The organism is Microcoleus sp. B6-A1 (genome assembly GCF_036705085.1).
GTDB lineage: Bacteria > Cyanobacteriota > Cyanobacteriia > Cyanobacteriales > Microcoleaceae > Microcoleus.
In genome coordinates, this window is sequence record NZ_JAUBTU010000024.1 from 1 (window position 1) to 84547 (window position 84547).

General features: G+C 46.4%; 93 protein-coding genes and 1 pseudogene. 26 read left to right on the forward strand and 68 right to left on the reverse strand.

The window, feature by feature from the left end; all coding sequences use genetic code 11:
- The first annotated feature begins 133 nt into the window (after nt 1-133).
- Nucleotides 134-352, forward strand: coding sequence for a hypothetical protein (locus QUB11_RS10975; RefSeq protein WP_333202650.1), 219 nt, complete (start codon nt 134-136; stop codon nt 350-352).
- Nucleotides 353-394: 42 nt separating this feature from the next.
- Here the strand turns inward: QUB11_RS10975 and QUB11_RS10980 are convergent, their stop codons facing one another.
- Nucleotides 395-1651 (reverse strand): UvrD-helicase domain-containing protein, encoded by a 1257-nt coding sequence (locus tag QUB11_RS10980; RefSeq protein ID WP_333390550.1) that lies wholly within the window; start codon nt 1649-1651, stop codon nt 395-397.
- Nucleotides 1652-1850: 199 nt separating this feature from the next.
- Here QUB11_RS10980 and QUB11_RS10985 point away from each other — a divergent pair, with 199 nt between their 5' ends.
- Together QUB11_RS10985 and QUB11_RS10990 are read left to right on the forward strand one after the other, a co-directional pair.
- Nucleotides 1851-2711, forward strand: coding sequence for an Rpn family recombination-promoting nuclease/putative transposase (locus QUB11_RS10985; protein ID WP_333390553.1), 861 nt, complete (start codon nt 1851-1853; stop codon nt 2709-2711).
- A 65-nt stretch (nt 2712-2776) separates the two neighbouring features.
- Nucleotides 2777-3583 carry a pentapeptide repeat-containing protein gene (locus QUB11_RS10990; protein WP_333390555.1) on the forward strand — a complete coding sequence of 269 codons (807 nt, stop codon included), beginning with the start codon at nt 2777-2779 and terminating at the stop codon, nt 3581-3583.
- Nucleotides 3584-3823: 240 nt separating this feature from the next.
- Here QUB11_RS10990 and QUB11_RS10995 read toward each other — a convergent pair whose 3' ends face one another.
- The 3 genes from QUB11_RS10995 to QUB11_RS11005 form a co-directional block, all read right to left on the reverse strand.
- Nucleotides 3824-4189 (reverse strand): helix-turn-helix transcriptional regulator, encoded by a 366-nt coding sequence (locus QUB11_RS10995; RefSeq protein WP_333202658.1) that lies wholly within the window; start codon nt 4187-4189, stop codon nt 3824-3826.
- Nucleotides 4190-4233: 44 nt separating this feature from the next.
- Nucleotides 4234-4524, reverse strand: coding sequence for a helix-turn-helix transcriptional regulator (locus tag QUB11_RS11000; protein ID WP_333101795.1), 291 nt, complete (start codon nt 4522-4524; stop codon nt 4234-4236).
- 108 nt (nt 4525-4632) lie between these two features.
- Nucleotides 4633-4998 carry a helix-turn-helix domain-containing protein gene (locus tag QUB11_RS11005; protein WP_006634971.1) on the reverse strand — a complete coding sequence of 122 codons (366 nt, stop codon included), beginning with the start codon at nt 4996-4998 and terminating at the stop codon, nt 4633-4635.
- A 227-nt stretch (nt 4999-5225) separates the two neighbouring features.
- Between QUB11_RS11005 and QUB11_RS11010 the strand changes: the two genes are divergently transcribed.
- A complete protein-coding gene (locus QUB11_RS11010; RefSeq protein ID WP_333390558.1) occupies nt 5226-5663 on the forward strand; it encodes a hypothetical protein in 438 nt (145 codons plus the stop codon).
- A 15-nt stretch (nt 5664-5678) separates the two neighbouring features.
- Here QUB11_RS11010 and prfA read toward each other — a convergent pair whose 3' ends face one another.
- The 31 genes from prfA to rplC all read right to left on the reverse strand — a co-directional run bounded on the left by prfA (nt 5679) and on the right by rplC (nt 25152).
- Nucleotides 5679-6773: a peptide chain release factor 1 gene (gene prfA / locus QUB11_RS11015; protein WP_333202662.1), complete on the reverse strand. Its 1095-nt coding sequence runs from the start codon at nt 6771-6773 to the stop codon at nt 5679-5681.
- 218 nt (nt 6774-6991) lie between these two features.
- Nucleotides 6992-7300, reverse strand: coding sequence for a 50S ribosomal protein L31 (gene rpmE, locus QUB11_RS11020; protein ID WP_333202664.1), 309 nt, complete (start codon nt 7298-7300; stop codon nt 6992-6994).
- A gap of 305 nt (nt 7301-7605) precedes the next feature.
- Entirely contained in the window at nt 7606-8019 is a 414-nt protein-coding gene (gene rpsI / locus QUB11_RS11025; protein WP_194067224.1) for a 30S ribosomal protein S9, read from the reverse strand.
- Nucleotides 8019-8474, reverse strand: coding sequence for a 50S ribosomal protein L13 (gene rplM / locus QUB11_RS11030; RefSeq protein WP_015178725.1), 456 nt, complete (start codon nt 8472-8474; stop codon nt 8019-8021). Before rplM ends, rpsI begins: the two co-directional genes overlap by 1 nt.
- A 139-nt stretch (nt 8475-8613) precedes the next feature.
- Complete coding sequence (gene truA, locus QUB11_RS11035) at nt 8614-9456, reverse strand: tRNA pseudouridine(38-40) synthase TruA (RefSeq protein ID WP_333390561.1); 843 nt, start codon at nt 9454-9456, stop codon at nt 8614-8616.
- A 29-nt stretch (nt 9457-9485) separates the two neighbouring features.
- Complete coding sequence (gene rplQ, locus QUB11_RS11040) at nt 9486-9836, reverse strand: 50S ribosomal protein L17 (RefSeq protein WP_190657966.1); 351 nt, start codon at nt 9834-9836, stop codon at nt 9486-9488.
- Nucleotides 9837-9961: 125 nt separating this feature from the next.
- A complete protein-coding gene (locus tag QUB11_RS11045) occupies nt 9962-10906 on the reverse strand; it encodes a DNA-directed RNA polymerase subunit alpha (RefSeq protein WP_333202767.1) in 945 nt (314 codons plus the stop codon).
- Nucleotides 10907-11080: 174 nt separating this feature from the next.
- Nucleotides 11081-11479: a 30S ribosomal protein S11 gene (rpsK, locus tag QUB11_RS11050; protein ID WP_332978136.1), complete on the reverse strand. Its 399-nt coding sequence runs from the start codon at nt 11477-11479 to the stop codon at nt 11081-11083.
- An 84-nt stretch (nt 11480-11563) separates the two neighbouring features.
- Entirely contained in the window at nt 11564-11947 is a 384-nt protein-coding gene (rpsM, locus tag QUB11_RS11055; protein WP_006634981.1) for a 30S ribosomal protein S13, read from the reverse strand.
- Between the two features lie 84 nt (nt 11948-12031).
- A complete protein-coding gene (gene rpmJ, locus QUB11_RS11060) occupies nt 12032-12145 on the reverse strand; it encodes a 50S ribosomal protein L36 (protein ID WP_015178722.1) in 114 nt (37 codons plus the stop codon).
- 368 nt (nt 12146-12513) lie between these two features.
- Nucleotides 12514-12738 (reverse strand): translation initiation factor IF-1, encoded by a 225-nt coding sequence (infA, locus tag QUB11_RS11065; protein ID WP_006276978.1) that lies wholly within the window; start codon nt 12736-12738, stop codon nt 12514-12516.
- 293 nt (nt 12739-13031) lie between these two features.
- Entirely contained in the window at nt 13032-13616 is a 585-nt protein-coding gene (locus tag QUB11_RS11070) for an adenylate kinase (RefSeq protein ID WP_333059810.1), read from the reverse strand.
- Between the two features lie 5 nt (nt 13617-13621).
- Nucleotides 13622-14926 carry a preprotein translocase subunit SecY gene (gene secY, locus QUB11_RS11075; RefSeq protein WP_333074732.1) on the reverse strand — a complete coding sequence of 435 codons (1305 nt, stop codon included), beginning with the start codon at nt 14924-14926 and terminating at the stop codon, nt 13622-13624.
- Between the two features lie 103 nt (nt 14927-15029).
- Nucleotides 15030-15476 carry a 50S ribosomal protein L15 gene (gene rplO, locus QUB11_RS11080; RefSeq protein ID WP_333070037.1) on the reverse strand — a complete coding sequence of 149 codons (447 nt, stop codon included), beginning with the start codon at nt 15474-15476 and terminating at the stop codon, nt 15030-15032.
- A gap of 146 nt (nt 15477-15622) precedes the next feature.
- Nucleotides 15623-16171, reverse strand: a complete 549-nt coding sequence (gene rpsE / locus QUB11_RS11085; protein WP_190745441.1) for a 30S ribosomal protein S5 — start codon at nt 16169-16171, stop codon at nt 15623-15625.
- 162 nt (nt 16172-16333) lie between these two features.
- Entirely contained in the window at nt 16334-16696 is a 363-nt protein-coding gene (rplR, locus tag QUB11_RS11090; RefSeq protein ID WP_333202670.1) for a 50S ribosomal protein L18, read from the reverse strand.
- Nucleotides 16697-16698: 2 nt separating this feature from the next.
- Nucleotides 16699-17247, reverse strand: coding sequence for a 50S ribosomal protein L6 (gene rplF, locus QUB11_RS11095; protein ID WP_333039622.1), 549 nt, complete (start codon nt 17245-17247; stop codon nt 16699-16701).
- 122 nt (nt 17248-17369) lie between these two features.
- Nucleotides 17370-17774, reverse strand: coding sequence for a 30S ribosomal protein S8 (gene rpsH, locus QUB11_RS11100; RefSeq protein WP_190657976.1), 405 nt, complete (start codon nt 17772-17774; stop codon nt 17370-17372).
- Between the two features lie 22 nt (nt 17775-17796).
- Nucleotides 17797-18342 carry a 50S ribosomal protein L5 gene (gene rplE, locus QUB11_RS11105; protein WP_006634989.1) on the reverse strand — a complete coding sequence of 182 codons (546 nt, stop codon included), beginning with the start codon at nt 18340-18342 and terminating at the stop codon, nt 17797-17799.
- A 173-nt stretch (nt 18343-18515) separates the two neighbouring features.
- On the reverse strand, nt 18516-18878 hold the full coding sequence (gene rplX, locus QUB11_RS11110; protein WP_333202672.1) for a 50S ribosomal protein L24: 363 nt from the start codon (nt 18876-18878) through the stop codon (nt 18516-18518).
- Nucleotide 18879: 1 nt separating this feature from the next.
- Nucleotides 18880-19248 (reverse strand): 50S ribosomal protein L14, encoded by a 369-nt coding sequence (gene rplN / locus QUB11_RS11115; protein WP_006634991.1) that lies wholly within the window; start codon nt 19246-19248, stop codon nt 18880-18882.
- Nucleotides 19249-19364: 116 nt separating this feature from the next.
- Nucleotides 19365-19613, reverse strand: coding sequence for a 30S ribosomal protein S17 (rpsQ, locus tag QUB11_RS11120; RefSeq protein ID WP_006634992.1), 249 nt, complete (start codon nt 19611-19613; stop codon nt 19365-19367).
- A gap of 38 nt (nt 19614-19651) precedes the next feature.
- A complete protein-coding gene (gene rpmC / locus QUB11_RS11125) occupies nt 19652-19963 on the reverse strand; it encodes a 50S ribosomal protein L29 (protein WP_333101806.1) in 312 nt (103 codons plus the stop codon).
- A gap of 160 nt (nt 19964-20123) precedes the next feature.
- A complete protein-coding gene (rplP, locus tag QUB11_RS11130; RefSeq protein ID WP_333057788.1) occupies nt 20124-20543 on the reverse strand; it encodes a 50S ribosomal protein L16 in 420 nt (139 codons plus the stop codon).
- 115 nt (nt 20544-20658) lie between these two features.
- On the reverse strand, nt 20659-21387 hold the full coding sequence (gene rpsC / locus QUB11_RS11135) for a 30S ribosomal protein S3 (RefSeq protein ID WP_242719701.1): 729 nt from the start codon (nt 21385-21387) through the stop codon (nt 20659-20661).
- 114 nt (nt 21388-21501) lie between these two features.
- Nucleotides 21502-21861 (reverse strand): 50S ribosomal protein L22, encoded by a 360-nt coding sequence (gene rplV / locus QUB11_RS11140; RefSeq protein ID WP_190657986.1) that lies wholly within the window; start codon nt 21859-21861, stop codon nt 21502-21504.
- Nucleotides 21862-21957: 96 nt separating this feature from the next.
- A complete protein-coding gene (gene rpsS, locus QUB11_RS11145; RefSeq protein ID WP_006634997.1) occupies nt 21958-22239 on the reverse strand; it encodes a 30S ribosomal protein S19 in 282 nt (93 codons plus the stop codon).
- A 114-nt stretch (nt 22240-22353) separates the two neighbouring features.
- Nucleotides 22354-23217 (reverse strand): 50S ribosomal protein L2, encoded by an 864-nt coding sequence (gene rplB, locus QUB11_RS11150; protein ID WP_333057787.1) that lies wholly within the window; start codon nt 23215-23217, stop codon nt 22354-22356.
- A gap of 175 nt (nt 23218-23392) precedes the next feature.
- On the reverse strand, nt 23393-23701 hold the full coding sequence (locus QUB11_RS11155) for a 50S ribosomal protein L23 (RefSeq protein ID WP_006634999.1): 309 nt from the start codon (nt 23699-23701) through the stop codon (nt 23393-23395).
- The gene (gene rplD, locus QUB11_RS11160) at nt 23694-24326 is read right to left on the reverse strand and encodes a 50S ribosomal protein L4 (RefSeq protein ID WP_190657994.1); all 633 of its coding nucleotides are present in this window, start codon (nt 24324-24326) and stop codon (nt 23694-23696) included. The genes QUB11_RS11155 and rplD overlap by 8 nt, the downstream gene beginning before the upstream one ends.
- A gap of 190 nt (nt 24327-24516) precedes the next feature.
- Nucleotides 24517-25152 (reverse strand): 50S ribosomal protein L3, encoded by a 636-nt coding sequence (gene rplC / locus QUB11_RS11165; protein WP_333160376.1) that lies wholly within the window; start codon nt 25150-25152, stop codon nt 24517-24519.
- Nucleotides 25153-25583: 431 nt separating this feature from the next.
- On the opposite strand from rplC, the gene QUB11_RS11170 reads away from it, so the two are divergent.
- From QUB11_RS11170 to QUB11_RS11180, 3 genes are all read left to right on the forward strand, one after another.
- Nucleotides 25584-26060, forward strand: a complete 477-nt coding sequence (locus QUB11_RS11170; RefSeq protein WP_333059805.1) for an NAD(P)H-quinone oxidoreductase subunit N — start codon at nt 25584-25586, stop codon at nt 26058-26060.
- Between the two features lie 100 nt (nt 26061-26160).
- Nucleotides 26161-26784, forward strand: coding sequence for a VWA domain-containing protein (locus QUB11_RS11175; protein ID WP_333390589.1), 624 nt, complete (start codon nt 26161-26163; stop codon nt 26782-26784).
- Nucleotides 26785-26856: 72 nt separating this feature from the next.
- Nucleotides 26857-27342 (forward strand): salt stress protein, Slr1339 family, encoded by a 486-nt coding sequence (locus QUB11_RS11180; RefSeq protein ID WP_333390564.1) that lies wholly within the window; start codon nt 26857-26859, stop codon nt 27340-27342.
- 250 nt (nt 27343-27592) lie between these two features.
- Here QUB11_RS11180 and QUB11_RS11185 read toward each other — a convergent pair whose 3' ends face one another.
- The 5 genes from QUB11_RS11185 to QUB11_RS11205 form a co-directional block, all read right to left on the reverse strand.
- Entirely contained in the window at nt 27593-28135 is a 543-nt protein-coding gene (locus QUB11_RS11185; RefSeq protein ID WP_333202678.1) for a dCMP deaminase family protein, read from the reverse strand.
- The gene (locus tag QUB11_RS11190; RefSeq protein ID WP_333202680.1) at nt 28132-29682 is read right to left on the reverse strand and encodes a thymidylate synthase; all 1551 of its coding nucleotides are present in this window, start codon (nt 29680-29682) and stop codon (nt 28132-28134) included. Before QUB11_RS11190 ends, QUB11_RS11185 begins: the two co-directional genes overlap by 4 nt.
- Nucleotides 29683-29775: 93 nt before the next feature.
- Nucleotides 29776-31107 (reverse strand): response regulator, encoded by a 1332-nt coding sequence (locus QUB11_RS11195; protein ID WP_333202682.1) that lies wholly within the window; start codon nt 31105-31107, stop codon nt 29776-29778.
- A 132-nt stretch (nt 31108-31239) separates the two neighbouring features.
- Complete coding sequence (locus QUB11_RS11200; RefSeq protein WP_333390567.1) at nt 31240-34074, reverse strand: ATP-binding protein; 2835 nt, start codon at nt 34072-34074, stop codon at nt 31240-31242.
- A gap of 576 nt (nt 34075-34650) precedes the next feature.
- Nucleotides 34651-35274, reverse strand: a complete 624-nt coding sequence (locus tag QUB11_RS11205; protein ID WP_333202686.1) for a Uma2 family endonuclease — start codon at nt 35272-35274, stop codon at nt 34651-34653.
- 145 nt (nt 35275-35419) lie between these two features.
- Between QUB11_RS11205 and QUB11_RS11210 the strand changes: the two are divergent.
- From QUB11_RS11210 to QUB11_RS11225, 4 genes and pseudogenes are all read left to right on the forward strand, one after another.
- A pseudogene (locus tag QUB11_RS11210) lies at nt 35420-35656 on the forward strand (HD domain-containing protein); the annotation flags it as partial.
- A gap of 134 nt (nt 35657-35790) precedes the next feature.
- Nucleotides 35791-36132, forward strand: a complete 342-nt coding sequence (locus QUB11_RS11215) for a hypothetical protein (protein WP_445300763.1) — start codon at nt 35791-35793, stop codon at nt 36130-36132.
- Nucleotides 36133-36182: 50 nt separating this feature from the next.
- A complete protein-coding gene (locus QUB11_RS11220) occupies nt 36183-37316 on the forward strand; it encodes an ABC transporter ATP-binding protein (RefSeq protein WP_333202688.1) in 1134 nt (377 codons plus the stop codon).
- Nucleotides 37317-37671: 355 nt separating this feature from the next.
- Nucleotides 37672-38076 (forward strand): hypothetical protein, encoded by a 405-nt coding sequence (locus QUB11_RS11225; protein WP_333082103.1) that lies wholly within the window; start codon nt 37672-37674, stop codon nt 38074-38076.
- A gap of 63 nt (nt 38077-38139) precedes the next feature.
- Here QUB11_RS11225 and QUB11_RS11230 read toward each other — a convergent pair whose 3' ends face one another.
- The 4 genes from QUB11_RS11230 to rbfA form a co-directional block, all read right to left on the reverse strand.
- Nucleotides 38140-38373 (reverse strand): DUF4327 family protein, encoded by a 234-nt coding sequence (locus tag QUB11_RS11230; protein ID WP_333057778.1) that lies wholly within the window; start codon nt 38371-38373, stop codon nt 38140-38142.
- Between the two features lie 365 nt (nt 38374-38738).
- The gene (locus QUB11_RS11235) at nt 38739-40496 is read right to left on the reverse strand and encodes a glycoside hydrolase family 3 N-terminal domain-containing protein (protein WP_333256697.1); all 1758 of its coding nucleotides are present in this window, start codon (nt 40494-40496) and stop codon (nt 38739-38741) included.
- Between the two features lie 27 nt (nt 40497-40523).
- A complete protein-coding gene (locus QUB11_RS11240) occupies nt 40524-40673 on the reverse strand; it encodes a hypothetical protein (RefSeq protein ID WP_333202692.1) in 150 nt (49 codons plus the stop codon).
- A complete protein-coding gene (gene rbfA, locus QUB11_RS11245) occupies nt 40657-41067 on the reverse strand; it encodes a 30S ribosome-binding factor RbfA (RefSeq protein ID WP_333202694.1) in 411 nt (136 codons plus the stop codon). Before rbfA ends, QUB11_RS11240 begins: the two co-directional genes overlap by 17 nt.
- Before the next feature lie 288 nt (nt 41068-41355).
- On the opposite strand from rbfA, the gene QUB11_RS11250 reads away from it, so the two are divergent.
- Nucleotides 41356-41781 (forward strand): NUDIX domain-containing protein, encoded by a 426-nt coding sequence (locus QUB11_RS11250; RefSeq protein WP_333155747.1) that lies wholly within the window; start codon nt 41356-41358, stop codon nt 41779-41781.
- 68 nt (nt 41782-41849) lie between these two features.
- On the opposite strand, the gene QUB11_RS11255 is transcribed toward QUB11_RS11250, so the two are convergent.
- On the reverse strand, nt 41850-42056 hold the full coding sequence (locus QUB11_RS11255; RefSeq protein ID WP_333202696.1) for a hypothetical protein: 207 nt from the start codon (nt 42054-42056) through the stop codon (nt 41850-41852).
- Between the two features lie 211 nt (nt 42057-42267).
- On the opposite strand from QUB11_RS11255, the gene QUB11_RS11260 reads away from it, so the two are divergent.
- Nucleotides 42268-42399 (forward strand): hypothetical protein, encoded by a 132-nt coding sequence (locus QUB11_RS11260; RefSeq protein WP_333155743.1) that lies wholly within the window; start codon nt 42268-42270, stop codon nt 42397-42399.
- A 70-nt stretch (nt 42400-42469) separates the two neighbouring features.
- Entirely contained in the window at nt 42470-42709 is a 240-nt protein-coding gene (gene sipA / locus QUB11_RS11265) for a regulatory protein SipA (RefSeq protein ID WP_333202698.1), read from the forward strand.
- Between the two features lie 121 nt (nt 42710-42830).
- On the opposite strand, the gene QUB11_RS11270 is transcribed toward sipA, so the two are convergent.
- Nucleotides 42831-46196 (reverse strand): EAL domain-containing protein, encoded by a 3366-nt coding sequence (locus QUB11_RS11270; protein ID WP_333202700.1) that lies wholly within the window; start codon nt 46194-46196, stop codon nt 42831-42833.
- Between the two features lie 530 nt (nt 46197-46726).
- Between QUB11_RS11270 and QUB11_RS11275 the strand changes: the two genes are divergently transcribed.
- Entirely contained in the window at nt 46727-47167 is a 441-nt protein-coding gene (locus QUB11_RS11275) for a pentapeptide repeat-containing protein (RefSeq protein WP_333390570.1), read from the forward strand.
- Nucleotides 47168-47466: 299 nt separating this feature from the next.
- Here the strand turns inward: QUB11_RS11275 and crtH are convergent, their stop codons facing one another.
- Nucleotides 47467-49011 (reverse strand): carotenoid isomerase, encoded by a 1545-nt coding sequence (crtH, locus tag QUB11_RS11280; RefSeq protein ID WP_333209339.1) that lies wholly within the window; start codon nt 49009-49011, stop codon nt 47467-47469.
- A gap of 24 nt (nt 49012-49035) precedes the next feature.
- Between crtH and QUB11_RS11285 the strand changes: the two genes are divergently transcribed.
- The 4 genes from QUB11_RS11285 (at nt 49036) to QUB11_RS11300 (ending at nt 51390) form a co-directional block, all read left to right on the forward strand.
- Nucleotides 49036-49269, forward strand: a complete 234-nt coding sequence (locus QUB11_RS11285; protein WP_333209341.1) for a hypothetical protein — start codon at nt 49036-49038, stop codon at nt 49267-49269.
- Nucleotides 49270-49521: 252 nt separating this feature from the next.
- On the forward strand, nt 49522-50172 hold the full coding sequence (gene upp / locus QUB11_RS11290) for a uracil phosphoribosyltransferase (protein ID WP_333058287.1): 651 nt from the start codon (nt 49522-49524) through the stop codon (nt 50170-50172).
- A gap of 396 nt (nt 50173-50568) precedes the next feature.
- A complete protein-coding gene (locus tag QUB11_RS11295; RefSeq protein ID WP_333245931.1) occupies nt 50569-51036 on the forward strand; it encodes a TMEM165/GDT1 family protein in 468 nt (155 codons plus the stop codon).
- 60 nt (nt 51037-51096) lie between these two features.
- Nucleotides 51097-51390 carry a TMEM165/GDT1 family protein gene (locus QUB11_RS11300; protein WP_333058285.1) on the forward strand — a complete coding sequence of 98 codons (294 nt, stop codon included), beginning with the start codon at nt 51097-51099 and terminating at the stop codon, nt 51388-51390.
- A gap of 438 nt (nt 51391-51828) precedes the next feature.
- Here QUB11_RS11300 and QUB11_RS11305 read toward each other — a convergent pair whose 3' ends face one another.
- A complete protein-coding gene (locus QUB11_RS11305) occupies nt 51829-52335 on the reverse strand; it encodes a hypothetical protein (protein WP_333202712.1) in 507 nt (168 codons plus the stop codon).
- A gap of 467 nt (nt 52336-52802) precedes the next feature.
- On the opposite strand from QUB11_RS11305, the gene QUB11_RS11310 reads away from it, so the two are divergent.
- Nucleotides 52803-54065 carry an MFS transporter gene (locus QUB11_RS11310; RefSeq protein ID WP_333202714.1) on the forward strand — a complete coding sequence of 421 codons (1263 nt, stop codon included), beginning with the start codon at nt 52803-52805 and terminating at the stop codon, nt 54063-54065.
- 178 nt (nt 54066-54243) lie between these two features.
- Here QUB11_RS11310 and hisIE read toward each other — a convergent pair whose 3' ends face one another.
- The gene (hisIE, locus tag QUB11_RS11315) at nt 54244-54894 is read right to left on the reverse strand and encodes a bifunctional phosphoribosyl-AMP cyclohydrolase/phosphoribosyl-ATP diphosphatase HisIE (RefSeq protein ID WP_333202715.1); all 651 of its coding nucleotides are present in this window, start codon (nt 54892-54894) and stop codon (nt 54244-54246) included.
- 327 nt (nt 54895-55221) lie between these two features.
- On the opposite strand from hisIE, the gene hemL reads away from it, so the two are divergent.
- Nucleotides 55222-56520, forward strand: coding sequence for a glutamate-1-semialdehyde 2,1-aminomutase (gene hemL, locus QUB11_RS11320; protein ID WP_333202717.1), 1299 nt, complete (start codon nt 55222-55224; stop codon nt 56518-56520).
- 597 nt (nt 56521-57117) lie between these two features.
- Here hemL and QUB11_RS11325 read toward each other — a convergent pair.
- The 7 genes from QUB11_RS11325 to QUB11_RS11355 form a co-directional block, all read right to left on the reverse strand.
- Entirely contained in the window at nt 57118-58158 is a 1041-nt protein-coding gene (locus QUB11_RS11325) for a tetratricopeptide repeat protein (RefSeq protein WP_333202719.1), read from the reverse strand.
- 450 nt (nt 58159-58608) lie between these two features.
- Nucleotides 58609-59382, reverse strand: coding sequence for a BMC domain-containing protein (locus QUB11_RS11330; RefSeq protein ID WP_333202721.1), 774 nt, complete (start codon nt 59380-59382; stop codon nt 58609-58611).
- A 587-nt stretch (nt 59383-59969) separates the two neighbouring features.
- Nucleotides 59970-60659 carry a carbon dioxide concentrating mechanism protein gene (locus QUB11_RS11335; RefSeq protein WP_333202723.1) on the reverse strand — a complete coding sequence of 230 codons (690 nt, stop codon included), beginning with the start codon at nt 60657-60659 and terminating at the stop codon, nt 59970-59972.
- A gap of 289 nt (nt 60660-60948) precedes the next feature.
- Nucleotides 60949-62586, reverse strand: coding sequence for a ribulose bisphosphate carboxylase small subunit (locus QUB11_RS11340; RefSeq protein WP_333202725.1), 1638 nt, complete (start codon nt 62584-62586; stop codon nt 60949-60951).
- Between the two features lie 104 nt (nt 62587-62690).
- Nucleotides 62691-62996 (reverse strand): EutN/CcmL family microcompartment protein, encoded by a 306-nt coding sequence (locus QUB11_RS11345; protein WP_172186882.1) that lies wholly within the window; start codon nt 62994-62996, stop codon nt 62691-62693.
- 280 nt (nt 62997-63276) lie between these two features.
- Nucleotides 63277-63618 carry a carbon dioxide-concentrating mechanism protein CcmK gene (locus tag QUB11_RS11350; RefSeq protein WP_006635058.1) on the reverse strand — a complete coding sequence of 114 codons (342 nt, stop codon included), beginning with the start codon at nt 63616-63618 and terminating at the stop codon, nt 63277-63279.
- Nucleotides 63619-63714: 96 nt separating this feature from the next.
- Nucleotides 63715-64026, reverse strand: a complete 312-nt coding sequence (locus tag QUB11_RS11355; protein ID WP_006635059.1) for a carbon dioxide-concentrating mechanism protein CcmK — start codon at nt 64024-64026, stop codon at nt 63715-63717.
- A 624-nt stretch (nt 64027-64650) separates the two neighbouring features.
- On the opposite strand from QUB11_RS11355, the gene QUB11_RS11360 reads away from it, so the two are divergent.
- Entirely contained in the window at nt 64651-66525 is a 1875-nt protein-coding gene (locus QUB11_RS11360) for an NAD(P)H-quinone oxidoreductase subunit F (RefSeq protein ID WP_333390574.1), read from the forward strand.
- 145 nt (nt 66526-66670) lie between these two features.
- On the opposite strand, the gene QUB11_RS11365 is transcribed toward QUB11_RS11360, so the two are convergent.
- Complete coding sequence (locus tag QUB11_RS11365; RefSeq protein ID WP_333390577.1) at nt 66671-67282, reverse strand: Uma2 family endonuclease; 612 nt, start codon at nt 67280-67282, stop codon at nt 66671-66673.
- Between the two features lie 230 nt (nt 67283-67512).
- Here QUB11_RS11365 and QUB11_RS11370 point away from each other — a divergent pair, with 230 nt between their 5' ends.
- Nucleotides 67513-69027, forward strand: a complete 1515-nt coding sequence (locus tag QUB11_RS11370) for an NADH-quinone oxidoreductase subunit M (protein WP_333202769.1) — start codon at nt 67513-67515, stop codon at nt 69025-69027.
- A gap of 312 nt (nt 69028-69339) precedes the next feature.
- Nucleotides 69340-70506, forward strand: coding sequence for a CO2 hydration protein (locus QUB11_RS11375; RefSeq protein ID WP_333202731.1), 1167 nt, complete (start codon nt 69340-69342; stop codon nt 70504-70506).
- Nucleotides 70507-70854: 348 nt separating this feature from the next.
- Here QUB11_RS11375 and QUB11_RS11380 read toward each other — a convergent pair whose 3' ends face one another.
- From QUB11_RS11380 to QUB11_RS11420, 9 genes are all read right to left on the reverse strand, one after another.
- The gene (locus QUB11_RS11380) at nt 70855-71574 is read right to left on the reverse strand and encodes a PHP domain-containing protein (protein WP_333390581.1); all 720 of its coding nucleotides are present in this window, start codon (nt 71572-71574) and stop codon (nt 70855-70857) included.
- Between the two features lie 500 nt (nt 71575-72074).
- Nucleotides 72075-74489: a bifunctional serine/threonine-protein kinase/ABC transporter substrate-binding protein gene (locus tag QUB11_RS11385; protein WP_333202735.1), complete on the reverse strand. Its 2415-nt coding sequence runs from the start codon at nt 74487-74489 to the stop codon at nt 72075-72077.
- Between the two features lie 398 nt (nt 74490-74887).
- On the reverse strand, nt 74888-75847 hold the full coding sequence (locus tag QUB11_RS11390) for a DUF2254 domain-containing protein (protein WP_333202737.1): 960 nt from the start codon (nt 75845-75847) through the stop codon (nt 74888-74890).
- 31 nt (nt 75848-75878) lie between these two features.
- Nucleotides 75879-77090: a transposase gene (locus QUB11_RS11395; protein ID WP_333202739.1), complete on the reverse strand. Its 1212-nt coding sequence runs from the start codon at nt 77088-77090 to the stop codon at nt 75879-75881.
- A 149-nt stretch (nt 77091-77239) separates the two neighbouring features.
- Nucleotides 77240-77632 carry a DUF2254 family protein gene (locus tag QUB11_RS11400; protein WP_333202742.1) on the reverse strand — a complete coding sequence of 131 codons (393 nt, stop codon included), beginning with the start codon at nt 77630-77632 and terminating at the stop codon, nt 77240-77242.
- Nucleotides 77629-78633, reverse strand: a complete 1005-nt coding sequence (locus QUB11_RS11405) for a mechanosensitive ion channel family protein (protein ID WP_333202744.1) — start codon at nt 78631-78633, stop codon at nt 77629-77631. The genes QUB11_RS11400 and QUB11_RS11405 overlap by 4 nt, the downstream gene beginning before the upstream one ends.
- Nucleotides 78634-78803: 170 nt before the next feature.
- Entirely contained in the window at nt 78804-79508 is a 705-nt protein-coding gene (locus QUB11_RS11410; protein ID WP_333256704.1) for a hypothetical protein, read from the reverse strand.
- A complete protein-coding gene (gene iscB / locus QUB11_RS11415) occupies nt 79498-80769 on the reverse strand; it encodes an RNA-guided endonuclease IscB (RefSeq protein WP_333390585.1) in 1272 nt (423 codons plus the stop codon). The genes QUB11_RS11410 and iscB overlap by 11 nt, the downstream gene beginning before the upstream one ends.
- Before the next feature lie 342 nt (nt 80770-81111).
- Complete coding sequence (locus QUB11_RS11420; RefSeq protein ID WP_333202751.1) at nt 81112-81723, reverse strand: hypothetical protein; 612 nt, start codon at nt 81721-81723, stop codon at nt 81112-81114.
- 490 nt (nt 81724-82213) lie between these two features.
- On the opposite strand from QUB11_RS11420, the gene QUB11_RS11425 reads away from it, so the two are divergent.
- Together QUB11_RS11425 and QUB11_RS11430 are read left to right on the forward strand one after the other, a co-directional pair.
- Nucleotides 82214-83134 carry a DUF2382 domain-containing protein gene (locus QUB11_RS11425; protein WP_333202753.1) on the forward strand — a complete coding sequence of 307 codons (921 nt, stop codon included), beginning with the start codon at nt 82214-82216 and terminating at the stop codon, nt 83132-83134.
- A 50-nt stretch (nt 83135-83184) separates the two neighbouring features.
- Entirely contained in the window at nt 83185-84150 is a 966-nt protein-coding gene (locus QUB11_RS11430) for an S-layer homology domain-containing protein (RefSeq protein WP_333202755.1), read from the forward strand.
- A gap of 35 nt (nt 84151-84185) precedes the next feature.
- On the opposite strand, the gene QUB11_RS11435 is transcribed toward QUB11_RS11430, so the two are convergent.
- Both QUB11_RS11435 and QUB11_RS31265 read right to left on the reverse strand, forming a co-directional pair.
- Nucleotides 84186-84437: an alpha-glucosidase C-terminal domain-containing protein gene (locus tag QUB11_RS11435; protein WP_333202757.1), complete on the reverse strand. Its 252-nt coding sequence runs from the start codon at nt 84435-84437 to the stop codon at nt 84186-84188.
- A gap of 39 nt (nt 84438-84476) precedes the next feature.
- Entirely contained in the window at nt 84477-84542 is a 66-nt protein-coding gene (locus QUB11_RS31265; RefSeq protein ID WP_445300850.1) for a hypothetical protein, read from the reverse strand.
- Nucleotides 84543-84547 lie beyond the last annotated feature (5 nt).

Below are 84547 nucleotides of genomic sequence, written 5' to 3' on the forward strand. Positions count from 1 at the left end.
ACGCTTTGTCTCGGATGATTCACTTTTACCCCCTCAATCCGCGTATGTGCCAGTTGGGGGTGCGGAATGTGGGTTATCAGAGAGTCTAGAATTGCAGATTTAGAGCAAGCTTTTGGTCAATATACTCTTTACTATGCAAACCTCAACATTTGACCGTATTTTAGACGAGATCGAAACATTGTCTATAGACGAACAAACTGCTTTACTTGTCATCATGCACCGGAGGCTTAGCGATCGCCGTCGCACCGAAATTGCTGCTAATATTGCACAAGGAAAACAAGACTATCAATCTGGCAAGGTGTTTCGAGGTACAGTTAATGAAGCGATCGCGGAGCTAAAAGTTATCAGATGAACTTAAGAAATGTCCTACTATCCTAGGACTTAATGTTGCACACTAAGCAGCCTGAGCATTTGCATTTGAGTCACTCTCCAAAACATCCGGTGCTGTCAAAATGTTTTGAAGTTGCTGCACAACTTGAGTTTCATCTTGGTATAACATAACTACGTGATCTCTTGCTCTTGTTATTGCTGTATAAAGTCCTGCTTTTTTTTGAAAATTTTTATCGGGATCTGATAATTCTTCCACTTGGTCAACGCCAGCAATAATAACGGCATCAAACTCAACTCCTTTCAGCGCATTCCAAGAATCGACTATTACCAAAGGTCGGTTTACAAGGTTATTACCTCGGTCTGGAGAACCCATTGGAGCGTGATGGGGAACACCCAATTCTCCCAGGCATCTACTAATTTCTGATTTAAAGAATCTTGACTCTTGTGGATGCAATAAAACTCCGATTGAAGATACTGGATGACTGCTCAATGCCAGTTTAACCTGTTTAGCTATATTATCTGGAGACATATCACTTTTTACAAGCATTGGCTTAATAGATGAACTGCGAGAAGACTTTTTGAGTGGTTCGACAATACTACCGATATTAGAACCTGAACGTTTACTTGTCTTCATATTAGCACTAGCTAAATAAGGACATATAAACTGCCAAGCTAATTCTATAATTTCTGGCGCGTTTCTATAGTTTATATCAAATATTTGCGAACGACGTGGAGGAATATCAAATCCAAGACTCTTCCAAGTCCACTCTCGCTTTCTTCGATGTGGCTGACCGTAAACTGACTGAGTGTTATCATAGACAAAAAAGATAGAGTTTGTGTCGGGATCTACAGCAGATAACATCGCCATAAACCATTCATCATAAAAATCTTGAGCTTCATCAATTAGAATTGCTTTATAACGCTTTTTGGGGTTAGCATTATAATATGTTTTAACTAGATCAATAATTTGCTGCCGCTTTTCAGGAATTTCATCCCAATTGTAATCGTATCCAATGCGATAAGCCCAACTATGAAAAGTTCGACTCTCTACTTTTAAACTCAAGCCTTTTTCTTTTATTATTGAATCAATCCATCCATTCATGAAGCGGTTGTAGCACAATACCAAAATATCGTTATATCCTGCCTCGATTAGTTTTTCAATACGATTCCGCAACACTAATGACTTGCCAGAACCTGCAACGCCTCTAACTAAAGCATGACCTTCAAGCTTGGTGTTTCTAGCTTTAGTCTGTTGTTCGTCTAAATCTTGGCTATTTAAACGCTGGTTAAAAGATTGCTCGAAGTTAATCCACTGTTCCACAATCTTTCTCCTTATATTCTTTTTGTCGAGTGTTCTTTATTCAAATCAGCTTACCAATACGACCCGATCTGTGTCAGTGAGAAAAAGTGACAAAAAGTGATAAAAAGTAAGGACTTTCCCCAAATCGCCCTAAAATCTATTCTCAGGTAGATGCCGCTAGAGTTAAACTCTTCTAATCAACCCTCACAACCCAACTTCCTTGGCCTACGACAACACCTGCAAATATCTAGCCGAAAAATTCCCCGCCGCCTTCGTCCACTGGCTACTACCAATAGACGAGCCCACCACTGTTCAGGTACTCAAAACCGAACTAATTCAAGAACCCATCCGAGCCGATTCCCTCGTTTTCCTGCAAACGGATAACCAAATCCTACATCTGGAATTTGAAACCCGACCCTACTCCGACCCGCCGATCGCCTTCAGAATGCTAGACTACTACGTCAGGCTGAAACGGCAATACTCCTGTTCCATCAATCAAGTAGTAATCTTTTTGCAGCAAACAGCCTCAGAACAAGTTTTTGTATCCGAGTACACAGACGTGAACACCCGACACGGATATCGAGTTATTCGCCTCTGGGAGCAAGACCCCGCTTCACTGCTGTCCGTCCCCGGCTTACTCCCACTCGCGACACTATCCCAAACCAACTCGCCGCGAACTTTGTTAGAGCAAATCGCTACTCAGATTGCTACAATAGAAGAACCTACTCAACAAGCGGATTTACTCGCTTGCACCCAAGTGCTCGCAGGTTTGAGATTTGAAAAAAACTTAATCAGACAACTATTTAGGAAAGAAACTATGCGCGGTTCTGTGATTTACCAAGAAATTCGCGAAGATGGCCTCCTTGAAGGAAGACAACTAGGCCTCCTTGAAGGAAGGAAAGATGAGGCGCTGTCGTTCCTCACTCGCCAGTTGACTCGACGCATCGGTGCGATCGCCCCTGAAACCCGCGAGCAAATTCAGACTTTATCCGTAGAAGAATTAGAGGATTTAGGAGAAGCGCTTTTGGACTTTTCCGAAGCCTCAGATTTAACCAATTGGTTGAATGAACATCAGCCTTAATTGCTAAAACATCGCCTCCTATTGTCAAAACTTTACCAAATATATACTTTAAGGAAACTTAAGCCATGACCGTTGATGAAGCAATCGCGATCGCAGAAACTCTCCTCGATGGCGAAGGCTTAAACGACGTGCAAGAGCTCATCTTCAGACAATGCTGGGAAGGCAGACATTCCTATGAGGAAATTTCTCAACTATCTCAATATAATGATGAATACATAAAAGCGCTGGCGGCTAAACTCTGGAAACAACTCTCAGAGGCTTTTGATGAAAAGGTAAAAAAAAATAATTTACGCTCTGTTTTTAAGCGATACTTGCGGCGACATCAAGTGACATTACATCGAACTCAAGTTATCGGAGTTAATCTCAGCGGTGCTAATTTAACTGGAGCCAGACTATCATTTGCAAACTTAAGTGAATCTGATTCGTCAGCAGATTTACACGGTGCAATCTTAGCTGATTATAATACAGTATCAGATGAAATTATCAAGGCTGAAGACGCGCACAACCAGGGAATTTTATCTAGCATAAAATCAAGGATTTATCACTGGAATGATTTGCGCTTTCACTGCGAAGAACAAGTAAAAATAGCCGAAGCGCTCGATCGCACAAACACCCTATTCTTCCCCAACTCCAAAGCCCGCCTCACAACACCCGCAGGCCGACAAAACCAAGAACCAGATTTCCTCATATTCCACCAAGGCAAATGGGGTATTCTGGAAATATCGCATCCCGACACACAAAAAGATGAAACGCGCGATCGACTGTTTGCATCTCACGGTATCAGCATCATCCACTATTGCGACGCTAACAGATGCTGCGAAGAACCCGATCGCATTGTCCAAGAGTTTTTAGACATATTGAGTCAGGGATAGGGCGAGTGGTTTTTTCATAAGGGCGATCGCATAGGGGCCCAGAAACCGGGTTTTTTACGATAAGACGCGTTGTATCCCGCAGATTCGGTAAAAAACCAGGTTTCTTTGTCGGAGTGCGTCAGTCGATAAGGGCGATCGCACTCCGTAACAAAGTAGATTTGACCTTGACAAATTACTCGATTTGTGATATGCACGAGTGGTGGAAATTTTTAAGGGCGATCGGACTTTACGCCAACCAGCTCAACCACACTTCCCAGAGGCTAAAGCAGCCGCCGCCAGTCGCTCCATACCAGCTCGAACAATCACTGCTAAGTCACTCAGTGGCATACATTGAATTTTCTTCAGCAGCTCGTTGGTATTAACAGGTTCCGGCATTGGCTTGCCTTCGAGATGAGCCATTAACTCTTCCATCGTAAAGCCCGCTCTTGCCGCAATCTGAGTCAAATTTTTCGTATCCGGGAGCACCTGTCCTTTCTCCCAATACTGAACAGCAGACCCAGAGACTCCCAATAGCCTACCAAAAGCGCTAAAACTCATGGAGCCACGCGCTAGCTTCACAACTTCGCTCAGTTTTTTCTTAGCTTCTGCGTCCACAGTATCAGCCACCAGATAACCACAATTCCTAGTTTACAGATAAATCTGCCTAATACTCATTCCCCAGCAGCCTCAGCCGACGCAGCGAATCTCTCCGCGACAGCTTTACCAATTAGCGCCACCTGACTCAGAGGCAAAAACTGAATTTTTTTGACAATATCTTGAATATCTAACGGATCTGACACTGGCTTCCCATCCAAAAATCTCAGAAGTTCTTCCAGCGAATAACCAGCTCTCGCTGCGAGCTTACCCAAGTTTTCCGTTTCTGGAACAGTATCGCCCCTTTCCCAAAGCTGAACAGCAGTAGCAGAAACGCCCAAAAGCTTGCCAAAGGCTCGCTGACTCATTGTCCCGCGAGCTGTTTTGATAATTTCACTAAGTTTTTGTCTATTTTGGATGTTCACGACTCGAAGGTTACTCAACCGTATCTACCAGTCTACTTACGAAGTGATACATCAACTATATTTCCCAGACGACTCAGCCGCCGCCGCGAGTCTATCCATCACGGCTCTACCAACCACGGCTAACTCACTAATTGGTATACATTGAATTTTTTTCAGCAGATCGTTAGTATCTACCGGTTCACGCATGGGTTTGCCTTCCAGATGAGCGAGCAGCTCTTCAAGTGTAAACCCCGCCCTCACAGCAATCTGAGCCAAATTTTCTGTATCTGGGATGCTCTGACCTTTTTCCCACAACTGAACCGCAGTCGCAGAGACGCCCAGAAGCTTGCCGAATGCCCGCTGACTCATCGAACCGCGAGCTAGTTTGACAATCTCGATCAATTTTTTCTTAGCTTCTGCGTTCACAACTGCCGTCACTACTTAATCCCACATAACTCAGTTTACTTCCCAACTCCTAAATTTTCCACTTGCAATTCATAATTACACTTGACACAGGAAAGGATTGCAAGTAAACTAATAATTACAACTTAAGTTTTGATAGACCCAAGGAGTCGCTAAACAAATGGTTCTGAGCGAGGAACCCAACATAAGGGGACAGCCCGATCGAACTTTGAAACCGAAGACCGACATCAGGGAAAGTAAAAATGACCAAGAGACGCAATCTAAAAACTCACAAGCCCAGCCGCACCCGTCAAAGCCTCACAGCCTCGGGTTGGCTAAAACCCCAATGCTGGCAAATCTCCAAAATGGAAGCAGCCGAAGCCCTGAGAATGCCGGTCAACCGCATAGTGAAAGTCTACCCCAAACAACATCAAGTAATAGTCGTTTACCTGAACAAGAAAGGACAAAAATGCAGTTCCTTTTTCAGCTACCGACTATTTGCCAGATGGGAACAAGAGACGATCGCAGCAATTGCCAGTTGTCGAAACCAGCAAATCCTAGCACCCCTAGAAGTCATTGTACAATACGACCTCGAACATTTCAAATATCCAGTAGCCATCGCCGATGCAATTTGGGAAGCCCTACTCAACCATATCTCCCGCGTAACAAGGGAACTGAGGCTGAGCAAACAATGCGCCTAGCCCCCCATCACTCCATCAATTAGTAGAAGCAGCCAACTCAGCCAAACGTTCCTGCTGATCCTGAGAAATGCAAGTTTGAATAATCCCCTCAATATCCCCTTCCAAAACACTATTGAGCGAGAAATTTTCCCCCAAACGGTGGTCGGTAGCCCGATTGTCCTTATAGTTGTAGGTGCGAATCTTCTCCGATCGCGAACCAGTACCAACCTGAGCCAAACGCCGCGACTTCACCTCATCCTGCTGCTCCCGCAACTTCATCTCATAGAGCTTAGCCCGCAAAATCTGCATCGCCCGCTCCTTATTCTGCAACTGACTGCGCTCCTCAGTACAGAAAATCCGAATTCCCGTCGGCTTGTGAAACAAATCCGCAGCAGTTTCCACCTTGTTCACGTTTTGGCCGCCAGCGCCGCCCGATCGAGCCGTGCTCATCTCAATATCCTTCGGATCGATGTGAATCTCCACATCATCAACCTCCGGCATCACAGCCACCGTCGCCGTCGAAGTATGCACCCGGCCGCCCGCCTCAGTCACAGGCACTCGCTGCACCCGGTGTACTCCCGCCTCAAACTTCAGCTTGCTGTAAACGCTGTCGCCTGTAATTTCCAGAATTACCTCTTTAAAGCCACCCATTTCCGCCAGCGACTCGCTCACCAACTTCACCACCCAGCCTTGAGTTTGAGCGTAGCGCGAATAGAGTCGCAGCAAATCTCCAGCCCAAATACTAGCCTCATCACCGCCAGTACCCGCCCGAATTTCCAGCATAATATTCTTGTCATCGTTCGGGTCGCGGGGGAGCAGCAAAACCTTCAAACGACTTTCCAAATTCTCCAGCTTCACCTCAAGTTCCTGAACTTCCAGCGCAGCCATTTCTTGCATATCTCGATCGCCCGCGGCTTCCTTGAGAACCTGTCGCGCGCCCACCAAATCTTCCTGAGTGGTTTTCCACAAAGCAAAAGTATCGACCACTTCCTCCAAGGACGATCGAGCTTTTGCTACCCGTTGAAACTCTTGATTGTCCCTAGCGACATCCGGGTCAGCCATGCGGCGAGTCAACTCATTAAAAGTTTGCTCTACCGACTTCAATTTATCCAGCAAATAAGATTCAGCCATTGTCAGTTGTCCTTTGTCAATCGATTTTAGATTTTAGATTTTAGATTTTAGATTTTAGATTTGAAGAACAGTTGGGATAGAATCTCGATCAAACTCCACTCGATCGAACTCAACTGCCAGCCGTAGCAAGTCTTCAATCTAAAATCTAAAATCCTAGGGCGGTAAGTTGCCAGTAGAAAGAACTACTCTCAACAAACTGCGGACAAATGACAATCCGGCTACTTCTTCTTTTTGCCTTTACCAGCAGCCTTAGAAGCATCTGCTTTCGGATCTTCCATTTTCAGCGGTCCAGATGAAGCATCTGCCTTCGGCATTTCTACCTCGGTCATGCCGTATTTCCGCATAAAGCGTTCCACACGACCTTCTGTATCAATAATCTTCTGAGTGCCAGTATAAAAAGGATGATTTCCCGACCAAACATCAACTTGAAGCTTTGGTCTAGTCGAACCAACCGTCATCACGTGTTCCCCGTTGCAATAAACCTGAGCTTCGGGATACCACTCAGGGTGAATGCCTTCTTTTGCCATTGTTTTTTACTCTCTAATTTTTGACTTTACAACCATTTTAGCTGCCGCAGGACTTGTACACCAACAACAGCAGGAATTTTGCCTTATATCTATTGGAACCAGGAATCAGGAATCGGAAATAAACTTCAAAAAAAGGCAGATAAAATCTGGATAGATAATTTTTGCCTTTTCTTTCTTCCTTCTTCCTTCTTCCTTCTTCCGTCAATCCGAACTTCCGTTACATCCGTTACATCCGTTAAAAAATCCGTTGCCGAACTTCCATTACATCCGTTACATCCGTTACACAATCCGCTGCCGAACCTCGATTACCGCTTCGAGTATTGAGGAGCTTTGCGAGCTTTCCGCAAACCGTACTTTTTCCGTTCTTTTGCCCGCGGGTCGCGAGTCAAATAGCCCTCAGTCTTCAGAGGCTTGCGGTTGTCCGGGTCTAATTGACAAAGAGCTCTAGCGACACCCAAGCGAATCGAGTCAGCCTGACCTGTCAAGCCACCGCCTTCGACTTTTACCAAAATGTCGTACTCATTTTCCAGACCCAAAGTTTCCAGAGGGGCCTTAGCCAGAGCCAAATAAGTAGGGTTGAATTGCAGGTACAAATCCCCCTCTTTACCATTGACTGTCAGTATGCCAGTGCCGGGAACCAAGCGCACCCGCGCTACGGAACACTTGCGGCGGCCGGTACCCCAGTACACAGCGCGACCCGATGTATCTGTTGCTTGCATTACTCATTTCCTCCCGGAATCGTGTGAACAATTAATTCTTCTGGTTTTTGAGCTTGGTGCGGGTGGTTTGGGCCAGCGTACACCTTGAGTTTAGTAAACAGTTGTCGGCCCAGAGAAGTGTGAGGCAGCATTCCCCGTATAGCTTCTTCGACAATTCTTTCGGGCAAACGTGCTTGCAATTTGGCAAAAGTTTCTGTTTTCATGCCGCCCGGTCTTCCAGAATGGCGGCGGTAGATTTTCTGGGTGCGTTTTTTGCCAGTAACAGCGATTTTGTCCGCATTGATGACTATTACGAAGTCGCCGGTATCCATAGAAGGAGTGTAAGTCGGTTTGTGTTTCCCCCGGAGGTACATGGCAACTTCAGTTGCCAGACGGCCGAGTCGCTGGTCGGCGGCATCGACCACGTACCACTTGTGCTCTAGGGAGTCTTGAGTAGGGACGTAAGTTTTGTTCATTGTTTGTTGTTAGTTGTCTATTAACTGTTAACTGTTGTTAGTTGTCAGTTGTCAGTTGTCAGTTGTCAGTTTTTAATTGTTAGTTGTCCTTAGTTTTTTATTAGTAGTTACCTAATGACTAATGACTAATGACTAATGACTAATGACTAATGACTAATTTTGGCTGGGTGTCGTACCAGACCTCTGGGGGAAAGGGAAATTCACAATAGCCAACCCGCAGCAGGCACAAACCTTGAGCGGGAGCGGCATATTTTACCATTTCTCGGCGTTCGTTGACCCAGATATCTGTGAAATTGTCGATCGGCCTTTCCCCGCGACCCACCTGCACCAGCAACCCCACCAGCAGCCGCATCATCCCGTACAGAAACCCACTCGCCTGAACCTCAATATAGATAAGAGGCCCAGAACGCTGACACTCTGCCGCTTGTATGTCCACCCAGGAATGGGGGCGGGCAGACCCCGCGCGGTGGAAAGCAGCCAGGTGATGCCGCCCGATGAGCGGTGTCAATGCTGTCTGAATCAAAGATTCATCCACAGGGGCGTGGTAGCAGTGCCAAGCAAAAGGACGCACAAACAAATTAGGGGTCGGATCTGTATAAAGGGTGTAGCGATAGCGCCGCCAACTGGCTGAGAACCGAGCGTGCCAGGTAGGTTCCACCTTTGCCGAAGCTCGAATTAAAATATCTTTTGCCAGTCGAGAGTTGAGAACGCTTGCCCAGCGGTGAGCCGGAATTGGGCCGCAGGCATCAAAATGGGCTACTTGAGCAGCGGCGTGAACTCCCGCATCGGTTCTCCCGGCAGCGTGCAGCGTTACCGGGCGTTCCAGAACAGTCGATATTGCTGTTTCAATTTCTTCTTGTACTGTACGCTGGTTCGGCTGTCGCTGCCAACCGTGAAAGTTAGTGCCGAGGTATTGGATCACCAGAGCAACGCGCTGTATCGATTGGGGATTTTCGATTGGGGATTTTCGATTGTCAGTCATAAATCACAAATCTCCAACCCAAAATTGAATTAAACCAGTTCAACGATCGCCATTTCGGAATTGTCTCCTTGGCGGGGGACAGTTCGTACTACGCGGGTGTAGCCCCCGTTGCGCGAGCCGTACCGTTCTTGGGCTGCTTCAAACAAGGCGTGTACTAACTGTTTGTCGTAGATAAAGCCCATAGCTTGCCGGCGAGCGGCCAAGGAGCCATCTTTTGCCAGGGTAATCATTCTGTCCGCCTCTGGGCGCAGCGCTTTGGCGCGGGCGAGAGTGGTAGTAATTTTACCGTGGCGGATTAATTCGGTGGTCAGCGAGCGCAGCAGGGCGCGGCGCTGGTCAGCCGGTTTGTTGAGTTGGGGGACGCGACAGCGGTGACGCATAGCAGTTGGTAATTGGTAATTGGTAATTGGGCGCCGGGATAGTCCGCGAGTTTTGAGCGGTGATTTCTTTAACTGAAAAACTCACCTACTTAAAATTCAGAACTTTTTTACCCGTTACCCGTTGATTAACTTTTAGCTGATTTTTCCTGTGGCAAGGTAATGCCCAAGCGTTTTTGTAAAGCTTCAATCACTTCTTCTGCGGACTTCTGCCCGAAATTTTTGATCTCGAGCAAGTCTTCTTGGGTATAATCCAATAAGTCTGCGACTGAGTTGATCTGAGCCCGCTTGAGACAGTTGTAAGCCCGGACGGACAACTGCAATTCTTCGATCGGAATTTGGCTAGTAGGATCGGCTTCACCTGGATACTCTGGTTTGAGAGAATCTTGGGTGATGTCTTTGAGAGGTGCAAATAAATCTACCAGGATGTTGGCCGATTGACTCAGAGCTTCTTGAGGAGTCACGCTGCCATCAGTCCAGATTTCCATAATCAGCCGATCTTTCTCGACCGTCCCGCCTACGCGAGCATCTTCAACGCTGTAGTTGACTCTGCGAATCGGCATAAAGATGGCGTCAATTTGGAGAAAATCCAAAGCCGACCCATCATCCCGACTGCGGTCTACTGCTCGGTATCCGATGCCTTTTTCAATTCTGAATTCCATTTCCAGAACTGAGCCTGGGGAGAGAGTTGCAATGTACTGCGATTTATCGATCAATTCCACCTCAGACGGCAAATCGAATCGATCGGCCGTTACTGTTACAGGCCCCTCAATCCGCAACCTGCCGATTTGCGGCTGCTGAGAATGAGTTTTGAGGACGACCTCTTTCATGTTCAGGAGAATTTCTAGAACATCCTCACGTACCCCTTCGATCGTGGCAAACTCGTGATTGACGCCCGCGATTCGGACTGAAGTTACTGCCGTTCCTTCCAAATTTGACAGCAGAACTCGCCGAAGCGCATTCCCAACAGTTGTTCCTTGACCGCGATCGAGCGGTTCCAGGACAAATTTTCCGTACTGACTGCGGTCTTTGTCAGTGTTAGACTCTATACATTCAATTTGAAACTGCGCCACGGAGTGACCTCCCTTTTCCACTTTGGATTTTTGATTTTGGATTTTAGATTGCAGAGCATACCCCTGAACGGATTTCGGATTTTGGATGGACGGGGCAACAGTTAGAACCATTAGTTTTTGACTTTAAGCAGTTAGCCATTATCCAAAATCTAAAATCTAAAATCTCAAATCGTTTTAGACTCTACGCCGCTTGGGAGGGCGACAGCCGTTGTGAGGAATTGGGGTAACATCTCTAATCAGGGTGATTTCCAGTCCCGCCCCTTGCAGCGCCCGGATTGCAGTTTCTCTACCTGCTCCTGGCCCGCTCACCATTACTTCTATTTGGCGCATTCCTTGGTCGTTGGCTCTGCGGGCAGCACTTTCTGCTGCTGTTTGAGCGGCAAAGGGAGTTCCCTTCTTAGCTCCTTTAAAACCGCTGGAACCTGCCGATGCCCAGGATATCACTTCGCCGTTGAGGTCGGTAATAGTTACAATCGTGTTGTTAAAGGTAGACTGGATGTAGCCTACCCCATTGGGTACATTCCGTTTCTGCTTTTTTGCACCAGATTTCTTGCCTGTTTGTGGTCGCGCCATATTAGTCTCTTTAACGTTTCTCTCAACTAATGTCCCGAAGCGCTAGGAGCCAGCAGCCCCCAGCGTATTTTTCCCAAAAAGATGTTACTTCTTGGAAGGTGCCTTTTTCTTGCCCGCAACTGTTCGGCGGACGCCACGACGGGTTCTGGCGTTGGTACGGGTTCGTTGTCCCCGCACCGGCAGACCCAAACGGTGACGCCGACCGCGATAAGTTCCGATGTCCATCAGGCGCTTGATGTTCATTGACTCCCAGCGCCGGAGGTCTCCTTCGATTTGGTATGTGGTTTCTACATGAGCCCGCAGAGCTGTCACGTCGGCCTCTGTTAAATCCTTGACGCGAGTGTCAGGATTTACGCCTGTTGCAGCGATAATTTTTTGGGCCCGCGACAAGCCTATTCCGTAAATGTATGTCAGACCTATTTCGACGCGCTTATCGCGTGGAAGGTCTACCCCGGCAATCCGTGCCACACTTTTTGTCTCCCTAGTTTTCCTGTTTGGCTACAATGTTCAATTAGGATGCACCTGCGTGCAGTGCCCAATCTTCCTTTTTTTCTAACCTTGGCGTTGTTTGTGTTTCGGGTTAGTGCATATCACCATCACTCGACCGCGACGGCGGATGACGCGACATTTCTCACAAATTTTTTTGACAGATGCTCGAACTTTCATCTTTCTTCCTGCCTGGAGAACCCCGCTCTACCGGAAAGCAGGCACGCTGGGACTGCCCGTAGAGCGGTGGGAGGAGAGGCTGGGCAAGGTGTAGACCTCTCCTCGATTAAATTGTATAAAGTGCGGGTTGTTTCATGAAGGAGCCCGCTTGCACCCACTCCCATTGCTGGGTAAAGTTCGCCTGCGCCAGAGTGTTGGCGAGCGATACTTTTACGGTGTAACAATGACTTAACCCGGTACACCGGTGGGTTGTTGACGCCCTTCTCGGCAACACTACAAACGTAGCATTATAGCATAAATTTGAAGCTTTTTACCAAATTCTCTCTAAATTAAACTTAGAATTAGTTTTTAGAAAGTTTTATCTAAGCCTATTTTTTCCGAAGGCGATAAGTAATCCTGCCTTTGGTCAAGTCATAGGGAGTCAATTCGACTTTGACGCGATCGCCAGGCAGAATTTTGATGTAGTTGCGGCGGATCTTGCCGGAAATGTGAGCCAGCACGTTAAACCCATTATCTAGGTCAACGCGAAACATCGCATTGGGCAGGGATTCCGTCACTGTCCCTTCCATTTCAATTAAATCTTGCTTAGACAATTTGGTATTTACCTCAACTCTACATTTGATTAACTAGGAGTGTCCCGGCGTGAGCCTCAAAACCTATTTACTGGTAGGAGTCCAACGGGAACGGGGGGCAATAATTAGGGCGACTCGATCGACTTCTTGACTCAACCAACCGCTCGCTTTAGCTTTACTTGAGTAAAGTTGTGGCAATTAGTATCGAGTTCAATCCGGTCTCTAGCAACCCTCACAAAACCTGATAGCACAAAAAGCTCCTAGTTAACATATCTTAGCAAAAGCTTGTGAGTAACAAGCTGTATTGAGAGGGTTCAAGAGTCGATCGAGAGAGATTGTTGCAGTTCTGCGGTGACTAATTCCATTGCTCGATCGCCATCAACCGCAACTAACTGTTGACGGCCGCTGTAAAAATCAATCAAAGGCTCAGTTTGCTCGCGATAAACTTGCAACCGACGGCGGATCGTCTCCTCATTGTCATCCTGCCGGCCCCGCGACAGCAGGCGAGACACCAAAATGTCGTCAGGCACGTCGAGATTAACAGCTTTGAGACCACATTTTGGGTTCGATGTACTCCCCTCGGCACCGCTAAGCTCCTGCAGCAGTTTGTCTAAAAAAGTTGCCTGGGCAACAGTGCGGGGAAAGCCGTCGAGAATCCAGCCCGCATTAGCGTCCGGTTCATTCAAGCGTTCCTGCACGATATCCATCAGCAATTGGTCGGGAACCAACTCACCCCTGTCCATGTAGGCTTGCGCCTTTAGACCCAAGGCCGTTTTCGCCACCACGCAGGCGCGCAGGATTTCGCCCGTAGAAATGTGGGGTATTTTCCAGAGAGCGCCTAATATCTGAGCCTGAGTTCCCTTTCCCGCCCCTGGAGGCCCCATGAAAATAAATTGCATTGCGATTACTTCACCATTCCTTCATATCGCTGGGAGATGACGTAAGTTTGAATTTGCTTAGCAGTTTCGATCGCCACACCTACTAGAATCAGTAGGGAAGTTGCGCCAAAACCTCTAAAAGTTTGCACACCGATCGCGCTTTCTACAGCAGTTGGTACAATGGCCACCAGACCGAGAAAAATCGCTCCCAAGAAAGTCAAACGGTTCAAAACCTTCTCCACATAATCACTCGTTTTCTGACCCGGACGAATTCCAGGAATGCTGGCGCCCATTTTCTTCAAGTTCTGAGACATATCTACGGGGTTGACAATCAACGAAGCGTAGAAATAGCTGAAGAACAGAATCAAAGTCAGATAAAACAGCGCGTAAGCCCAAGGCGCCGGCCCGTTCGGACTCAAAACATTAGCAACTTGAACCAAAAACGGGTTATTGAGAGACTGAGCGAGGAAAGAAGGCACAATCAACACCGAAGATGCAAAAATAATCGGCATCACTCCGCCTTGATTCAAGCGCAGGGGCAGATAACTCCGGCTCTCCCGATAAACTTTGCGGCCGACTTGGCGGCGGGCCGAAATAATCGGAATGCGGCGAGTACCTTCCTGAACAAAAACAATCCCGACAATCGTCACCAAAAAGACCAGCAGCAGAACGACTACACGGCCGACAACTTGCGTGTCCCCACTTTGAGCCAATTCAAAAGTTTGTCCCAAAGAGCGCGGCAATACCGACACAATATTGATAAAAATCAGCAGCGAGGCTCCGTTCCCGATACCTCGTTCCGTCACCACTTCCGATATCCACATTACAAACATTGAGCCGGCCGTCAGAGCCAAAGCAGTTTGTGCTATGAATAAAGGCGATGGAGATTGAGCAAAAGGGCTGACCCAAATCGCAATGCCAATACTTTGCAGAATTGCCCAGCCCAAAGAAACGTAGCGAGTAATTTGAGAAATCTTGCGCCGCCCTGCTTCCCCTTCATTTTTCTGCAAGTCTTCTAAGCTTGGCAGAGCCGCCGTTAGAAGTTGCACAATAATTGAAGCATTAATGTAGGGCAAAATCCCCAGCGCGAAAATCCCCAAAGCTGACAAGCCGCCTCCTGAGAACAAATCCAAAAAGCCAATTAAAGGGCTATTTTGGACGTTTTGGGCAAAGGCGACTCGATCGATGCCGGGGACTGGCAAGTGGACACCCAGGCGTACTAAAATCAGTAAGCCAAGGGTTACGAGGATGCGGCCTCGTAAACCAGCAGCTTGAGCCATCTGCATGAACGTCTCTTGTGCAGTTGGTGCTTTTTCTCTACTAACGTCCATAGTTACGATTTTGGATTTTAGATTTGGGATTTTCGACTAAATCATTTTCTGATAGCAAGAAGAGAGGATTTGAGATTTGGACATACTCTCAAACCTCAAATCTTCACGCAACTAATTCGCAACTTCCGCCTGCCGCTTCAATTTTGGTGCGAGCACCTGCGGTAAAAGCCGAGGCGCGCACTTGCAGAGGCACATTCAGTTCGCCATCTCCTAATATTTTCAGCGGCCCGTTGTCAGTATTGACAATTTTCGCTTGCATCAAAGAGGTGAGAGTAACTTCTGTGTTTGCTGGCAGCGATGCTAATTTACTTACATTAATGGTAGTGTACTCTTTCCGGTTCACTAGAGGGAAGCTTTTCAACTTGGGGAGACGGCGGTAGAGAGGATTTTGACCTCCTTCAAAACCGGGTCTAGTGCCGCTACCGGCTCTAGATTTTTGACCGCGCATCCCTTTGCCGGAGCTCGCGCCTTGACCGGCAGAAATACCTCTGCCCAAGCGTCGGGGGCGCTTTTGGGAGCCTGCTTTGGGTCGGGCGTCTTGCAATCTCATAGTTTTAGTAATTGGTAATTGGTAATTGGTATTTAGAGAGCGGGTACGCAGTAGTTTTGAGTGCGTGAGTTTTAAGTTGCGGATTTTTTTATTTTCACCGCAAGCACTTAACACTCAAAACTTACAGTTTCCCATTCTCGCGTGTCCTAACCGTAGAGATTTTCTACTGGAATTCCGCGCTCTTGAGCAACTTCGGACAAGGTGCGGAGGGTGGAGAGGGCATTGACTGCGGCTCGGGCGTTGTTTAAGGGATTTCCAGAACCTAGCTGTTTGGCTAAGATGTTGCGGACTCCTGCTAGTTCGAGAACAGTTCGCACTGCTCCCCCTGCAATTACCCCGGTTCCGGGAGCTGCCGGCCGCATCATCACTTTAGCTCCGCCACCGTCACCGTTGATGGGGTGAGGGATGGAGTTAGATTTGGTGAGGGGGACTTCAATTAGGTGCTTTTTGCCGTCAGCGACGCCTTTTTTAACGGCACCGATTACGTCGCTAGCTTTGCCGACTCCTACTCCAACTTGACCGCGTTCGTTGCCGATAATGACTATGGCGCGGAAGCTGAGTTTTTTACCACCTTTGACTACTTTGGTAACGCGCCGAATCTGAACAACCCGTTCTTGCCATTCGGATTCTTTTTCGCGCCCTTTGTTGTTGCTGCTGCTTTTTTTCTTGTTGCGCTGTTCTTTTTGTTCTGCCATAGTTTTGTCCTGTGGGAATTAGTAATTGGTGAAAGGCGATCGGCAATTGGTAATTGTTTGAGTAAAAAGTAAAAATAGAAGAAATCTGGATTTTGCCTTTTCACTTTCAACTTTTGACTTTTTACTTTTTAATTACTCATTACCCGCTACCCATTACCCCCTCTAGAAGTCTAACCCCGCTTCGCGAGCTGCTTCTGCGAGGGCTTTGACACGACCGTGATAGAGGTTGCCCCCGCGATCGAATACGACTTTGACTATGCCAGCGCTGGAACAGCGTTTGGCAATCAACTGACCGACTTGCACGCTCGCGGAGCAGTTGCCGCCAGAACTGAGAGTAGACTTCAATTCTGGGTCGAGGGTTGACGCGGCGGCCAAAGTGTGCTGGGCGGTGTCGTCGATTACTTGAGCGTAGATGTGCTGATCCGATCGAAATACCGCTAGTCTGGGACGTTCGGCGGTGCCGAACACCTTGCGCCGAACGCGGCGGTGTCTGCGCTGGACTGATTCTTTGCGAGTAAGCTTCATGGTTACTTCTTACCTGTTTTGCCTGTTTTACCAGCTTTGCGCCGGACAACTTCGCCGCTGTAGCGAATGCCTTTGCCCTTATAGACTTCGGGCGGACGCACCGCGCGGATGCGGGCTGCTGTATTGCCTACGAGTTCTTTGTCAATGCCGGAGACAATGACGTTGGTGTTGCCTTCAACTGCCATTGTGATGCCTTCTGGAGGGGGCATTTCCACCGGCTTGCTGTAACCGACGTTTAAAATCAGGTTCCGTCCTTGAACCTGTGCCCGATAACCTGTGCCGATAATTTCGAGACGCCGCTGAAAACCTTGGGATACACCTTCGACCATGTTGGCGACTAGGGTGCGGCACAAGCCGTGCAGTTGTCTGGCGACGCGAGATTCGTCTCGGCGGGTAACGAGTAAAGTCTCGCCTTCAATTCCCATGAGGATTTCGGCTGGGATAACTCGGGAAAGTTCACCTTTAGGGCCTTTGACGGCTACTTTTTGACCGTCTAGGGTGACGGTGACTTTCGTGGGGATGCTAATCGGACGCTTGCCAATTCGCGACATAGTTTTTTGTCCTTTGTTTTTAGTTATTAGTCCTTGATTATTAGTGCTTAGTTATTAGTCCTTAGTGATTGATTTTTGAGTCTGTTGCCAACGACCAGTGACTAATGACTAATGACTAATGACTACCAAACATAACAAAGCACTTCACCGCCCAAACCTTGGCGTCGAGCTTCTCTATCCGTCATAATGCCGCTGGAGGTAGAAATAATGGCTATGCCAATTCCGCCTAACACTCTGGGCAATTCTTTACGGTTCGAGTAAACGCGCAGTCCTGGTTTGCTGACTCGCTTAAGTGCCGTGATAATGGGCTTGCGAGTTTTACCTTTGTACTTTAGAGAAAGCACTAAATGTCGCTTGACCCCTTCTGCTTCTGCTTCTTCAAATTCGCCGATGAAGCCTTCACTTTTGAGGACTTGGGCGATGCTGCGGGTCATTTTTGTAGCTGGAATTTGCGTTGTTTGGTGGCGCGCCATGCAAGAATTGCGAATGCGCGTCAACATATCTGCTATGGTATCGTTAGCTGCCATCTTTTGCTTCTTACTCTAGTGCTTAGTTGTCCCGGAACGGCATTCCCATTTCTTTAAGCAAGGCGCGTCCTTCTTCGTCGGTGTTTGCTGTGGTGATAATTGAAATGTCCATGCCTCGAATTTGATCGATGCGGTCATATTCTATTTCTGGAAAAATTAGCTGTTCTCTCAGACCCAAGCTGTAGTTACCGCGCCCGTCGAAGCTTTTGGGGCTGATGCCGCGGAAGTCGCGGATTCGGGGGAGTGCGAGGTTGATCAGCCGATCGAGAAAATCGTACATCCGATCGCCACGCAGCGTCACCATAACGCCGACGGGTACTCCTTTGCGGATTTTGAAGCCTGCGATCGCTTTTTTCGCCCGCGTCACCACTGGTTTTTGCCCGGTGATGATCCCGATCTCGTTGATCGACGAATCGAGTGCCTTAGCGTTTTGAGATGCTTCTCCCAAACCGCGGTTCACTGTGACTTTGACGAGTTTGGGAACCTGATGGATATTAGTATATTTAAACTGATCCATCAGTGTGGGAACGATTTTTCCTTGATAAAGAACCTTGAGTTTGTCCGGCATAGTTTTTGTGTTTCGTTAACTGTCCCTGGGCTTGGTCAGGGAATTGGTTTTTGTCAGTTGTCAGTTGTTAGTTGGCCGTTGTCAGTTGTCTGTTGACTGTTGACTGTTGACTGTTGACTGTTGACTGATGACTGTTGACTGTTGACTGATGACTGAGGACTAATGACTAATGACTAATTATCGAGGATTTCTCCGGTTTTTTTGAGCTGTCGCAGTTTCCGACCGTCTTCGCTAAATGTATAGCAAACGCGGCTAGCTATTTTTTCTTTTTCGGAATAGTGCATGACATTTGAGCTGTGAATGGGAGCCTCAAACGTGAGTATTTTCCCGGACTCTCCCTCTTGCTGGGGCTTGACGTGCTTTGTTCTGATGTTTACACCTTTAACAATTACTTTGCTGACTTTAGGATATGTCTTTAAGATTTCTCCGACTTTTCCTTTCTCTTTGCCAGTAATTATTTGCACGGTGTCGCCTGCTTTGACGTGCATTCTGTAGCGCCGCAGTTCGCTAGTTGGTTTACCCTTTTTTCCGTACATTTTAAAGTACCTCCGGGGCTAAGGAAACGATTTTAGTAAAGTTTTTGTCGCGCAGTTCGCGGGCTACCGGGCCGAAGACGCGAGTGCCTTTGGGGTTGCCGTCTACGTTGATAATAACGGCGGCGTTATCGTCAAAACGAATGCTCATGCCACTGTCGCGGCGCAAACCTTTGCGGGTTCTGACAATGACAGCCCGAACGACATCTGATTTTTTGACGGCCATATTGGGGATGGCGTCTTTGACGACGGCAATGATGACATCGCCGACTCCGCCGTAGCGACGGTTGCCGCCTCCCAATACGCGGATGCACATCAGTTTGCGGGCTCCGCTATTGTCGGCGACATTGAGGTATGTCTGGGGTTGAATCATGGTGATTGTTGACTGTTAACTGTTGACTGTTAACTGTTGACTGTTAACTGTTGACTGTTGACGGCTAATTGATTAATCAAGTACCGATCGGGCGGGCGCGAGATCGCAATTAACTGTTAGCCGTTTTTTGTCCCGAAAATCTCAGCAACCGTCCAACGTTTGGTTTTGCTCAGTGGTCGAGTTTCAGTGATGCGGACACGATCGCCCGATTTGCACTGATTTTCTTCGTCATGAGCTTTGTAGCGCTTTGTGCGGACTACGATTTTGCCGTATTTGGTGTGGGAGGAGCGGTTTTCGATTGCTACCACGACGGTTTTATCCATCTTGTCGCTGACTACTACGCCAACTCGTTCTTTAATTGCCATAGCTACCTATTTTTGTTGTGCAATTGACTTGTTTTTAGCTACTGTGCGATCGTCGGCTCGGCTGCTTCTGACTCTTGGCTGACTGCTGCGGTTGCAGCAGGCTGTGCTACCTGTTTAGCTGCGGCTGATTTTGCTGCTGCTTCTTTCTCAGCAACGATTTGGCGCTCGCGTTCAACTGTCATCAATTGAGCTAGGCGGTGTTTGGCGTGCTTGAACAGGTGAGGCTTTTCCATGCGGCCGGTAGCTTGCTGGAGCCGCAATTCCATTAGTTGGCGCTTGACGGCTAAAATTTGCTCTGCTACTGCGGCATCGCTTAATTCTCTAGCTTCTTTAATCTTGGTCAAAGACATAATTGTGTGCTTTCTCGTTAGCGAGCGGTATGACAGAAGACAGAATTGTCTCGCTTGGCTGAAGGTCGAAGGAAAGAAAAGTTATGAAAGCCAGATTTTAAAATGCTGTAGCCGTTTAAAATGCTGATTAATACAGACCTAATTCTACCTTCGCTCTTCGCTATGACTGGTCTTCTTCGCGAGTGATGAACTTGGTTTTAATTGGTAATTTGAAAGATGCCAAACGCATTGCTTCGCGGGCAGTTTCTTCACTTACGCCGCCAATTTCAAACATTACCCGGCCCGGTTTGACCACGGCAACCCAAAACTCAGGTGAGCCTTTACCAGAACCCATCCGGGTTTCTGCTGCGCGCTGGGTGACTGGTTTGTCGGGAAAAATGCGAATCCAGATTTTGCCACCCCGGCGGATATAACGGGTCATGGCGCGCCGTCCGGCTTCTATTTGGCGGGAAGTGATCCAGGCGGGTTCGACGGCTTGGAGCGCGAAGTCGCCAAAGCTAACTGTGTTGCCGCGGGTGGCAACACCGCTCATTCGCCCGCGCTGTTGTTTGCGGAATTTGGTTCTTTTAGGGCTTAACATGGCGAAAGGGAGTTGGGTAATTGGTAATTGGTAATTGGTAATTGGTGATTGCTAATTGCTAATTGGTTTGGAACAACTGACAATTAACAAGTGACAACTAACAGTTAACAATTAGCTAGCCTTCGTTCGATCGATCTTCAAAGTTCTGGCGGCGGCGCTTTTGTTTAGTGCGGGGCACTGCTGCATTTGGTGCAGCCTCTTGTTCCTGTCCGGGAATAATTTCGCCTTTGAAAACCCAAACTTTAATGCCCAGAATACCGTAGATGGTTTGAGCAGTGCAGTAGGAGTAGTCGATGTCTGCCCGCAGCGTGTGCAAGGGGACTCTTCCTTCGCGCGTCCATTCGGTACGGGCGATTTCTGCGCCGTTGAGGCGTCCGCTGACTTGAATTTTGATGCCTTGGATGCCGACTTTTTGGGCGCGGGTGATTGCTTGGCGGACTACTCGGCGGAACGATACGCGCCGTTCTAGTTGCTGAGCGATGTATTCCGCGATCAGTGTGGCATCGGCATCTACTCGCTGGACTTCGACGACGTTGATGCGGATTTGGCGGTTGCTACCGAGTTGCTGCTGCAAACCGACGCGCAAAGTTTCGATGCCTGCTCCGCCGCGGCCGACGACAACGCCTGGTCTGGCTGTGAACACTTCTAGGTCAATTTGATCGGCTTTCCGCTCAATTCTGACAGAGGAAATCCCAGCATTGCTGAGGGTTTTACGAACGTACTTGCGAATTTTATAGTCTTCTTGCAAGAGTTCTGGATAGTTTTTGGGATCGGCAAACCAGCGAGAGCGGTGCTCTTGGGTAATGCCGAGGCGAAAACCAATTGGATGTATTTTTTGGCCCATAATAGTTGATGAGTTAATTGGTAATTGGTAATTGGTAATTGGTAATTGGTAATTTGTGATTACCCATTTTTTTCAACTTTAAGCTGTTTATTACCTCTTACGTTTTTCCCTGGTTTAGTTTTCTACGAGCGGAGCTACTACTACGGTAATGTGACAGGTTGGCTTGCGGATTTGGTAGGCGCGACCTTGAGCGCGGGGTCTAAAGCGTTTGAGGACTGGGCCTTGGTCTGCGTAAGCTTGAGACACTACTAGCTTGGATTTATCCAATCCTGCGTTGTGTTCGGCGTTTGCTACTGCCGATCGCAAAACTTTGACGATTGGTTCGCAGGCGCGGTAGGGCATGAATTCGAGTAAAATCAGCGCTTCTTGGTAGCTTTTGCCGCGAATTTGGTCGAGGACTCGGCGCACTTTGAAGGGGGATGTCCGGATGTAACGGGCGATCGCCTTAATTTCGGATGTGGTATCTATAGCCATTTCGATTTCGGTAATTGGTAATTGGTAATTGGGCAAAAGGTAATTGGTAATTGGTAATTTTTTTTCCGACTACCTATTACCTGTCACCTAATTCGGCTATCTTTTCGCCTTTTTATCACCACTTTTCGCGTGACCTCTAAAGGTGCGAGTGGGGGAAAATTCTCCGAGTTTGTGACCTACCATTTGGTCGGTGAGGTAGACGGGTACGTGCTGTCTGCCGTTGTGAACGGCGATCGTGTGACCTACCATTTGGGGCAGGATTGTGGAAGAGCGCGACCAAGTTTTAATTACTTGTTTTTGGCCGGCGGCGTTGAGTTTTTCGATTTTTGTCATCAGAGCATCTGCGACAAAGGGGCCTTTTTTTAGCGATCGAGACATGATTTTTTTAGTAATTCAGGAGTCATTAGTCAGAATTAAGCAGTCATTGGTCATCAGTCCTCAGTCATTAGTTAGCAGTTAATAACTAAGCACTGAAGACTGCTGACTGATTGACTAGCTTTGTCTGCCGCCCTTGCCGCGCTTGGAAGCTTTGCGGCGGCGCCGGACGATTAAAGCGTCGCTGCGCTTGTTTTTGCGTCGAGTTTTTGCACCCAAAGCTGGTTTACCCCAAGGAGTGACAGGCCCCGGACGTCCGATGGGAGCTCTGCCTTCGCCACCGCCGTGCGGGTGGTCTACCGGGTTCATGACGCTACCGCGAACGGTGGGTCTGCGACCTTTCCAGCGGGTGCGGCCTGCTTTGCCGAGGCTGATGTTTCTGGCGTCTGTGTTGCCTACTTGACCGATGGTGGCGTAGCAGTCGGCGCGGACTTTGCGCTGTTCGCCGGATGGCAGTTTGAGGGTGACGTAGCTACCTTCTTTTGCCATTAGCTGAGCGCTGGAGCCGGCGGAGCGAACGATTTGTCCGCCTTTTCCGGGTACTAGCTCGACGTTGTGGATGCTGGTACCGAGGGGAATGTTCTTCAGGGGGAGGGCGTTACCGATTTCGATCGGCGCGTCTGGGCCTGAGACAATTACTGTACCGACGTTTAAGTTGAGCGGGTGCAAGATGTACCGTTTTTCGCCGTCTTTGTAGAACAGGAGGGCGATGCGGGCGTTGCGATTGGGGTCGTATTCGATCGCCTTGACGGTAGCGGGAATGCTGTGTTTGTCGCGGCGGAAGTCGATGTCTCTATACAGCCGTTTGTGACCGCCTCCCCGGTGGCGACAGGTGATGACGCCTCGGTTGTTGCGGCCTTGTTTGGTGTGCTTATTGCTGGTTAGAGACTTTTCTGGCTCTGATCTGGTAATTTCAGCAAAGTCCGAGACGGTTTGTTCTCGGGTGCTGGAGGTATAAGGTCGGTAAGAACGGATGCCCATAATCGATCTATTTTAGATTTTGGATTTTGGATTTTGGATTTGACGTTTATCGATTTTAGATTTTAGGTTGAAGATTGGCGATCTTTGGTTAACTTACGAGTTTTCTGGTTCGAGAATTTCCACCAGTTAACCGCAATTTAAAATCTAAAATCTAAAATCTAAAATCCAAAATCGTCTAGACTTCTGGGAATAGGAGTTTGCGGATCGAGTCTCCGTCGGTCAGAGTTACGGTTGCTCGCTTGTAACAAGGCTTAAAGCCGACGAATTTGCCAACTCGACGCTTTTTGCGCGGCGGGTTTTGGGTGTTGACGCCGATGACTTTGACCTTAAATAGTTCTTCGATTGCAGCTTTGATTTGAGGCTTCGTCGCTTTGGGGGCTACGTCGAATGTGAATTGATTTAATTCCATCATTCGGGTAGCTTTCTCGGTGAGAATCGGACGCTGGATCAAATCTGCGTAGTCGCGGGGGTCGATTTTACTCACCGTAAATCTCCTGAATTTTAGCTATGGCTGTAGATGTGACGATAATTTTGTCAGCCGCGAGAACGTCGTAAACATTCAGGGATGTTGCCAAGATGACGTTTACTAATTCGATGTTGCGTCCGGATAAGTAGACGTTTGGTTGCGGTTCTGGCAAGATTAACAGAACTTTTGTATCGGGTTCGATGCCCCAGCGGGCGATCGCACTCAGCAATTCTTTGCTTTTGGGTCTCGGAAATTGCTCTGCAAATTCTTCAACCACAATGATGTCTTCGGTGCGACTTTGGAATGCTGTCCGCAAAGCGAGACGGCGTTCCTTTTTGTTCATTTTGACTTCAAAGTCTCTCGGTTTTGGCCCGAAGATGACACCGCCCCCCCGCCACAGCGGAGAACGGATAGAACCTGCTCTGGCTCGACCCGTGCCTTTTTGACGCCAGGGTTTGCGGCCACCGCCTCTGACTTCCGATCGAGTTTTGGTGCAAGCATTTCCTTGACGGGCGTTATTCAGTTGCCGCGTCAATGCTCTGTGAACGATGTGAGAAGCATTTTCTTCTTTGGCTACGCGCAGTTCTAAAGTTGTTTCCCCAACTTCTTCGCCTTGCCAATTTCGGACTACACAATTAACCATATCTTTTGTCCTTTGTCTGTTGTTAGTTGTCTGTTGTTAGTTGTCTGTTGTCTGTTGTCTGTCGTCTGTTGTCTGTTCTCAGGTCTTAGTTTTCAGCTCTTAGTTTTCAGCTTTTAGTTCTTAGTTATTGCTTGCTACTAACGGCCAACCACTATCTACTGACTGCTGACTACTGACTACTTACTACTGACTAACGTCCTACTTTTTTCTCAGGCACAACATTGACTAAGGCGCCAGCTTTGCCGGGAACTGCTCCCTTAATTAGCAGCAAATTCTGCTCTGTATCCACCCGGATAATTGTTAGTTTGCGGACGGTGACTTGAACGTTGCCCATACGTCCTGCCATTCTTTTGCCGGGATAAACGCGACCGGGAGTAGTTCCAGGCCCGATCGATCCAGGCTCGCGGTGGTTCTTGGAACCGTGAGACATGGGACCTCGTTTAAAGTTGTGGCGCTTTTGAAAACCTGCAAAACCTTTACCGATGCTGGTACCGATGACATCTACTATTTGTCCCGGTGTAAAAGTATCTGCTTTTAGTTGTTGACCTAATTCAAATGAACTGGTGTCTTCCAAGCGGTATTCCTGCAAGTGGCGCAATGGATTCGCCCCCGACTTGGCAAGGTGTCCTAGTTCTGGCTTGTTGAGAGCCTTTGGTTTGACTTCGTTGTATCCAACTTGAACGGCACCGTAGCCGTCAGTTTGTTTTGTTTTGATTTGAGTTACTGTACAAGGCCCTGCTTGTATGACGGTGACGGGGATGGCTCTCCCTTCGGCGTCAAACACTTGAGTCATGCCTAGTTTAGTGCCAAGAATGCCTACAGACACGGATTTTCTTCCTTTTATTTACGCAAGAGGTTTCGGATTGCGAAATTTACGTCAATCCGCTTGCTCTTGTGCAGAAACATTTATTTCAGTGTTCCTGCAATTAACTGTTATCAACCAACAGCCTTCCTCGGTGTTTAAAATTTGAGTTTTAAATTTGGGAGCGAGCTTGTGGAAGTCTTGCAAGGGTTGAGATTCGCGGCTTTTTACCGGCTTTATCTCCGAGTTTTGTCTCGGTCTTGCTTGTTTGTGCCAGGACTTGAGCAGCAAACCACTCAGTATCCTTTACGGCGACAATTCACAATAGTACATGAAGTGTTTGCCGTTTGTCAAGGCCGCGATGAGAATTTTTCGCCTCAACTTTAGGATTTATAATATTTCCAGCTCGCAAGCAGCGATCGACCCAATTTTGATACAGCAGGAAACACAAATTTATGGGACTGATTACGACGGGATCTGATCTGATTCGGGATTTGGAAAAGTCGGGGTCGCTGGCCCTGTACGTTCCTTTAGAAGGAGGATTTGAGGGGCGCTACCTCCGCAGGCTGAGGGCTGCGGGCTACGGTGGGTACACGATTTCGGCGCGGGGTTTGGGTGATTTGGCGATGTATTTAACGGGGGTTCACGGGGTGCGGCCGCCGCATTTGGGCAAGAAAACTACTGGCAATGAAGGGGCTGTGGGTTATACGTACTACGTGCCGCCGATGTTGAAAACTCAATTAGACAATTTGCCACCTAAAGCAAAAGGACTGGTGCTGTGGATTATTGAAGGGCAGATTTTGTCGAGTCAGGAGATTGAGTATTTGACTGTTTTGCCGACGTTAGAACCGCGAGTTAAAATAGCAGTTGAGATGGGGGGCGATCGAGCTTTTAGCTGGAAGCCACTTAAAGATGCTTTAGTTGCAGCTTAAATTCCGGTATTTGCGATCGCAAATCAACTAAAAAACGCAGCGAGCAACTAAAGCTCAACAGCTTCTGCTCGCTGGTTTTGATATTTTTGGGAAAAACTTAATTAACAGGAAAAATCTTAGGCTTCAGAACCGCGATTATACCATCATTATTGACAAAAGCGGCAGTATGTACACAAAAGACCAGATGGGCGGTAAAACTCGGTGGGCGCTCATGCAAGAATCGACGATCGCATTGGCGAATAAATGCGAAGAACTAGATCCTGATGGCATAACAGTTTATGTGTTTTCCGGTCGCTTCAAGCGCTACGACAACGTAACATCAGCTAAAGTCGTGCAAATTTTCCAAGAAAACGAACCTTCGGGAACTACGAATTTAGCTGCTGTTCTGCAAGACGCCCTGAACAGTTATTTTCAGCGCAAAGCATCCGGTAAGACCAAGCAAAATGGGGAAACAATATTAGTGGTGACGGATGGGGAACCGGACGATCGCAAAGAAGTGATGAAAACTATTATAGAGGCTTCGCGGAAGCTCGATCGAGATGAAGAGTTGGCGATTTCTTTCATTCAAGTAGGGAATGCGCCGGAAGCTACTAAGTTTCTCAAGATATTGGATGACGAACTGCAAAGCGCCGGGGCTAAATTCGATATCGTTGATACTGTCACGATGGATGATATTGAAGGAATGACCCTGACAGAGGTATTGCTGAATGCAATAACTGATTGAGGAGGCGGGCGAAGTTCACGCGATTATATTTGGGCCAGTTTGCCCAGCAGCATTTTTTAGGGGGTTTAAGTTATGGAATCTATCGAACGCCTGTTAGGTGAACTTAAGGCAGAGTATCAAGCATCTCAAAAAAATGCTGAGTTGAAAAGTCAGGCGCCGGCGCAAGCACAAGCGCCGTCAAATGCAACATTTAAAACATCAGATATAAATTTGTATGCTGGTTCTTTGGATAAGGATTTAGCTCAAATTAAGGCTGAGTACGAAGCACAAAATAAAGCTCAGGAAGTCGCTTCACAGCAACCGCTTAAGGCTGAGCACGAAGCACAAAATCAAGCTCAGGAAGTAGCTTTACAGGAACAGCGGCCTGCAGAAAAAGTCGCGGGGCCGCAGTTGGAGGTACAAACGCACAGACAGAAAGTTAGGCAAGCTCAGGTTTGGCTGAAAAAGTTGGATAAAAATTCCGATGAGGGATATTGGTTCGATCAGTTTGCTTTTAAGTATTCTTCGAGGATAGATGCGGCGATCGACTATTTGCAAGCTGTGAATGAGTTTGATTGAATGTTGATTGTTGGCGGTTGGCGGTTGACGGTTGAGGATTTACTGTTAAACTATCATTCCAAAATGTAAAAAATATGAAGCAGAAGCAGAAGTAAAAGTAGTAGGTTGGGTTGAGCGATAGCGAACCCTACGCTTCGCCGAACACTTTATTTTAAATGAAGAGTTGGGCGAAGTGAAACGTAGGGTTCGCAACCTCAACCAAACCTACATATTGGGAATTTCACTTAATTAAGAACCGCTGTAGCTAGTTTCAACTAATAGCATCTTTGAGAACAGACGTAGGATTCAACAAAAACAAAGCCGCTTTTTTTGCTGTATCTTCAGATAGCTGAATTTGTTTTAACTCAACAATACCTTCACTGATAAAAGTATCTCTCAAAGCAGCTTTTTCTCCGCTGTTAAAACTCGTTTCGTAAAACACTTCTCTAATTCCAGCGGCAATGACTAATTTCAAACAATAGATGCAGGGTTCTAAGGTGACGTAAATACTAGCCCCAGCAGTAGATATACCGTGTTTGGCAGCTTTGGCGATCGCATTTGCTTCGGCGTGAACCGCCCTTGATGGTAAAGTTTTACTGGCGTCGCAACTACTCAAACCAGGATAGCAGAAGCCTTGAGTAGTACAGTGTGCCGAACCTGACGGCGAACCGTTGTAACCCGTTGCTAAAACTTGCCTGTTTTTAGTTATCACCGCGCCTACAGGAAAAGCCAGACAAGTCGATCGAGTAGCGGCCAATTTTGCTAACATTAAGAAGTATTCGTCCCAACTCGGTCTTTCTTCTTCTAAATTCATTTTCTATCCTGAATGTATTGGTTGCTGGTTTTCAGACACTCGGCCGCCTTTTGCAATTCTATTCCCAAATAACCAATATGCTCGCCTTTGATAGCCGGGGAAGCTGCACAAATTTCTCGCACTAACTTGAGAGGGTTTTTTCCAGAATAACAGGTGACAACTTCGCCGCTGCCCGGGGTGGTTTGCGTGACAACTATTTGATTGTCGGCTACTTCAACTAAAAAATTGCCTGCTGCATCGAAAAAGTCTCTATCTTCGCAGATTTTAGCATATTGGGTTTGAATAAGTCGATCGGCATTTTCAAAGGTATCGTCATACAAGTGAGCAGATTGACTCAGCGTTACCAACGGGCCCATCGTCAAATTATAATCGGAACGCCGAGCAATTTCATCTCGAATGTGCTGCTGCAAAGCCCGCAAGCCCATTGCATTTGCCGGCCAAGCCGCAAACATATCATTACTGCGGAGAGTTGCAGTTAGCGATATTTCACCGTCCACAACTCGCACCCAAATGTGATTTAAACAAGGGCTGCCGCTGTGCTGGTGGTCTGAGGAACCATCAGGTCTTCTGTTAATATTTCCGCCGGCATCCCACAAACTAATTACAGCACTTGCCGCGTCAATTTCTTTAATTAGTTTGGCAATAACTTCTTCAATTTGATCTCGTCCAAACCACGACCGCATCCGCTGTGCGTAGGTATATTTAATGCCTTCGCTATACGGGGCATCTTCCAGCATTTGCGGTTTGTACTGTTCGAGGAAATCACGGTCTATTGGTAAGTAATTCGGTTCAGGAAAATAGAACTCCGCAGGTTCATCTGTAATCACTGCCATTAAGTCAATTAATTCTTGCCACTGTCCGTCATAACCAGTCGGTCGCAGGGTGCCGGTGGTCTTAATTCGGTGGATGATTTTTACCCAAGTTTCGGCGATAGTTTTGCCTTCGATTCTGTGTCCGTATTTCTGACCGGGGAGTACAGTCGGAACGATTTCGACTAACGGAAAAGTTACGGGTTCTCCCCAAGGTTCAACAGATTCTTTTTGGGCAAAAGACTTGACAATAGTCACTGTTTCTGCTATGTTTTTGGCTTCTTTCCATTCTATTGAATGACGCAATAGTTCTAAGGCTTCTGCTGCTATTTCAATATCAATGTAGCCAAATATTGAAGATTTAATTAGCCAGCAATCTCTACCAGTATCGCTTTTGCCGGCTTCAAATCCGTTGCGAAAAAAGTCTATCAAGCAGGCTGCGGCACCGGAGTTGCGGTCTTCTTTGGTAGCATTGAGAATTACTAAAAAGCGGACGTGGGGATTGCACAGCAAGTTTCTAATTAAGAAGTTGATGCCGCGGGTGGGCGAGTACAGTTGTCCGATGACAGCAAATTCGTTGGGTTGTAAATGTTTGCCGTTAGCGGAGCCCTTGGAAAGGATCGCACTTTTTACTGTCCAGCCGCTGACAATGGCTGTTTGCCCCGTTCCACAAATTAATTGATTTGGTTTATATAGGGGTTTGTACTCAAATTTATTGACGAGATTTGTGGCTGTCATGGTTTATCGTTTTTTGCACCGCGTACTACTATATCAATAGTTTGGATGGTTTTAAGATATCAATCATCTTTATGCTGCCGCTGCAATGATTTTTTATGCTGTGTCAACGCAGATCCTTGCCTGAATGTCTTTTACAGCGAGATCCTTCACCGGAATTGAAATCACAAACTCTGTACCTTGACCTAAAGTTGAGTTGACTTGTAAAGTTCCAGAGTGTTTCTGGACTACGATTTGATGAGCGATCGCCAATCCCAGCCCTGTTCCTTGCCCCACGCCTTTGGTGGTAAACAGATGCTCAAAAATTTTTGGCTTCACCGCATCCGTAATGCCAATCCCATTATCCTGAATTCGGATCACTGCCTGAGATTCCGACAATTGGGTTTTGACAGTAATCTGGTTGGGTTTGGCTTTGATCTGAGCAAAACTGCGTCCTTGATTTGATTCCTCAAGGGCATCGATCGCATTTGCCAGCACATTCATAAATACCTGATTCAACTGTCCGGCAAAGCATTCTACCTGTGGCAGATCGCCATAGTCTGTGATCACTTCAATTTCCGGGCGACATTCGTTGGCTTTGAGGCGATGCTTGAGAATCAAGATCGTGCTGTCAAGCCCGTCGTGGATATTGTAAGGAATGGGGCGATCGCAATCAGAACGCGAGAAAGTTCTTAAACTGGTGCTGATTGTGTGAATGCGATCGACTCCTTCTTGCATCGAATCAATTAACTTGGGTAAATCCTCTTGTAAGTATTCCAAGTCTATTTCCTCCACGAATGCCTGTAGCGTGGCACTTGGATAAGGGAGTTCTTTTTGGTAGAGAGCGATAACTTGAAAGAGGTCTTTAATACAATCCTGAGCGGGTTTCAGATTGCCAGCAATAAAGCCAAGCGGATTATTAATCTCGTGCGCGACACCCGCCACTAAATTCCCCAAAGCAGACATTTTTTCGGTGTGGACTAAATGAACCTGAGACTGTTGCAGTTGTGTGAGTGCTGCTTCTAAATCAGCGGTTTTCTCAGCTACACGCTGTTCGAGATTTTTAGTTAACTGCCGTAGCTGCAAATGAGTTTTTACCCGTGCTAGCATCTCCTGTTCTTGAAAGGGTTTGGTGATGTAGTCCACAGCACCCAATTCAAATCCTTTCTCCTTACTATCGGCATCGGAGAGAGCGGTCATAAAAATGATGGGAATACTTGCGGTTTTCGGATCTGCCTTCAGACGTTTGCAGGTTTCAAAGCCGTCAATTCCTGGCATTTGAACATCGAGTAAGATCAGATCGGGAGGATAAGCTTGGACTCTCTTAAGAGCGCGATCGCCGTTGATTGCGGTTGCTACTTCGTACCCCGCATCACTTAAGGTTTCACAAACCACTTCTAAGTTGGCAGGGGTATCATCCACCACCAAAATTAATTCAGGACTAGACATCGGCTTTCTTCTCTGTGAGATCGATTCCGGTTGCACCGGAATGATTGTTGACTGTTGACTGTTGACTGTTGACTGTGAGCCGAAAAACTGAAAAGCGTGCTTATTATTGGTGGCAGATTGAAGGAGACTTTATCATGACGATGCTAGCGAATTTGATCGGAGGTGTTGTTCTAGCAACTCTTCAATCTCTTCGGCTTTAAATTGCTTGGCTAACTGAAGAATTTTTGAGGCAAAATTAGCGTAGAGAGGGTTAGATTGAGCAATATGCTCTGTGTGCGATCGTAGCCGTTTTAAGTTGCCTTGCTGTGCCAATTCTAGTAACTTTTTTAAGTCTATAGGGGAAGGAATAATCATCCCTTCTGGGTTTTCTAATGCAGTGGTTGGAGTGGATTGTGCAGAGTCGTTGGAGCCTGTTATTTCATATTTCCATTCTAATTCCAAATGAGTGGCTAAGAGGTTAAATAATTCACTGACTTCCACTGGCTTTGCCAGGAAATCATTTCCCCCTGCATCTAAACTCATCTGTTGATAGGCTTGTGCAACTGATGCAGAAGAGACAATGATCTTCGGGTGGGGCAAATCCTTTGCACTGCGAATTTGTTTGAGCAGCTCAAAGCCGTCCATGACTGGCATTGCCAAGTCTGTAATCACTAAGTCAGGTTGAGACTGTCGTATTTTTTCCAATCCTGCTTGTCCATTTTCTGCCTCACTAACTTGGAATCCTAGTGGCTCTAACAAGTTAAAGAGAACGGCTCGGTTTTCCCAACGATCGTCCACCACAAGTATGCTGCGTCGTTGTCCTTCGTAACCAATAATTTGTTTTCCTATTGTGAAGGAGTTTTGCTGTACCCAATCGGTGGCGATCGCCAGTTCCACCTCAAAAAAGAACTCACTCCCGACTCCGGGTTGGCTGTTAACTTGGATTTGTCCGTTCATAAGTTGGACAATTCTTTGGCTAATTGCCAGTCCTAAACCGGTGCCCTCGGCTTGGCGCTGGCGATCGCCCACTTGTTCAAAAGCCTGAAAAATTTTCTCCAAATGATTGGGCGCAATTCCTACACCCGTATCCTCAACTTGAAATTTGAAAGAGGGAGTGGACGGATTGGGAGGATTCTCAACTACGGCAACCTTCAGCGTGACAGAACCTTTGTCGGTGAATTTAATCGCATTTCCCACCAAGTTGAGTAACACCTGACGCAGCCGTTTTTCATCGGCAAAAATCCCTTCAGGTAACTGTGGATCGGGCTCGTAAACGAAGTCAATGTTTTTTTGGTCGGCACGAATGCGGCAGATTTCAGCGACACCTTGGAGGAATGAGGGAAAGTGAATCGCTTGAGGTGTGAGTTCTAATTTGCCGGCTTCAATTTTGGACAAGTCCAACACATCGTTAATCAGCGTCAGCAAATGATAACCACACTGGTGGATGATTTCTACCCCATGACGTTCTTTCGCTGGCAATGCGCTGCTGCGGTTGAGGATTTGAGCATAGCCCAAAATACCGTTGAGGGGAGTGCGGAGTTCGTGGCTCATGTTGGCAAGAAATTCGCTTTTTGCTTGGTTTGCGCCATCGGCTACAAGTTTTGCTTCTTTCAGTTCTGCGGTGCGTTCCTCGACACGGCTTTCCAGTTCGATAAAGGAGGCTTTGAGTTGACCTGCCATCTGATTAAATGAATCTGCCAGCGATTCTAATTCACTAATACCTTGCACCTGAAGTGTTTGATCCAACTGTCCCGAACTAATCGCCTGACTGGCTTTTTGTAGCTGCAAAATCGGTTTGGTAATCCAACGCGAAGTAAAAAGACCCAGTATAGTCGTCACTACCAAAGCCCCTAGACACAGCAAAATTGTGGTGCGAGTATTGGCATTGATTTGTGCCATGAAATCTGATTCAGGCACCACAACGACGCTGAACCAATCGATACCTCGTTCGTCTCGAATGGCGGAAACCTGCACGAACTGCCGTTGGTTTGCCAGCATAAAATCAAGCTGTTGATTTTGTGCAATAGCGTTGAAGTTGCCAAATCGATCGAGGATAGCTTGCGCTGTGGCACGAATTACAGAACTTTCAGACTTGACGGCAGGAATTTGTTGCAACTCCTCATTTTTAAGATCCATAATGTAAGGCTGACTGATCTTTGAACTCGCAATCAGATTGCCCGATCGATCTACGATAAACGTTTGTCCCGTTTGACCCACCTTCAACTCGCTCAGAAAACGATGAATCTTGTCCAGCCGAAAGGTGCTTTTTTCCACGCCTAGTAACGTTCCATCGCGATTGTAAATCGGCTGGGATAGAGCCAGCGTAGCCGATTTATATGAACTGCTGAGGTAGGGCACAGATGTCCAGGCTGATTTTCCAGCTTTCTGTACAACTTGATACCAAGGTCGAGTCCGAGGGTCAAACTCTGCCTGAGTTTTGAGCAGTGCGACTCGTTGACCTTGATTATCAAGTTTGTAGAATTGGCGTTGAGGTAGACGCGCTTTGTCACCACTGAGGCGAGAAACGATGCCGTCATTGATTGTTGTATCTAGGGCAATACTCGTGCCATCCTCTAAACCAATTTGCACGTCTTCGAGGGTATTTTGGCTGACTAACCGCCACAAAGTTCGTTCCAGTTTGGTGAAATCTGTTAAATCAAGCTGACCTTCTTGGGCCGCAGCTACGATCACTTGTCCGGCAATATAAGGTTTTTCCAAATAGTTTAGAACTTCCAGATTGAGGCGATAGCTCATCTCTTGTCGTAACTGACTGGCAACTTCATTGACTGCCTTCTGTCCATTTCTCAGAGAAATATATCCCGTTAATCCAACTGCTACGAAGATTTGTAGTACAAACGGGACAATCAAGAGTGATCGCAGGGAAAGTTTGCGCTTAGGTTTAAATAGATTCAGGGATGAGTTTGGCAGAGACATGGTAGTAGCTTCTCTAGAAAATAGACTTTGAGGAATTGCTAGCTTGATGTTCAATCCACCTTGGTAGGGTCTTTCAAGGTGCTTAAATTCCTGGCTAGACACCGACGCTAACAATTAATTTTGTACCTCCAACAAACAGTCGTATTAGCAAGTTGCTAGTGGTTTTCTATTGTTCACGGAAGTGCAACAATCGCCCTCGTTGGTTGATGTGCCGTTGGTTGGTGGAGTTGCCCGGAGGTTGTGATCAGCGGGCGATCTGTTAGCCGAGGGTTTTTTTTAGTAAATCGGGCGATCGTTCGGGCTCAAATTTAAAGGCGATCGCACGCACTCCACCAACAATCTCTCAACCCAATTCCCATCGAAGACTACCGTTTACAGAAAATCCCAAAGAAAGCCCAGGGCTTTTAGTCGTGGGATGAATCTGCTTACCCTTTAGGGTCAGCCCTTTTCAGTCTATGCCGCAGTCCCCTGATTAGATGTTAATTGTATCAATACTTCAAAGTTACCTGTAGGTCGATCTTAAACTCGATTTGATCATTCCGACATTCTCATTAAACCCAGTTTTAAGCTAAAGTTTCTCACGGTGAGTTTCTCTTTTTAGGATTTTAATAAATTATTTTAACAAATTCCTCAAGCCAACAATTCACTGACCGCTACGCTAAAACCTGCAAGCACACTTTGAGTGTTAACAACTTCATCGGCATTAAACAACCGCCAGCGTTGCCCTGCATTGACAAATATTAATCTAGCTTCAGGAAACAACAACCAAACTTCTAAACATCCCGATTCCAAATATTCTTGAGCTTTTGCGAATAACTCTTCGCCGCTATCTTCGGGGGAAGCAACTTCGGCTATCAAAGGAAAACTTTGGGAAAATGCTGTAAAATTGCCTGATTGTGGCAGCAGTTCAGGAGTAATGTAAGCAACATCGGGACGGCGACCCTGCTTGCTAGTGCGACAAAGGACTTCTGTAACAACTTCTCCTCCCTGTCCGCTGGAATTTTTGTAAGTTTTCCAGGAAGTAGCTAGATTAACTTGAGCGAGACCGTGCTTGAATGTCATTCCTGTTTTCTCCACTAAGTTGCCGTCAACCCATTCCATTCTATCAGCAGGTCTGACTAAAAAATCTTCAAGAGATATGACTTTTTTAGGCTCAGATTCTGGCGAAATTCCTGCTATATTTTCTGATTTTTGCGGTAATTCTGGCTCTGAGTTTTGCTCGGCTTTTTTTGGTATAATTATAGTAGCTGTCATGGTCGCAACCTCTGTTTAACGATTATAAGTTTACAAGCGATCGCTCTCGATCGCATCTTTACGATCTTATTGAAATTGGTAGATTTTGTCTTTTCAACTTAGCCCGACAATTTATATATCATAGCAATTCAGAAAGGTGACTTTCATGATTCTATCAAACCGTTTTTCAGAAGCCCTCACCTATGCCGCCGAATTGCACGCTACCCAAGTTCGCAAAGGTTCCGGCGTTCCCTACATTGCCCATTTGTTGGGCACTGCTAGTATAGCTTTAGAATATGGGGCAAATGAAGATGAGGCGATCGCAGCTTTGCTTCACGATGCGATCGAAGATCAAGGCGGCGCCACCACCCGCGAAGCCATCCGCCGCCGCTTTGGGGATACTGTCAATCGATTTTAGATTTTAGATTTTAGATTTTAGATTGAAGAATTGACTTGCGCGAGATAAATTCGGGGGCTTGTTTATCAGATACAGGTTTTTTATTTCTGGACGGATGAATCACGTGGCGGGTATCCTGGATGCTTTCGGTCACAGCGATTGTAGACGGCTGTACCGACAGTGACGAGACGCCGAAACCCCCTTGGCGACAGCGAAAACAAGCTTATATCGATCGCATTTCTACGGCTTCTGCCTCGGTCAGATTAGTCTCGGCTGCTGATAAACTTTATAATGTTCGATCGATCCTGAAAGATTCCCGTCAATTAGGAGATACTGTTTGGGAACGCTTCAAAGGTGGCAAAGACGGTTCTCTCTGGTATTATCGTTCTTTAGTAGAAGCATTCCGCAAAGCTGAGTTAACGCCTATAGCTGAAGAATTGGATCGCACAGTTTTAGAATTGGAACAGTTTTCTGAAGGCTGAATTATGAAGGTAAAAAACACTAATTATCAATTACAAATTACAATTAAAAAATGGCAAATGTTCGCTTAGAAAATATTACCCGACGCTACCAAAACGTCACCGCGATCGAAAACATCAGCTTCAAAATCCCGGACGGGGAATTTTGGGTATTAGTCGGGCCCTCCGGCTGCGGAAAATCCACAATTATGCGGACAATTGCCGGTTTAGAAACCGCAAGTTCCGGCAATCTTTACATCGGAGATAATTTAGTTAACAACATTCCTGCTAGACAGCGGGATGTAGCAATGGTGTTTCAAAATTACGCACTTTATCCGCACATGACTGTCGCAGAAAACTTGGCATTTGGATTGCGGATGCGGAATGTTGACCAGACTAAAATTCAAGAACGAGTCGAAACAGTAGCCCGATCGCTCTCGATCGACCACCTCCTCAAGCGCAAGCCCAAACAGCTATCAGGCGGACAGCAGCAGCGGGTAGCACTCGGAAGGGCGATCGCCCGCGAACCGAAAGTATTTCTGTTAGATGAACCGCTTTCTAACCTCGATGCTCAACTGCGAGACGACACTAGAGCAGAACTCAAACAACTGCATCAACGGCTAGGAATTACCACAATTTACGTCACCCACGACCAAGTGGAAGCGATGACTTTAGCTGATAAGATTGTAGTCTTAAATGGGGGAAAAATTCAACAAATTGGAGACCCGCAAAGCATTTATGCAAAACCAGCTAACCGCATGGTTGCCACATTTTTAGGCAATCCCGCCATGAACATTTTTCCTGCAATTTATACTAACGAATCCTTTCAAGTGGGAAATCAATATTTACCCTGTCCGCCCTCCATTCAGAAAAAATTGCAGGCGAGAGAAGGACAAGGATTTGATTTGGGCATCCGTCCAGAAAATATAGAAATCTTTACGCCACAAACAGTAGAAGATGATGATTTGAAAACCGATGTTTGGGCATTAGAAAAAGTCCCTCTTGATGTAGAGGTAAAAGTAGTGGAACCTCTGGGGCGAGAAACTTTAATTCGGGCGAGTTTGCCGTTGTTGAGTGCTGAAACTACTGTACAGTTACAAATACCTGCGAGTGTTCGCTTGCGATCGGGCGATCGGCTGACGGTACAGCTTGACTTCGATCGACTATTTATATTTGACCCCTCCACCGGTGAAGCGCTGTATCCTTAACTGGATTGAACAGGACTTACGCACGGGTAATCAGTCGCCGGGGTTTTTTTAGTCGCAGTGCCTAAGTCCTGTTCAATCTAAAATCTAAAATCTAAAATAGACTGAGCCTTCCTGTGGGAAAGTCTCGATTCGTAGTTACAAAAGTTTACACTTGACATTTATTAATTTACGCAGTAATGATACGATTAGTATTGGCACAACGGTAAAACGTCCCCCCAAAAGCTGATATTTCCTGAATCGGGGCGATCGCGACCCACAACGCCAGCATCTTCGCGCTAAGAAGCGGCTTTACGCCCCGACTTGGGAGCAACTAGCGAACCAAAAACTCAGAAAAACGTTCTAGCGGCATTTTTAGATGAATCCCGACAACCTGCCTCAAATGCTGCAAACAGGATTTCACCTAACTTTAGGTGCAACTTCCTTTTTAATTGAGACATTGCAAGATCCTCTGAAGCGAGAAGAAAATCTTGACAAACTGAAGTCTGATTTGGGGTTACTCGCCGATGAGTTGCTGGAAAAAGGAGAAATGACTGAGCGAGAAGCCCGGAATTTTGTAGATACTATTTTCTCTCAACCGGGCGATCGGGAGAATGCAGACAATGAATCTGTCTCGCCCAAGCAATCAGATGCAGCGACTGATGCTCCTCCCGATTCGGTTGTACAGCCTAACGTAAAGCTAGAGATTCAAGAATTAACTGCACACATGGCAGCGCTGAGGGCCGAGTTGGAAAATTTGCGCGCCGAAAATTCCCAGTATTAAAGAATCAAGAGTCTTTAACACAGCCGGAGTTTACTTGCCAACTTAATTTAAGAGAACCAAACTTTAGTCATTGTCCCATTTTTCAGAACCGATCAGGTCGGCAATGCGATCGCGCAGCAAGAAGTCGCATTTTTCTAACTCGCACTCTACACAGGCCCATTCCCGGGGCGGAATGAATTGGCACAGCGTGTAGATGGGCTGTTGGCGGCTCAGCACGCCCTCGTGGACGAGGTGACGTGCTTCATCTTGGATCACATCTAAAGAGTATTGGATTTGGGGAATAGTGGAGTGAATCATAATGCGCCCTCAATGTTTTACTAAAAAATTTTATGGCCCTGGTAATAATATAGTCCAAACTTACGAATATGGAAGTTAAATTTTGTCCGTATACAGCTATACAATTCACTGCCGTAAATAAAAATAAATTATACGAATTATCAATAAGTGATGAGATCTGTCTTAGGATGTGGAGACGCAGCACATTTTCCCCACAAGCAGGCAGATCTGCTGGAAAGCTCAATTTAGAACTTAGGAACCGCCGTCCAATTCCCGGTTTCTGGATACTTCGCCACCAAAGGCAGAATTTCTCGCGAGAAACCGGGTTGATGAATTTAACTCCTAACGCAGCAAGCAGCAAAGGAAAGATTCAGAAGTCGGGCAACTCAAGCCTTACCAGTTGCGTCAATGCCGAATAGCACTTCTAGAACGAGAGATTGCGCTGCCGGCATCTGCCCAAAACAAAATACATAAGGAATACTCGGAGGCAAGTGTGGCAAAAATTGCTCTAAAACGTAGGGACTGCCGTAAATTAACACAGCTTGCAGTTCTCCCGTTTTTAATAATTTCTTAAACCAATCTTGAGCTGCTTCAGTCAAACCAGCACTGCCTCGGAAGCAATTGCCGCGAATGAAAATTTGCAGCAATGTCGGATAAAAATGCTCTGCACCTGTATTATCAGCGATCGCCCCTGTGCGATCGTCAATCAGTTGCAATTCGTAACCAAACTGTTCGGGAAGGGCGATCGCCGGAGTGTGGTTGCCCAAAAACTCACACCCCAAAACATCATCTACAACAATCAAATTCAGCAAAAGCTGGTTTTCTGGGGGTTTTGCAACCTGCAAAGGTAGATTGCCGCCAAATTTCAAAGAATCTCGCAAAATATCGGCAGCAGTTGCCCTGGCATCAGGAGTTGCCAGCAAACCTAAGTCGATCAACTCGATGGATTCTAAATTCTTGCTCCCCCCCTTAGCCAGGGGGGGTTGGGGGGGGTCAGAAATCGATTCTAAATTCTTGCTCCCCCCCTTAGCAAGGGGGGGTTGGGGGGCGTCAGAAATCGATTCTAAATTCTTGCTCCCCCCCTTAGCAAGGGGGGGTTGGGGGGGGTCAGAAATCGGCAAACCCACCTTGATTTTCGATTTCCAAATTCGCTTGACAGATTCCTTGATTTGTGCTATGGGGATCCGCCCTTGAGTGACAGCTTCGCAGACAGCGAGAATCGCCCCTTCCGGGTCAAGCGGCATCAGCAAAACATCAGCACCAGCCTCAGCAGCCAAAACAGCAGCTTCATTAGCGCCGTACTTATTGGCGATCGCACCCATCACCAAAGCATCCGTCACAATCAAACCTTCAAATCCCAACTCTTCTCGCAGCTTCCCAATCAAAATTTTGCGAGAAAGAGTAGCAGGAAACTCCGCATCCCAAGCCGGAATCAGCAAGTGAGCACTCATCACAGCATCGACCCCAGCAGCCATCGCCTCAACAAAAGGAGGCAACTCAATCTGGGCTAATCTCGCTGGCGAATGTGGCAAAACCGGCAATTCCAAGTGAGAATCAACCGCCGTGTCTCCGTGGCCGGGAAAATGCTTAGCTGTAGTCAAAACCGGGTGATCACCTGCGCCGCGAATAAAAGCAGCGGCTAATTTCCCCACAATTTCCGGTGTCTCGCCAAAAGCGCGGACGTTAATCACAGGATTGTCGGGATTGTTGTTAACATCAACCACTGGTGCGAGAATCCAATTGAGACCGATCGCCCTAGCTTCGATCGCAGTGACAGCGCCCATTTGTTCAGCATATCGATCGGCTTTACCTGCATCGTGTCGCGCCACTTCAGCAATCGCCATCGGCGGCCCGAACCAAGTCGCCCCCGCGAACCGCTGGCCGACACCTTCCTCAATATCCGCCGCCAGCAGTAGCGGAAACTTAGCCCAAGACTGCAATTGGTGCGATCGAACTGCCAACTCTGCAGCACTTCCCCCGACCAAAATCACACCGCCGACGCCCAACTTTTCCAGATAATAGCGGAGTTTGCTGGCAGTTGGTTCCCATTCCCGATAGCGAATTTGGTGGTCGAACAAGCAGCCAGAAGCGCGCACCACGAACATCTGGGCTACCAGTTCTGGTAAGGAAAGATTGTCAATCATTCGATTTTAGATTTTAGATTTTAGATTTTAGATTTGGGCATCGGGCATCGGGCATCGGGCATCGGGCAAACAGGGCATCGGGCATCGGCCAAACAGGGCATTGGGAATTTTCCCTATCTCCTTCTCTTCCCCTCTTCCTTCTTCCCTCTTCCTTCTTGCTTCAATCGGGACTTTCATCCTCAGTGAATTCTTCCTCGGGATCTAGAAGATCCGGTTTGCGATCGGCAGAAAGCTGATTCAGCAGTATCAACATTTTATCGCCCCGTTCCAAAGAACGGTCTTCAAGAAATACTACTTCCGGCGTCCGGCGCAGTTGCACCCGTTGGCCCAACTGGTTGCGGACGTAGCTAGTAGCAGATTTCAAACCTTCCATAGTTTCAGCCTTCGCCTCATCAGTACCGTAGATGCTGACAAAAATTTTTGTATGCTGAAGGTCTCCCGAAACAATTACATCGGTAACGCTAACCATACCGGCACCTACCCGATCGTCCTTAATGCCGTTCAGCAACATCAGGCTGACTTCCCGTTTAATCATTGAAGCTACACGCTCAATGCGACGATTTGTAGCCATAGAAACTATCCCCTACTTTTAGATCAGCCATTTTCATCCCGATTGACAATTGTAGCGCGATCGGTATCGGGTGTTACGGGCGATCGGGGGAAAAAATGAGAATCAGCACGACACGGATGCACACGAATACACGGAGGATAGTCAAGTTAGCCAATTGTGCAAACAGTCAGATGACTCAAGTCATCCGTGTATCCGTGTTCATCCGTGTTATGCTCTACTTTTTGCCGGCGAGGGGACTGAAACAAAGTAAACCAAGTTAACTAAACTATACATTTTAAAACATCTAATATGAATATTCCTAAGTCAATTGTTCGCATTTTTCTAATTCTCCCCAACGGTCAGATTGTGGCACAACTGCGAGATAATATTGTAGGTATTGCAAGTCAAGGGATGCTTTCTACTTTTGGTGGTGGCGTGGACGTTGGAGAAAGTCCAAAGCAGGCAGCGGTGCGAGAACTGGAGGAAGAAACTTGCCTCGAAACCAATTACACAATAGAATTTATCACAACTTTTCTACACCAAAAGACCCAAAATAATCAAAAAGTTATACAGGAAAATCACTTGTTTTTGGCTAGGATTAGGAATTGTGAGCAAATAGAAATCAAAGAAGGTGTGGGTTTTGTAGTTTTGAGAAAAGATGTAGATTTTGGGAAAGTCAACGCAGGCGAGGGTACTCAAATGGCTTGGAAATTCTTGCAGGAATATTTAAAATAAAAAGTCATACACAATATTTTTCCTGTGCTGGGACTGAAACATGGAGCAACCCTGCGTTATTATTAGAGCTAGAAGCCATTATTCACAGAGCAACTGAGCCGCCCTACAACGTTCAAATCCCACCGAAAAACTAGACTCATACAATCAACAACTCTGGAACAACTATCTGCTGCTGATGCCGAAGCCATCCTAAAATACCTTCCAGAACGAATTCGTGCCGCCCTCATCGCCCGTGCTGCGGAAATTGAATATCCGATCGAAATTGTTGTGTCCATGGCAATTGCTAATTTCCTCGCAGGGCGAAGCACTTGGTTTTGCCGATTGCAAACCGGGGCGAGGCAACTAAAGAATCAAAACTTGAAATCAGAGAGTTATGAATCAAACAATCGCCACGCAACACCTGTCTCCAGAAGCTATTCATCAGTTGGTCGATTATTTGCCTGACTATATAAAAGCGGCCCTCTTGTCCAAGTCCGCTGAACTTGAATGTTCTCTCGAAGCCGCGATGGCTACGCCCCGGCTTACGCCTACTTCATGGCAATCTCCAGCTTTTTAGACGAAGAATCCTTTAGCTTTGAGGATTGTTTGTTGGCTAAACGCATGAAAGATACTGTCTGAAATTTCATCGCTCTCGATCGCACTCCCAGTTACGATTAGATTATGCCGATAGCAAAAAAAAATAAAACTCATGGAAAAAGAATTTACAATCGGTCAAAAAGTCCGAGTGGTGGCTATGCCGCCTTACGTCAAAACTGCTGAACCGATGCCGATGCTGCGGCCCGCGAATTTAATTGCGATTGGCGCTGAAGGTATTGTGATCGATCGCCGTCCCGGCAATTATTGGGGAATTCGCTTTGAAAAAGGTGCTTTTCTGTTAGACAGTCAGTACATTGAAGCAGCAGAAACAATTGTAGAAGGTAATGGGTAATGGGTAATGGGGAATGGGGAATTGAGATCACAACTTAACATCTCCCTTTTCCTTGTTCCCTCAACATCCCTCCCTTAAATCCGTTAAATCCCATTGCTTGCCCGTTGCCGAACTTCCTTCTTCAACAAGCCAGCTTAGCCTCAAAAGCCAAAGAATTAACAGGAAACTCCCCCAGAAGTTCCTCTAAAATCGGAGATTTGAAGTTACAAGGTTGAGGCTTTCCCAAATGATAACCTTGAGCGTAATCTACCCCAAGTTCATTGAGTTTATCCATAATTGTTTGATTTTCAACATACTCCGCAATAGTTTTAATTCCCATGACGTGAGCGATTTTGGTAATAGCTTCCACCATTGCGACATCAATAGGATTATCGACAATATTCTTAATAAAATTGCCGTCTATTTTGAGATAATCAACCGGCAAGCTTTTTAGGTAAGCAAAGGAAGACATCCCGCTGCCGAAGTCGTCCAAGGCAAACTGGCAGCCTAGTTCTTTGAGTTGCCAAATCAAGCTGGCTGCCTTGCTGAGATTACCGATCGCCACGGTTTCGGTAATTTCAAAACAAATTATTTGGGGCGGTATTTGATGGATAGAAAACTGTTCCTGAATAAACTCGATAAACTTTTCTTCGTTGAGGCTGTCCCCAGAAAGGTTGATTGAATAAAGGTTGGGATATTTGCCAAATAAGGATTGCGGATTAGACAAAAGAGAGCAAGCAGGGAAGGTAACTATTTTATCGCTGCCTACTGCAGGGTCTTGGACGAATAAATTGGCCGTGAAAATTTTAGATAAATTGCTAAATAACGTGCGAATTACCCAGCGGTCGATCGCGTGCATCAAGTTGTAGCGTTCTGCAGCGGGAATAAACGCCATCGGCGACACCAACTCACCAGTTTCCAACTGGAGGCGCAGGAGGATTTCGCAGTGGGTTCCGGTGGTTGGAGAGTTGAGCAAAGGTACGATCGGCTGAGAGTACAAGCAAAAGCGATTCTCTTCTAATGCTTGATTAATTTGCACCACCCACTCGGTTTCGCCGTGCTGTTTGATTAATTCTCGATCGCCGGCTTGATAAACCTGTACCCGATTGCGACCTTTATTTTTAGCAGCATAGCAGGCCATATCAGCCGCGCTCAAAATCGCAGATGTCGATGCTGTTTTGGGATTGATTGCTACCAAACCGATACTGACGCCGATCGAAAAAGTTTTGTCCTGCCACGCAAAGCGGAAGCCCTGAATGCTTCGCAGCAGCGTTTCAGCAACATTCAATCCTCGTTCGACGGGACGATTGTACAGGAGTACGGCAAATTCATCGCCGCCGAGACGCGCCAAAATATCGGTTTTGTGGATATTGCTTTTAAATAGCTGGCTGACTTGGCGAAGCAGTTCGTCCCCTGCAGCATGACCGGAGGTGTCGTTAACTATTTTGAAGCGATCGAGATCCAGGTAAAGCATTACGTGTTCTTGCCCGTAACCTTGAGCGCCGTGTAGGGCGTGCTCTAGCTGGTACTCAAATTCCCGGCGGTTGACTAATTGCGTCAGGGGGTCATGAGTTGCCTGCCAGGTGAGTTGCCGCGCTTGAGTTCGCACTTGGGTGACATCTCGGAACACAACGACGGCCCCGACAATTTCGCCGCTGCTAGCGTGGATGGGGGCGACGCAGTGGTCGATCGCAAATTCGGTGTTGTTGTGGGCAATCAGCAAATTGTTGCGCCCTTGGTCAACAATCCGACCTTCGGACAAAGCGATTTCGGCGATATTTTCGATCGGCAGCCTGGTAGTTTCGTCAACTATTCTCAGCACGCTGGCGAGGGGCAAACCTTTAGCTTCCGAGGTAGACCAACCCGTGAGTTGTTCGGCCACTGGATTCAGGGTGGAAATGCAGCCGTCGGCGTCAGTAGCGATTACGGCATCGCCGATCGATTGTAGAGTAACAAACGCGAGTTCTTTTTCTTCAAAAAATGCTTGTTCCATGCGCTTGCGATCGGTAATATCTCGCTGCACCGACACCCAGTGGGTAACGTTCCCGGAGTTGTCGGCAATGGGTACGCTGTTGAGTTCCACCCAATAAGTTGAACCGTCTTTGCGGTAGTTGATCAATTCTAGGCGTAGGGGTTCTCGGCGAGAGAAAGCACGGCGAATTTTATCGACTTGGGTGGGGTCGCTTTCTGGGCCGCGCAAGCAACTGGGGGTTTGTCCGATGATTTCTTCGGGTAGGTAGCCCGTCATTTGGGTAAAAGCTTCGTTGGTATAGATGATGGTGGGGTCGGAGATATCGCTATCTCCGGCATCCATAATCACGATTGCGTCGTTAGCGTTCACTACAGCAGATTCTAAAAGGTGGAGTCTGGCCTCGGCCCTAACGCGGGTAGCAATTTCGCTTTCTAGTCTGGCGTTAGTCAAGCTGAGGGATGTGATCGCTTTTTGCAATTCCCTAGTTCTTTCTGTCACTGAATCGTGCAGAACATCTATCGCCCCGGACATTTCCATCGGGTCAAGTACGCGCAGTATGTTGGTTTGAGTAACTATTCCCTCTAGTTCTCCGCGTTCCCCCGTTACTACCAACCTGCGGACTAAACGCTGGTGCATTTCCTGATGAGCTACCCACAGCGAGTCTTCTTGCTTGAGGCTAAATAAAGGGGTACTCATCACAGTTTGGGCGATCGTTTGCGACAAATCTATATCTAAAGCTTGAAATTCCACAATATCCCGTTCTGTGACTATACCTACTGGAATAGGGAACGGTGAATCCCTCGATAATTCTGTTGATTCAGTAATTACTACGCAGCTAACGCGGTGCTGCGCCATCAACTCAGCTAAACTCATAACTGACGCGGAGCGAGGTGCTTGAATGACTTGTGCGGTCATTACTTCTTTCACCCGGCGCATTTTTAAGATATTTGCCGGTTTGAGCATGGCTTGGCGAATGCTTTCCGGGGTAATTACTCCTAAGAGTTGACCTTCACTATCCAATATTGGGAGATGCTTAATTCTTCGTTGCCCCAGCAGAATTAGGGCGCTGAAAATGTCTTGAGTCTCCGATTGTGTCAGAGTTGCTGCAGGCTGCCTCATCACTTCTGCGATGGTGACACCTTTTAAGTTTTTGCCCGAGGCAATCAAATCTACAAGATCCCTTTCTGTGAAGATTCCTTGCAATTGAGAATGTGGAGCACAGGGCGAGGATAATTTTAAGAGTGATTTTTCCACGACAAAGACGCAGACACCTGTCGCGTCTCTGAATGCACTCTTAGTGGGGAGATTTGCGATTTCTGTTAGTTGCTGATAGATATCGGTTGGTGGAATGGCTGCGTTTAGAGAGCAACTTGGGCGCCGTTGGCCCATCAGGGTAATTACGTCTGCTAGTGGGGTATCGGGCGCCACTGTCAAGGGGTAGCGGTCAATTACTTGAGCTAAGGTTGGCAAATACTTGGATGAATCGTTTTTGAGCATATTTAATTGAGTTTTGCGATCGCGTGGACTCTGCGACATTCCAAAAAAGCGCTGATTTCCAAGCACTAGGTGGATTTTTACGGCGCTGCTGAGACCTAATTAAAATTTATTGTTAAAAATGCAGCAGAGCTTGGACTGGGGATCAGGCCAGTGACTGCGTTTCCTCTACCTATAAAGTTAGAAGCTTATCTTTATTTTAAGTTAAATTTTCTATCCCGTGACACATTTATTAAAAATAATGTATTTGTTGTGAACTTTTTGCGATAAGATTATCGGCTAAAATCATCCATAGCATTGCGAATCATCTCCCTCTTCAGAAAGACGCATCTGTTTGCTGTATTAGCTAACCTAGAAAAGGTTACTACAAAAAGGCACTGTATTAAGTTCGGCAGTGTTAAGTTTTGCGAAATAAAGTTTTGCAAGCTGGTCGAGACCATGTATGCGTTGTTGAGGGCAATCGATATCACAGCCAATGTGTGAATTAGATCGCAACTTGCGAAAACAACCATGGTACGATTGTAGATATCAAGACAAGAACTTGAATACAGAGTCTGTGAGGAAAAGAGATTATGAAACGCAATCTATTAGCCGCTACTTTTTTAATTACTCCCCTACTCTTGGCCGGCCCGGCTCGCGCTGAAAATCCCGCTCACGTCAAACAGTTATTGTCAACCGGGCAATGTTTTCAGTGCGACTTGTCAGGAGCAGATTTAACGGGATCTCATTTAATTGGTGCTGATTTGAGAGAAGCAAATTTACGAGGCGCAAACCTATCTAGTGCCAACCTCGAAGGTGCTGACTTGACGGGTGCTAACTTGACGGGTGCTAACTTAACCGCAGTTTTCCTGACTAATGCCAGTTTAAATGACGCAGACCTCGATCGGGCAAATCTGACCGCGGCTATCATTAACACCGCTGACGTATCCGGCGCATCAATGGAAGATATGACCATCATTGATGCAAAAATCTACAATACCCAAATCGGCGTCGGCGGCAGCTACGACCAGTAAACTCGTTAAAAGAATGGAAAACACCAATTTTGAGGTTAAAAACCCGGTTTCTCCCCAGAAACCGGGTTTTTAGTCTTTTTGTAGACTGCCCCGAAGCCTCACATTTTCTATCGTATTTCAAGCTAACAATCTGACCACGAATTTCTTCATGTGGTACCCGCCACGTGATTTATCCGTGGAATCAATCCAAAATCTAAAATCGAAAATCACTTATTGCCCCCCGCATTTATCTCGCGCAAGTCAATCTAAAATCTAAAATCTAAAATCGCGCAATCGATTGACGCACCCTACCACTACCACTAAAAACCCAAATCAACCGCTATTCGGTGCGCGCAAGCAAACCCAGAAAACGCCACCGCATTTAAACCCTGTCCGGGAAACGTACTGTCGCCCACACAATACAAACCAGGCATAGAAGTTCGATTAAACGGCATTCCCAGCAAACCCATTAGCTTCTGTCGCGGAATCGGGCCGTAAGTTCCGTCTTCGCGCCCCAAAAAGCGACGGTGAGAACGCGCTGTCCCCACTTCCATATAATCCAAACCGGCATCTAAACCGGGAAAAATCTTTTCTAATCTTTCAATAATTCTCCCTGCGGCCTCTTCTTTTTTATCCTCATATTCCTGCTGCGAAAGTCCTTCCCACTCTTCCATCCAGCTCGAAGTAAAAGCGTGAACGATGTGATATCCTGCGGGAGCTAAATCCGGGTCGAGCACGGTCGGAATTGACACCAAAACAGTTCCCTCCGGCGCTTCCATTTGGTTCCAATCTTCTAACAAAATGTGGTGGCAGGCACTACCCGCAGGGATTACGCTTGCTTCCACTCCCAAATGCAAACTCAAGAAACTGGGGGCTTTTTGATAGCGTTGCTGCCATTTCTTCTCGCTAGCTGGCATCTCTTCTGCGGGAAGCAATTTCTCAAAAGTATCCCAGCGCGTGGCGTTAGAAACTATGCGCTTGGCGCGGTAAACTTCGCCGGTTGCGAGCTCGACTCCGACAGCGCGACCGTTTTCTGTGATAATTTTTTTCGCTTTAGCTTTGTATTGAATTTTCCCGCCACATTTTTCTAATCCTTCGACTAATTTTTGGGCAATTTGACCGACTCCGCCTTTGGGATAATTGATGCCACCGTAATGCCTGTCGGAAAATACCATTCCGGCATTAATCATTGGCGTCAAGTCTGCGGGTACTACAGACCAGTAGTAGCATTCCATGTCGATAAATTTCAGCAAAGTAGGGTCTTTTATGTAGCGCCGCGCAATGTCGCCAGTATTTTGAGGCAGATATTTTACTAATCCCAAACAGGCTAAAGGATTCTGAAAAAAGACTCGAACGAGATATCCGGGTTCTTCTAGGGATAGCAATTCCATGCCGTTGAGGCAGTTGAAGACGCTCCAGCATTCGCCGTAAAATTTGTGGATTCCTTCGCGTTCGTGAGGGAACCTGTCTGTTAATTCTTGCAAGTATTTATCATAAGCCTGGGGAACTTCAAGTTCCAAGCCACTGGGTAAGTGATAGTGAAGCTGTACGGGGTCGGGAATGGTTTCTAAGGTGACGTTGACTGCTTTCAGGGCGCGGGTGAGGAGGTTGGTGGTGCCGCGCTGTCCGAAACCAAAAATCATGGAGGCGCCGACATCGAATCTGTAGCCTTCTCGATCGAAATATCCAGCGCTACCCCCCGGAATTGTATAGCTTTCGAGCACTAAAACTTTGGCTTTCTTAGCTGCTAGCTGGGTGGCTGTCACGAGTCCGCCAATGCCGGAACCGATGACAATTACATCAAACTCTTGCTCTGTTGGGCGGGAGTTGGGAGAAAATAACTGGGATTGGGTAGGAGCTGACATTCGGTTAAAAATCTTAATATTTCTATGATTTTACAGTCGATCGCTCCAGAAGCAAGAAGTTCGGCAACGGATTATGTAGCGGATGTAGCGGATGTCAAGAAGACCGAAGTTCGGCAATGCCCGATGCCCTGTTTGGCCGATGCCCTGTTTGGCCGATGCCCTGTTTGGCCGATGCCCCAGCTTTTAAAAAAAAATGCGGGAACAGTCTACCATTGCCGACTGCCCCCGTCTGCCGATCCTTTGAGAGGAGAACACTAAAAATCAATATAGCCTTGTTGCTAATTAATGTCAATACTATTAGAAAAATATTTCAATAAGCGGATGGAGGTCGATCGGCGAATGGGTTCTAACTCAATCTCTGGCTTGTATGCACCCTCAAGGATGTGATAAGTTGCACAGAGCGATCGATCGCCCGTTGGGGAAGCCCGCCCCTACGGGGGCTACGCCAACGAAGCAGATCGATCGCACCGCATAAAATCCCTCAAACCTAGCAATCTCCCCAATTTCCTAATGTCCCTGCAACTGCGCGTTTACGTTCCTCCACATCCGTTAATTAAACACTGGCTGGCTGTTGCCCGCGACGCCGCCACCCCATCGGTACTTTTTCGTTCTGCGATGACAGAATTGGGAAGGTGGCTGGCTTACGAGGCGATTCGAGAATGGCTGCCGACAGTGGAAACAACGGTGCAAACGCCTTTGGCAGAATGTCCGGCGACTTTTATCAACCCAGAAGCTCCGTTAGTTGTGGTACCGATTTTGCGGGCGGGTTTGTCACTGCTCGAAGGAATTCAGACGGTTGTGCCGCTGGCTTCGGTTTACCACCTCGGCATGGCAAGAAATGAGGAGACGCTGGAACCGACTTGTTATTTGAACAAATTGCCGGCGCAGTTTAACCCGGAAACGCGGGTGATAATTAGCGAGCCGATGCTGGCGACTGGCGGGACGATTATAGCGACTATGCAGGAATTGACTGCACGGGGAATTGATCCGAGCTTGATTCGGATTATCTCTGTGGTGGCTGCTCCTCCGGCTTTGAAGAGGCTGAGTGCAGAGTACCCAAGTTTGATGATTTACACGGCAACGATCGACGAAATAGTCAACGAACAGGGCTTTATTGTACCTGGTTTGGGAGATGCGGGCGATCGAACTTACGGCACATGAACCAGCCAGTCAGTCAATTTTAGATTTTAGATTTTAGATTTTAGATTGACTCGACAGATAAGTCTGGGGGCTTGTAGGCCTTTTTGGGGGGGGGTGAGTGGTTCCAGGAACCAGTTGCTGAAATATCGGGGGAAAAAGATGAAAATCAAGCATCCAGGATACCCGCCACGTGATTCATTCCAACGCGCAAACTCAGGATCCAGAAATAAAAAACCTGTATCCGATGAAACTTGCCGAACGTATTTATCCGTGGGGTCAATCCTTCAATCCTTCAATTCTAAAATCTAAAATCTAAAATCTAAAATCGATTGACCCTGGTTTGGTAAAAGCAGGCACCGAGAGAGTTAGAATCAAAAGTACAAGTCAAAAATAAATAGCGTTTAGCACTCATTGCCCGTGAAACTTGATTCTGTTCCGCCAAGCTTGTCTGCTTCTGACTCAGTAAACCTCAATTATGATTTGCCACAACAGGTACAACTACAAATAAAAGAGGTTACTGAGATTTGTGCTGCTTTAACCCCGGAGCCCGCTGAACTCTCAGTGACTGTAAATCCCGATATTTGTCAGGAACAAAAGAAACTGAAGCCCAAGCACTGGGCAATTTTTGCTTCGACTTTTGCAACTATTTTTTTAGCTGAAATTGGAGACAAAACTCAGATCGCGATTTTGCTGATGACGGCTGAATCTCGAAATCCTTGGATCGTGTTTGCGGGTGCGGGTTCGGCTTTGATAGCAACCAGTTTGCTGGGGGTGTTGCTGGGAAGGTGGCTGGCTAGTCGGATTGCTCCGAGAACTTTGGAGAGAGCAGCCGGAGTGATTTTACTGGCGATTTCGGCGGTTCTGCTGTGGGAAGTGCTGGGTTAATTGTCTGCCTTGTCGGTAAGTCGTAGATTTTTACAATAGCTAACTAAGAACTAAAAAAACATGGACTGGCAACTTTTGGGAATCAGTTTTATTACAGTGTTTTTGTCAGAATTGGGAGACAAAAGTCAATTAGCTGCGATCGCCCTGGGCAGTAGTTGTAACTCGCCGCGGGCTGTATTTTTTGGTACGGCGTCGGCGCTGCTGTTGGCCAGTTTTATCGGCGTGGCCATTGGCTTCAGCACGGCAGAGGTGTTGCCGGAACGACTGGTAAAGGGACTCGCGGCGATCGGATTTGCGGTGATGGGCTTGCGCCTGCTGTGGCCAAAAGCAGATTTACCGGAAGCCTCCGAGTAGGGCCGGCCGTCAGTCGATTTTAGATTTTAGATTTTAGATTTTAGATTTACTTCACAGATGAATCTGGGAGTTTGAACCAGACTCTAAAATGTTGAGTTCTCCACAACAGGATTTGGGGGCTTGTCTCCGTTTTTGGGCGGGTCAGGAAACTTGAAAATATAGTTATCTCAAATCTGTTAGCATCGGAGATTATTCATATCTCTCTTATCTTCATCTGCGTGAATCAGCGTGAATCCATTGTCATCTGCGGCCCAAGAAATTCTCTTTTTTTAACCGCAGATACAGGCAGATAAACACAGATTAACGCCGCTGAATATCAAATCCGGTGTTTGCGATCGCTAAAGCTAAAATTTAAAAAATTAGCGGGGGGCGTGAATTCACGCCCCCCGCTGCTGGTTGAGTTTTTTTTCTCAACTCAACCTCTGAGTATTATGTCGATTAAACTTGGTTTTGGTAGCACCAACCCAGCAGCGTACCGGCGACAGCCAACTTCAGCGCTTCCAATGCAAAATAGCCTTGGTGCAGTAGATTCATCCCGGCGGGCACTTCTGCTGCGGAATCGAACAGATTTAGCTGCATTCCCAAGGCGCTCATTTGGGGTGTCAGGGCGTAGGTGTCAATCAGGGCGATCGCCAGAAGTACCAATGATAATAAGATTGCTGTGCGGCTGCGCTTGCCGAAGTCACCGACTAAATTGCTCAAAACCATCAAACCCGTTGCCACCACGCCCGCACAGATTAACTCAACGCGGTTGAATCCCCAGAACATTAAATTGCCGGCTGTTGCAAACTCCGGTGATGTCGTCATGCCAGATACGTAGAGACTGGGCATAATTACTAGATCCAAAATCAGGCTAACGCTGAGCCAGAAAATTAGGGCAACCATGACAATTGCTTGCCAGCGCGGTTTGATTGATTCCACTCTTGATGTTGTAATAGCTGTCATATAATTGAGCCTCTAAAATTTTCTTCTGCCTTTTCTAGAGTTTAACTAACTTTTTTCTCAAATCGTGTTAAGTATTTTTAAATTAATGGTAACTTTTGTGTAACAGACGCTGAAGAATTGTTAAGCTCCCTTATGTTTGTCATCACCTCGGTTAACTAATACTAATTCGGAAAAAGTACGGAATAAATTAATAATTACTCACAGGAATTATGCACTGCAACCAAAGACATCGGTTTTTGACCAAGAATTTCAAAGGTGGTACCCGCCACGTGATTTATCCGTGGAATCAATCCAAAATCTAAAATCTAAAATCCTCAAGCCCCCGCCTTTATCCGTGGGGTCGCCTCTAAAATCTAAAATCTAAAATCTAAAATCTAAAACCGATTGATCCTGATTAAACACCGTAACGTATTTTTTATAAAAAACCAGGTTTCAGCGTCCAGAAATAACTCCTAATTTAAGTGTATATGCCTAAATTTCAATTATCCTCTTGGTTGCCCCGTCTCCCCCCTCAAGTTTGGATTCTGGCCGCCGGCAGATTCCTCTCCCAAAGCGGCACCGGTTTTACTTTATTTTACGCGCCGATATTTTTTGTCGATCGCGTGGGTTTATCTGCTACTGCTGTTGGGATTGGTTTGGGTAGCGGTTCAGTTTCGGGAATATTCGGCAGAATTTTGGGCGGTTCTTTTTGCGATTCTAAATTTTGGGGAAGGCGGCGAACTTTATTGCTGGCGACAATTATTTCGGCTGCAGCTTCTTTTGTACTGGCGGCGACTAATGATTTCGCTGGCTTAATTGCGGGCAATTTACTGATGGGTTTTGGTGTGGGTTTGTATTGGCCTCCAACCGAGACGATGGTGGCGGATTTAACTGAGGGCGAACAGCGACAGGAGGCTTTTGCTTTGACGCGGCTTGCTGATAATTTGGGTTTGCAAGTTGGGATTATTTTGGGCGGTTTGTTGATTGCTGTAACGGGGAATTATCGATCGCTCTTTATTATTGATGGTATCTCGTTTTTAGTGCTGTTTGCAGTAGTTGCGATCGCGATCGCCGAAACCTACAAACCAGCTAATCCAGGGGATAGAGGCAAAAAGAATCGGGAAAATGGCTGGATGGTGGCGCTGAGCGATCGAAGTCTTCTAGTTTATGCTTTAGTAAATACCCTGTTCACATTATATATTTCCCAAATCCAAACCACAATGCCGCTGTATTTTAGCAAGTTTGTCGCGGTGGGGACATCGGGAAAAGGCTTTTCTACAGGTACAATTACGGTTTTGTTTGCTTTTAGCACGTTTTTAACTGTGGCTTTGCAACTGCCGGTGGTTAAAGCTTTGAGGCCGTTTTCCCATCCGAAAGCTTTGATGATTTCTGCGCTGTTATGGGGAATGGGATTTATCGCGATCGGCTTGACGGGAATGGCTGCAACTGGCAATCTATTGTTAGCTGTTTTAGGCTTGAGCTTTTTGTCGGTGGCGACTGTTGCTTATACGCCTTTTGCTTCGGCTTTGGTGGTGGATTTAGCGCCGGAGTCTTTGCGGGGCGTGTATTTGGCGGTTAGTTCTCAGTGTTGGGCGATCGGCTATTTAATCGGGCCGCCGCTGGGCGGTTTGGCATTGGATCGGGGTAAATGGGCGGCGGATAATTTTTGGTTGGGTTTGGCTTTTAGTGTGATTGCGGCTGTGGTTATTTTGCAAAAGCTCGATCGAATGTTGAAAAATAGCAGTCATTAGTTATTAGTCATTAGTCATTAGTCAGCAGTCATTAGTTATTAGTCATTAGTTATTAGTCATTAGTCATTTGTTGCTGCTACCAATGCCCTGTTTGGCCAATGCCCTGTTTGGCCAATGCCCTGTTTGGCCAATGCCCTGTTTGGCCAATGCCCTGTTTGGCCAATAACCAATAACTAATTTATTTTCGTCGATCGCCCAATTTGCGGTAAACTGCTCTCAAATCAACTTGATGGTGAGCCAAAGCAACCAAAGCGTGATAAAATAAATCCGCAACTTCCCCAGCAATCCCCTCTTTATCGTCATCTTTGCAAGCCATCACAACTTCCGCCGACTCTTCGCCAATTTTTTTGAGAATCTTGTTGTCGCCGCCCTCGAACAACTTGCAAGTATAAGAACTTTCGTTAGGATTGTCGCGCCGATCGCAAATTACCGCAAATAATTGAGATAACATATCCCCTGGCGGCGGTGAAATTTCCCCATCAACTTGGTGAAAACAACTTCTTTCTCCGGTGTGACAAGCAATATCTCCGACTTGTTCGACTGTCACCAGCAAAGCATCGCTATCGCAGTCGTAACGCAGCCCTTTGACATTTTGAATGTGTCCCGAAGTCGCGCCTTTGGGCCACAATTCGGAACGAGAACGACTCCAGAACCAAGTTTGCCCGGTAGAGAGCGTTTTTTGCAGGGACTCCCGATTCATCCAGGCCATCATTAACACTGTACCGTCTAAATAATCTTGGACGATCGCAGGCACTAAACCGCGATCGTCGTAACGGATCTTTTCAATTGGGATCGATCGGCTCAAACTCGATAAATCAGTAGTAGACATACTTTTATTTCAACTTGGTAAGATAGATTAACGCTTTCCTGTCGGAGATTGTTTTTTTATTAACCGCAGAGAACGCAGAGGACGCAGAGGAAGAGAGAAGATTGAGCAAGGGATGGCTAAATTGTCAAGAACTATTTTACAAAAAATTACATTTTAGGGCGCTCGGTGCTAGTGCGACAAAGCCTAAAAAACCCAAGCTAGTATTGCTACTGATTGGTTTGTACCCTAAAATCTACTAGAATAGTTTCCTTGAATCGACCTAACCTTTATGTTGAACTGGCTATAAAATTATTCTACCAACAACAGACGTTCACTAAGGAGAAAACATTGGTTTCCACAACCTTGAAAACGACCAAATCAGAAGAAATTTTCGCTGCAGCCCAGAAGTTGATGCCCGGTGGCGTCAGTTCCCCCGTCCGCGCCTTCAAATCCGTAGGCGGACAGCCCATCGTCTTTGACAGGGTAAAAGGAGCCTACATTTGGGATGTTGACGAAAACCAATACATTGACTATGTAGGCACTTGGGGCCCTGCCATCTGTGGCCACGCCCACCCGGAAGTCATCAAAGCCTTGCACGAATCTTTAGAAAAAGGTACGAGTTTCGGCGCACCATCGCTGTTGGAAAACGTACTCGCCGAAATGGTCATTGATGCGGTTCCCAGCATTGAAATGGTGCGATTTGTCAACTCCGGCACCGAAGCCTGTATGGCCGTTTTGCGGCTGATGCGAGCTTTCACCGGACGCGATAAACTGATTAAATTTGAAGGCTGCTATCACGGGCACGCCGATATGTTCTTGGTAAAAGCAGGTTCCGGCGTGGCAACTCTGGGCCTTCCCGACTCTCCGGGCGTGCCGAAATCCACTACTGCCAATACCCTCAACGCTCCCTACAATGACTTAGAAGCAGTCAAAGCTTTATTTGCCGAAAATCCCGGCGAGATAGCAGGCGTAATTCTGGAACCAGTGGTGGGGAATGCCGGTTTTATTACCCCGGATGCAGGTTTTCTCGAAGGTTTGCGGGAAATTACTAAAGATAACGGTGCTTTGTTAGTTTTTGATGAAGTAATGACCGGTTTCCGCATCGCCTACGGCGGAGCTCAGGAAAGATTCGGCGTTATACCGGATTTGACTACTTTGGGTAAAGTTATCGGTGGCGGTTTGCCGGTGGGTGCTTACGGGGGAAGGCGGGATATTATGGGGATGGTGGCTCCTGCTGGGCCGATGTATCAAGCGGGTACGCTTTCGGGAAATCCTTTGGCGATGACTGCTGGGATTAAGACTTTGGAATTGCTACAAAAACCCGGCACTTACGAACAGTTGGATAAGATTACTAAAAAACTGTCTGACGGATTGCTAAAAATTGCTAAGGAAGCCGGACACGCGGTTTGGGGCGGGCAAATTAGCGGGATGTTTGGCTTGTTTTTTGCGGCTGGCCCGGTTCACAATTACGAGGATGCGAAGAAGTCGGATTTGACGAAGTTCAGCCGCTTTCACCGGGGAATGTTGGAGCACGGAATTTATCTGGCTCCTTCGCAGTTTGAGGCGGGATTTACTTCTTTGGCTCATACTGACGAAGATATCGATCGAACTTTGGCGGCAGCGCGTGAAGTGATGGCAACTATTTAACCTGTGTAGTAAGGACATTCGTCCTTAAAACTCAGGAATAAATAATTAAAGTCCTTGCTGTTTGTTGGCAGTAAGGACTTTAATTGTTAACTGCTACCCAAGCCGCGTTAAAAACCTCTTGATCATGGCTTACGCAGGGGGCTAGAAACCCGGTTTCTACGAGATTTTGCGACGACTCACGATAAATATACGAAGCAACCGGGTTTCTGAGGTATTGTTTGTTTTCCGATGACCTACTTAATGACGAATGAGTAATGACTGCTGACTCATGAGACTTGAATTGCATATAGCCATCCTCCCATCATTTGTGAATTTCTTGCTCCCTTCCCTTGATAAGGGGAGGGTTGGGGTGGGGTAAAAAATTTACGACTCCTGCAAGGATTGCTATAGCCATCCTAAGTCATTTATGAATTTCTTACTCCCTCCCCTTGATAAGGGGAGGGTTGGGGTGGGGTCGAAAATTTAAGACTCCTGCAAGGATTGCTATACATTCACAAAGTATCTTTAAATGCCTCTGCGTTGCATCAGCCGTTTTCCTGTCGCTCAATGATTTATGCAATAATTCTAATGACTAAGGACTAATGACTACTGACTAAATCAATCATTAATAAATTCACCTTCACAGATAATCGATTCTCTGTTCTCCAAATCTTCTTGATTCCATACCGCGTTTAATGCTGCGGAACTTAAGGAAGTTGACATCGTATTTAAAGTTGTGTTGTAGTATTCTACAGCATTATTAAGTTCCACCTGCGGCGCTTCTTTGAAGTACGAATTAATATCAGGCGTGCACCGCTGGGCTTGGTAGTATACATAAGCTTCAGCATTAATGCACATTACGTGGTAAAAATCCTTATTTGCTGCCGCAACATCTCCAAGTTTATACAGCGCTAAACCCCGGTTGAGATAAGCTTTAACATAGTTCGGATCGAGTTTTACTGCTTGGTCAAAGTCTTCAATTGCCAACTGCATTTGTTTTAATTTATAGCGAACGCAACCTCTGTTATAATAGGCATAAACATTTTGTGGATCGATGCCGAGTGCAATGTTGTAATCGGCCATCGCCTGCGTATTGTCTCCTAATTGGTGGTAACAGAGACCTCGATTTATGTATGCTTTGATATATTTAGGATTCAACCGCAGCGTTTCGTTAAAGTTTTCCGTTGCTGCCTCTTTTTCTCCCAAAAGGTAGTAAGCGCGCCCCCGGTTGTAATAGGTTTTATAATTGTTGGAATTGATAGATAGAGCTCGATTGTAGTCTTCTATTGCTTCTTCGTAATTTCCTAAATTAGCAAGTACAAGTCCCCGGTTGTTGTAGATAGCGTGGCTGTTAGGCTTATTTGCTAAAGCACAGTTTAGATCGTCAATGGCTTTTTCGTGTTCTCCGAGATGACGCCAAGCATTGCCTCGATTCAAGTAAGCCTCGAAGAAATTAGGATTGATATCTAGGGCTTGGCTGAGGTCTGCGATCGCTTTTTGGTAGTCTTTCATGTAATAGTAAACCAAGCCGCGATTGTTGTAGGCTTTGGCATCGGCGGGATTGACTTGCAGTATCTGATCGAAGTCCTCAAGTGCCGCTTCATAGTTTCCTTTCTTGGCGCTGTGCAAACCGCGCTTGTAAAATTGTTTGAGGTTCATAGGTCAACTTTCAGGATTGCTTGATTCTGGGGGTTGATTCCTGTGCAGTCAGTTTTGAGTTCGACAGCCGTTAATCTTTTGAAAGAGCATCCACCTGCGGTCAGAGTCACTCTTCAATAATTCCCGGCAATCTACCGTAAACAGGATTTTGGGTTTATTTTAACAGTAGTTAAATCCTGTTGAAAGGCTCTGCACCTCGGCTGGATTTACTTATTAGTCAGTTCGATTGTTTACCCGATCGACTTAATCTCAAAAGTCTAGTTTTACTTGGTGCTCGGTGTCTCTTGATGCGGCGGCGATCGGCTCGATCGCCCAATTAAGTTTGAGACCGCTACTCAGTATAAATTGTTGCCCGCAGTCCTACCGAGTAAACTCTATATTTTTTTGACAAACTTCGTCTCAGTATTTGCGGCAGTACGTCTCTACAAACTTTTGTTGCCTAATTACCAATTACCGATTGATTTCCTCTTCCACATAAACTCTCAATTTCTCTAAATCTGGAAGTTCGATCAATTCTTGTTCCTTTTCCTTAACCGACATGGGCATCATCACAGGTTTACGCTGCTCTATCCAGCAACTCGCCAGCGGTAAAGTTTGTTCCAAATCTTCCAAAGGCCTCGGAATTACCATCACCGCGTTCAACTCGCCAATTCTCTCAGCTTCGTACATCCCCGCTTCTACGGCTACTGCTACATCTGCAACTGCACCGCGAATAATTGCCGTGCACAAACCGGCGCCAATTTTCTCGTAAGCTGCCAAGTGTACGTCTGCGGATTTGAGCATAGCATCGCAAGCACCGACCATTGCCGGAAATCCCCGGGTTTCGAGCAAACCGATCGCCTGATTGCTAAGCCGAGAATAACTGCCTTTTTCCGAAAGTTCAGTCAGCCGAAAGCCGATCGGCAAAACCACTTCCAAATTAGCCAAAGGTCTAGCAATCACCAACTTAGAAACAAACTGCCCGAACTGTTCGGCAGTTTGAGCTCCAGCTTCCACAGCCAAACGCACATCCGAAATTCTGCCCCGGACGATCGCGGTACAGTGACCGGAACCAATTTTTTCGTATCCTACTAAAATCACTCCTGCCGACTTCAGCATCATGTCAGCAGTCCCCACAATTGCCGGAAAACTCTTGGTGGATACCAAACCCAAAGCAGTGTCTTTGAAGTATTCCTGGCGCTGCGATCGCTCTTCGTGACTGTTACGATCTGTTTGTCCGTCCATCTTCTATTACCCTTAGAAACTTCCCAAAATAAAAATTTGTTGATAGTTTTAGTTTCTCAGATGAGAAGACAGACTGCACGAGCTACAATACACTGATTGCTGCGGCAAAGCCTTACAAATTGCTGAGCTACCAATAATATGAGATTACCTATTTATATTTGATCTTTCTGCCTTTAGCATAGCTGGCTTTTGCCGAAATGACCGAAAAATGAGACGCAAGCCCCTGGCTTCAGCCACGGGGATAAGTCGGTAGCGGTTTTAACCGCATTGAAATTGAATATGTGGTATAAAAGAAGCAGCAAGTAAGAATAACCATCTGCGTGTTGAAACAACAAGCGTGCGGTGAAATCCCGGCAACGGACATATCCGACTTGATTCGGAATAGTTAAAGGGCAAACAAAAGGCAGGTTGTTGAGCGTACCTATCTGGCATTAGTGGTGGACTCCGAAAGCACAAAAGCTAAAAGTATACGCAAAGTTGGGATTTGTCTAAGCTGAGTGGGTAGAGGCGGTTTGATTTCGCCTTTGAAAGTTCAAATACGAACTCTTCAAGAATCCCCGTCCCTTTAGGGATCGGGAGTATCAAGGCTACCCGGAACCGCCCGATAGAGTTTGGCCGTTTTCCTCCGATCGATTAAAAGCTTGCCGGTGCGGAAACAGCGTCCCCAACAGCCGATTGATGTGAGCTTGACCGTACAGAATAGTTGGCGTTTCCCCTGGTTGGGGCGGCTCTGCGGCGGTGGATTCCGGCGGGTCTGGGGCAGTCTCCGGCGCAGTTTGAGGGGGTGTTTGGGCGGGTTGTGGCGGCTCGATCCGCTCGATCGGTCGATCGACTGGTGGCGTAGTGGCTTCGGGGGTTTCTGGTGATGTTGGCGCTGCTGTTGGCGCTGCTGTTGGCGCTGCTGCTGTTGGTTCTGGGGCGACTTGGCGGCTGGTATCTCCCATTAGAGAACCTGCTGGCATAATTTGCATTTTGTCGATACAAGGATTGATTAGGGTCGTCGCGGCGCCAATACAGGCATTTTCCCCGATCGTTCCCGCACCTACCACCAGCACCCCTGCACCCAGAATAACGCCCGCCGCGATTTCCAGAGTACCTTCACGGGCGTGAAGGATAACTCCCATACCGATACAGGCACCGGCGGCGATCGAGATCCGGCTTCCGGGCTCTGCTTGCAGGATTGCTCCAGGGGCGATCGCCGCACCCTCATGAACAACTACATCGCCACTCATCAAAATCTGAGAGTTGCTACTTAATTGCAGGGGCGATAAATACATTCGACTTCACCATGAAAGGAGCTATTTTTTTCGATAAAACGACTTTAAATTATGGGTTTTCTCGACTGATAAATTTAACCATGTCAATCTAAGAAACGATAATTTACTAATACTGAGAAGCTTGATGCTTTAACGTTTTATAGAAACTTTCCGAAGATTCTAGATTTTGACCAACATTTCTCATTCGAGCTTTTTAACTATCTCAAATCCAACTTCAATCCGCTGGGGTTTCTCCCGTTGGCCCCAACGCGAGGGCTTAACGGGAGAAACAAGCTAATTACCTAGCAAATTAAGGTCGTTGGATAATTTCTTCGAGCACCCGGCGCTTCGCCTTGGAGTCGATGCCCAGCAAGCGGACGTACTCGCCGCTGTGTTCTTTGAGACAGCTTTCGAGGGCAGAAATCACTTCGGCTTCGCGGTTGGATGAGATCGGGGCGCAACTGTTCCAAGAACCGGTGCGGAAACGGCGCGCGTCGGCGTGTTCCGTGCCAATTTTGTAGCCTTGGGAAAGCAGGTTGCGGATTTGGTCGATCGTCTTGCCGGTCAAACTGCCGCTACTGGCCGAACCAGTCGAAGCTGCTTTGTATCCCGATGTTGCTGCCGGCTTAGCCGATTGAGCAACTGGGCCGTCGGGACGCTGAATAATTTCTTCAACCACGCGCCGCTTAGCTTTCGGGTCAATCCCGATCAAGCGCACGTATTCGCCCGGGTACTCGTTCATCACAGCTTCCAAAGCGGCGATCGCCTCAGATTCGTTTTTCACTTGCAGCGAAGCCCCGCTTTGCCAAGAACTGGTGCGGAAGCGGCGCGCGTCGGCGTGTTCCGTGCCAATTTTGTAGCCTTGAGCTAGCAAGCCACGAACCTGAGTCACTGTTTCGGCACTCAATTTTCCGCTTGACACGGAACCGCTATTGTGGTATGAAGCTTGTTGTGCAACTTTACCGTTAGATTGGTGAGTTTTCGCACCGTTAGAACCGTTAGAGCCGTTGTCTCCCGGTCTTTGGACGATTTCTTCTAGTACGCGGCGCTTGGCTTTGGTGTCAATCCCGATCAAGCGGACGTATTCTCCTTGGTGCTCGGCCATGCAAGCTGACAAAGCCGCGATTACTTCTGAGTCACGGGTTGAGGAAATCGGGCCGCAAGTACGCCAAGAACCGGTACGGAAGCGGCGTGCGTCGGCGTGTTCGGCTCCCACGCTGTATCCTTGAGCTAATAAATTGCGGATGCTATCGGCCAGAGTTGAACTCAATTGGGTGCCGGCATGGGTAGAATATTTGGTTTGAGTCATATTGGAGTTTTTAGTTTGCTCGTTGCGAATTGGTGCTAGACAGGCGATGTTCTCAGCGCAGCGATAACCCGTTCTCAGAGCGTCATTGATGCCGATGACATGGGTCGCAAATTCAATGTCAGAATCTTGAACGTCAGGCAAGCGATCGGCTTGCTTTTGATTAGTGATGATGGCTCCCGAAGGTACGTACTTACCGGGGGGAATCTCCACATCTTTAATTAGTACGTGCATCATGACAATGCAGCCGTTGCCCACTCTGGCATTGAACACCGTAGAGCGAAAGCCGATAAAGCAGTCGTCGCCCACGTATGCCGGGCCGTGAATTAAACTCATGTGGGTGAGGGAAGTATTTTTCCCCACCCACACAGAATAGGATTTGTCGTCGTCTCCTGTGACTCGGCCTTGTTCTAGGCCGTGAATCACTACTCCGTCTTGAATATTGCTTCGTTCTCCGATATAAAACGGAGTGCCTTCATCGGCGCGGATAGATGTCCCGGGGGCAATCATCACATTAGAACCGATATGCACATCCCCAATAATGTTAGAAAAGGAATGTACGAAGGCGGTGTCGTGAATTTTGGGCTCAGCCAAGTTTTTCGACCAAGGCGTCGGGGGAGCCGCAACATTGCGGACTGCCATAAATTAAGTTCTCCTAAGCTGAAAAATTTTTTTGTTAGTTGTTAGTTGTTAGTTGTTAGTTGTTAGTTATTCTTCCACTAACTGCTAACTGCTAACGGTGGCAACTAGCGGTACGGGTCGTCTTTTTTACTGTAAATGAGGCGGTTTTCTACATTGACAGTATCTATAATGCCTACTACTAGAGCATCGATCGGACGGTTTTCGCTTCCGGGCGCGATCCGGGCTGCGCTGCCTCGGGTTACTAAAACCCATTCATCTATACCAGCGCCCACACAGTCAGCGGCTACCTCATAGCCGGGAACTGGCGAACCTTCCTCATCGATGAATTGCAGCAGTAGAAATTTCGATCCTCTCAGTGTCGGCTCTTTTTGGGTACTGACAACTGTGCCGAGAACTTTGGCCATTTGCATTTTAGGTAATAGGTAATAGGTAATTGGTAATTGTCATTTTTACACTGTCACTTGTCTTTTTTTAATTAGCTCTGTCCTCAGTCCGCTGTCCGCCTTTTAGAGCTTCGTCTAGTAACTAATCACTCATGACTGATGACTGATGACTAATAACCAATATCCCATACCCACCTCAATTAAAAATTAAAAATGCTAAATCAAAAACATCGCGATTTTTAATTTTTAATTACCAAACGCCCCTAACAGCCGTGAAGCGAAGCTATCCCGTAGGGAATCGCCTATCTTATGATCTGTTGAGAGGGCGAATGCCGCTGACGCCTTCACGGAACTGTTCTACAGCTTCGGTGTAGCGAATCGGCAGCACGTACTCTAAGTTTTCGTGAGGGCGGGCGATAATGTGGGTAGACATCACTTGTCCGCCGTTAACGCGCTTCACTGACTCTACTCCGGCTGCGACAGAAGCTTGCACTTCCGAGACATCTCCTCTTACAATGACCGTAACCCGAGCGCTACCGATTTTTTCGTAGCCTACCAAGGTGACGCGGGCTGCTTTGACCATCGCGTCAGCGGCTTCTACCACTGCGGGGAAGCCTAGGGTTTCGATCATGCCAACTGCAATTGCCATTGGTTTTACTCCTGATTGAATATTTGGGGAACTAAACAGTTAATTTTTGACGATCGCACAAATTTTTCTTTAACGAAATTTTTGTGCGCTAAGAACTTAGTAGCCTCGGAACTGTTCTACTGCTTCTGTATATCGAATCGGCAGAACGTATTCTAGGTTTTCGTGGGGGCGAGCGATGATGTGGGTAGAGACGACTTCTCCGCCGTTCACCCGCTTGACGGATTCCACTCCTGCTGCGACTGAGGCTTGGACTTCCGACACGTTGCCGCGCACAATTACGGTGACGCGGGCGCTGCCGATTTTTTCATAGCCCACGAGGGTAACGCGGGCAGCTTTGACCATAGCATCGGCAGCTTCCACCACAGCGGGAAAACCTTTTGTCTCAATCATTCCCACGGCAATTGACATTTTTGAATCTCCTTTGAGGATGAGCGAAATTACCGTTACAAATCTTTGAGAAATCTAAAAATTTGGACGGGGAGGCCCACATTTTTTAGTAAGGCAGTGTAAAGCTTCCTATCCTATAAGAATAGGGGAAGCTGTCCACCTTGACAATATAAACTAACATCATAATGTTTAATAACAAAAATTAAAATTTTTTATGTTACTTAAAATAATTTAATATTTATTTAATAATCTTAATATTAAAGAGGGGTAGATGCCGACGGCGAGGGGGGATTAAAGTAAGTAAGAATACTCATAAAGTAGAGTTCGGTATGTGAAGCCGGAGCTCATCGCGGCCGGGAAACTTGGGGATTCCAAAAGGGGGATCGCGGGGAAATCGGCAAAAAAGGCAGTCTTGACCCATCGGCAGGCATTTTTTTCTTTGAGTGCCTCGTGTGCTCAACCAGTAATTTTGTCTTGAGATAATTATCAGTTTTGATGCTTTAATGTATAGTTAATCTGGAGTGCAAATTATTTTGCCACAACTATACGATCGGGTTTAGTGAAAGTTTTAGGGTCTCGCGCGATCGCCCGCGACTGTTTTTGTATAAAGGCAGCCCGTAATTTGAAGTTTAAGGGATAAATTAAATGACTCAATTTCTCCTCCAAGCCTGTTGGTGGGTACCTTTATATGGCTTGATAGGCGCAATTTTAACTTTGCCGTGGTCTACCGGCACCATTCGCAGAACAGGGCCGAGACCTGCAGCTTACTTCAATTTGTTAATGACTGTGTTGGCTTTCATACACGGATCAGTTATTTTTACAGCGACTTGGGATCAACCGCCCCAACAGTTGCTCGTGCACTGGGTGCAAGCAGCCGATTTAGATTTGTCTTTTGCAATAGAAATCTCCACCGTCAGCGTGGGAGCAATGGAGTTAGTTAGTGTTCTGAGTTTGCTAGCACAAATTTACGCTCTAGGCTACATGGAAAAAGACTGGGCGCTAGCTCGATTTTTTGGGCTGATGGGTTTTTTTGAAGCGGCAATTAGCGGCATTGCCATTAGCGACTCGCTGCTTCTAACTTACGCTTTGTTGGAAATGCTGACGCTTTCAACTTACTTGCTAGTCGGGTTTTGGTACGCTCAACCGCTGGTAGTAACAGCCGCTAGAGATGCGTTTTTAACCAAGCGTGTAGGAGACGTGCCACTGCTGATGGGAGTAGTGACGCTTTCAACTTTAGCAGGAAGTTTGAATTTTTCCGATTTGGAAATATGGGCTGAAACTGCAACTTTGTCTCCCCTAGTGGCGACTCTTTTAGGTTTGGCTTTAATCTCCGCACCTACGGCCAAGTGCGCTCAATTTCCCTTCCATCTATGGCTCGACGAGGCGATGGAAGGGCCCAACCCGGCTTCGATTATGCGGAATACGGTAGTTGTGGGCGCTGGGGCTTATGTTTTGATTAAACTTCAGCCTGTTTTAGCGCTTTCGCCGATCGCAGATGCGGTGCTGGTGGTTTTGGGTGCGGTGACTGCTGTTGGCGCTTCCTTGGTGGCGATCGCCCAAATCGACATCAAAAGAGCACTATCGCATTCTACCAGCGCATCTTTGGGTTTGGTGTTTATCGCCGTGGGGCTAAATCAAGTTGACATTGCTTTGCTGTTGCTCTTCGCGCACTCGATCGCCAAGGGCCTATTATTCATGAGCGTAGGGTCAATTATTACCACAACTAACACTCAAGATTTAACAGAAATGGGTGGGTTGTGGTCGAAGATGCCTGCTACCACTACGGCTTATTTAGTAGGCGCTGCGGGGATGGTCGCGCTGTTACCTCTGGGCAACTTTTGGGCGATGCGGCGCTGGCTCAACGGTTTTTGGACTTTGCCTTTGTGGCTGGTAATAGTGCTGCTTTTAGTTAACGGTTTGACAGCACTAAATTTAACTCGCATATTCGGTTTAGTGTTTGCTGGAAAACCGCAGCCGAAAACTCGCAGAACTCCAGAAGTTGGTTGGCAGATGGCTTTGCCGATGGTAATTTTGACCGTAATGGGGCTGTTGGTGCCTTGGATGTTGCAGCAGTGGCAACTTTTAATTAGTTGGACTGGCCCTTGGGCGGAAACGGGGGATTTTGATACTTTAAATTTGCTGTTGAAGACTCTGCATCTTCCGCTGTTAATGTTATCTGGGTTGATAGGCGTTGCGGTTGGGGTAGCGATTTATTGGTACGGGGTTTTACCTCGACCGGTACGGCTGCCGGTGCCGGCGTTGCAGGATTTGTTTGCTTACGATTTTTATATCGATCGAGTTTACCGCTTGACTGTCGTTTGGGCTGTGGCTTTTATCTCTAAAATCAGCGCTTGGACTGATAGGTATGTGGTGGACGGGGCGGTGAATTTGTTCGGTTTTGCCACAATTTTCAGCGGTGAAGGGTTGAAGTACAGCGGCACTGGTCAGTCGCAGTTTTATGTGTTGACTATTGCGGGGGGAGTTGCTGTGTTGCTGGGGTTGATTATTTGGCAGTTTTAAACCGCAGAGGTTGGCAGATGAATCTATTCGGGGTTTGTCTGCTTTTTGTCTGATGTTATTTAATTTTAAACCGCAGATGAGGGCGGATGAACGCAGATGAACGCAGATGATTTTATTCTGGGTTTGTCTGCTTTTTTATTTAGTTTTACTCAAAATCGATCGGCCACAATTCTGTCACCGCAACTTCCCAACCGGGCAAAAGTTCGGGAATTGAAATCATGTCGCCGTCTCTCAATACCACTGGCTCTGCTTGGGGAGTGTAAATTGTTACTGTGCGCTTGTCTGGGTCGATTAATATTCCTACTTTTGCTCCGAGTTCGATAAATGATAAAATTTTTTCTCGCAGGGGTTTGAGGCGATCGGACTGAGATTTGATTTCTACAACTAAGTCGGGGACAAGTTCGGCAAAATACCTTTTACTTTGTTTGAGGCGATCGGCTGTCACAAAAGAAACATCGGGGGCTGTAACATTTGAATTGGGGAGAATAAACCCGCCGCTGGACTCAAACACTCGTCCGAGTTTGCGAGGTTTGACCCAGTTACGCAAAAGACTGACTAACTCTGCTCCTATTTCGCTCGATACAATGTCTGATGGGCCCATAATGATAATCTTCCCGTCTACCAGTTCTAATTGGTAGTCTAGATGTGCTTGGCAGAGTATACCTTGCAGTTGTTCCAAGTCGGCAACGGTGAGGCGGGTGGAAGGAGAACCGGATTTAATTTGCAAATCTTCTCGATCTGTAAGACTTGAGGTCATAGGAGGATTCCAGAGACATTTGAATCTATGTTAACAAGAAAATTAGCCGATCGCTTTTTTATGCAGTTGCTTTGCGTTAATGTTAAATATATACCAATCCTTGCAGGAGTCGTAAATTTTTTACCCCACCCCAACCCTCCCCGATGCCTTGGGGAGGGAGTAAGAAATTCACAAATGATTTAGGATTGCTATATCTCTAAAAACTGCGTAACAAAGGAAAGTTTTAATTGATGCTCAGTGCTTTAATCTGGATACCAATGTTGGCCGCTGCCCTGATTGGGCTCTGGCCCGGTTCAGTGAGTTCTAAAATAGTTCGGAATGTCGCGATCGCCATTGCGGGTATAACTTTTATTCTCTCGGTGATTTTGGCATTTCAGTTTGATGCCAGTACCAGTCAGTTGCAGTTTGCGGAATTCATTCCTTGGATAGATGTTTTGGGATTGAATTACAATCTCGGTGTTGATGGTTTGGCTCTGCCTTTGGTAATTTTAAATACTCTGCTGACAGGGGTAGCTATTTACGCTACGGATGAGTCGATCCGCAGACCTCGACTTTATTATTCTTTGATTCTGTTAATTACCGGCGGCGTAACAGGGGCTTTTTTATCTCAAAATTTGCTGCTGTTTTTCCTGTTTTTTGAGGTAGAATTGATTCCGCTTTACCTGCTAATTGCGATTTGGGGAGGCGAGCGCCGGGGTTATGCTGCTACTAAGTTTTTAATCTATACTGCATTTTCGGGAATTGTGCTGCTGGCGGCTTTCTTGGGTACTGGTTGGCTTAGTGGTGCTTCTAGTTTCGATATGGTTGGTGCAGCGGGCGCATCGCATTTGCAAGGAGGATTGCCATTGCCTTTGGTAAGGCAAATTGTTTTGCTGGCAGGGGTGTTGCTGGCTTTTGGAATTAAGATGCCTTTGGTGCCTTTTCATACTTGGCTGCCGGATGCTCACGTAGAAGCTTCGACGCCGGTATCTGTGCTGCTGGCGGGGGTGCTTTTGAAGCTGGGAACTTATGGGATGCTGCGTTTTGGTTTGGGTTTGTTTCCAGATGCGTGGGCGGTGGCGGCACCTTGGTTGGCGAGTTGGGCGGTGGTAAGCGTGCTTTACGGGGCGAGTTGCGCGATCGCCCAAAAAGATATGAAAAAAATTGTAGCTTACAGTTCGATCGCTCACATGGGCTACATTTTGTTAGCTAGCGCCGCAGCTACTCCGATTAGTATGCTGGGAACTGTTTTGCAAATGGTTAGCCACGGTTTAATTTCGGGGCTGCTATTCTTAACCGTCGGCATTGTTTACAAAAAATCCGGCACCCGCAACATCGATGTGCTCAAAGGTTTGTTTAATCCCGATCGCGGTTTGCCGATGATTGGCAGTTTAATGATCCTCGGCGTGATGGCAAGTGCCGGCATTCCGGGTTTGGCTGGATTTATTGCTGAATTTTTGATATTCCGGGGCAGTTTGCCAGTGTTTCCCCTGCAAACTTTGCTCTGCATGATCGGCACTGGTTTAACTTCAGTTTACTTTTTAATTATGGTCAACCGCGCCTTTTTCGGCCGCCTTTCGGATGTGGTGGTAAATTTGCCGCAAGTCCGCTGGCGCGATCGCATTCCTTCGCTGGTTTTAGCAATAATTATTGCAATCATGGGAGTGCAGCCTGGAGTTTTAGTTGCTTTGAGCGAAAAAACTGCGATCGGAATGGTAGCTAATGTGCCACCCCAAGTTAAAGTTATTGCTCAAAACTTGAAATAAAATATGACCTAAGTTTGTAGCATCTGACATCTTGCAGCAATATCAATAAGAGGATTTTTCGTGGGGTCGGGCGGGTTTATATAACCTATTTGCAAGCTTTAAGGCTGTTGGCGAACCCGCCCCTAGGGCTAATTGAGAATGGTGCAAGATATCAGTAGCATCGGACTTTAGTCCTATGGCAGTTTTCAATCCCATAAAATACAGCAGACGGCTGTAGGGACACGGCACTGCCGTGTCCCTACCTATTCCATTCATCAGTGTATCCGTGTTCAAATCCGTGTCGTGCCTTCCTTCAATTAAGGTTAAATAAAAATGAAAAGTACCGTATTAAAACCATCTTCCCATCCCCTATCCGCATACATTGACATCTTGGAATCAGGCCAAGCTTTACTGCCTGAATCTACGGAAAATGTAGTTGAAGTTGTCGGCGTGCTGAAAAGTTATGCTATTGTTTTAGATGCCTATTCTCGCAATCTCAATTATATTGCAGAAGAACAGTTTTTAGTGCTTTTTCCGTTTTTTAAATATTTCAATGGAGAGGTGACGCTGCCGAAATTAATTCGCTATTTGTGGCACGACCGCATTAATTTTGAGTATGCTGAGTATTGCATGAGAACAATGCTTTGGCACGGCGGCGGTGGTTTGGATAGTTATTTGGATTCCCCGGAATTTAGCAGTTTGGTCGAAAAGGCGATCGCTGCTAAATTGAAAGGCAATTTTTTCATGCAGGGACTCAACAAAACCTTTCCTGATTTTTTGCCTGAACAAGTGCGGATGCTGGCTTATTACACCGGTCTCGGTCAGTTTTGGCGGGTAATGAGCGATTTGTTTATCGACTTATCTGATTCCTACGATCGAGGGGAAACTAAGTCTATTTCTGACGTTGTTAATTTTGTTAAAGCCGGTTTAGTAGCAGCCGCCAGTCTGCCAATTACTTACAGCGTCAAAATTCACGGTCAAGTCTACGATATCATTCCTGCCTCGGCTAACTTAACATTTTTACCAGATGTAGCTGTGCCTTATGTAGAGGCTGTTTTCTTTCGGGGCACAGCTTTTTTTGGCACAGTTTCCTACAACGCTCAAGCCCATCAAATCCCGGAAAAACAAAAAGATTTTGCCTACGGGGCTTTGTTTGCTGACCCTTTACCGATTGGAGGTGCTGGGATTCCGCCAACTCAATTGATGCAAGATATGCGCCATTATTTGCCGGAGTATTTGCACGAAGTTTATCGCACTAGCTGTCGCGGTGAAGACGATGTACGGGTGCAAATTTGTCAGAGTTTTCAAAAGTCGATGTTTTGCGTAACGACGGCGACTATTTTGGGTTTAGCACCTCATCCCATGAATACCTCCGATCCAGAGGAAAGAAAGGCTAATCGAGCTTATTTGGAAGGTTGGATGGATCGATTTGGGAATTCTCGCTTGGATTGGGCAAATCAGCCAACTAACAGGGCCTGTCAGTTGTTCCCCGAACGCTAGAAGGGCGACTGGTTTTTAGGGCTCAATGTCTCTCGGAGTTACAACAATATTACCTGGTTTGGCAATTGCTTTCTTTTGGAGGGCGAAAGCTCATCCTGGCATCGTTAATGATCTCATGTCCCGTAAAATAGCCCTTATAAGGCAAGTAGTAAAAACTTCAGTCCACAGACTTTTATGAGGACTGAAGTCCTCACTACGAACCCATTTTATAATGGTTGTTTTAGCGGACATAATATGACATGGTAAACTGTTTGTTTTTGGGTCATTGTGATTGCTTTCATAAGAGATATATCCGCTAACGCTTAGACTGGTAATGACAGGATAAAGCACTTCTTATTTCCGAATTATCTAGATTCGGACGAGAAGACTCAGGCCGTGAGAGTCCGTGCCACAAGTTCCCAGCAAACCATAAGTTTCTGCTAAATCTTTGACTAAAGCAGTTTGTTTGGGGCTTGGTTTCCAAGGATTGGGATTACCGTAAGCATAGTAAATTTCTACACCGTCAATGCCGAAACGGGCTGCTTCTGGGATTAGTTTATCTGCAGTCGATCGATACCGGCAAGGATGTGCTAGAACTGCTAAACCTCCTGCTTCATGAATAGCTTCAATTACCCTGGCTGCTGAATAACAATAAGTGCCTTCAGTGCTTTTACCTCGCAAGTAAGGTTTGAGACTGGGATGTTGCGGATCAAAGGCGTAACCGAGAATGTGTACCTCATTGTTGAGTAATTCGGCATTAATTTCAGCGCCTGTCCAGAGACTAGGTGCTTCACTATTTTTGTCAGGATGGTTTAATTTCCAATTATCCAGCCAAATTTGAGCTTTAACGTAGCCTTCGGTGCTGTGGTGGTCGGTGATAGCTAAGCCCTTGAGGCCGCGGGCTATGGCTTGTTCCATCAATTTCTCTGGCTGCAATCGCCCGTCGGAGTAGACTGTGTGCATATGAAAATTATAGGAACCCGGACAGCTATCGGCATCAATTGTCTGAAAGACTTGTTTGAGTGCTGAGATATTCTGGGCTTCTGGTTTGAGACTAGAACTTGTTGGGGAAGCGAGATTGACAGCCATAAGCGTTATTATAAAAAAAACTAACCTTGTTTAATATATCTAATAAATTGATATGTTGCACCGGTGGCAATAGTCGGCTGTAGGATTGAAACATCTGGCGGATTGTTGCGTTCGGCACAAGATATCAATTCACTCGCACATCTTGCACAATTCTCTATCCAGAATTTTATTGTCGGGTGGGGGTGGGGTTATGAGATTATTGATTTCAGGCAATTATATTTGGTAAAACTCGTCCCGGAGGGTTCATTGACAATGCCACAAGATATCAATTCCTCCCACACATTGCATCATTCTTAACAACAGGCTTTCCGGCCTGTTCCACAAAGACTAAATTTTATTGTGGAGTGGGCATCCTGCCCGCCCTTAAAAGGTTTGTGGAAAATGCCACAAGATATAGCCATCCTAAATTATTTGTGAATTTCTTACTCCCTCCCCTTGATAAGGGGAGGGTTGGGGTGGGGTAAAAAGTTTACGACTCCTGCAAGGATTCCTATATCAATTCAATCGCACTTTAAACCTGCGGCTGCGGCTGTGGGAAATTCGATCGGCACAAATGTAACTCCAAACTGTTCTCTAGAACACGGCACAATATGCGCCACTCGTTTAGGAGGGTTTTTCCGATTTCCAGTCTTCGAGTCAAATTCAATTATACCGGAGGCTCCTTCGGCTTTAAAGTTTGGATCGGCTAAGGTTTTTTGCATTCCTTCGCGGCTTGGTTCCGGCTGCATTTCTAGGGCTTTAATCAGCGTCCGGGCGGCATCGTAGGTTAAAGCCGATCGAGTATTGACCGGGCCTCCCCACAATTTTTCAGCGTTGTGCGGAAATTTTTTGTCAAAACTTATTAACGGATGCCAAAACACAGATATGCCCAGTTTTTCAACAGACTTTAGCTCTTTGGCTACTTCTAACGTTCTCGGCTCGTACAGAGTCCAGGGCCCGACAATCCAATTGCGATCGCCATTAGCTTTAATCATTTCGATCGCATTTTCTAGGGCTGTAGTGACTTGACCGTCGGGAATGACAAGTAAGGCTGTTTTTCCGGCTTTCTCAACTTCTGTGATTGCTGCTTCGGCGTCTAAATTATTTTTAGATAAATCGTAATACTTCCTGATTCTAAAAGTCGAGCCTCCTTTGGCTTCAAATTGCTTTTTGAATTCTTCCCACAAAGAAGCGCTAAACGGACTGTTGGGATTGTAAAATACTGCGGCTTTTTTCTCACCGACCAAGAGCAGTTGATTTACTAAAGCTTCAGCTTCTATGCTAGTTGTCGGAGCCGTCCGAAAGAAAAATTTTCGAGGTTTTCGCGTCAGTTCTTCTGTGGTGCTTCCCGGAGAAATGGCGACGAGTTGATTTCGATTGTAAATATCTACTGTTTCCACAGTCATGTCGCTGGTGTAGTGTCCGATAACTGCTAGAATATCGGGCTGAGCGACCAGATAATTAGCCCTTTGAACGGCGTAGGATTTGATATTGCCATCATCAGCAATGATGACTTTGAGACCTTTTCCTTTAATAGCTTTTGGTTCGAGAAAGCCTTGACCGGGAAAATCTTTATTGTTCTCATTTGCAGCCAGAAGACCTAAATTAACTTCGGTTTGAGCTTGAGCAATGCCACGAAGCAGTTCTTCTGCTAAATTTGCGTTGAGGATGCTGCCGTCCTGATTGCGGCGGATAGGGACAACAATTGCGATCGTATAATATTCTGCATTGATTGCCTTCAGTAAAGCATTGTTGATGTAAATTAAAGTTTCTGGATCTCTGCGGTCTTCCCGCCAGGACTGTTTGAGCAATTTTAAAGCTTCGGGATAATTTGAGTCGGCAAACTCATTGATTCCCCTTTGTTTTGACCACAAGGCGGAGGTTTGCACGAGGAGTTTTTCGCCGGAACTTACACCATCTGCGGAGGGTGTAGCCAGCGTTGGTTGCGGGGAAATTCTGGGGATTAGCGGGGAAATTCTGGGGATTAAAAGTACGATCGCCCCAAAAGCCGCAATTCCCGCAACGCCTAACAGCAGCCAGCGAAAGCCCGATCGCAACTTCCGCGAAGTTTTGGGTACCTGGGGCCCTGGGACGATCGACAAATCCAAGTCTTGCAAAACTTCATCCACAGATTGGTAGCGGTCTTGAAAGTGGAAACGCACCATCTTGGTTAAAATATTTTTAAGCTTGTCGCTAACCGGTTCAGATGTTAAATAATCCCAGACAATTTCACCAGTTTCGGGGTCTTGCGGCAGATTGGTGGGACGCCGCCCGGTGAGGGCTTGAATCGCGATGATTCCTACTGCATAAATATCATTGTAGGGTTGCGGGAGAGACTGTGGCTTGTATTGTTCGGCAGGCATATAACCGCTGGTGCCGATCGCCTGCGATGTGAATATTTCACCTGTAGAGTTAGAGGTAAAAGTGCTGATTTCTTTGACCGCCCCAAAATCTATTAAAACAATTTGTTGATCTGTTTCGCGCCGAATTAAGTTAGAAGGTGTAATATCGCGGTGAATAATTTTTTCTTGGTGAACCGATTTTAATATTTCCAGAACTTCCCGCAACAAAGCAACAGTTTTTTTCTCATTCCACCGATCGCCAGGAGCGAGTTCTTGAATAAGCGGGTGTCCTTTAACGTATTCTTGTACTAAGTAAAAATAATCGTTTTCTTCAAAGCGATCGAATAATTCGGGAATGCGCGAGTTGTTGCCGAGACGGCACAAAGCGCTAGCCTCCCTTTCAAATCGCTGCCTTGCCCTCTCCAAGACGCGCGCATCGTTCGATGGGGGAAAAGGAATTTCCTTAACAACGCACAGAGGATTATTAGGTTTGTTTATTTGTACAGCCGTGTAGGTTCTAGCAAACCCTCCCTCTCCCAACAAAGCGATAATTTCGTAGCTTTCATGCAGGATATGCCCTAAGTTGACACACATAAATTTTCCAACACCTCTTGACAGGCTGCGGCCTTTAATGTTGATTATAAGCTTTTTTGCTGTCAGATACAGCTTAGCAACATATCAAATTCGTCTCTCTGTATATCAAAAAACTATAAGCTGTTGTGCATTTAAAATGCGTGTTTCAGAGGTTGAAACCCAATACTTGCTTAGATAGCCTCGAAAATTTAAATGATGAACAGCTTAACTGTCAGCAATTATACATTACTTTAGTGATGCCGATCGCTAATTATCAATTATCTTTCTGCTAACTTACTGAGTACAAAAGCAGCAAAAAAACCGCAGAGCTAAACCAATGGCAATCAGCCCGGTTAAAGCTAAAGTATTAGGAGCCGATCGCAAAGCTGCTGTTATTACCATAATTCTGCTCTACCCAATTAATCCTCTCCTAAAGCTTTAATGACTTGGTGATACCGTTCTTGGACATCTTTCTGGTCTTGCTCCTGAGAGATTTGTTCGCGGCTACTATTTAAAATCATCTCCGCGTGACGGCGTAAAGCTTCTCGTTGTTTGGAATTGCGGGTGTAAGTGGCGATGCAAGCTATAGCTTCCAATAAGCGAATTGTTACCGCCACATCTGATTTACTGTACTGGCGAATTTGGTTAAATGCAGTATCAACTAACCCTTCAAACGTCACTCGTTCAACAATGACGCGCAAATTATGTTCATCGTCGTAGCGATAGGGGGAGGGAAAATCCCTTTGAGCGAGGCGGGATAATCCGGCGCTGAGTCGATCGATACACCGAATCGCAGTAAACGGATCGTTGATACCAGGAGAAATCGCACGCAAGGCAATTTCAACTAACTGATCGATCGGAAATTCTACATCTTGATATTCAGTCCGTTCTTTGCCCAGAATAAAAGCATCATTAATTTTTTGGTTCAGGCTTTGATTCACCTGTTTTTCCGGGAAAACCATCGCTAAATCGCTGCCCTTGACGATAAACTTTCCCGGTCGAGTTTTAAGACGTACAAGCAGATTGTAATGACGGGCAATTTTCATTAATTCGTTGTCATCGATTGCTTGCAAATAACCCTCGCCAGTGGCTTTGATTGGACTTGCTTCCGAGTCAAAATTTGCAGGAATTTCTCCCACTTGTCGCGATTTTTTCGCCTTACCTTCTCCGATTTTTCCGGGAAACAGACGATCTAGAGCTTTGTCTAAATCGCCACTAACCTGAGTAATTACATGGGACGCTTGAATAATGGTTGATGCGTGATGGATAAAGTAAATCAGTACGCCGATACTGGCAATTGCCAATCCGGTACCAACTGTAACCGAAAGTTGGGGTACAAAGAGACTGTATCCTTCTCCTTCTGCATGAATGGTTCGCAATACGAGTAAACAGTAATTGACACTCCCCTGGCTAAAGCCGAGGGGATTCTTGATTCGCAGAATCGACTTGCCGATGCAGAATTACTTCAACATCGGTAGCGGTCAACTCTCCACAAGCGTTCGGATCTAAGATCCAAGTTCCGACGTGCCCCGCCGTACTCAATCCCCGACTTAGGATGTTTCTACCTGCGTTGTGATCGCGATCTAACACACATCCACACTGACAAGCGTGAGTTCGCGTTGATAGACTTTTCTTGACAATGGTTCCGCAGCTAGAGCATTCTTGACTCGTCCCGTGGGCTGGCACGGCAATCGTAATCCTTCCGAATACTTTACCGAAATATTCCATCCACACTCGAAACATATACCAAGATGCGTCGTTAATTGATTTAGCTAAGCAGTGATTCTTCACCATATTCTTGATCCTCAAATCTTCATAGACTACACAGTCGTTGGACTGGATAACGCATCTTGCCAACTTCACGGCAAAATCTTTGCGTTGTCTACTTATTTTGAGGTGGCGTTTTCCTAGAATTACCCTAGCTTTTTTTCTATTTTCTGAACCTTTGACTCGCTTTGAAAGCCGCCTTTGAGCTTTCTTTAGTCGGCGCTCTCCTTTGCCCAGAAAACGCGGATTTTCGACGGCAACGCCATTAGAGTCTGTGTAGAACTCTTTGAGCCCCACGTCTAATCCAATAGCATTACCTGTAACTTCAATCTTCTCGGAACGGTCAACTTGAACGCAAAACTGGATGTAGTATCCATCGGCTCGTTTGACTAAGCGTACTCGCTTAATCTGGGTAAGCTGATAAAAATGTAAGTCGCGCGTCCCTTTTAGTTTGAGTTTTCCGATGCCTTTTTTATCGGTAAAAGTGATAGATTTTCGGTCAGTTGCCATCCGCCACCCGGTCGTTTTATATTCGACCGACCGATTGTCTTTCTGAAACTGCGGAAAAGCCTTTTTTCCTGGGATTTTCTTTTTACAGTTGTCGTAGAATCGGGCGATTGCCGACCACGCTCTTTCTGCGCTTGATTGTCGAGCCATGCTGTTGAGTTCATCGCAAAACGTCCATTCTTTAGCTAAAACAGCACTGTACTTATTCAAGTCATACTTGTTGACTTTTTCGTTTTCCATCCAAAAGCGCAATGCTTTGTTACGGATGAACTGCACTGTTCTAATTGCTTCGTCTACAGCCTCAAATTGCTGCTTTTTTCCGTAGGCTTTGAACTCAAAAACTAGCATGACTTCGACCTCATCACGATGTTCCTTATGCTACCAGCATCAGCTTAAGGTCGCCAAAGTTGTTCACAAAGCTTTACATAGTTGCACCCTAGGTCGTAATCCTGAAATCTAATGAAAGATGCTGGGAGGCTACAGCCTCCTTCTCCCTTTCATCCCCGGACTAAAGTCACGGGGTTTTCATGTTCGATTGTTATAAACGTGCCAATGAAAGTGCCAAGCACGATTTGATTGCCCGTATCTTGCATAAAATTACGCAGCAATCGGGGGCCAAAATTTGAACTCGCCAACTGAAGCGCCACAATAGTAATGGAAAAAGCTGTAGCAACAACGCTGACCATTGAACTGGCAACCGATGAGAGAACCGATCGCGCACCATCGGCCCCACCCGTGTAAATCCACCTCCAGTTTGGTATATTACCCGTGCGGTCAAGTGTCAGCATGGCGATCGCCAAAATCATCGACCCCGCAGCCATCAACGTCGGAATAAACCAATAGCTAGAGTGCAGCGAATCCCAAAGTTTGCTTAACTTGACATTTTTCATGAGTTGTGGTGGGGTGGCGATTGTCCGTTGCCGTCTTGTGGCGATCGCACTTCAATGAGTTTTTGCAGAGAACCGCTGATGCTGCGGGGTTTAGGAACTTCGCCATTACCAGCGGGCCATCCTTCGCGTTGACGTTTGCGATCGCCATCCGTCTCTTCGGTTTGGTCGTGAAACAAAATTTGCTGCGTAGGAAAGGGCAAGTCGATGCCATTAGCAGTCAGCTTTTCCTTAATCGCAGAAAGTACCTTGTCGCGCGATCGCAGATCGTCAATTCGTCGCGGCGGAGCAATCCACCATCGAGCGCGGATATTGACGCTACTTCCTGCAAGTTCCATCAGCAACACGTCAGGAGCAGGGTCATTCAAAACCTCATCCACACTGTGCATAGCTTCCATCATTAACTGCTTGGCTCGGTGAATATCATCGCCGTAGCCGATACCAACGTCGTATTCCATCCGGCGTTGATCAAAGGCGGTATTCACAGTAACAGAATTGGTGAACAATTCGGCATTGGGAATTACAATCCGGCGACCATCATAGGTTCGGATTGTTGTAGCGCGAGTTTCAATATTTTCTACCGTTCCCTCAAAGTTTTTAAACACAATCTGGTCATCTATTTGGAACGGTTCCGTCAAAAGAATTAGGATACCAGCTAGGAAGTTTTGTAAGATATCGCGAAAGGCAAAACCAATCGCTACCCCGCTAATTCCTAGCAGTTGCACCAAATCGCCTGCTTTAAATGTGGGAATTACAATCGACAAGGCAATAAACAGACCAACCAAAACAGTAATACCCTGCGCTAACCTTCCCAACACCAGTCCCAAATTTCGGGATTGGCGGTGGTTGCGGGTAAGCCGCCTGACCGCTCTCTTAATTGACCTTCCAACAAAGAAAAAGATTGCAAAAACAAGGAACGCTAGTACCATATTAGGCAGCAGGACAATGAAGTCATTGATCATGCTCTCAATCTTGTCCCAGACTCCAGATATTTCTGCTGTCATAAAAGTTCCTCTTGCATCAGTCGTTATTGATAGTATTAAAATTAGCCATGTCAAACTCTATCTTAAGCCTGTAGATTTCTGTAATGTGAGGCTAATTTAGGACTTACACAGCCACAGTAAATATTGGGGATGGTGCGTTACGCAGAAAGCTAACGCACCAACAATTTTTTTCAAGTGGATATCGCAGCCACATCTTGACCGTTGAGTTTTTGTGCGATCGCATTCAGCACCTTCTGTTCTGCTTCGGAAACCTCTCCGCTACTTTCGGCAATGCGACGGCATTGAGCTAATAGCGGTACTGCAAAGTCGGGGTTAAGTTGCTCTAACAATGCACCCAATGGTTTGGGGGACTTGATGTTAGCAGCAATCCTTTGGAGAGAATCAGCATTTAATTGCAATGCCTTCAATTCTGGCAGAATATCTTCCCAGTTTTTGTTGGGATAACTTGCCAAAATCATGTGAACCATAATTTGATCCATCGCTGCTTGCTGGGCGATCGCAACATCGAGATATTTCTCGCTTTGTTGCTGGATCGCTTGCAGCGTTTCGGTTCCAGGTTCTTCAGTCTCTTCCCTCAGTTTGGCTTCGTAAAACTGGCGCGCCGCATATCCCAGCGCGTACAGCATCGTAGCATTCGTACTCGCACCAATCATCGCGCCAGCCAGCGGTACGTTGCGTAAAAAGCCCAAACCAGCTCTCATTGCGTTGCTACCGCCTAGCGCTAACCCAAAAATTGCCAAAACCTCGCCTTTTCGGGCTGGCTGTTGCAAATCCATCCCATAAGCGGCGGCAATTTCATCTTTCTTCCCCCTTGGAGACTCCCGCTGTACTTGTACCCAGGTCAGCGGCGAGAGGAAAAAATGTTTATGCTGCATACGAGTAACCATCTTTTCGTTGAATAATTGAACAATATTTGTGGCTAATTCCTGACACCAATTCTGATGCGGAAATATTGAATGAACCACTGGTTCTTACGGCCACACGTCCAACGTATGTACCAATTTTTTTACCAGAGGTTACAATCGCTTTGACAATATCTCCCGTTTGAAAACCTTTAACAAACTTAAACCGGGGAACATAGCGAGATGGAAAGCCGAATTTGCCAGTGCGGCACATTTGACCTGTCCCGTGACCAGTTGCTTTGATCGATAGTGGCTTGCTTGTTAAAATCTTCAATGACTCAACCTTTCCGACACAAGCTGCATCTAGCCAATGAGTTTTAGGTAAATTTAATTGAATGCGGTTGAACTTCGTTAAGCCACCACTACCTGTAGAAACAGGCAAGCCAGTTGTACGGAGTCGATTAAATAATGTCCAACGAGTTGAGTTAACGGCTGCTGCGTCTTTTAACGGACGTTTTGCTTGAGATAGAATCCGCTTCAAAATCTCTGGCTTTTTAGACAAGAATTGCTCAATATCTTGAGTACCTTTCTTTTTGTTGCAAGCATCGCAAGCAAGGCAAAGATTAGAAATGCGATTAGCTCCGCCTTTGGCTTTGGGATGAATGTGTTCGACTTGTAGCGGTGTATTAATTACACCACAGTAAGCGCACTTCCTGTCCCATTTGTTTAGCAAGTATTCACGGATATCGTAGCCCCATAAAACGCCTTGCTGGTATTCAATCCCAGAAATCTCTGGGTTTTCTAATTGCTGTAAGTCAAATCGCACAAGCTCTTGAGCGACAGAAGCAATGGGGGCTAGTTTCATCAATCTAGTCACCCATGTCAGTGTTGTTTCGACACGATGTTGCAAACTTGGTGCCAGCCACCCTTTCGGGCGAGTCCTGTTTAAGAATCTGGCCCGACGATAGCGAGTATGGCGATTCCTCCTGCCTCTACGCAATGAACGGCGAGATTCCAGACTGGCTTTAATAGCTTGTCCTCGGTGTGTTAGCTCTGCACCAAAGATTACGTTTTGTCCTTGTATTAAGGCAATTCCAGTAGTTCGAGAGCCAGGATCTATTTTGAGAGTGATTGGTTTTTGCGGTACTGTTACCTCTACTTTCAAAATTAGCGTGAATGGATACCTTTTAAAAACAGCGGCATTGCCATTAGTTAGCAATTTACGTGCCAATCCTGGGCGGATTGGATTGAGCGGTCGTTTTTTGGTATCAAGTACAAAAACAAAATTAGACATTTAAGTCCTCCCTTACGGGGTAATGTTTGCTGCGTCAATGTTTAAGGTCGGTAACTATCTTAAAAGCACTGGCTTAACCCTTACACCTGTTTAACTTTTAAGTTCTAGAGCAGAAAACTAGCACGCATTTTCTGGTAGGTACTTGAACGCTTACCTTAAACGTAGTGGGCGAACCACTTAGACTGGTCAACTCGGCAATTTCTGTGCCCGCGCTGTCTCGGTACTCCGAGCAGCGCCGGGTGATTGACCTTCTCCAAGAAAGGATGAATCATCATCACAATGGTATAAAATCTTTCGACTCGCTCCTGTGCTTGTTGAATTTTCAGGTTTCATCATCGCTAATCAAGCATAAACGCGAGGTTTGCGAGCGCCAAGAGCTGCACCAATCATTGCCGCTGCCAAACTCAGCAAAGAGCCAAGTAGAAATGACCAAGTAGCTTTAGCTGTATTACCAGCTACATCGCGAACTTGATTTGGGTCTACATTCGGCGCTTGATTGGGTATATTAACGCCGCCCTGTTGTTGTACTTGATTGGCAATTTCTCCAGCATTAGCAGCGGCAGCGCCAACAGCACCCGATATCCCGCTTCCTAATAACCAAGCACTAAGTGCTAATGTAGCTCCCCAAAGAATTGCTGCATTCAAAAATGCTGTTTTCTTGGTCATCGGGCCGCAGCTTTGAGCCATCACCCAACCGCCCAAAAATAGGGAAATCAGCAAACTGATAATCGACCAAATTACGACCCCAATACCAACGGAACCTGCATCCGCCCCTGTTGCACCTGCGGTTAATCCGATCGCCATTGCCAAAGCGCTTAAAATTAGTTGAGTGCCCAGAGCGATCGCAATTCCTGCCAAAATTGGCCCCCACCTCACTTGATCGTGGTAATCCACCAGCGGATTGACGATTGTAGGATCAGTGAGTGGACTGCCCGATCGATCTGGATAAGTCATAAAAGATTAACCCCTGCGTTAAGTCATTTTTTTTCTTGAAGGTAATTTAATTTTACTTAATCATCATTACCAGAATATCTACCGATGGGCATAATATTTTTAACTTAAAAATTCTAAATATCAAAAGTAGTAACTTCGCTCATAAAATGGAAATTTCCTTTAAAAAAAAACCAGCAGCTCGTTTATAGATGCCCTTAACTTTGTAGGATATCCCCTAGTTAAGGTGATCATAAAACCTAATAAATCCTTGTGAGAGTTGCTGGCAGAAACGTTGTAGGTTGGCTCCACCCAACCTACGAATCATTAGATAAATTTATCCCCTTGAGTACAGGAAATATAAATTCATCTACCTAAAGATAGAAAAATATAAAAAAATCTCGCTATCTTGATGATTTTCAATTTGCTGAATCATTCATAAGAAGGAAGTATTAGAACTGATATCTATCTAAAGTAGGTACACAAGTGGATGTAGATAGTACAGGAAACAACAATGTTACTTTACAAAATTGAGGATTTTAATCCCAACTACCGCCAAGCAGCTTTTGATGGCGACGATATCAAAGGGGCGGAGGTGTATGCCGGAAATACCGATGATAAAATGGGCACGATCGATACTGTGCTAGTAGATGAGACAGGACGTTTCCGCTATTTTGTGGTAGAGACTGGTTCTTGGATTTTTGGCAAAAAAGTTTTACTTCCCATCGCTCTTTGTCGCGTTGATGTTAATGGGCGGCGCGTTTACGCTACAGGTTTGCAGAGTAAAGACCAAGTAGAAAAACTACCCAGGTATGAGCATGGGACAGCAGTTGATTACGATTATGAAGAACAAGTGCGGGGTATTTATCGTACTTCAACAGTAGAAGCGTCTGTACCAGTAGAAGCCTCATTACCTTTAGAAGGGCCTGTTCCAGTTTCGAGAACGCATTCAGTCTCGCCTCAAACTCGTAATGCTGCTTATGACCGGGATACCTACACTTACGAGCGAGAGCCCGAATTGTATCAGATGAACGAACAGGATCATCAAAAACTCAAACTGTACGAAGAACGATTAGTTGCAGATAAAACCCGTCGCAAAACAGGCGAGGTAATAATTGGCAAACAAGTTGAAACCAAAACGGTACAACTGGAAGTTCCTGTAGAAAAAGAGCGAGTTGTGATTGAGCACACTACTCCTGAATATGCAGGGAGTCGAGTAACTCCAGATACCGCCTTCAAGCAAGAAGAAATGGCACATTTTGAAATCTACGAAGAAAGTGTGGATATCAAAAAGCAAGCGTTTGTGCGCGAGGAAGTGCAAGTCAGAAAAGAAGTTGAGCAAGATACGGTTGAGGCAACGGAAACTCTGCGTCGCGAAGAGTTAGAGGTAAAAACAGAATCGGATTCGGAGCCAAAAAAAAGTAATCCGCTTTAACTCAGCCAAAGAATATCGTTAAAAATGCAAAAATCAGGAGGAAATTTATTATGTCTACTCGCAGGTATTTACCGTCAATCAGCGTAGCCTTTTTAGCTTTAGCCGTTAGTGTCAGTGGCACTGGTTTTGTGCTAAGTTCCCAGCAAGTTGCTGCTCAACAAGCTAAATCAAAATTTCCTGATGTACCGCCGAATTACTGGGCGCGTCCGTTTATTGATTCCTTAGCTGAAAAAGAGATTGTTACCGGATATGTAAACGGAACTTTTAGACCAAAACAGGTTGTGGATCGGGATGAATTTTCGGCGATGATCCACCAAGCTTTTAATCGAGCAAGCATTAGAAAGATACCCAGTGGAAGTTACTTTAAGGATGTGCCTCAAAACTACTGGGCAGCAACTCCGATTAAAGAAGCTTATGAAACGGGATTTATGAATGATTTTCCCGGAAAGGAGTTTCGTCCGAAGCAGCCCTTGACTAAGGCACAAGCATTAGTTGTGTTAATGAGGGGTTTAAATATGGATTACAATCCCCCTGTTGTCAAAACTGATCAAGCGGCTGTAACTGCAGCCAAGCCAACTCCAGTAAATAAACGTCGAATTGCTAGGAACCGTTTGGCATTTCCCCTGGCAGCGACTGTTTTGATGCAGCCGTTATTACCTGTAGTGGCAAGGCAGCAGCCTGCGGCTGCGCCCGCACCTAAACCGGCTAAGGCTGTTCCACCAACAACGACAAAAGCTGCAACTGCGCCTGCTAAAAATTCGGCATTAGATTTTCTCAATTCGTACTATAAAGATGCCGAGAAACTTCCTAAATATGCGGTTGAGCCAGTGGCAGCAGCGACAAAGGCAAAGATAGTGGTCAACTATCCAGATCCCAGAGTTCTTAATCCGAACGAGTTGCTCAGTCGGGGTAGTGCTACTGCCCTAATTCATCAAGCTTTGGTCAATCAAGGTCAGATAGAACCGCTTCCAGACAAGAATACTGCTAAGTACATTCCTAACAGTCCACGTCGCTAGTTCTCCCCTCAAGATTAACTTTTTTACGCCTGGATTCAATTGACTCGAAACCAGCGATAGCCGTAGGCTTCTAAGGGAATAGAGGGCGAGTCAGCATCGAGAGATTCATAGAGCCGATCGCCAAATAAATCGAACAGATGGCTGTATTCGTGAGATTTGGGCGTAGCGGTACAAGGTTTGTCGGCTAGATTGTGGACAGCAATCACCGTCCTGCCTTGCCAGTCGCAGCAGTGGGCTAACACCGAGGGAGAGTCGGTTTCCAGAATTTGCCACTTGCCCCTACCCAACTCAGGACATTGCTTGCGGATGCTGATTGCACGTTCACTCTAGTAATTCTTTTCGCTGTGAATTTTGGCGTGACAGTGTTTACACAACAATATTAAGTCACTCAACTGTT

What these genes read in the sequence shown, in the direction of transcription:
- QUB11_RS10975 (WP_333202650.1), top strand. Translation starts at nt 134, where the DNA reads ATGCAAACCTCAACATTTGACCGTATTTTAGACGAGATCGAAACATTG.
- QUB11_RS10990 (WP_333390555.1), top strand. Translation starts at nt 2,777, where the DNA reads ATGACCGTTGATGAAGCAATCGCGATCGCAGAAACTCTCCTCGATGGC.
- QUB11_RS11000 (WP_333101795.1), bottom strand. Translation starts at nt 4,524, where the DNA reads ATGAGTCAGCGAGCCTTTGGCAAGCTTTTGGGCGTTTCTGCTACTGCT.
- QUB11_RS11010 (WP_333390558.1), top strand. Translation starts at nt 5,226, where the DNA reads ATGACCAAGAGACGCAATCTAAAAACTCACAAGCCCAGCCGCACCCGT.
- prfA (WP_333202662.1), bottom strand. Translation starts at nt 6,773, where the DNA reads ATGGCTGAATCTTATTTGCTGGATAAATTGAAGTCGGTAGAGCAAACT.
- rpmE (WP_333202664.1), bottom strand. Translation starts at nt 7,300, where the DNA reads ATGGCAAAAGAAGGCATTCACCCTGAGTGGTATCCCGAAGCTCAGGTT.
- rpsI (WP_194067224.1), bottom strand. Translation starts at nt 8,019, where the DNA reads ATGCAAGCAACAGATACATCGGGTCGCGCTGTGTACTGGGGTACCGGC.
- rplM (WP_015178725.1), bottom strand. Translation starts at nt 8,474, where the DNA reads ATGAACAAAACTTACGTCCCTACTCAAGACTCCCTAGAGCACAAGTGG.
- truA (WP_333390561.1), bottom strand. Translation starts at nt 9,456, where the DNA reads ATGACTGACAATCGAAAATCCCCAATCGAAAATCCCCAATCGATACAG.
- rplQ (WP_190657966.1), bottom strand. Translation starts at nt 9,836, where the DNA reads ATGCGTCACCGCTGTCGCGTCCCCCAACTCAACAAACCGGCTGACCAG.
- rpsK (WP_332978136.1), bottom strand. Translation starts at nt 11,479, where the DNA reads ATGGCGCGACCACAAACAGGCAAGAAATCTGGTGCAAAAAAGCAGAAA.
- rpmJ (WP_015178722.1), bottom strand. Translation starts at nt 12,145, where the DNA reads ATGAAAGTTCGAGCATCTGTCAAAAAAATTTGTGAGAAATGTCGCGTC.
- QUB11_RS11070 (WP_333059810.1), bottom strand. Translation starts at nt 13,616, where the DNA reads ATGCAATTTATTTTCATGGGGCCTCCAGGGGCGGGAAAGGGAACTCAG.
- secY (WP_333074732.1), bottom strand. Translation starts at nt 14,926, where the DNA reads ATGGACGTTAGTAGAGAAAAAGCACCAACTGCACAAGAGACGTTCATG.
- rplO (WP_333070037.1), bottom strand. Translation starts at nt 15,476, where the DNA reads ATGAGATTGCAAGACGCCCGACCCAAAGCAGGCTCCCAAAAGCGCCCC.
- rpsE (WP_190745441.1), bottom strand. Translation starts at nt 16,171, where the DNA reads ATGGCAGAACAAAAAGAACAGCGCAACAAGAAAAAAAGCAGCAGCAAC.
- rplR (WP_333202670.1), bottom strand. Translation starts at nt 16,696, where the DNA reads ATGAAGCTTACTCGCAAAGAATCAGTCCAGCGCAGACACCGCCGCGTT.
- rplF (WP_333039622.1), bottom strand. Translation starts at nt 17,247, where the DNA reads ATGTCGCGAATTGGCAAGCGTCCGATTAGCATCCCCACGAAAGTCACC.
- rpsH (WP_190657976.1), bottom strand. Translation starts at nt 17,774, where the DNA reads ATGGCAGCTAACGATACCATAGCAGATATGTTGACGCGCATTCGCAAT.
- rplE (WP_006634989.1), bottom strand. Translation starts at nt 18,342, where the DNA reads ATGCCGGACAAACTCAAGGTTCTTTATCAAGGAAAAATCGTTCCCACA.
- rplX (WP_333202672.1), bottom strand. Translation starts at nt 18,878, where the DNA reads ATGTACGGAAAAAAGGGTAAACCAACTAGCGAACTGCGGCGCTACAGA.
- rplN (WP_006634991.1), bottom strand. Translation starts at nt 19,248, where the DNA reads ATGATTCAACCCCAGACATACCTCAATGTCGCCGACAATAGCGGAGCC.
- rpsQ (WP_006634992.1), bottom strand. Translation starts at nt 19,613, where the DNA reads ATGGCAATTAAAGAACGAGTTGGCGTAGTAGTCAGCGACAAGATGGAT.
- rpmC (WP_333101806.1), bottom strand. Translation starts at nt 19,963, where the DNA reads ATGTCTTTGACCAAGATTAAAGAAGCTAGAGAATTAAGCGATGCCGCA.
- rplP (WP_333057788.1), bottom strand. Translation starts at nt 20,543, where the DNA reads ATGTTAAGCCCTAAAAGAACCAAATTCCGCAAACAACAGCGCGGGCGA.
- rpsC (WP_242719701.1), bottom strand. Translation starts at nt 21,387, where the DNA reads ATGGGCCAAAAAATACATCCAATTGGTTTTCGCCTCGGCATTACCCAA.
- rplV (WP_190657986.1), bottom strand. Translation starts at nt 21,861, where the DNA reads ATGGCTATAGATACCACATCCGAAATTAAGGCGATCGCCCGTTACATC.
- rpsS (WP_006634997.1), bottom strand. Translation starts at nt 22,239, where the DNA reads ATGTCTCGATCGCTAAAAAAAGGCCCCTTTGTCGCAGATGCTCTGATG.
- rplB (WP_333057787.1), bottom strand. Translation starts at nt 23,217, where the DNA reads ATGGGCATCCGTTCTTACCGACCTTATACCTCCAGCACCCGAGAACAA.
- rplD (WP_190657994.1), bottom strand. Translation starts at nt 24,326, where the DNA reads ATGGTTAATTGTGTAGTCCGAAATTGGCAAGGCGAAGAAGTTGGGGAA.
- QUB11_RS11170 (WP_333059805.1), top strand. Translation starts at nt 25,584, where the DNA reads ATGGGACTGATTACGACGGGATCTGATCTGATTCGGGATTTGGAAAAG.
- QUB11_RS11180 (WP_333390564.1), top strand. Translation starts at nt 26,857, where the DNA reads ATGGAATCTATCGAACGCCTGTTAGGTGAACTTAAGGCAGAGTATCAA.
- QUB11_RS11185 (WP_333202678.1), bottom strand. Translation starts at nt 28,135, where the DNA reads ATGAATTTAGAAGAAGAAAGACCGAGTTGGGACGAATACTTCTTAATG.
- QUB11_RS11190 (WP_333202680.1), bottom strand. Translation starts at nt 29,682, where the DNA reads ATGACAGCCACAAATCTCGTCAATAAATTTGAGTACAAACCCCTATAT.
- QUB11_RS11195 (WP_333202682.1), bottom strand. Translation starts at nt 31,107, where the DNA reads ATGTCTAGTCCTGAATTAATTTTGGTGGTGGATGATACCCCTGCCAAC.
- QUB11_RS11205 (WP_333202686.1), bottom strand. Translation starts at nt 35,274, where the DNA reads ATGACAGCTACTATAATTATACCAAAAAAAGCCGAGCAAAACTCAGAG.
- QUB11_RS11215 (WP_445300763.1), top strand. Translation starts at nt 35,791, where the DNA reads ATGCTTTCGGTCACAGCGATTGTAGACGGCTGTACCGACAGTGACGAG.
- QUB11_RS11220 (WP_333202688.1), top strand. Translation starts at nt 36,183, where the DNA reads ATGGCAAATGTTCGCTTAGAAAATATTACCCGACGCTACCAAAACGTC.
- QUB11_RS11225 (WP_333082103.1), top strand. Translation starts at nt 37,672, where the DNA reads ATGAATCCCGACAACCTGCCTCAAATGCTGCAAACAGGATTTCACCTA.
- QUB11_RS11230 (WP_333057778.1), bottom strand. Translation starts at nt 38,373, where the DNA reads ATGATTCACTCCACTATTCCCCAAATCCAATACTCTTTAGATGTGATC.
- QUB11_RS11235 (WP_333256697.1), bottom strand. Translation starts at nt 40,496, where the DNA reads ATGATTGACAATCTTTCCTTACCAGAACTGGTAGCCCAGATGTTCGTG.
- QUB11_RS11240 (WP_333202692.1), bottom strand. Translation starts at nt 40,673, where the DNA reads ATGAAAGTCCCGATTGAAGCAAGAAGGAAGAGGGAAGAAGGAAGAGGG.
- rbfA (WP_333202694.1), bottom strand. Translation starts at nt 41,067, where the DNA reads ATGGCTACAAATCGTCGCATTGAGCGTGTAGCTTCAATGATTAAACGG.
- QUB11_RS11250 (WP_333155747.1), top strand. Translation starts at nt 41,356, where the DNA reads ATGAATATTCCTAAGTCAATTGTTCGCATTTTTCTAATTCTCCCCAAC.
- QUB11_RS11255 (WP_333202696.1), bottom strand. Translation starts at nt 42,056, where the DNA reads ATGGACACAACAATTTCGATCGGATATTCAATTTCCGCAGCACGGGCG.
- QUB11_RS11260 (WP_333155743.1), top strand. Translation starts at nt 42,268, where the DNA reads ATGTTCTCTCGAAGCCGCGATGGCTACGCCCCGGCTTACGCCTACTTC.
- sipA (WP_333202698.1), top strand. Translation starts at nt 42,470, where the DNA reads ATGGAAAAAGAATTTACAATCGGTCAAAAAGTCCGAGTGGTGGCTATG.
- QUB11_RS11270 (WP_333202700.1), bottom strand. Translation starts at nt 46,196, where the DNA reads ATGTCGCAGAGTCCACGCGATCGCAAAACTCAATTAAATATGCTCAAA.
- QUB11_RS11275 (WP_333390570.1), top strand. Translation starts at nt 46,727, where the DNA reads ATGAAACGCAATCTATTAGCCGCTACTTTTTTAATTACTCCCCTACTC.
- crtH (WP_333209339.1), bottom strand. Translation starts at nt 49,011, where the DNA reads ATGTCAGCTCCTACCCAATCCCAGTTATTTTCTCCCAACTCCCGCCCA.
- QUB11_RS11285 (WP_333209341.1), top strand. Translation starts at nt 49,036, where the DNA reads ATGATTTTACAGTCGATCGCTCCAGAAGCAAGAAGTTCGGCAACGGAT.
- upp (WP_333058287.1), top strand. Translation starts at nt 49,522, where the DNA reads ATGTCCCTGCAACTGCGCGTTTACGTTCCTCCACATCCGTTAATTAAA.
- QUB11_RS11300 (WP_333058285.1), top strand. Translation starts at nt 51,097, where the DNA reads ATGGACTGGCAACTTTTGGGAATCAGTTTTATTACAGTGTTTTTGTCA.
- QUB11_RS11305 (WP_333202712.1), bottom strand. Translation starts at nt 52,335, where the DNA reads ATGACAGCTATTACAACATCAAGAGTGGAATCAATCAAACCGCGCTGG.
- QUB11_RS11310 (WP_333202714.1), top strand. Translation starts at nt 52,803, where the DNA reads ATGCCTAAATTTCAATTATCCTCTTGGTTGCCCCGTCTCCCCCCTCAA.
- hisIE (WP_333202715.1), bottom strand. Translation starts at nt 54,894, where the DNA reads ATGTCTACTACTGATTTATCGAGTTTGAGCCGATCGATCCCAATTGAA.
- QUB11_RS11325 (WP_333202719.1), bottom strand. Translation starts at nt 58,158, where the DNA reads ATGAACCTCAAACAATTTTACAAGCGCGGTTTGCACAGCGCCAAGAAA.
- QUB11_RS11330 (WP_333202721.1), bottom strand. Translation starts at nt 59,382, where the DNA reads ATGGACGGACAAACAGATCGTAACAGTCACGAAGAGCGATCGCAGCGC.
- QUB11_RS11335 (WP_333202723.1), bottom strand. Translation starts at nt 60,659, where the DNA reads ATGTATTTATCGCCCCTGCAATTAAGTAGCAACTCTCAGATTTTGATG.
- QUB11_RS11340 (WP_333202725.1), bottom strand. Translation starts at nt 62,586, where the DNA reads ATGGCAGTCCGCAATGTTGCGGCTCCCCCGACGCCTTGGTCGAAAAAC.
- QUB11_RS11345 (WP_172186882.1), bottom strand. Translation starts at nt 62,996, where the DNA reads ATGCAAATGGCCAAAGTTCTCGGCACAGTTGTCAGTACCCAAAAAGAG.
- QUB11_RS11350 (WP_006635058.1), bottom strand. Translation starts at nt 63,618, where the DNA reads ATGGCAATTGCAGTTGGCATGATCGAAACCCTAGGCTTCCCCGCAGTG.
- QUB11_RS11355 (WP_006635059.1), bottom strand. Translation starts at nt 64,026, where the DNA reads ATGTCAATTGCCGTGGGAATGATTGAGACAAAAGGTTTTCCCGCTGTG.
- QUB11_RS11360 (WP_333390574.1), top strand. Translation starts at nt 64,651, where the DNA reads ATGACTCAATTTCTCCTCCAAGCCTGTTGGTGGGTACCTTTATATGGC.
- QUB11_RS11365 (WP_333390577.1), bottom strand. Translation starts at nt 67,282, where the DNA reads ATGACCTCAAGTCTTACAGATCGAGAAGATTTGCAAATTAAATCCGGT.
- QUB11_RS11370 (WP_333202769.1), top strand. Translation starts at nt 67,513, where the DNA reads ATGCTCAGTGCTTTAATCTGGATACCAATGTTGGCCGCTGCCCTGATT.
- QUB11_RS11375 (WP_333202731.1), top strand. Translation starts at nt 69,340, where the DNA reads ATGAAAAGTACCGTATTAAAACCATCTTCCCATCCCCTATCCGCATAC.
- QUB11_RS11380 (WP_333390581.1), bottom strand. Translation starts at nt 71,574, where the DNA reads ATGGCTGTCAATCTCGCTTCCCCAACAAGTTCTAGTCTCAAACCAGAA.
- QUB11_RS11385 (WP_333202735.1), bottom strand. Translation starts at nt 74,489, where the DNA reads ATGTGTGTCAACTTAGGGCATATCCTGCATGAAAGCTACGAAATTATC.
- QUB11_RS11395 (WP_333202739.1), bottom strand. Translation starts at nt 77,090, where the DNA reads ATGCTAGTTTTTGAGTTCAAAGCCTACGGAAAAAAGCAGCAATTTGAG.
- QUB11_RS11400 (WP_333202742.1), bottom strand. Translation starts at nt 77,632, where the DNA reads ATGAAAAATGTCAAGTTAAGCAAACTTTGGGATTCGCTGCACTCTAGC.
- QUB11_RS11405 (WP_333202744.1), bottom strand. Translation starts at nt 78,633, where the DNA reads ATGACAGCAGAAATATCTGGAGTCTGGGACAAGATTGAGAGCATGATC.
- QUB11_RS11410 (WP_333256704.1), bottom strand. Translation starts at nt 79,508, where the DNA reads ATGCAGCATAAACATTTTTTCCTCTCGCCGCTGACCTGGGTACAAGTA.
- iscB (WP_333390585.1), bottom strand. Translation starts at nt 80,769, where the DNA reads ATGTCTAATTTTGTTTTTGTACTTGATACCAAAAAACGACCGCTCAAT.
- QUB11_RS11420 (WP_333202751.1), bottom strand. Translation starts at nt 81,723, where the DNA reads ATGACTTATCCAGATCGATCGGGCAGTCCACTCACTGATCCTACAATC.
- QUB11_RS11425 (WP_333202753.1), top strand. Translation starts at nt 82,214, where the DNA reads ATGTTACTTTACAAAATTGAGGATTTTAATCCCAACTACCGCCAAGCA.
- QUB11_RS11430 (WP_333202755.1), top strand. Translation starts at nt 83,185, where the DNA reads ATGTCTACTCGCAGGTATTTACCGTCAATCAGCGTAGCCTTTTTAGCT.